The organism is Pseudomonas sp. GW823-FHT01D03, assembly GCF_058798255.1.
Map to the genome: position 1 here is coordinate 2,910,943 of NZ_JBXAKK010000001.1, position 115,343 is coordinate 3,026,285.

General features: G+C 59.7%; 93 protein-coding genes and 2 pseudogenes (2 of these 95 only partly in view). 40 read left to right on the forward strand and 55 right to left on the reverse strand.

The genetic code is table 11. The features are described from left to right. Positions 1-1,381 carry the start of an immunoglobulin-like domain-containing protein gene (locus AC1RBR_RS12620; protein ID WP_492564697.1) on the reverse strand. 4,397 nt of this gene lie to the left of the window's left edge, so only the first 1,381 of its 5,778 coding nucleotides appear in the window; it begins with the start codon at positions 1,379-1,381; its stop codon lies beyond the left edge, outside the window. A 237-nt stretch (positions 1,382-1,618) separates the two neighbouring features. Between AC1RBR_RS12620 and AC1RBR_RS12625 the strand changes: the two genes are divergently transcribed. Both AC1RBR_RS12625 and AC1RBR_RS12630 read left to right on the forward strand, forming a co-directional pair. Further along, positions 1,619-1,921, forward strand: a complete 303-nt coding sequence (locus AC1RBR_RS12625) for a transposase (RefSeq protein ID WP_225595758.1) — start codon at positions 1,619-1,621, stop codon at positions 1,919-1,921. Continuing rightward, entirely contained in the window at positions 1,918-2,754 is an 837-nt protein-coding gene (locus AC1RBR_RS12630; protein ID WP_492563137.1) for an IS3 family transposase, read from the forward strand. The genes AC1RBR_RS12625 and AC1RBR_RS12630 overlap by 4 nt, the downstream gene beginning before the upstream one ends. 129 nt (positions 2,755-2,883) lie before the next feature. Here the strand turns inward: AC1RBR_RS12630 and AC1RBR_RS12635 are convergent, their stop codons facing one another. The 16 genes from AC1RBR_RS12635 to AC1RBR_RS12710 all read right to left on the reverse strand — a co-directional run bounded on the left by AC1RBR_RS12635 (position 2,884) and on the right by AC1RBR_RS12710 (position 23,673). After that, on the reverse strand, positions 2,884-3,642 hold the full coding sequence (locus AC1RBR_RS12635; protein WP_115984511.1) for a PIG-L deacetylase family protein: 759 nt from the start codon (positions 3,640-3,642) through the stop codon (positions 2,884-2,886). A 157-nt stretch (positions 3,643-3,799) separates the two neighbouring features. Then, positions 3,800-4,486 (reverse strand): glycosyltransferase family 2 protein, encoded by a 687-nt coding sequence (locus tag AC1RBR_RS12640; RefSeq protein WP_492564699.1) that lies wholly within the window; start codon positions 4,484-4,486, stop codon positions 3,800-3,802. Beyond that, complete coding sequence (locus AC1RBR_RS12645; protein ID WP_095135591.1) at positions 4,483-5,082, reverse strand: SAM-dependent methyltransferase; 600 nt, start codon at positions 5,080-5,082, stop codon at positions 4,483-4,485. The genes AC1RBR_RS12640 and AC1RBR_RS12645 overlap by 4 nt, the downstream gene beginning before the upstream one ends. Then, on the reverse strand, positions 5,079-5,852 hold the full coding sequence (locus AC1RBR_RS12650) for a PIG-L deacetylase family protein (protein ID WP_095135593.1): 774 nt from the start codon (positions 5,850-5,852) through the stop codon (positions 5,079-5,081). The genes AC1RBR_RS12645 and AC1RBR_RS12650 overlap by 4 nt, the downstream gene beginning before the upstream one ends. Further along, complete coding sequence (locus tag AC1RBR_RS12655; protein WP_492564702.1) at positions 5,849-6,847, reverse strand: acyl-CoA dehydrogenase family protein; 999 nt, start codon at positions 6,845-6,847, stop codon at positions 5,849-5,851. Before AC1RBR_RS12655 ends, AC1RBR_RS12650 begins: the two co-directional genes overlap by 4 nt. Position 6,848: 1 nt before the next feature. Continuing rightward, positions 6,849-9,008 carry a glycogen debranching protein GlgX gene (glgX, locus tag AC1RBR_RS12660; protein WP_492564703.1) on the reverse strand — a complete coding sequence of 720 codons (2,160 nt, stop codon included), beginning with the start codon at positions 9,006-9,008 and terminating at the stop codon, positions 6,849-6,851. A gap of 223 nt (positions 9,009-9,231) precedes the next feature. Then, entirely contained in the window at positions 9,232-9,552 is a 321-nt protein-coding gene (locus AC1RBR_RS12665) for a DUF2934 domain-containing protein (RefSeq protein ID WP_492564704.1), read from the reverse strand. Between the two features lie 27 nt (positions 9,553-9,579). After that, positions 9,580-12,348: a malto-oligosyltrehalose synthase gene (locus AC1RBR_RS12670; protein WP_492564705.1), complete on the reverse strand. Its 2,769-nt coding sequence runs from the start codon at positions 12,346-12,348 to the stop codon at positions 9,580-9,582. After that, a complete protein-coding gene (malQ, locus tag AC1RBR_RS12675) occupies positions 12,345-14,423 on the reverse strand; it encodes a 4-alpha-glucanotransferase (RefSeq protein ID WP_492564707.1) in 2,079 nt (692 codons plus the stop codon). The genes AC1RBR_RS12670 and malQ overlap by 4 nt, the downstream gene beginning before the upstream one ends. Next, positions 14,420-16,222 (reverse strand): malto-oligosyltrehalose trehalohydrolase, encoded by a 1,803-nt coding sequence (gene treZ / locus AC1RBR_RS12680; protein WP_492564709.1) that lies wholly within the window; start codon positions 16,220-16,222, stop codon positions 14,420-14,422. The genes malQ and treZ overlap by 4 nt, the downstream gene beginning before the upstream one ends. 18 nt (positions 16,223-16,240) lie before the next feature. Beyond that, positions 16,241-17,827, reverse strand: a complete 1,587-nt coding sequence (gene glgA, locus AC1RBR_RS12685; protein WP_095135607.1) for a glycogen synthase GlgA — start codon at positions 17,825-17,827, stop codon at positions 16,241-16,243. A 595-nt stretch (positions 17,828-18,422) separates the two neighbouring features. Continuing rightward, positions 18,423-19,376: a D-2-hydroxyacid dehydrogenase family protein gene (locus AC1RBR_RS12690; RefSeq protein ID WP_492564712.1), complete on the reverse strand. Its 954-nt coding sequence runs from the start codon at positions 19,374-19,376 to the stop codon at positions 18,423-18,425. A 13-nt stretch (positions 19,377-19,389) separates the two neighbouring features. After that, positions 19,390-20,439 carry an alpha/beta fold hydrolase gene (locus tag AC1RBR_RS12695; protein WP_492564714.1) on the reverse strand — a complete coding sequence of 350 codons (1,050 nt, stop codon included), beginning with the start codon at positions 20,437-20,439 and terminating at the stop codon, positions 19,390-19,392. Between the two features lie 86 nt (positions 20,440-20,525). Then, positions 20,526-20,960: a YqaA family protein gene (locus AC1RBR_RS12700; RefSeq protein ID WP_492564715.1), complete on the reverse strand. Its 435-nt coding sequence runs from the start codon at positions 20,958-20,960 to the stop codon at positions 20,526-20,528. Then, positions 20,960-21,406 carry a DUF411 domain-containing protein gene (locus AC1RBR_RS12705; protein WP_095135615.1) on the reverse strand — a complete coding sequence of 149 codons (447 nt, stop codon included), beginning with the start codon at positions 21,404-21,406 and terminating at the stop codon, positions 20,960-20,962. Before AC1RBR_RS12705 ends, AC1RBR_RS12700 begins: the two co-directional genes overlap by 1 nt. 275 nt (positions 21,407-21,681) lie before the next feature. Beyond that, complete coding sequence (locus AC1RBR_RS12710) at positions 21,682-23,673, reverse strand: methyl-accepting chemotaxis protein (RefSeq protein WP_492564718.1); 1,992 nt, start codon at positions 23,671-23,673, stop codon at positions 21,682-21,684. Positions 23,674-24,052: 379 nt separating this feature from the next. Here AC1RBR_RS12710 and AC1RBR_RS12715 point away from each other — a divergent pair, with 379 nt between their 5' ends. Then, the gene (locus AC1RBR_RS12715; RefSeq protein WP_027612032.1) at positions 24,053-24,580 is read left to right on the forward strand and encodes a hypothetical protein; all 528 of its coding nucleotides are present in this window, start codon (positions 24,053-24,055) and stop codon (positions 24,578-24,580) included. 48 nt (positions 24,581-24,628) lie between these two features. On the opposite strand, the gene AC1RBR_RS12720 is transcribed toward AC1RBR_RS12715, so the two are convergent. From AC1RBR_RS12720 to AC1RBR_RS12745, 6 genes are all read right to left on the reverse strand, one after another. Next, positions 24,629-25,552 carry a GNAT family N-acetyltransferase gene (locus AC1RBR_RS12720; protein ID WP_443533732.1) on the reverse strand — a complete coding sequence of 308 codons (924 nt, stop codon included), beginning with the start codon at positions 25,550-25,552 and terminating at the stop codon, positions 24,629-24,631. After that, positions 25,552-26,841 carry a phenylacetate--CoA ligase family protein gene (locus AC1RBR_RS12725; RefSeq protein WP_492564721.1) on the reverse strand — a complete coding sequence of 430 codons (1,290 nt, stop codon included), beginning with the start codon at positions 26,839-26,841 and terminating at the stop codon, positions 25,552-25,554. Before AC1RBR_RS12725 ends, AC1RBR_RS12720 begins: the two co-directional genes overlap by 1 nt. 49 nt (positions 26,842-26,890) lie before the next feature. Beyond that, positions 26,891-29,293: an aldehyde dehydrogenase family protein gene (locus tag AC1RBR_RS12730; RefSeq protein ID WP_492564723.1), complete on the reverse strand. Its 2,403-nt coding sequence runs from the start codon at positions 29,291-29,293 to the stop codon at positions 26,891-26,893. 1 nt (position 29,294) lies between these two features. Then, on the reverse strand, positions 29,295-30,425 hold the full coding sequence (locus AC1RBR_RS12735; protein ID WP_492564725.1) for a LuxE/PaaK family acyltransferase: 1,131 nt from the start codon (positions 30,423-30,425) through the stop codon (positions 29,295-29,297). After that, on the reverse strand, positions 30,422-31,678 hold the full coding sequence (locus tag AC1RBR_RS12740) for an MFS transporter (protein ID WP_492564726.1): 1,257 nt from the start codon (positions 31,676-31,678) through the stop codon (positions 30,422-30,424). Before AC1RBR_RS12740 ends, AC1RBR_RS12735 begins: the two co-directional genes overlap by 4 nt. 263 nt (positions 31,679-31,941) lie before the next feature. Next, entirely contained in the window at positions 31,942-32,076 is a 135-nt protein-coding gene (locus AC1RBR_RS12745) for a hypothetical protein (protein WP_256214187.1), read from the reverse strand. A 157-nt stretch (positions 32,077-32,233) separates the two neighbouring features. Here AC1RBR_RS12745 and AC1RBR_RS12750 point away from each other — a divergent pair, with 157 nt between their 5' ends. Continuing rightward, positions 32,234-32,422 carry a hypothetical protein gene (locus tag AC1RBR_RS12750; RefSeq protein ID WP_025109975.1) on the forward strand — a complete coding sequence of 63 codons (189 nt, stop codon included), beginning with the start codon at positions 32,234-32,236 and terminating at the stop codon, positions 32,420-32,422. Positions 32,423-32,440: 18 nt separating this feature from the next. On the opposite strand, the gene AC1RBR_RS12755 is transcribed toward AC1RBR_RS12750, so the two are convergent. Continuing rightward, entirely contained in the window at positions 32,441-32,818 is a 378-nt protein-coding gene (locus AC1RBR_RS12755; protein ID WP_027612026.1) for a fe2+ zn2+ uptake regulation protein, read from the reverse strand. A 277-nt stretch (positions 32,819-33,095) separates the two neighbouring features. Between AC1RBR_RS12755 and pvdQ the strand changes: the two genes are divergently transcribed. Continuing rightward, positions 33,096-35,441, forward strand: a complete 2,346-nt coding sequence (gene pvdQ / locus AC1RBR_RS12760; RefSeq protein ID WP_492564728.1) for a bifunctional acylase PvdQ — start codon at positions 33,096-33,098, stop codon at positions 35,439-35,441. Between the two features lie 89 nt (positions 35,442-35,530). On the opposite strand, the gene AC1RBR_RS12765 is transcribed toward pvdQ, so the two are convergent. Then, positions 35,531-36,538 (reverse strand): FecR family protein, encoded by a 1,008-nt coding sequence (locus AC1RBR_RS12765; RefSeq protein WP_492564730.1) that lies wholly within the window; start codon positions 36,536-36,538, stop codon positions 35,531-35,533. 152 nt (positions 36,539-36,690) lie between these two features. On the opposite strand from AC1RBR_RS12765, the gene AC1RBR_RS12770 reads away from it, so the two are divergent. Beyond that, positions 36,691-36,960 carry a PepSY domain-containing protein gene (locus AC1RBR_RS12770; protein WP_007961867.1) on the forward strand — a complete coding sequence of 90 codons (270 nt, stop codon included), beginning with the start codon at positions 36,691-36,693 and terminating at the stop codon, positions 36,958-36,960. Between the two features lie 54 nt (positions 36,961-37,014). Here AC1RBR_RS12770 and AC1RBR_RS12775 read toward each other — a convergent pair whose 3' ends face one another. Next, positions 37,015-41,841, reverse strand: coding sequence for a hypothetical protein (locus AC1RBR_RS12775; protein ID WP_492564732.1), 4,827 nt, complete (start codon positions 41,839-41,841; stop codon positions 37,015-37,017). A gap of 233 nt (positions 41,842-42,074) precedes the next feature. Here AC1RBR_RS12775 and AC1RBR_RS12780 point away from each other — a divergent pair, with 233 nt between their 5' ends. Continuing rightward, positions 42,075-43,115, forward strand: coding sequence for an Ldh family oxidoreductase (locus AC1RBR_RS12780; RefSeq protein ID WP_492564733.1), 1,041 nt, complete (start codon positions 42,075-42,077; stop codon positions 43,113-43,115). Between the two features lie 142 nt (positions 43,116-43,257). On the opposite strand, the gene AC1RBR_RS12785 is transcribed toward AC1RBR_RS12780, so the two are convergent. After that, positions 43,258-43,575 (reverse strand): ElaB/YgaM/YqjD family protein, encoded by a 318-nt coding sequence (locus AC1RBR_RS12785; RefSeq protein ID WP_007961870.1) that lies wholly within the window; start codon positions 43,573-43,575, stop codon positions 43,258-43,260. Positions 43,576-43,728: 153 nt separating this feature from the next. Between AC1RBR_RS12785 and AC1RBR_RS12790 the strand changes: the two genes are divergently transcribed. Beyond that, a complete protein-coding gene (locus tag AC1RBR_RS12790) occupies positions 43,729-43,983 on the forward strand; it encodes a hypothetical protein (protein ID WP_003224595.1) in 255 nt (84 codons plus the stop codon). An 8-nt stretch (positions 43,984-43,991) separates the two neighbouring features. On the opposite strand, the gene AC1RBR_RS12795 is transcribed toward AC1RBR_RS12790, so the two are convergent. Continuing rightward, positions 43,992-44,906, reverse strand: coding sequence for a LysR family transcriptional regulator (locus AC1RBR_RS12795; protein WP_492564734.1), 915 nt, complete (start codon positions 44,904-44,906; stop codon positions 43,992-43,994). Positions 44,907-44,990: 84 nt separating this feature from the next. Here AC1RBR_RS12795 and AC1RBR_RS12800 point away from each other — a divergent pair, with 84 nt between their 5' ends. Next, a complete protein-coding gene (locus AC1RBR_RS12800) occupies positions 44,991-45,914 on the forward strand; it encodes a carbon-nitrogen hydrolase family protein (protein WP_492564736.1) in 924 nt (307 codons plus the stop codon). A 114-nt stretch (positions 45,915-46,028) separates the two neighbouring features. Here AC1RBR_RS12800 and AC1RBR_RS12805 read toward each other — a convergent pair whose 3' ends face one another. The 3 genes from AC1RBR_RS12805 to AC1RBR_RS12815 form a co-directional block, all read right to left on the reverse strand. Next, positions 46,029-46,502, reverse strand: coding sequence for an LEA/WHy family protein (locus AC1RBR_RS12805; RefSeq protein ID WP_166495678.1), 474 nt, complete (start codon positions 46,500-46,502; stop codon positions 46,029-46,031). A gap of 65 nt (positions 46,503-46,567) precedes the next feature. Then, positions 46,568-48,034 (reverse strand): nucleobase:cation symporter-2 family protein, encoded by a 1,467-nt coding sequence (locus tag AC1RBR_RS12810; RefSeq protein ID WP_480405238.1) that lies wholly within the window; start codon positions 48,032-48,034, stop codon positions 46,568-46,570. A 273-nt stretch (positions 48,035-48,307) separates the two neighbouring features. Then, positions 48,308-49,201: a LysR family transcriptional regulator gene (locus tag AC1RBR_RS12815; protein ID WP_492564739.1), complete on the reverse strand. Its 894-nt coding sequence runs from the start codon at positions 49,199-49,201 to the stop codon at positions 48,308-48,310. A gap of 99 nt (positions 49,202-49,300) precedes the next feature. Between AC1RBR_RS12815 and AC1RBR_RS12820 the strand changes: the two genes are divergently transcribed. From AC1RBR_RS12820 to AC1RBR_RS12840, 5 genes are all read left to right on the forward strand, one after another. Beyond that, on the forward strand, positions 49,301-50,392 hold the full coding sequence (locus tag AC1RBR_RS12820) for a polyamine ABC transporter substrate-binding protein (protein ID WP_492564741.1): 1,092 nt from the start codon (positions 49,301-49,303) through the stop codon (positions 50,390-50,392). Positions 50,393-50,408: 16 nt separating this feature from the next. After that, a complete protein-coding gene (speB, locus tag AC1RBR_RS12825) occupies positions 50,409-51,368 on the forward strand; it encodes an agmatinase (RefSeq protein ID WP_492564743.1) in 960 nt (319 codons plus the stop codon). A gap of 860 nt (positions 51,369-52,228) precedes the next feature. Continuing rightward, the gene (gene zapE, locus AC1RBR_RS12830) at positions 52,229-53,347 is read left to right on the forward strand and encodes a cell division protein ZapE (RefSeq protein WP_492564745.1); all 1,119 of its coding nucleotides are present in this window, start codon (positions 52,229-52,231) and stop codon (positions 53,345-53,347) included. A 17-nt stretch (positions 53,348-53,364) separates the two neighbouring features. After that, a complete protein-coding gene (locus tag AC1RBR_RS12835; protein ID WP_492564746.1) occupies positions 53,365-53,946 on the forward strand; it encodes a DinB family protein in 582 nt (193 codons plus the stop codon). Between the two features lie 108 nt (positions 53,947-54,054). Beyond that, positions 54,055-54,552 carry a GNAT family N-acetyltransferase gene (locus AC1RBR_RS12840; RefSeq protein ID WP_492564748.1) on the forward strand — a complete coding sequence of 166 codons (498 nt, stop codon included), beginning with the start codon at positions 54,055-54,057 and terminating at the stop codon, positions 54,550-54,552. 84 nt (positions 54,553-54,636) lie between these two features. Here the strand turns inward: AC1RBR_RS12840 and AC1RBR_RS12845 are convergent, their stop codons facing one another. Together AC1RBR_RS12845 and AC1RBR_RS12850 are read right to left on the reverse strand one after the other, a co-directional pair. Beyond that, a complete protein-coding gene (locus tag AC1RBR_RS12845) occupies positions 54,637-54,846 on the reverse strand; it encodes a hypothetical protein (RefSeq protein WP_492564750.1) in 210 nt (69 codons plus the stop codon). Positions 54,847-55,051: 205 nt separating this feature from the next. Further along, a complete protein-coding gene (locus AC1RBR_RS12850) occupies positions 55,052-57,298 on the reverse strand; it encodes a TonB-dependent siderophore receptor (RefSeq protein WP_492564752.1) in 2,247 nt (748 codons plus the stop codon). On the opposite strand from AC1RBR_RS12850, the gene AC1RBR_RS12855 reads away from it, so the two are divergent. Continuing rightward, the gene (locus AC1RBR_RS12855) at positions 57,285-57,455 is read left to right on the forward strand and encodes a hypothetical protein (RefSeq protein WP_166495687.1); all 171 of its coding nucleotides are present in this window, start codon (positions 57,285-57,287) and stop codon (positions 57,453-57,455) included. The genes AC1RBR_RS12850 and AC1RBR_RS12855 overlap by 14 nt on opposite strands. Positions 57,456-57,495: 40 nt before the next feature. Beyond that, a complete protein-coding gene (gene gorA / locus AC1RBR_RS12860; protein ID WP_115989849.1) occupies positions 57,496-58,854 on the forward strand; it encodes a glutathione-disulfide reductase in 1,359 nt (452 codons plus the stop codon). Here gorA and AC1RBR_RS12865 read toward each other — a convergent pair. Next, positions 58,851-59,867 (reverse strand): DNA-binding protein, encoded by a 1,017-nt coding sequence (locus tag AC1RBR_RS12865; RefSeq protein WP_492564755.1) that lies wholly within the window; start codon positions 59,865-59,867, stop codon positions 58,851-58,853. The genes gorA and AC1RBR_RS12865 overlap by 4 nt on opposite strands. Before the next feature lie 177 nt (positions 59,868-60,044). On the opposite strand from AC1RBR_RS12865, the gene AC1RBR_RS12870 reads away from it, so the two are divergent. From AC1RBR_RS12870 to ahpF, 3 genes are all read left to right on the forward strand, one after another. After that, the gene (locus tag AC1RBR_RS12870; RefSeq protein ID WP_253151395.1) at positions 60,045-60,983 is read left to right on the forward strand and encodes a site-specific integrase; all 939 of its coding nucleotides are present in this window, start codon (positions 60,045-60,047) and stop codon (positions 60,981-60,983) included. 136 nt (positions 60,984-61,119) lie between these two features. Further along, positions 61,120-61,683, forward strand: a complete 564-nt coding sequence (gene ahpC / locus AC1RBR_RS12875; RefSeq protein WP_003224621.1) for an alkyl hydroperoxide reductase subunit C — start codon at positions 61,120-61,122, stop codon at positions 61,681-61,683. Between the two features lie 132 nt (positions 61,684-61,815). Next, a complete protein-coding gene (gene ahpF, locus AC1RBR_RS12880; RefSeq protein WP_492564757.1) occupies positions 61,816-63,378 on the forward strand; it encodes an alkyl hydroperoxide reductase subunit F in 1,563 nt (520 codons plus the stop codon). A gap of 176 nt (positions 63,379-63,554) precedes the next feature. On the opposite strand, the gene gloA is transcribed toward ahpF, so the two are convergent. After that, positions 63,555-64,076, reverse strand: coding sequence for a lactoylglutathione lyase (gene gloA / locus AC1RBR_RS12885; RefSeq protein ID WP_007963339.1), 522 nt, complete (start codon positions 64,074-64,076; stop codon positions 63,555-63,557). A gap of 139 nt (positions 64,077-64,215) precedes the next feature. Here gloA and AC1RBR_RS12890 point away from each other — a divergent pair, with 139 nt between their 5' ends. Next, the gene (locus AC1RBR_RS12890) at positions 64,216-64,734 is read left to right on the forward strand and encodes a DUF4946 domain-containing protein (protein ID WP_492567235.1); all 519 of its coding nucleotides are present in this window, start codon (positions 64,216-64,218) and stop codon (positions 64,732-64,734) included. Positions 64,735-64,953: 219 nt separating this feature from the next. On the opposite strand, the gene AC1RBR_RS12895 is transcribed toward AC1RBR_RS12890, so the two are convergent. The 3 genes from AC1RBR_RS12895 to AC1RBR_RS12905 form a co-directional block, all read right to left on the reverse strand. After that, positions 64,954-65,319 carry a histone-like nucleoid-structuring protein, MvaT/MvaU family gene (locus AC1RBR_RS12895; RefSeq protein WP_095135678.1) on the reverse strand — a complete coding sequence of 122 codons (366 nt, stop codon included), beginning with the start codon at positions 65,317-65,319 and terminating at the stop codon, positions 64,954-64,956. Between the two features lie 234 nt (positions 65,320-65,553). Further along, positions 65,554-67,089: an EAL domain-containing protein gene (locus AC1RBR_RS12900; protein WP_204894711.1), complete on the reverse strand. Its 1,536-nt coding sequence runs from the start codon at positions 67,087-67,089 to the stop codon at positions 65,554-65,556. A gap of 115 nt (positions 67,090-67,204) precedes the next feature. Continuing rightward, a complete protein-coding gene (locus AC1RBR_RS12905) occupies positions 67,205-68,077 on the reverse strand; it encodes a LysR family transcriptional regulator (RefSeq protein ID WP_103368984.1) in 873 nt (290 codons plus the stop codon). A 78-nt stretch (positions 68,078-68,155) separates the two neighbouring features. Here AC1RBR_RS12905 and AC1RBR_RS12910 point away from each other — a divergent pair, with 78 nt between their 5' ends. Together AC1RBR_RS12910 and hppD are read left to right on the forward strand one after the other, a co-directional pair. After that, positions 68,156-69,103, forward strand: a complete 948-nt coding sequence (locus tag AC1RBR_RS12910; RefSeq protein ID WP_492564760.1) for a DMT family transporter — start codon at positions 68,156-68,158, stop codon at positions 69,101-69,103. A gap of 245 nt (positions 69,104-69,348) precedes the next feature. Further along, positions 69,349-70,425, forward strand: a complete 1,077-nt coding sequence (hppD, locus tag AC1RBR_RS12915) for a 4-hydroxyphenylpyruvate dioxygenase (RefSeq protein ID WP_047602293.1) — start codon at positions 69,349-69,351, stop codon at positions 70,423-70,425. Between the two features lie 176 nt (positions 70,426-70,601). Here the strand turns inward: hppD and rarD are convergent, their stop codons facing one another. From rarD to AC1RBR_RS12940, 5 genes are all read right to left on the reverse strand, one after another. After that, entirely contained in the window at positions 70,602-71,483 is an 882-nt protein-coding gene (gene rarD, locus AC1RBR_RS12920) for an EamA family transporter RarD (RefSeq protein ID WP_492564762.1), read from the reverse strand. A 168-nt stretch (positions 71,484-71,651) separates the two neighbouring features. Next, positions 71,652-73,727: an acyltransferase family protein gene (locus tag AC1RBR_RS12925; RefSeq protein ID WP_492564764.1), complete on the reverse strand. Its 2,076-nt coding sequence runs from the start codon at positions 73,725-73,727 to the stop codon at positions 71,652-71,654. Between the two features lie 158 nt (positions 73,728-73,885). Further along, positions 73,886-74,899 carry an aldo/keto reductase gene (locus AC1RBR_RS12930; RefSeq protein ID WP_492564765.1) on the reverse strand — a complete coding sequence of 338 codons (1,014 nt, stop codon included), beginning with the start codon at positions 74,897-74,899 and terminating at the stop codon, positions 73,886-73,888. A gap of 187 nt (positions 74,900-75,086) precedes the next feature. Continuing rightward, the gene (locus AC1RBR_RS12935; protein ID WP_492563214.1) at positions 75,087-76,058 is read right to left on the reverse strand and encodes an IS110 family RNA-guided transposase; all 972 of its coding nucleotides are present in this window, start codon (positions 76,056-76,058) and stop codon (positions 75,087-75,089) included. A 279-nt stretch (positions 76,059-76,337) separates the two neighbouring features. After that, positions 76,338-77,648, reverse strand: coding sequence for an MFS transporter (locus tag AC1RBR_RS12940; RefSeq protein ID WP_492564767.1), 1,311 nt, complete (start codon positions 77,646-77,648; stop codon positions 76,338-76,340). Positions 77,649-77,820: 172 nt separating this feature from the next. Between AC1RBR_RS12940 and AC1RBR_RS12945 the strand changes: the two genes are divergently transcribed. The 3 genes from AC1RBR_RS12945 (at position 77,821) to AC1RBR_RS12955 (ending at position 82,284) form a co-directional block, all read left to right on the forward strand. Next, entirely contained in the window at positions 77,821-78,939 is a 1,119-nt protein-coding gene (locus AC1RBR_RS12945; protein ID WP_492564769.1) for a sugar diacid recognition domain-containing protein, read from the forward strand. Between the two features lie 223 nt (positions 78,940-79,162). Then, positions 79,163-80,305, forward strand: a complete 1,143-nt coding sequence (locus AC1RBR_RS12950) for a glycerate kinase (RefSeq protein WP_095135697.1) — start codon at positions 79,163-79,165, stop codon at positions 80,303-80,305. Between the two features lie 353 nt (positions 80,306-80,658). Beyond that, positions 80,659-82,284, forward strand: a complete 1,626-nt coding sequence (locus AC1RBR_RS12955; protein ID WP_492564771.1) for a methyl-accepting chemotaxis protein — start codon at positions 80,659-80,661, stop codon at positions 82,282-82,284. Between the two features lie 69 nt (positions 82,285-82,353). Here AC1RBR_RS12955 and AC1RBR_RS12960 read toward each other — a convergent pair whose 3' ends face one another. Further along, positions 82,354-83,088 carry a hypothetical protein gene (locus AC1RBR_RS12960; RefSeq protein ID WP_492564773.1) on the reverse strand — a complete coding sequence of 245 codons (735 nt, stop codon included), beginning with the start codon at positions 83,086-83,088 and terminating at the stop codon, positions 82,354-82,356. Positions 83,089-83,320: 232 nt separating this feature from the next. On the opposite strand from AC1RBR_RS12960, the gene AC1RBR_RS12965 reads away from it, so the two are divergent. Further along, positions 83,321-84,508: a pyridoxal phosphate-dependent aminotransferase gene (locus tag AC1RBR_RS12965; protein WP_492564774.1), complete on the forward strand. Its 1,188-nt coding sequence runs from the start codon at positions 83,321-83,323 to the stop codon at positions 84,506-84,508. Positions 84,509-84,572: 64 nt separating this feature from the next. On the opposite strand, the pseudogene AC1RBR_RS12970 reads toward AC1RBR_RS12965, so the two are convergent. The 3 genes and pseudogenes from AC1RBR_RS12970 to AC1RBR_RS12980 form a co-directional block, all read right to left on the reverse strand. Beyond that, positions 84,573-84,659: pseudogene (locus AC1RBR_RS12970) on the reverse strand (DUF6124 family protein); the annotation flags it as partial. 83 nt (positions 84,660-84,742) lie between these two features. After that, on the reverse strand, positions 84,743-86,035 hold the full coding sequence (locus AC1RBR_RS12975) for an OprD family porin (RefSeq protein WP_492564776.1): 1,293 nt from the start codon (positions 86,033-86,035) through the stop codon (positions 84,743-84,745). Positions 86,036-86,234: 199 nt separating this feature from the next. Continuing rightward, positions 86,235-87,617, reverse strand: coding sequence for an aspartate aminotransferase family protein (locus tag AC1RBR_RS12980; RefSeq protein ID WP_492564777.1), 1,383 nt, complete (start codon positions 87,615-87,617; stop codon positions 86,235-86,237). A 159-nt stretch (positions 87,618-87,776) separates the two neighbouring features. On the opposite strand from AC1RBR_RS12980, the gene AC1RBR_RS12985 reads away from it, so the two are divergent. Then, complete coding sequence (locus AC1RBR_RS12985) at positions 87,777-88,382, forward strand: TetR/AcrR family transcriptional regulator (protein WP_481395019.1); 606 nt, start codon at positions 87,777-87,779, stop codon at positions 88,380-88,382. A 99-nt stretch (positions 88,383-88,481) separates the two neighbouring features. On the opposite strand, the gene AC1RBR_RS12990 is transcribed toward AC1RBR_RS12985, so the two are convergent. Both AC1RBR_RS12990 and AC1RBR_RS12995 read right to left on the reverse strand, forming a co-directional pair. Then, positions 88,482-89,153: a DUF3313 domain-containing protein gene (locus AC1RBR_RS12990; RefSeq protein ID WP_492564780.1), complete on the reverse strand. Its 672-nt coding sequence runs from the start codon at positions 89,151-89,153 to the stop codon at positions 88,482-88,484. Between the two features lie 35 nt (positions 89,154-89,188). Next, positions 89,189-89,512, reverse strand: a complete 324-nt coding sequence (locus AC1RBR_RS12995; RefSeq protein ID WP_492564781.1) for a hypothetical protein — start codon at positions 89,510-89,512, stop codon at positions 89,189-89,191. A gap of 165 nt (positions 89,513-89,677) precedes the next feature. Between AC1RBR_RS12995 and AC1RBR_RS13000 the strand changes: the two genes are divergently transcribed. The 5 genes from AC1RBR_RS13000 (at position 89,678) to AC1RBR_RS13020 (ending at position 95,083) form a co-directional block, all read left to right on the forward strand. Next, positions 89,678-90,388 (forward strand): response regulator, encoded by a 711-nt coding sequence (locus tag AC1RBR_RS13000; RefSeq protein ID WP_027614282.1) that lies wholly within the window; start codon positions 89,678-89,680, stop codon positions 90,386-90,388. Beyond that, complete coding sequence (locus tag AC1RBR_RS13005; protein ID WP_492564783.1) at positions 90,385-91,713, forward strand: ATP-binding protein; 1,329 nt, start codon at positions 90,385-90,387, stop codon at positions 91,711-91,713. The genes AC1RBR_RS13000 and AC1RBR_RS13005 overlap by 4 nt, the downstream gene beginning before the upstream one ends. 141 nt (positions 91,714-91,854) lie before the next feature. Then, positions 91,855-93,144 (forward strand): NAD(P)/FAD-dependent oxidoreductase, encoded by a 1,290-nt coding sequence (locus tag AC1RBR_RS13010; protein WP_492564785.1) that lies wholly within the window; start codon positions 91,855-91,857, stop codon positions 93,142-93,144. Positions 93,145-93,157: 13 nt separating this feature from the next. Further along, positions 93,158-93,715 (forward strand): helix-turn-helix domain-containing protein, encoded by a 558-nt coding sequence (locus AC1RBR_RS13015; RefSeq protein WP_492564786.1) that lies wholly within the window; start codon positions 93,158-93,160, stop codon positions 93,713-93,715. A 21-nt stretch (positions 93,716-93,736) separates the two neighbouring features. Then, positions 93,737-95,083, forward strand: a complete 1,347-nt coding sequence (locus AC1RBR_RS13020) for a glutamine synthetase family protein (protein ID WP_492564788.1) — start codon at positions 93,737-93,739, stop codon at positions 95,081-95,083. Between the two features lie 979 nt (positions 95,084-96,062). On the opposite strand, the gene AC1RBR_RS13025 is transcribed toward AC1RBR_RS13020, so the two are convergent. Continuing rightward, a complete protein-coding gene (locus AC1RBR_RS13025; RefSeq protein ID WP_247842374.1) occupies positions 96,063-97,421 on the reverse strand; it encodes a hypothetical protein in 1,359 nt (452 codons plus the stop codon). Positions 97,422-97,569: 148 nt separating this feature from the next. Here AC1RBR_RS13025 and AC1RBR_RS13030 point away from each other — a divergent pair. The 3 genes and pseudogenes from AC1RBR_RS13030 (at position 97,570) to AC1RBR_RS13040 (ending at position 104,191) form a co-directional block, all read left to right on the forward strand. Beyond that, a pseudogene (locus AC1RBR_RS13030) lies at positions 97,570-98,479 on the forward strand (alpha/beta hydrolase). A gap of 387 nt (positions 98,480-98,866) precedes the next feature. Then, positions 98,867-103,651, forward strand: coding sequence for a DUF3320 domain-containing protein (locus tag AC1RBR_RS13035; protein ID WP_492564790.1), 4,785 nt, complete (start codon positions 98,867-98,869; stop codon positions 103,649-103,651). A 171-nt stretch (positions 103,652-103,822) separates the two neighbouring features. Continuing rightward, entirely contained in the window at positions 103,823-104,191 is a 369-nt protein-coding gene (locus AC1RBR_RS13040) for a hypothetical protein (protein ID WP_492564792.1), read from the forward strand. Positions 104,192-104,350: 159 nt separating this feature from the next. Here the strand turns inward: AC1RBR_RS13040 and AC1RBR_RS13045 are convergent, their stop codons facing one another. Together AC1RBR_RS13045 and AC1RBR_RS13050 are read right to left on the reverse strand one after the other, a co-directional pair. Beyond that, on the reverse strand, positions 104,351-104,809 hold the full coding sequence (locus AC1RBR_RS13045; RefSeq protein ID WP_492564794.1) for a hypothetical protein: 459 nt from the start codon (positions 104,807-104,809) through the stop codon (positions 104,351-104,353). Between the two features lie 32 nt (positions 104,810-104,841). Next, positions 104,842-105,210 carry an antibiotic biosynthesis monooxygenase family protein gene (locus AC1RBR_RS13050; RefSeq protein ID WP_095135732.1) on the reverse strand — a complete coding sequence of 123 codons (369 nt, stop codon included), beginning with the start codon at positions 105,208-105,210 and terminating at the stop codon, positions 104,842-104,844. 97 nt (positions 105,211-105,307) lie between these two features. On the opposite strand from AC1RBR_RS13050, the gene AC1RBR_RS13055 reads away from it, so the two are divergent. Beyond that, a complete protein-coding gene (locus tag AC1RBR_RS13055) occupies positions 105,308-105,772 on the forward strand; it encodes a MarR family winged helix-turn-helix transcriptional regulator (protein WP_492564796.1) in 465 nt (154 codons plus the stop codon). Positions 105,773-105,931: 159 nt separating this feature from the next. Here AC1RBR_RS13055 and AC1RBR_RS13060 read toward each other — a convergent pair whose 3' ends face one another. Together AC1RBR_RS13060 and AC1RBR_RS13065 are read right to left on the reverse strand one after the other, a co-directional pair. Further along, positions 105,932-106,363, reverse strand: coding sequence for a bleomycin resistance protein (locus AC1RBR_RS13060; RefSeq protein ID WP_492564797.1), 432 nt, complete (start codon positions 106,361-106,363; stop codon positions 105,932-105,934). A gap of 196 nt (positions 106,364-106,559) precedes the next feature. After that, positions 106,560-107,477, reverse strand: coding sequence for a LysR family transcriptional regulator (locus AC1RBR_RS13065; RefSeq protein WP_492564799.1), 918 nt, complete (start codon positions 107,475-107,477; stop codon positions 106,560-106,562). A gap of 178 nt (positions 107,478-107,655) precedes the next feature. Between AC1RBR_RS13065 and AC1RBR_RS13070 the strand changes: the two genes are divergently transcribed. Continuing rightward, the gene (locus tag AC1RBR_RS13070) at positions 107,656-108,303 is read left to right on the forward strand and encodes a hydrolase (RefSeq protein WP_115984686.1); all 648 of its coding nucleotides are present in this window, start codon (positions 107,656-107,658) and stop codon (positions 108,301-108,303) included. Positions 108,304-108,430: 127 nt separating this feature from the next. Here the strand turns inward: AC1RBR_RS13070 and AC1RBR_RS13075 are convergent, their stop codons facing one another. Continuing rightward, positions 108,431-111,052, reverse strand: a complete 2,622-nt coding sequence (locus tag AC1RBR_RS13075) for a bifunctional diguanylate cyclase/phosphodiesterase (protein WP_492564801.1) — start codon at positions 111,050-111,052, stop codon at positions 108,431-108,433. A gap of 487 nt (positions 111,053-111,539) precedes the next feature. On the opposite strand from AC1RBR_RS13075, the gene AC1RBR_RS13080 reads away from it, so the two are divergent. The 3 genes from AC1RBR_RS13080 to AC1RBR_RS13090 all read left to right on the forward strand — a co-directional run. Next, positions 111,540-112,751, forward strand: coding sequence for an AAA family ATPase (locus AC1RBR_RS13080; RefSeq protein ID WP_115984684.1), 1,212 nt, complete (start codon positions 111,540-111,542; stop codon positions 112,749-112,751). After that, positions 112,748-113,458, forward strand: a complete 711-nt coding sequence (locus AC1RBR_RS13085; protein ID WP_115984683.1) for an HNH endonuclease — start codon at positions 112,748-112,750, stop codon at positions 113,456-113,458. The genes AC1RBR_RS13080 and AC1RBR_RS13085 overlap by 4 nt, the downstream gene beginning before the upstream one ends. A 219-nt stretch (positions 113,459-113,677) precedes the next feature. Next, a protein-coding gene (locus AC1RBR_RS13090; RefSeq protein WP_492564802.1) for an ABC transporter ATP-binding protein crosses the window boundary here: on the forward strand, positions 113,678-115,343 show its 5' portion. Its footprint extends 194 nt past the window's final position; the window shows 1,666 of its 1,860 coding nt (coding positions 1-1,666); it begins with the start codon at positions 113,678-113,680; its stop codon lies beyond the right edge, outside the window.

Genomic DNA, 115,343 nt, shown 5'->3' on the forward strand with positions numbered 1-115,343 from the left:
AGTCATCGACGGTGATGACGAAACCTTCGGGATTCTCGACTTCATCCTCCTCCGGAATGTGCCACTTCAACTCAGGCAGGAAGGTGCTGCCGTCCGGACTTTTACCCAACAGGAACAGCTCGATGCCCATGCCGTACTCGATGGCCGGATCGAACGGAATGCGGACGTTGATTTGAGTTTCGGTGGGATCGATGAACTCTCCCTCGGCTTCTTCGATGATCGGTGCGGCCAGGCGATGGGCTGCGCCGGTGACTTGTACAAACTGCCTTTTTGAGCGTAACGGGTCACTGCTGCCGCTGCGTTCCAGCCGATAGAAGAAACTGACCTGGGTATTGACCAGTTTGCGCACGGCCGCAATGGACAGCTTGAACTCGTAGTTATGCGGAATATTGTCGACGGTCTGGGGCAGGGCGGTGACTTCGACTTTTTCGCCCTCCAGGGTGGTGCCGAGCATGGTCAAGTGGATGATGTCATCCATCTCGAAGTCTGGCTGGGTGGCCGTGACATGCACCGTGATGTCGTTATCGCCCTGTTTATCGGCGTCGAGTTCATTATTGACAGCCTCCTGAACGATAGGCGCGTCCAGCAGGTCGATGCCGGTGGTGACGACGATGCGGGTTGCCTTGCACCAGTCTTCCGATTCATTGCCGACGATGTCGCGCACTTTGAAGGTGACCGCCAGACCGAAGAGGTCGGTGTCACCAGCCCGTTCAATAGTGGCTTTGGAGACCGTGATCAATATCGGGTTTGCCGCTGGATCGTTGATCTGCTCCAGGGTCACCGGTGTGGAATACTCAAAAAAGCCACCCCAACTGAGATGAATGACGTCGCCCTCCGCAATGTCGGGGTAAGGCAAGCCGCTGCCGGACTCGGACCTGATGACAATCGGCACCCCCGCTTCGGCAATGTCTTTGTCCACGCCGCCGTTGACGATTTCCGGGGGAATGTACATGTACAGGTTGGAGTGACCAGGGCCCGGGTCGATGTCCTGGCCAGCGGGGAGTTCCAGTTTGACGAAGAGGTTGAGGGGCTTGTCCGGACGCTCTTCTTTTTGATTGGGCTGTTTGATTTCGTAGGTGAGTTGGTAAGGACCTGTCTGCAGATGACGGGGGGCCACCCACAAGAGGGTCGGTTGCTTGAGCTCGGCCGCGTCAATGATGGGACGTCCGTCGACTTCACGGTCATTGAGCAGCAGCTTGACGGTGTCGCCGATAGCCTTGCTGGCCCAGACGGGGATCACGACCAGCAGTCCGAGGTCGGGAAAAGTGAACACCGCCGCCCGGTTGATCCCCCACTGACCGGAAGGCAGGAGGCGCCCGAGCACTATCGGGTCCAGCAATGAATGGGGGGCAGAGATTTTCATCTTGGGCTGAACGAGCATGGACGGAACTCCGTGCGAACTGTCGGGAGACAAAGGGCGTGGAGTTATTCAGCGCTGAAGATGACGGCTGTGGCTACTGTCAGAAATTACAGGTAAGGACGTATTTGCGATGAACGGTCGTGAGCCCTAGCCACTGGCTCGCCGCATATCAATGTGGGAGCGGGCTTGAACTGGCCTAATGATTTTGGACACCTCAATCGGGCGCTATGATGGCGCCCAAATCTGAGGTGTTTGGATATGCGTAAATCTTATTCAAGTGAGTTCAAACTCAAGGCTGCCAGCATGGTGCTGGACGAGGGGCAGTCGGTTCCCGAGGTCTGTGCCAGTTTGGATATTGGCCCTACGGCCTTACGCCGCTGGGTCGATCAGGTTCGCAAGGAACGCTTGGGCTCGACTCCGGTGGGAGCCAAGGCGATCACCGCGGATCAGCGAGAGATTCAGGAACTTAAAGCCTTGCTCAGGCAAAAAGATCGGGATATCGAAATCCTAAAAAAGGCCAGTGCTCTCCTGCTTTTGGACGCCAAAGATCACTCTCGTTGATCTGTGAGCTGGGCGAGCAGTACGGCGTTAACGATTGCTGTCGTGTGTTCGGGATAAACCGCAGTAGCTTTTACGCATGGCGTCAGCGCCAAGGCAAAGTGAGCCCTAAGCGAGAGCAGCTCAAGGCCATGCTGGTCAAGCACCACAAGGCGTCGAGAGAGTCTGCGGGCGCTCGTACCTTGGCTAAACAGCTGCAAGCCGGCGGGCATGATGTCGGGCGTTTCATGGCTCGCAGCTTGATGCGAGAAGCAGGCATTGTCAGCCGTCAACGCCGGCGCCATAAGTACAAGTCACCCGGCGTGGAAGCGTTGGTGGCACCGCATGTGCTCAAACGCAAGTTTGATGTTACGGCGGTCAATCAGGTGTGGTGTGGGGACGTGACGTACATCAAAGTCGGCAAGCGCTGGCTGTATTTCGCGGCGGTTCTGGACTTGTTCGCTCGCCGGATCGTGGGCTGGTCGTTTTCGATGATCTCCGATGCCACGCTGACCTGCGAAGCCCTGCGGATGGCGATTGAACTACGCGGTCGCCCAAAAGACGTACTGTTTCACTCCGACCAAGGTTGCCAGTACACCAGCCATAAATTCAGAAATGAACTGCTGGAACATGGGCTCCGGCAGAGCATGAGCCGTAAAGGCGAATGCTGGGACAACGCTGCGATGGAGCGTTTCTTTGGAAGTTTGAAATCAGAGTGGGTGCCAGAAGCAGGCTACGGATCGGAACACGAGGCCCGAGCGGATGTGCAGCGCTATATATCGCGCTACAACATCACCAGGCCACATAGCTACAACGACTATCGGTCACCAGTCGCCAAGGAGAAGTTGGCGGCGTGAAACCTTAATCAGTGTCCAAGATTACTTGACCAGTTCAGCTCGCTCGCGAACAGGCCGGCATATTCAACATCACAGGTGACTGAACCGACGCTTTCGCGAGCAAGCCCGCTCCCACAGGGGATGGGTGCTTCAGATGAAGACAATTTCGTAGGGTAGGCGCATGCGTTCCAGGATCACCGGCGGCAGCATCGGCGCGATGCCGATCGCCGGTTCGCCCTTGAGCTGGCTGGCATAGGCGTGGGTGGCGTGGCTTTTGCGCGCCACGGTCCAGGTGTCGAGGCGCAGTTTGCGTGCACGATCCCAGGGGATCAGGCTCTGCTCGCGCTCCGGCCAGTGCCAGGCCCAGACTGCCACGTCGTGATAGGTGGCTCCGGCTTGCGCTGCCGCTTTGGCACTCGCACGTCCGACCGCTTCGTGGTCGTCGTTGCCGTCGTTGCGCCAGGTGCTGAACACCACGTCGCCGGGGCGCAGATAACGCGCGATGAAACTGCTGATTTCGGTCTCGCGTTCGAGCAGCGCGTTGTCGGTGAACCCGCCGCGCACCCATTTCAGACTGTGCATCGGCAGGCCGAGCCGACGCAGGGCTTCGACGCTCTCTTGCGGACGGAACACGCTCAGGCGTTTTTCCGACCACTGTCGCGAGCCGGGATGGCTGGCGCTGCCATCAGTGATCGAAAGCAGTTGCAACGGATGGCCAAGGCTGGAGAGCAATTGCAGGAGGCCGCCACAGGTCACCACTTCATCACCCGGATGCGGGGCGACGACGACGGCGCGAGCACCGCGGGGAACTAGGCTATGGGTGTTGATGACGGGAATGTTGTCCAGCTGCGGGGCACTGTTCCAGATCTGTACCGGCGGCGGGTTTTCGTTGAGGAATAACGGTTTCATGGGTGCTACGTCCTTGTCGAGTCAGGCCCTCAGCCGAATCTGCACCGTGCAAAAGCAGGTGCGCTCGACCCGTGAAGGCGAATGGATTGCTGTGCGACGCTCCCAACCCTGGATTGCCGCGCAGCAGAGTATTGCTCATGAAAACCGGTTCGTCGCGTTACAGATCAATCTGATCCGCTTTTTTTATGTCTAACTGTACCAATTTTCGCAGGTAGTCCCCGAAACCGCCCCGGGCACGGCTGTCCAGACGGGCGCTGGTGTGCACTTGCGGACGGTGGCTCCAAGCGATGTCGGCACCGAGCAATTCCAGTTGCCGCACCAGTTGCACGTCCTCATCGCAGGTCAAGGGGGCGAATCCCCCAGCCCAACGATAAGCATCGGCACTGACCCCAAGATTGGCGCCGTGGATATGGCGATGCCCGTCCCGCGCCAGATAGTGACTGTGATAACGGATTTGCGCGCTTTCGTCGAATGTCGGATCCCAATGTTCAACGGTCACCGTGCCGCACACCGCGTCCGCACCCAGACCCAACTGCGCCACCAGCCAGTCATCGGCCACACGGCTGTCAGCGTCGGTGCAGGAGATCCAGCGCGCGCCACGTTCCAGCAACACCTGCGCGCCAGCGGCCCGGGCCTGGCCGACGTTGCGGGCGTCGATGTGCAGGCTCAGTACCGGAAAGCCGCTGACGATCTGTGCCGAGCGATCGGTGCAGCTGTCGAGCACCACCAGCACTTCGACCGGTTCGCCGGCCAGCAGCCCGTGTTTGCTGGCGCGTACGGCGGCGGTCAGGCACTGTTCGAGCAGGTCTTGCTCGTTGTGCGCGGGAATCAGAATGCCGATCATCGCAGGCCCTCCAATGCGGCCACCGAGCGCGGCTCACGGCTCCAGACTTCAAGAATGAAGTCCGCTTCCTGATGCAAGGCCAGACGCGGCAGCGGTAATTGCTCGTGGATCAGGTCGTGCACCTGCCGGGCATTGAGCGGGCAGCCGTCGATGGGCGGGCGCCAGTGGCAGGCCAGCAACTGGCCGTCCGCGGTCAGGGATTGACTGATGCGCCGGATCACTTCTGTCAGATCCTGGGCATCGAGGTAGTAGCCGATTTCGCTAAATACAATCAGGTCGAATTTTTCTTCCGGCCAGTCGCCGGGCAAGCGACTCTGGCGCACCTCGGCGTGGTCGAAAAGGCTCAACCGGGTACGCGCCAGGTTCACCGCAGCACTGGCGGTGTCGCAACACAGCAGGCGGTCGCAACGCTCGGCGAGTTCGGCGCTGAGTTCGCCATTGGCGCAACCGGGCTCGAAGATCGCCCGGTAATGCGCACGGGGCAGGGCGGCGAGGGTGATCGCGCGTTTGCGCTGTTCGTACCAGCGCTCGCGGAAGGCCCAGGGATCGTCATTGGCGCTGAACAATCCGTCGAAGTAACGATCATCGACGCTCATAGAAACACCACTTCGAAAGGTTGCAGCAGGCGATCCAGCACGTACGGCGCCAATACCGGTTGCAGCCCGGCTTGCGGGTCGCCCTCCAACTGACTGGCGAAGGCATGGATCGCGTGGCGTTTGCGCGCCACCTGCTCGGGTGACAACAGAATTTTGCGCGCGCGCTGCCACGGCACCGAGGCGTCTTCGGGTGAGGCCCAGTGCCAGGTCCATACCGGCAATTCGTGGCAGGTGGCGCCGACCCGCCGCGCGGCTTCGATACTTGCGCGGCCGGCAGCTTCGTGATCGCAGTGGCCGTCCTCGCACCAGGTGCTGAACACCACGTCGCCGGGGCGCAGGTGGCGTTCGATGAAGGCGACCAGCGACGGCTCATCCGCGGCGACCTGGCTATCGCTGAAACCGCCGCGCAGCCATTTCATCCGGTGCAGCGGCACGCCGAGGCGGCGCAGGGCTTCGGCTGATTCCTGCGGCCGCACCACGCTCAGACGCTCCACCGGCCAGCGCTCGGAGCCGGGGTGACTGGCGCTGCCATCGGTGACCGAGATCAACTGCAACTGACGCCCGGCGGCGGCCAGCAACTGCAACATCCCGCCGCAGCCGAGCACTTCGTCGTCCGGGTGCGGGGCGACAATCACCGCCCGCGCGCCCGGTGGCACCAGACTGAGGACGTCGACGCTGTCCAGCGCCGCCAGGTGCCGGGAATGTTGCCATTGCAGCAGCGAAGTGCCTTGGTGGCCGATGATCGGATCGGGTTTGTTCACGGCATTCATAGCGTCCAGGCCTCCTCGGGGTGTTCAGCCAGCGTTTGGCCAAGGGCCGCCAGATCACGCTCGGCATGGCTCTGGCGCAGGAACACCGGCAGATCAGCGATCAGCCGGGCGAAGTGCCGGTCCTTGCAGAACGGAGCGGCACCCAGCGCCCGACCGGTCTCGCGCATCACTTGTTCAGCCGATTGCTCGACCACGGCGCGGGCACGCCGGGCCAACAGTTCGGCATCGGCTTCGGGATGCGCATCGATGTGCAACGCACTGAAACGCAGCACATTGGCCGCTGCGTACAGCGCCGCATCGACCGCACCGAGGTGGGCGAGGGCATGCGGCTCCTGACGTTGCGCGCAGTGTTGACGCAGTGCCTCGGCGATCTGCCGCGCCGCGCCGTACCAGCACGCGGCAATGCCGATCCCGCCTTGCCAGAAACCCGGACGATTCAGGTAGTCGCCGGGTTCGCCGATGGCCTGGGCCTCGGCGCCGTCGAAAAGCACTTCAACGCTGCCGGTGGCACCCATGCCGACCGCTTGCCAGCCCTGATCGGTGATGGTCACGCCCGGTTGATCCAGCGCCACCGCGACCAGTTGCTGACGGTCCTCGGCGTCCCACGCGGTGAGCAGCGCATGGCTGAGCACCGCCGCCCCGGAGCACCAGGCCTTGCGCCCGTCGAGGCGCACCATGTGCCCGGCCGGGCGCACCTGCACCCGCGCCTGCGGTGGTTCCGCCGCCCACATGCCCCAGGTGCTGCCCGGCGTTGGCGAACCACCGAGCTGTTCGATGATCGCCAATGCGTCGGTGTGGCCTTCGTAGAGTTTGCACAAGCCCAGATCATGTCCGCCGACTTCAGCCAGACGCTGAAAGCGCTCCAGCGTGCGGCCGCTGCCCGCTAACGGCAACTGATCCAGACCGGCCTCGACCAGCGCCCGCAGGCAATGGCCGAGTGCGGCGGTGTCGCGATAGTCGGGCGGGCGGCGCGCCAGATAACTGTGCAGGTCCATATCAGTCTTCTTCTTCGCGTTGCAGTTCGAACAGCAGCAGCGAACGGCCGGTGACCGAATACTCATGGCCGAACTCGAAGCGTTCCTGACCGCGAACCGACGGCTGATTGGTGTCGATCATGCAGGTCCAGAAACTGCCTTCCGGCACTTCCGGCAGGCTGAAATTGACGATGTCGTGATGGGCGTTGACCACCAGCAGCAGCGTCGCATCGGCACCCTTGCGGCGGATCCCGGTTTCCTGCGCGCGACCGTCGAGCAGCATGCCCAGGCAACGGTTGTGCGCGTCATGCCAGTGTTCGGTGGTCATCTCGGTGCCGTCCGGCGCCAGCCAGGTGACGTCCTTGACGCCGATGTCCTCGTTGTACTCGCCGACCAGGAAACGGCCCCGGCGCAGGATCGGGTAGGCCATACGCAACTTGATCAGTCGTTTGACGAATTTGAGCAGCGCCTTGCCGTCCTCGCTCAGGTCCCAGTTGACCCAGCCGATCTCGCTGTCCTGGCAATAGGCGTTGTTGTTGCCGTCCTGGGTGCGGGCGAATTCGTCACCGGCGACGATCATCGGCGTGCCTTGCGACAGCAGCAGCGTGGCGAAGAAGTTGCGCATCTGCCGATGGCGCAGTGCATTGATCTCCGGGTCGTCGGTCGGGCCCTCGACACCGTGGTTCCACGACAGGTTGTTGTTGCTGCCGTCCTGGTTGTTCTCGTCGTTGGCTTCGTTGTGCTTGTCGTTGTACGACACCAGATCGTTGAGGGTGAAACCGTCATGCGCGGTGATGAAATTCACCGACGAGTACGGCCGCCGTCCACGCTGATTGAACATCTCGCCGGACGCGGTCATGCGACTGGCGAAGTCGGCGACCTGGCCGTCATCGCCCTTCCAGAACGCGCGCACGGTGTCGCGGAATTTGTCGTTCCACTCGACCCAGCCCGGCGGAAAATTGCCGACCTGATAGCCACCGGGGCCGCAATCCCAAGGCTCGGCGATCATTTTCACCTGGCGCAGCACCGGGTCCTGACGGCAGGCGACGAGGAAGCTGTGACGCTCGTCGAAACCGTCGTGATAGCGCCCGAGAATCGTTGCCAGGTCGAAGCGGAAGCCGTCGACGTGCATCTCGCTGGCCCAGTAGCGCAGCGAGTCGGTGACCATTTGCAGCACGCACGGGTGACTGAGGTCGAGGGTGTTGCCGGTGCCGGAATCGTTGATGTAATAGCGCTTGTCGTCCGGCATCAGGCGGTAGTAGGAGGCGTTGTCGATGCCGCGCATCGACAGGGTCGGGCCTTGTTCGTTGCCCTCGGCGGTGTGGTTGTAGACCACGTCGAGGATCACTTCCAGATTGGCCTCGTGCAGGTGCGCGACCATCTCCTTGAACTCGGCGATCTTGCCGCTGGCCAGATAACGCGGATCCGGGGCGAAGAAGGCGATGCTGTTGTAGCCCCAGTAGTTGGTCATGCCCTTTTGCAGCAGGTGCTGGTCGTTGACGAAAGCATGGATCGGCAGCAGTTCCACACTCGACACGCCGAGTTTGCGGATGTGCTCAAGCACGTCGTCGACCATCAGACCGGCAAACGTACCGCGCACGTTCTCCGGCACCGAAGGGTGACGCATGCTGATGCCGCGTACGTGGGTTTCATAAATGATGGTTTTGTCCCACGGCACGCTGACGCGATGATCGTTGCCCCAGGTGTGCGCCGGGTCGATGACCTTGCACTTGGGCACGAACGGCGCGCTGTCGCGTTCATCGAAACTGAGGTCGGCGTCAGGGTGGCCGATGGTGTAGCCGAACAGCGCCTCGGACCATTTCAACTCGCCGACCAGTTGTTTGGCGTACGGGTCGATCAGCAGTTTGTTGTGGTTGAAGCGATGGCCGTTGGCCGGGTCATACGGGCCATACACGCGGTAGCCGTAGATCAGCCCCGGGTGGGCATCGGGCAGGTAGCCGTGGTAGATCTCGTCGGTGTACTCCGGCAGTTCGATGCGTTCGAGCTCGACTTCGCCGGCATCGTCGAAAATGCACAGTTCAACCTTGGTGGCATTGGCGGAAAACAGTGCAAAGTTAACCCCCAGACCATCCCAGGTCGCACCGAGCGGGAAGGGCAGGCCTTCACGGATTCTCGAAGGTTCAGCGTGCGCTGCGGGCTCGGTATTCTTTGGACGGGTCATGATTGCTCCTGCAAAACGGGGAAATTCTCGGCTGATACAAAACCTTGTAGGAGTGAGCCTGCTCGCGATAGCGGTCTGCCATTCGATCTCGATTTCGCCTGATACATCGCTATCGCGAGCAGGCTCACTCCTACAGGGAGGTTGTATGTTTCTTGAGGACGAGTTAGTCCTCGGTGGCGAGCGAACCCGCCACACGGTCATTCAGTTCAATAATCCGGGTGTGTCAGTTGGCCGGGGGCTTGCGTGGGGCGCGGGGCTTTTTCTCGGCGGCTTTTTCACCCGGCGGTACGACTTTGGCGGCGCCGGCCGGCTTGGCCTTCGCGGCCGCTGGTGCCTTGGGCTTGGCCGCCGGGGCCTTGCTGTCGGTGTCTTTGCCGGCGGTCTTGCTGCCCGCCGCTTTCGGTGATTTCTTCGGCGCCAAAGCTTCGGCTTCAGCCAGTTTGCGCGCCATCTCCCAATGACGGGCTTCGTGACCTTCCGGCTTACCTTCCGATTCCCAGATCTGATAGGCGAACTCGCGGATGCGTTTATCGTCGGTACTCATCGCAATGCTCCTGAACTGAACTCGTCGTTACGTAAAGAGTTGGATAAAGAGATTGACCGGGATATCCCCCAGCGCGGCGCTGACGTTCAGCTCCCTGTTTTTTGTGACTGCGCTGCTGTGAAAAAGTCCCTTCAGGTTTGTGTCGGAGGCGGCGAACGGTAAAACCACCCGTGTATCGCCCCAGCGCAGCGCATCCACCTGTGGCACGGCACTGTTTTCCAGCAACGTCGCGCAGCGGACCGGCACGATCACGATGGCGTAACGGCCCTCGTGCTCACGGGCGAACGCGAGCACGTTGTGCGCCTGCTCGCCCAGCACCTCCAGAGCCTGATACGTGCCCCGGCGAAACAGCTCGGCGTGTTCGGCGCGCAGGTTCAGCACTTGAGCGATCAGCGATTGCTTGATGCGCCCGTCACGCCAGTTCGCCAGCAGTTCCTGGAGCGGTGCGTGTCCGTCCAGGGCCTGCGCACGCGCGGCGTAATCCACCGGCCGGCGGTTGTCCGGATCGACCAGGCTGAAGTCCCAGAACTCGTTGCCCTGATACAGATCCGGCACCCCCGGCACGGTCATGCGCAGCAAGGTTTGCGCCAGACTGTTAAGGGCGCCGGCTGCCGCGATGCTGTTGACGGTCTTGCTCAGTGCTGCGCGCAGCAGCTCACCTTCGTCACCGGTGAGCAGGCGTTGGGTGAACGTCTGCGCAGCGTTTTCATAGGCTTCATTCGGCGCACTCCAGCTGCTTTGCAACTTGGCTTCGCGCAGGGCTTTCTGTTGCCACTGCCAGATGCGTTCGGCGTAGTCGCTGAAACCTGACTGATCGTCATCGCTCAGTTGCAGCGGCCAACTGCCGAGCAGCGCCTGATAAAGGATCAGTTCATCACCGGACGACGGCACTTGGTCATCGTCGCGCAACGGCCGGGCGAGGGCGCGCCACAACTCCACCTGTTCGGCGTACCAGTGGCTGCGTTCACTGAGCACCGCCAGTCGTGCGCGGGTGTCTTCGCCACGTTTGTGATCGTGGGTGGCGGTGGCCAGCAAGTTGTCGGGGAACGCCGCCAGCCGTTGCTGATTGACCGCGTGGAAATCACTGACCGGTGCGCTGAACTGCTCGGTGTTGTAGCCGACGTCATTGCGCGACAGCAGCACCGCCGAGCGATACAGCGCGGTGTCTTCGACGGCTTTGGCGGCTGCCGGCGAAGTCAGTTGCTGGAAGCGTACGCAAGCGTGCTTGAGAATCTTGCGCGAGCGTCCACGCGGCTTGTGCCGCCATGGCGTGCCACCGAGCCAGGCCGCCACACAATCGAGCACCGGCCAGTCGCCTTCGCCCAAGGTCTGGCGGGCACCATCCATGGCTTGCTGGAAAAACTGTTCATCCTGCGCCGAGCGCCCGAGCGCGCTGATGTAAGTGCGATACACCGGGAAATGCACGATCAGCGCCTGCAACACCCGGCGGATCGCGCCGAGGGTCAGGTCGCGGGTCATCAGGTCATCCCGGGCCACTTGCAGCAGCGCCTGGGCGACGCTTTCGAAGTCACTGGCCAGCGAGCCGTTGAGGATCTGCTGGCGCGCCAGTTGCGCTTCTTCGATGAACGCCGCCGGACGCTCGGTGCGTCGCTGCCAGAGGTCGCCGAGGACGTGTTCGCCATCCGGGTCGTGTTGCAGCAACGACAGCTGATTCATGAACTCGTAACCGGTGCTGCCATCCACCGCCCAATCGGTGCGCAAGGTTTCGCCTTCGCCGAGAATCTTCTCGACGTAGATCGGCAAGTGCCGACCCGGCGCAAGCAAGTCGAGGCGCCGGCGTAACTTGCGGCAGTAACCGCGCGGGTCAGCGAGGCCATCGATATGGTCGATGCGCAAACCGTCGACCAGGCCTTCGGCGATCAACTGAAAGATCTTGCCGTGAGTCGCTTCGAAAACGGCGGGGCGTTCGACGCGCAGGCCCCCGAGCTCGTTGATGTCGAAAAAGCGCCGCCAGTTGATGTCGTCCGCAGCGGTACGCCAACTGGCCAGACGGTAGCTCTGGCGTTCGAGCAATTGATGCAGCTTGTCGAAGCCTTCTGCAGTCGTGGAGTCGTAATGCGCGAGACTTTCCTCGAACGCGGCGAGAATCTGCGGATCGCTTGCCAGCTCTTTCAGTTCAGCCTTGAGCGGCATCGCCAGCGCATGCGCGTCGGTCTGGTAGCTCAGGGCGCTGAAACGATCGGCCAGGGATCTCAGCGCTTCGACCGGTTTAAGCAACTCGCCGTAGTCATTCGGGCAGATCGGAAAGTGATGCTGGTAATGCTCGACGTGGAAGCGACCTTGCTGCGCATCGAAATGCAGTTTCAGCGTGCCTTCTTGCAGCGCGACGCCATAGTCGCTGCCGAGAAACGGCAGCAACAACTGGCCTTCCATCAACGGGTCCGGTGAGTGCCACTGGATGTCGAAGAACTCGCCGTACGGACTCAGGCGGCCCCATTCCAGCAGATCGAGCCACCACGGGTTGTCACCGCCGCCGACCGCCATGTGATTGGAGACGATGTCGAGGATCAGGCCCATGTTGTGTTCGCGCAGGGTGCTGACCAGACGCCGCAGCGCCGGTTCGCCGCCGAGTTCCGGATTGACCTGGGTCGGGTCGACCACGTCGTAGCCGTGCATCGAACCGGCGCGGGCCGCGAGCAGCGGTGAGGCATAGATGTGGCTGATGCCGAGGCGGGCAAAGTACGGCACCAGCGGCACCGCCTGTTCCAGAGTGAAACCCTTGTGAAATTGCAGGCGCAGGGTGGCGCGCAGGGGTTGGATGAGGGTCTGGTTCATTGGTCACGCTCGGCAGCTTGCAGGCGGGCACAGGCCAGCAGTTCCAGACGGCGCGCGGCATCGGCGCCATCAAGCAAGGCTTCGCTGTTGCCGGGCAGGCGTCGCGACCAGTTCGGGTGGCTGTCGATGGTGCCCGGCAGGTTGGCCTGCTCGTCGATGCCCAGCGCATCTTCCAGCGGCAGCAACACCAGCGGTGCGCGGGTATGACCGAGGAAACGCACGCTGGCATCGACCACTTGATCGGCTTCGTGGGATTCTTCGCGGAAGTTTTGCGGGTCTTGGCTCAAGGCCCCGCGCAGGCCTTCGCGCTCGCGCTGGCGATGGCGACGCCATTCGATTTCACCGTTGGCGTCGACAAATTCCAGACGCGCGTTCCAGTCGATATCGCGGCCATGCCACCAACCGTTGAGCGTCGGCAGGTCGTGGGTGCTGGTGGTCGCCAGCGCATTGTCCGGCCAGTCGAGGATCGGTTTGAAAAACGTGTTGTCCTGTTCGAACAGCAGCACGCGCATGCCGAGGATCGCCCGCGCACTGAGTTTTTCGCGCAGACCGTCGGGCACGGTGCCGAGGTCTTCGCCGAGGACGATCGCCTGATGCCGATGGGACTCAAGGGTCAACAGGCGCAGCAGATCGTCAAACGGGTAATACAGATAAGCGCCATCGGCCGGGGCCGCGCCATTGGGGATCACCCACAGACGTTGCAGGCCCATCACATGGTCGATGCGCAGCCCGCCAGCGTGGGCGAAGTTGGCGCGCAGCATGTCGATGAACGCACGGAAGCCGTTGCGGATCAGGCCTTCGGGGGAAAACGCGGAAATCCCCCAGCCCTGACCGGAGCGATTGAGAATGTCTGGGGGGGCGCCAACGGTGAGCGAGGCGAGCAGTTCGTCCTGAAAGCTCCAGGCCTGGCTGCCGGCGCCATCGGCACCGACCGCGAGATCGGCGATCAGGCCGATGCCCATGCCGGCACTGCGCGCAGCCGTTTGCGCACGCTCCAGGCAGCGGTGGATCAGCCACTGGCAAAAGGCGAAGTAACTGATGCGTTCGGCGTATTCCTCGGCAAAGGCTTCGAGGGCGGCGCCGCGCGGGTCATGCCAGTGTGCCGGCCATTCGCGCCAGTCGAGGCTCTCGCCACGGGCGGCGCGCATTTCCTGAATGGCTTCGAAACGGCAGTGGTTTTCCAGGGCTTCGCCACCGGCATGGCGGAAACTGGCGAAGTCCGGATGCAACGGATGCTCGCCCGCGACGAAACCGTCGTACAAGGCTTGCAGCAATTTCTGTTTGGCGTCGGCGGCGGCGGGCCAGTCGATCAGCTTCAAGTCTTCCAGTTGCCGGAATTGCTCGGCCAGACCGCTGGCGTCGATCGCATCGCGCAGCGCGCGTTCGCCAAGGATGGCGCCCGGTGCGGCGTACAAGGCATTGAGAAACAGGCGGCTGGACGGCGAATAGGGGCTGTAGCGTCCGGTGTCGGCGCTGAACATCGCATGCAGCGGACTGATTGCCAGCGCATCGGCGCCGCGCTCGCCGGCCACCCGCGCCAGTTCTTCCAGCGCCTGGGTGTCGCCGAAGCCGCAGTCGCCGGGGCGGCGCAGACTGTACAACTGCGCGCTCAACCCCCAGACGCGAGGGATCGGGTTGTCTACCGCATCGCCGACGCTGAAGCAGCGCTCGGGGGCCACGGCCAGGGTGAAATATTGATCGGCGATGTGCACCTGCTGATAACCGACCGGGATCAAACCGGGCAGTTTCGCTTCGGCGTCGAGTTTGAGGTTAAGCCGTGAGCCGTCTTCGAGGTGGATTTCGCAAGGGGTTTCAGGCTCGAAATAGCGGGCCAGGTCAACGCTCACCCCGACATCTGCGGTCAACAGTGGCGGCAGGTGGCGATCCTGCTGCACTTGCTGCAGTTGCAGCAGACTGGCGTCGATTTCCTGTGTGGTATTGGCCGGATGACCCAGGCCGGTGAGAACATTGCGCAGCACCGCCGGGGCGACTTTCTGCGGGCGGCCGTTGGCGTCGATCCAGTCGACGGCGAGGCCGGCGCGGCTTGCGAGTATTTCCAATTGCGCATCGCTCATAGGCGCTCTCCATCCAGAGGTTGCAAGGGGGTTGCGGCCGTGAGGCTGACAAGCGCGCAATACGCGGGCAGTACGCCCGGTTCCGACAGGGCAACGGCGGGCGGCTGCTGAAACAGCCACACAGCGTCGGTCTGTGCAGGGTTGACCACTGGCGTATCGCTGAGGTTCAGGTCAATTCGCAGCTCGCTGCCATCACCCAGACGCCAGCGCGCACTGACAGCGCCATGGCCGAGCATGTGCGCCCCAAGCGCCTGAGTGCCGGACAGATGGGGAATGATGTAGCGGTGGCGCAATTGCAGCAGTTGCCGGTACAGCGCGAGGGTTTCCTGCTGTTTCGCGCTGCCGCTGCCTGTGAGGCGCGGCTGCGAAGCGTGGAAGGTCTGCTCGGCATTCGGATCAGGAATCTGCTCGCGCTTGTGCGGATCGGTGAAGGCGCTGAACCCGGCGAATTCATTGCGCCGACCTTCGCGCACCAGATCCGCCAGTTCACCGTGGTGGCTGGTGAAGAACAGGAACGGTTGCTCGGCGGCGAATTCGTCGCCCATGAACATCAGCGGAATCATCGGTGACAGCAGCAACAGCACGGTGGCGGCCTGCACCGCGCGTGGATCGGCCAGGTGATGCAGACGTTCGCCGAAGGCCCGGTTGCCGATCTGGTCGTGGTTCTGCAGGAACAGGATGAAAGCGGTGGAGGGCAGGTGTTCGCTGGGCTCGCCGCGCGGTTCGCCGTGGCGGGTGATGTGGCCCTGAAACACGAAGCCTTGGCTCAAACACCGCGCCAGTTGCTCGGTGGGTTGCAGCGCATAGTCAGCGTAATAGGCGTCGGTTTCGCCGGTCAGCAGCACGTGCAGGGCGTTGTGGCCGTCGTCGTTCCACTGCGCGTCGTAATCCTCTTCGAGCAGGCTCGACTGATTGAGCTCGTTTTCCACGGTGAGCCAGACGTGGCGGCTCGGATCGATCTGCTGACGAATACGCTGCGCCAGTTCGGGCAGGAAATCCGGGCTTTCGATGGCGTGCACCGCGTCCAGGCGCAGCCCGTCGAAGCGGTATTCGAGCACCCACATCAGCGCGTTTTCAATGAAGAAGTCCCGCACTTCACGGCGGCGGAAGTCGATCGCCGCGCCCCATGGCGTGTGCTTGTCTTCGCGGAAAAAACCTTTGGCGTAGCGCCCGAGGTAATTGCCGTCGGGGCCGAAGTGGTTGTAGACCACGTCGAGAATCACCGCCAGACCATGGCCGTGGGCGCTGTCGATCAGATGTTTGAGTTGTTCCGGGGTGCCATAGGAGGCTTGCGGTGCGAAAGGCAGTACGCCGTCATAACCCCAGTTGCGTGTGCCGGGAAACTGCGCCAGGGGCATCAGTTCGATGGCGGTAATGCCCAGCTCGACCAGACGCGCCAGATGCTGCTCGACTTCGGCAAAGCCGCCGAGCGCGCCGACATGCAGCTCGTAGATCACCGCTTCGCTCCACGGCCGGCCGTGCCAGGTGGTATGTCGCCAGTCGTAGGCCAGCGGATCGACCACCACGCTGTGGCGGTCAAGGTCGCCGTCCTGGGCGCGGGAGGCCGGGTCGGGCACCTCCAGTTCACCATCGATGTTGAAGCGGTAGCGGGTGCCCGCCGGGCACCGGGTCTTGATCACGAACCAGCCATCGGCCTGCGGCAACATCGGCAGGGACTGGCCGGTTTCAAGTTCGACACTGACGTAAAACGCATCCGGTGCCCACAGCGCAAACTGAGTGTGTTCGGCGTCCTGCATGATCGCGCCGTGGGGCCAGTTTTGTTGGGTCCGTAACGGCATTGTGAAAAGCTCCCTGAGTTATTTGTGGCCGGCTTTACCCAGCGCCTTGGCGACCAGTTGTTCGTAGAGTTCGGCGTAGGGTTCGACCGCTTTGCACCAGTTGAACGGCGCAGCCATTGCCCGGCAGCGCATGGCATTGAGCAGTTCGGGGAAGGCAAAGACCTTGAACGCGCGGCTCAGGGCTTCGCGGTAGCTCTCGACAGTGGATTCGTCGAAGAGGAAACCGGTGACGCCGTTTTCGATGGTGTCGGCCAGGCCGCCGGTATTGCGCGCCACCGGCAACGAGCCGAAGCGCTGGGCGTACATCTGGCTCAGGCCGCAGGGTTCATAACGCGACGGCATCAGCAGGAAATCGCTGCCGGCGAACATGCGCCGGGCGTCGGTTTCATTGAAGCCGATGCGCACGCCGATCTGCCCGGGGAAGCGCAGCGCCAGTTCACGCATGGCCTGTTCTTCTTCCGGCTCGCCACGGCCGATGATTGCGATCTGGCCGCCGTTCTGCACGATGTATTCGGACACCGCTTCAGTCAGGTCCAGGCCCTTCTGATAAACCAGACGCGAAACCACGGCGAACAGCGGGCCGCTGGAATCTTTCAAGCCAAACAGTTCACGTACATGGGCGGCGTTGATCGCTTTGCCTTCCCAATCGCCGATGGCGAACGGCGCGAACAGGTGTGGATCAGTCGCGGCGTCCCAGCTCTCGTCGATGCCATTGGGGATGCCGCTGAGCAAGCCTTGCTGGGTCTTGGCGGCGAGAAAACCGTCGAGACCGCAGCCGAAATCCGGGGTGGTGATTTCCTGCGCGTAAGTGGCGCTGACCGTGGTGATGTGGCTCGAATAGGCCATGCCGGCCTTGAGGAACGACATCTTGCCGTAGAACTCCATGCCTTCCTGTTGCAAAGCATGGGTCGGAATACCCAGCTCCGGGCATGAGCCGAGGCTGGTCACGCCTTGGTAGGCGAGGTTGTGAATGGTGAACAGGGTCGGCGTGCGCTGCCCGCGCCAGTGCATATAGGCCGGGGCCAGACCGGCGGGCCAGTCGTGGGCGTGCACCAGATCCGGGCACCAGTGAATTTGCGCGAGGTTGGCGGCGATGTCGGCAGCGGCCAGGCCCAGGCGGGCGAAACGGATATGGTTGTCCGGCCAGTCGCGACCGTTGTTGGCACCGTACGGCGAGCCTTCACGCTCATACAGCTCAGGGCAGATCAGCACGTAGATCACCAAGCCGTCCGGCATGTCCATGCGGCCGATCTTGCACGGAGGCAACGCGGCATGGCCGCCAAGTTCGCCGATGATGTGGATCGGGTTCTCGCTGTGCATCACCTGTGGGTAACCGGGGATCAACACGCGCACATCGTGCAGGTGCGCCATGGCGCGGGGCAGGGCGGCGGAGACGTCCCCCAGACCACCGGTCTTCACCAGATCGGCGATTTCCGAGGTCACGAACAACACTTTCTTCTTGTTGGGATTCTGGCTGGCGACCGGCGTCAGCGTTTTGGTGCCCGGGACGTTGATCGACCGGCTGCCGGGAAGACTCACCGTGCTCGATTCACCAACCGCCTGCTGAGCACGCTCTCCCTGAATATCCAATGCCGCACTGATCATATGAATCTCCCGTGTCGTTGATCTGATTCTTGTATCGAACAAGCTGTGGCCAAATCCTGTGGCCGGGCGCAAACGCGCCACGCATCGGTGAGCAAACGCTACCCAACACGTGCAAGCAGAATGGGTGAAGGGGCCGTTGCAAGGATTGCACCACTCGCGTTGACCCTGCCTTTCAGATGACCCGCCGCCATCTGCAAAAGTTTCGACAATTTTTCGGGTTTGTGACTGACCGGTTTTAACCCGCGAAAATCAGTCTAGGCCAGATCCTAGAGCGGGCGGCAGCAAACGGGTAAATTGTTCGACAATCGGTTGGCAGGCAGCGAAATCCGTGGTGTTCAAGCAGGAACGCACCGACGAAGGGCAGGTTTTTTTCAGGGAGAGGGCCAAAACGGTGACTGATCGGTCACGATTTTGTGCTAGCGGAAAGGCAGGGCGCACTGTTGTGGTGCGGGCAGTTTGTTGATGTGTTGTCTATTAAGGCCCCTTCGCGAGCAAGCCCGCTCCCACAGTTGATTTGTGTACGACACTTTTCCAATGTGGGAGCGGGCTTGCTCGCGAAGGCGTCAGTCGATTCAGCGCAATCGAAAAGTTGCGATCAATTCAACAGGCGCAGCGGGCTCCCGGCGGCCCACCCCTGAATATCTTCGATCATCTGCGCAAAGAACTGCCCATAGTTATGTCGGCTGACATACCCCACATGTGGCGTGGCCAGCACGTTGTCCAAGGTGCGGAACGGGTGCAGTGCAGGCAGCGGCTCCTGATCGAATACATCCAGCGCCGCCCCGGCGATCTTCTGTTTCTGCAGCGCCTTGATCAGCGCTGCCTCATCGACGATCGGCCCGCGGGCGGTGTTGACCAGCAGCGCAGTGGGTTTCATCCAGTCCAGCGCCTGCGCATCAACCAGCCCGCGACTGCGCTCGCTGAGCACCAGATGCACGGACAGCACGTCGGCCTGTTCGAACAGTTGTTGCTTGCTGACCCAGGTCACGCCGGCCTGCTGTGCGCGTTCGGCGGTGAGATTCTCGCTCCAGGCAATCACGCGCATGCCGAACACCTGGCCGAATTGCGCGACCTTCTGGCCGATGCTGCCCAGACCGAGGATGCCCAACGTCTTGCCGTGCAGGTCACCGCCCAGCCCTTGCTGCCAGCCGCCGGCGCGCAGGGAGTTGGCTTCGTTCAGCAGATTGCGCGTGGCCGCCATGATCAAGGCCCAGGTCAGTTCCGGCGCCGCGTGTTTGTAGCTGTCGGTGCCGCAGACCTTGATCCCGAGGCTGGCGGCCGCCGGCATGTCCAGCGCTGCGTTACGCATGCCGCCGGTGACCAGCAGCTTGAGATTGGGCAGGCGCTGCAGCAGATCCTGATCGAAACGCGTGCGCTCGCGCATCACGCAGATCACCTGGTACTGGCCCAGACGTGCGGCCAAAGTGGCGTTGTCCGCCGGGTAGTCATGCACAAACGTCACTTCGCCGATGCTGTCGAGCGCCGACCAGTCGACCACCTCCTGCGCCACGTCCTGCCAGTCATCAATCACTGCAATCTGCACCGCCATCAGCCTTACCTCATCAACGAACGGGATCGGGGTTGTTCAGCCAGCCGAGCAAGGCCTGGTGAAACTTCGCCGGTTCTTCCATCTGCGGCGCGTGGCCGAGGCCGGGGAATTCCACCAGTGTCGATTGTGGAATCAGCTTGGCGACCTGCTTGCCGAGCACCTCATAGTGGCCGATTTTCGCCTTGACCTCGGGTGACGCGAGGTCCTTGCCGATGGCCGTGGTGTCGGACGTGCCGATCAACAGCAGGGTCGGCATCTTCAGGTCCTTGAACTCGTAGTACACCGGTTGGGTGAAGATCATGTCGTAGATCAGTGCCGAGTTCCACGCCACCTGGGTTTTGCCCGGGCCGTTGCTCAGGCCGGCGAGCATGTCGACCCAGCGGTCGAATTCGGGTTTCCAGCGCCCGTCATAATAGGTGTTGCGCTCGTAGTCGCGAATGCCTTGGGCGGTGACTTTGAGTTCGCGCTGATACCACTGATCCACGGTGCGGTACGGCACGCCGAGGGCTTTCCAGTCTTCCAGGCCGATCGGATTGACCAGCGCCAGTTGTTCGACCTGATCCGGGAACAGCAGCGCGTAGCGAGTGGCGAGCATGCCGCCGGTGGAGTGGCCGAGCAGGGTGGCTTTCTGGATGCCGAGGGCCTTGAGCAGTTGTTGAGTGTTGGTCGCCAATTGCTGGAAGCTGTACTGATAGTGGTCGGGTTTGCTGGAGGTGCAGAAGCCGATCTGATCCGGCGCGACGACCCGGTAACCGGCCTCGCTCAAGGCCTTGATCGAACTGTCCCAGGTGGCGGCGCAAAAGTTCTTGCCGTGCATCAGCACCACGGTGCGCCCGTTGGCCTTGCCGTGGGCGGCGACGTCCATGTAACCCATCTGCAGGGATTTACCCTGGGACTGAAAGGCAAAGTGCTTGAGCGTGTAGGGGTACTGGAAACCTTGCAGCTCCGGGCCATAAGTCGGGGCATTGTTCGGGACTGCAGCGGGTGCGGCGGCGTGGGCAAACAGCGGCAGCGCGGCGCTGAGGAACAGGCCGGGCAGCCAGCGGGATAGCGTGACGGACATAAGGGCAAACTCCATGGAAATCGGCCGATGCTGGAACGCCCGGATTAGGGCGACGTTAACCACAGGCAACGCGATGGCCGGAATGTTCAACCGAGCCAGCCCAGGGTCAGCATCGCCACCACGGCGTAACGCGCAGCTTTGGCCAGCGTGACGATCAGCAGAAAGCGCCCGAGCGGCTCGCGCATGACGCCAGCGATCAGGGTCAGTGGATCGCCGATCACCGGCAGCCAACTCAGTAGCAGCGACCAGCGACCGTAACGCTCGTAATGTTTGCGCGCGGTGGCCATGTGTTTCGGGCTGACGGGAAACCAGCGTCGATCCTGAAAGCGTTCGAGGCCGCGCCCCAGCCACCAATTGACCAGCGAACCGAGGACATTGCCCAGCGTCGCCACGCCCAGCAGGCCCCAGAGCCAGTATCGATCACTGACGATCAGACCGACCAGCAGCGCTTCGGATTGCAGCGGCAACAGCGTCGCAGCGCCGAACGCGGCGGCGAACAGCCCGACGTAAGCGGCAGGCATCAGTGAGCCGGGTAGTCCGCCACCACCACATCCGTGCCGTCCTTTTTCAGGCCGATCACTTGATAGGCATCACTCATGCCGTCCATTTCCATGCCCGGCGAACCCATGGGCATGCCCGGTGCGGCTATACCCAGCAGATCATCACGCTTGCTCAGGGCCAGCACTTGTTCAGCCGGCACGTGGCCTTCGACGAACTTGCCGTTGATCAGTGCGGTATGGCACGAGCCCAGGCGCGGTGGCACGCCGTGTTGCTGCTTGAAGCTGCTCATGTCGCTTTCGACGTGGTCTTCGACTTTGAAGCCGTTGGCTTCGAGGTGGCTGATCCATTTTTTGCAGCAGCCGCAATTGGCGTCGCGATGGACTTCGATAGGGATCAGATCGGCGGCCTGGGCCAGGGAGGACAGGAGCAGGGCGCTCAGGGCGGCCAGTCGCAGGGAGGTTCGCATGGTGGGCTCTCGACAAGGATGACGGTCAAAAAGGAAAGTATTTTGACTGGATTATCCTGCCGGGCATCAACGGAGTGTTTCAAGTTGATACAAGGCAGGCTGGCAGGATGATCATGGATCAAGCCTGACAGCCTGCTGAGCGAGAGATTACAAATCTGTCAGATAAAACACGACCCCTGTAGGAGCTGCGGCACGCTGCGATCTTTTGATCTTGGTTCATAAAATCAAAGTCAAAAGATCGCAGCGTGCCGCAGCTCCTACAGGAGAATGGTGGGTCACCGGACTTTGAACCGCCCCATGATCGCGCTCACCCGGTTGTTGGCTTCCAGCAACTGTCGGGTGTTGCGCTCGCTGACCTCGCCGCTGTGCACCAGTTCTTCGACCATGTGGCGGATCTGCACCATGCTGCGGTTGATCTCTTCGGTCACCGCACTCTGCTGTTCGGCAGCGGTGGCGATCTGGGTGCTGAGGCTGTTGATGTGGCTGACCGAACCGGCCATTTCATCCAGACCGGAGTTGACCCGCGCCGTGGCGTCAGCGGCGGACTGGCAGCTGGCCTGAGTGTTTTCCATGGCGCTGACCGAGGAACTCACGCCTTGGGTCAGGCGGGTCAACATCTCGTTGATTTCCGAGGTGCTGGCCTGGGTGCGAGCGGCGAGGGCGCGGACTTCATCGGCAACCACGGCAAAGCCGCGACCCTGTTCACCGGCCCGGGCGGCTTCGATGGCGGCGTTGAGGGCCAGCAAGTTGGTCTGGCCGGCGATTGCGCCGATCACCCCGAGAATCTCGGTGATGCGCTGCGCGTCTTGCTGCATGTTCTCGACTTTCTGGGTGGCGCTGGCCACTTCATCGATCAAGGCCACTACGCTGTTGGTCGCTTCACCGACCACCACCCGTGAGCGATCGGCGTTTTCATTGGCGCGCTGGGTGAACGCTGCGGTTTCAGCGGCGTTCTGCGCGACGCTTTCGGCCGTCGAACTCATTTCGGTGATGGCGGTAACGGTCTGATCGGTTTCCGAAGCATGGCGCAGCAGAATCTGGCTGGTGTTGGCCGATGTGCGCTGCAGGTCGTCCAGGCTCGAAGCCATGGCGCCGGTGGCCTGGGTCACTTCACCGATCATGTTCTGCAGGTAGGCAATAAAGGTGTTGACCGAGTGGCCGATGGCGCCCAGTTCGTCTTCGGCACGGATGGTGATGCGCCGGGTAAGGTCGGCATCGCCGCTGGACAGCAAGTCGATATTGGCTTTCAGCGCTTTCATGCGCGAAACCAGTTGGCGGATCGCGTAGACCTGCAACAACACCAGCAGGATCACCAGCGGAATCTGCAGCAGACTCAGGCTGCTGAGCACGTCGTCACGCTGGGCGGTGAGCATTTTCGTTGGCAGGGCGGTGGCAAGGAACCACGGCGTGCCTTCGATCGGGCGCATGAAGAAAGTGCTGGCTTCGCCGTTGTTGTTGAACTCGACGCGTTGCGCCTGATCGCGGTTCTGCAGGCCGGCCTTGACCTGACTGGCGAAGGTCGAGCCGGCGGCCAGTTCGCTGATGTTCTTCAGCACGATCGGGCCGCTGATGCGCGAGCTGTTGCTGATGATCTTGCCGTCGGCCTCGACGATCAGCATTTCGGCGTTGAGGTCTTTTTCCTTGCGCGCCACCAGATCGTTGAAGAAGCCCAGCGTTACGTCGATGGTCGACACGCCCCAGGCCGCACCGTTTTTCTGGATCGCCATGGCGCAGTTGGTGCGCGGCTCGGCACTCGCATCATCTTTATAGGCCGCAGCCCAGGCACATTGGCCGCGCGGGGTCTGCATGCCACCCTTGTACCAGCTCTGATCGTAGTAGTTGGGCGCCGCGTCGCTGTTCCAGAAGGTATTCACCGCCAGTTTGCCCGAGGCATCGCGGTGCCAGAACGTGCTGAACTTGTTGCGCCCGGCCTCACGCTGACCCGGCAGTGGCCAGATCCCGCCGCCGAAGACTTTCAGCTCGCCGTATTGATCCACCAGCCCCGGCAACACCGTGTCAATGGCCGCGCTGTCGAGCAGCGGAATGGTCTGGGTGATGCTGCGCTGTTGCGCCTGGACTTTGTTCAGTTCGCCCTGAATCTGTTCGGCGACTTCGGCAATCCGGTTGAGCACCACCTGTTCTTCGGTATGCCGCAGCTTGGGTGCGACCAGTTGGCTGATACCGACCACGGTCAGCACCGACAGCAGCAGGATGAACAGAACCAGAGATAACGTGTAGCGAGCCTGAATGGTGCGGAATGCGGGCATGGATACCGGTCCTTGAACTGCGATTTTTATTGTGGGGTCGGGGGAAAACGGCGGGGTCACACCAGCGTATCGTCGGCGAAGCGGGAAGCTTTAAGTACTTTGGTGCAAGAAAGTGTCGGGCTGACGGAAGGGGCGTGTCGACTCCGATACAAATGAATCGAGCCTCTCGTCAGCCGGCGCAAAAAAGTATCGCAAGCAATCGTCAAACTGCCATGAAACCGCGACACAGTAAGCTTCTGGCATTTTGTATCGAGAATGTACAAAAATTGTAAGCGACTGCACTAAAAGGGTTGGTGCCACCAGTTCGCCGGTAGATACTTCCCGGCATTCAAGTAGTCCAGCAAGGACATTTCATGGTTATTTCACAGGGAGTCTTCTCATGACGATCGGCATTGTCGGCGGCTGGGAGAGCAAGGCAGGGGTGCTGGTTCGCAATACAGGCGCGAAGAAGGAGGTCAAGCAAAGCCTCAAGGTGCAGCAGATGCTCGCCAAGGTCGGCACCAATCCGACCGCGCTGAACACTGCCGAAATGGACAAGCAGGGCCTGCGCAAAAATATCAAGGGGTTCGATCCGGCGAATGTCTCGGTCAAGCAACTGAGCAATCTGAGTGTTTTCCTGCGTGAACGCGGACTGATTTCCGACATCACCTCCTTTACCTTGCTCAATGCCGGCGACAAGTTCGACCGTTTCGGCGTGACCAAAGACCCGGATGCAAAATTCAATGCGCTGGAGTATTTCGCCACCCAGCTCGACGCCATTCAGAACAATGGCCTCAATGGCAATGCCTACGGCAAGAACCTGATCCCCGAGTACAAGAAGGCGATCTACGTGCTGCAGAACCTGAAAACCTACGGTGAAGGCAACGCGGCGAAACCTGTGGATCAAGGCGTCAAGTCCAAGGCCTGAGCCGGTCACCCACGGCCCACCCATTGATTGGGTGGGCCGTTTTCGTTTTTAGTCCTGGTACCTTTCGCCGGCCTGCTGGGCCTGATCCTGCAGGTGCTGCATGTGTGGACAGTGCAGGCTCAGCGTTGAGGCCTGGTAGCCACGATGAAACAGTGCCAGCCAGCCGTCGCTGTAGTCATCGGGGACAATCCCGGTGAAAGCGAATCCGGCATCGGCCAGTTTGTGCAGCGCGCTGGAAAAGCCTTGGGCGAGTCTGAGTCTGATCGAAATCAGCCAGTGCGCCGGCAGTTGCGCCAATTGCTCGAGCAGGTTGTCATCGAGGGACTTGATCAGCAAATCATAGCGCCCTGATACGTGATCGAAGCGGATCTTCGGGCCTTTCCATGGCACCGCATTGTCGGTGGTACCGAACACCGCCTCCAGACGCGACATCAGCTCGCGGCAATCCTGCGGCCAGGCGAGTGCCGGCAGCGGGCGCTGATAACCGTCGATGCTGCAGTGACCCACAACAATCGTCTCCCGCCCTGTTCCACCGAACGGCGAGGGTGCGTAATCGGGCAACAGACCACAGCTGTGAAACCCCAGGCCGGCGGCCATGCGCTGCGTATACGGGTGGTGCGTGACCTGCTTGATCGTCACGCCTCGGCAATCCAGCGCCTGGGCATGAATCAGCAGCTGCTGGCCCAACTGGGTGGCGATGTTTTGCCCGCGAGTGTCCGGGTGCACCACGGTCAGTGCCAGCTCCGCCAGTGCGCTTCGGCCAGATTGACGAAACAACGTGGCGTGCCCGCAGATATGCTCGTTGACCACCGCTACCAGCGAGTGCCAGCGACCGTCACTGTGGTTCTGGCTGATCATCCAGGGCAGATACACGTGGGGTTGAGGATAATGAACGCCGTAGATTTCTTCGAACAGGCGGCTGACTGCCGGCGCATCGGCGACGCGATAGCGGCGGATGATTGTCGTGTCCATCACGCTTGCCCCTGTTGCGGATGGTCGTAAACCCGTCGATCCACGACCCGCTGATGTTTGCCGGAGCGTGGATGACAGGTCAGTTCATCGTTCGCACAGGCGGTCACGTTCAGCTCCAGCAATTGATCGGACTGCAGCTTCTCGATCAGCGGGTATTGGTCGATCAGCGCACGGCGCAGGGTTGAGCTTGCCTGGCTGATGTCAGCCGTTCGCGTGCAGGGTACCCACTTGAGGCTCAGCAGATCCTGGCTGGCTCGCTGTTCGATGAGCAGTTGCCAGTCATCGCTGGCGGCGATCGTGCGCACCAGCTCGCCGATGTCACCGGTATCCAGACTCAACACGCTGACCCGCACGCGCTGGCTGTTCATGCTGCGGCCCATCAGGGCGAACTTGCGCATCGGCGTCCCTGCCGGTTCACGCCAGCAGGCGAGGTCGCCGACCGGATAGCGGATCACCGGCATCAAGCGCCGGGTGAGGTTGGTCAGGACCAGCCTGCCGTTACGGTTGCATTCTTCGATGACGTCACCGCTCACCTCGTCGATGATCTCCAGCACGCTATGCCGCTCCAGCATCCGGTGTTCGCCCAGGCTGCAATCGCGAGCGCTGACGCCGATCAGTCCGGCATCGACGCTGGCGTAGCCGATAGAGGCGATGCGTGCGTTCGGGAACACTCGCTGGAGAGTTTGCAGCTGGGCGGCGAACAGGCTTTCGCCGCCGTAGAGCAGGGTTTCGACGCCCTCCAGGATCCGTGACTGGCGTTCCAGCCAGGCGGCGAATTTGAGCATTTGCGCCGGCAGACCGGCCAACACATTGATCCGGTACGCAAGGATCGACTCGGCCAGTACGGCGCTGTCGACGGCCCCGGTGAAGGGAAATTCGCTGACGGGGGTCTGGACATGGACCAAGGCGTCGTGGAGAAAAACGAAGCTGGCATACAGGTCGCCGACGAAGAACAGATTGGCGACCCGGTCGCCGGGGTTCAGTTGCGCCGTGAGGTGGTTGCCGAAATCGCGCACCAGGGTTTGCCATTCTGCGCGGGTAAACAGCGAGAGTTTTCCTGAGCCGGTGGTGCCCCCGGTCTTGAAGACCATCGCGTCTTCCAGCGGGCCTGACAGCACTGGCCACCGGTGCGGATGCTGACTGTCACGCCAGTATTGTTCAGGGTCGATAAGGGGAAGTTCGGTCAAGGCGCTGATGGGGGCCGCGACATCTCTGAAGTGTTCGCGGCAATAGGCCGAATGTTGCCGGGTAAAACCGAGCAAGTTGTTCAATTCAATGAGCGTGTTCATGATTTCTTCTTGTATGAAGTGGCGATGGGCCGCGTGCAGGTTTCTGCTGTCAGCGGCGCGTATCAATCAGTAAGGGTGTCTTGCCGCTGTGCCGGTTTCGGGCGAACAGCTCGACGGCACATTGCTCGACGTCCAGCGTGAGCAAACCGGTCTGCACCAGCGTGGTCAGCGTCGAATAATTCTGCAGTCGGCGGTGGGCCTCGGCCGGCTCCAGAGGGCAGTGCAGGCGCATGCGTTCCAGGCCGTCAGGGCCATGATCGAGAACCAGTTGAAACGGCGCCTGAAGATGCTGCTCCAGGATCACCAGTGAAATGAAATCGGTGCCGATGCGCAGCAGGTTGCCGTGGCGTTGCAGCAGTTCGAAGCGCGGCGAGGTCAGACCGCAGGCGCACGGGCCGGGTAACCAGCGTCCGCTGTCGCCAATGTCATAGCGCTGCACGGACTGGCCCTGACGCCCACGAGAGGTCACCAGCAGACGGCCGGATTCGCCGTCACTGACCGGCGCGTCGTGTTCAAAATCGACAATTTCCAGGTGCTGGATGTCGCTCATCAGATGGAACACACCATCTGCCGTGGCTCGGCAGGCATGCCCCAAGGGGCCGGCATCGACGCTGCCGTAAATCGCCGAGCGGATCAGGCTGACGCCGCAACTTTGCAAGAGCTCGCGGGTTTGCTCACTCAGGTGTTCGCCACCGAGAAAGACCTTGGCGACGCCACCATAGCGCCGCAGTATTTGTTGTTCGTTGATAAACAACCGATGCAGGGTGCCGGGCATGCCGATCAGCACGGTGATCCGTTGGGCTTCGATCATCTGCGCGATCTCGCGGTAATCGTCGTCCGCCGGGGCGCCCATCGGCCAGTGTCGGGCCTGCAGTTGTTCCAGCACTTTGGCAAAACTGGAAAAGCCGCCGTACAGCCCGCCGCTGAAAAACAGGTTCATGACCCTGTCCTGCGCCGGGTCCAGTCCGGCCGCGAGCAAGCCATCGGCGGCCGCCTGCATCTGGCGCTGGAAGTCGTGGTAACTGAAGCCGGAAAGCACAGGTGCGCCACTGCTGCCGCCAGAGCGAAAGAACAGCTGCGCCGCTGAAGTCGGCGGCTGGCCGACGAATTGTGCCTTGTCCATGATTGGCAGGCCGGTCAGTGGTGGTGGGGCAGGCAACTGATCAAGCGTGGAGTGGCTGGTCAGCACGTTCGGCGGCAGACTGACCGACACGCGTCGACTCAGGCGCTGCAGGGCATAAACACCGTCGTGGGGTTCGCCGTCGTAGCCATCGTGAATAGTCTCGATCGGGGTAATGCGCGTCACACCGGCGGCAATCAGCGTTTGTGCCAGTTCGGCGATCTGCGCCTCGGGACACAGCAAGGCGCAGCTCTGCAGCACGTTGCGCCAAGGCAGCAATGTGGCGCTGAGCCGCTCGCGGGGCAGTGGTTTGAGCAACAAGCTGCGAAACAGCGCAGAAGGTTCGAGCTGGCGATCATGACTCCAGATCACCCGCCAGCCCGGCGCACTCCAGACCCGGCCAGTCTGCCCGGCAAAACTCTGGGCCAGCCGGGCCATCGCCGTGCAGGTGGTGATTTGCGAAGCCTCTTCAAGCGTCGGTGCAAGGGCCGGCCATTGTCCGGCACGGCGTTCGAACGCGGCGGCCAGTTGCGTCCCGATATCGTTCAGTACGCTCGCGTCGTCGCTGTCCACCAGCAACCACTGCGGGCTGGAGCAGGCTTGCTGATCGAGGCGGCAGACTTCATCGACAATCGCATCGAGCACGGCGGGCGATGCCGCGTCCGGGATCAGGTAGGCGAAGCTGATGCGGTGCCCCCAGTCGATCCAGCGACAGCCTGGCGGGATCTGCTGGCGGATGGCTTGCAGCGCGGTTTCGCCGCCCCACGCCGCGACACCGTTGGCGTGCCTGCACAGCTGGCCGATTTGTTCGGTGCGGGTCGGCAGCACTGCCACGTAACCATTGAGTTGTCCGCTTGCATCACATGCAACCAACGCCTGCAGCAGGCGCGCGGTGAAGCCAGCGTCACTGCTGCTGGGGCGCAGCCAGTTGACGTTGCCGCTCAGCAGACTCTCGATCACCGCACAGAACGCCAGCAGCGGCGCGTTGGCCGGAGTGATATGCACCACCAGGCCCAGCGGACTCCAGCGCTCGAAGCGTGACTGTCGATAGTCGATACGGCGCAGCGATTCGGGGCGCAAGCCCAGTTCACGATCCAATTTGGCTTGCAGGGCGGCAGGCTGGCAGAAATCGATCAGTGCCTCGCGCTGACCGGGAGCCAGTGGCAGTTCCGTTTCTTCTTGTTGCAGACGTTCGGCGAAGGCCTTGGCAGTGGCAAGCAGTGTGCTGGTTTGCAGTGGAATCTGCAGCCTTCGTGGCAACTCCAGCTGAAGTTGGTGCAAGGCGCTGTCGAGGCTGCACTCGGTGTGCAACTGACCGTTGATCAAGTACATATCAGTGCCTCCCCAGCAGTTCGGACGCGGCCATGGCACAGCTCCTCGCGGCCGTGGTGCCGGCGCGGCCATGCAACTGGAACCAGTCGCTGGCCAGACCGCAGGCACAGCTGGTGCCCGGATGCAGTGTGGCCAGATCGCTCATGACCACGGCATGGGCCGGGCTTGAGGAAATGTAGGGTGAGACCAAATTCAGCAGGCCACGCTGGCCATAGGGCAGCACCGAAAAATCCACCGGGCTGCGTACATACACTTTCGCGTAGACCGGTACATGAAAGTGATGGTGGGTACATTCGACGTAAGGCACCGCGTGTTCGACGGCGCCGTAACCGTCGCGACAGTCTTGGGAAGGGATGCCCAGTTGTTGCTGGATCCGCGCATACAAGGCTTGTCTGGGGACTTCTTCGGCGGCACGGGTTTTCCAGCCGCCGCCGAAAAATGCCAGCGATCCGGCCGCCAGTTGCAGGTCTGCCACGCCGGTCGCGCGCATGCGTTGCAGGGTTTCCCAGAGAAAGGCGGGAAAGCCGAAGATGCGCACCGGCAGACCTTCTTCGGCAAAGGCCTGCAAGGCGCTGATCACGCCGAACAGATCAAACTGGTGGCCGTCACCATTGCGACGCAGGGCGTAAACCACCCGATTGGCGGGAGCAAAACTGCAGAGGAACTGATCGGTGAAGGATGTGCCCAGGGTGTTTTTCTGCTCGGGCTCATAGCCGAGCAACAGGTAATTGCACGGGGCATGCGGGGTAATCCAGCCATATTGGGCGAAAATCCGTTCGACCATGTACTGCGCGGCGCCGAGGCTGCGCGCGTCATAGCGCATGCGGCTCTTCTGCCCGCTGGTGCCGGAAGAGGTCAGTTCCAGGGCGTCCTCGCCCGTGGGACTGAGCAGCATCTGTTGCTTGAAGAAACTGGCGAAAATCGGTGGCAATTGCGACCAGTCGTCGAGCGTGTCCAGGTCATCGACAGCGATTGAATGGGCGCCAAGCCAGTGGTTGTAACCGGGCGTATGGCGAGCGTGGAACCGGGTGATTTCGCTCATGGCCTGATTGAACAGCCCCTTGGGCACGGCATCCGCGCAATAGGGCTGCGGCAATGCGCAAAGCGCATCGCTGTGGGGAAACTGAGTCATCGAATATCCTTATTGATGTGTGGTGGGTGCGGCGAGTGCCGCAGAAGGCGGTAGAGCAGGGGCAGGCACAGCAGGCCACCGAGGCCTGCCAGCAGGGAAAAGGATTGCAGGCTCGAACCACCGCCGATAACGGCGATGAGCGAGCCGCCGCAGCCCATCACGGCAATCGACAGCATGCCGATCATGGCCGAGACCAGCCCCTTGCCCGCATCGCTGGAAAACAGCGCCAGGCGGTACAGCGCGGCGTTACTCATGCCAAGCCCCAGTGCATACACGGCCAGTGCGCAAACGGCCAATGGCAGCGCAGCCGAACTCAGGGCAGCAGTGATCAGCCCCAGCAGTCCGAGGCAAAACGGCCACAGGGCCAGACCGATCACCTGGGCGAGCGTGTGCCCGACGAGCAATCGATCCAGTAATAAATTGCCGAGGATCACCGCCGCAAACACCGGGATCTGCCACAGGCCATATTCCAGCGCAGACAGCTCCAGGCGTTGCATGAGCAGCACCGGCGCCAGTCCGATCCAGGCAATCAGCGGTAGGCTCATCAGGCCCAGTGTCAGACTGGCGCCGATGAATCGGCGGTTGCGCAGCAGCGCGAGGTAACCGAGGCCGATTTGCCTGAGCGAAAACGCGGCGGGAGCCTGTCGCTGGCCGTCACGGCGCACGACGCCGATCGTTTCCGGCATCCAGGCAAACAGACCGAGCCAGACAACCACACTCGTTGCCGCCAGCCCCAGAAACATCTGTCGCCAGCTCAGCCATTCCAGCAGCAGGCTGCCGAGCAAAGGGCCGAGTAGCGGCGACAACAGTGCCACGTTGCCCAGTAATGCCATGAGACGCACCGCATCCGCCTCGCAGAACACTTCCTGCAGGGTCGGGTAGCTGACGGCGACCACAAAGCCCAGGCCCATGCCCTGGATCAGGCGCAACACATTAAAGGCTTCAATGCGCTGCGTTACGACTGCGGCGCTGCACGCCAGGCCGAACAGCGCACAACCGAGCAACAGCAAGCGACGCCGGCCGTAACGGTCGGAAAGGGGGCCGATCAGCCATTGCAGGCACACGCCGCCAATCAGATACAGGTTGAAGGCGTTGGCTACATGCCGGGTATCGGCGTTGAACTCGCCGGTCACCGTCAACATGGCCGGCATGATCATGTCGCTGGCCATATAGGTGAGCAGCTCAAAAGCGGTAATGGCCAGGCAGAAGCCGATAATCTGCACGGGCGCCATTACGATCAAGGTTCTCTGCATAAACATCCCTGTTTCAATAAGCGAGAAAAGTTCGCAGAGACTAGAGGCAGAGTTGTCGCGGCAGCCAATCCTTTGCTGCGACATGAAATTTCAAATACTTACAGCGTATTTACTTTCCCCCGCAGGCCGATCGACAAGGCGTTTGCGAGCACAGGCGCGCCAACAAAAATGCCCGCTGGCGGGCGGGCATGGTTGGCATTGAAAAGGCTGGTGAGGTATCCCGACCGGTATTTCAGGCGTACCGGCGGGCGAACGACCCTGTTCTATCGATGGTAATAACCGGGGCCTTCCTGATAACGATGGTGGCCGTCATGCCAGCCGCCGTGGGGGAAAATGATGCAGCCGCTCAAGGTCAGTACGGCAAGGAGGGGAATCAGCCAGGTGATTCGACGGAACATTTCAGAAATCCTCATGGTTACGCCGTCATGAAGCCAAAACTCTTCATCGGCTGTAACATGAGACCGCGTTCGGCCAGGTCCATCCCCGCAACACGGTATGTGCATGGCATGCAACCGGATACAGACCGGATACATTTGAAAGGTTCAGGAACCCGCGATGACTCAGAAGCAACGTTTGAAATACTCGATACTGATCGCCCTGTCGGTGCTGGCGATCATGCTCGGCCTGTCCTGGCTGCAAAATGCCGGGATGATCAGTGAGAAAATGTTCCAGTACATCGCCATCGGTGTGGCGGTGGTCGTGGTGGTGATCAACGGGGTGATGCGCCGCAAGGTCAAACCCTGACGGCGATCGCGGGACGCTTCAATCGTGATTGAGCACTGCAGCAGCCTGTGGATGCAGGCTGTAACTCTTGTCCGGGTTGAAGGTGACCACCCCTTCGGCGCATAGACGCTTCAACACTTCGCGCACGCTGAGAAAGGACAACGGAATATCCAGGTCCAGCAGTTGGCTGTGCACGCCGCGCACGCCCAGGCGTCGATCGCTTTGTGCGGCGACCAGCAGGGCGTCGATGACTTTCAGACGAATCAGGCTGGTGCGCAGGCCGAAGCTTTTCAGCAACAGACGAATCCGCTCATTGCCCTGGCGCTCGGGGCTGGGGGCGAAGCTGCTCGCGCGGGAACTCATGGAAGCTCCTTGTGACGCCTGGCTACCGTCCATTGGTAGTTGCGAGTTGTACATGGGATTACTCCTTTTCAGAGCCCGATCAGGAAACGTTTTGACTGCTCTCAGTAAACAAGACGTTTCAGCACGACAAATCATGAAAGGAAATATGTAGAAATTTTGTCGGTTATTCGTTGTTTTCCCGTAATCAGTGGATTGCACCCCCGTCAATCGGGCTAAATTTTTTTTCTCGCATTCGTTTCCTGAACAGCCGTCTTGCGCCCAGGCGCATGAATCAATTTCAGAGCGGATCCGGCGCAAGCGCCGATCCTTGTCTTGTCGTTCAGGAGCGAGTGTGATTATTTCCCGACAGTTAACCGGACTGGCCCTCGCCGGTGCGTTTCTCGGACTCAGTCTGTCCGCCCATGCCTTCAGTCCCGCTGCACAAGCCAGTGCCGATATCCGCCGCACCTCCTTTGGTGTGCCGCACATCCGTGCGGAAAATGAACGCGGACTGGGTTTCGGCATCGGTTACGCCTATGCGCAGGACAACCTGTGCCTGCTGGCTAACGAGATCGTCACGGTCAACGGCCAGCGCTCGCGTTATTTCGGGCCGGAGCAGTTCACCGTCGAACAACGCGAGAATCGCGTCAGCGACCTGTTCTTCACCTGGCTCAACACTCCCGCAGCGGTGAAAGCCTTCTGGGACGCACAACCGGCGCAGGTGCACGACCTGGTGGAAGGTTATGCCGCGGGCTACAACCGCTATCTCGCCGAGCGCCGCCAGCAGGGTCTGCCGCAACAGTGTCAGGGTGAGTGGGTGCGTGATATCAGCGCCGAAGATCTGGTGAAACTCACTCGGCGCCTGCTGGTCGAGGGCGGTGTCGGGCAGTTCGCCGAGGCGCTGGCTGGCGCGACGCCGCCGCAGGCCACGGCGCAGCTCGGCAGCAATGCCCAGGCCTATCAATTGGCGGACGCGCGCCTGCAGCGCTTCGCTCTGGATCGCGGTAGTAACGCCGTGGCGGTGGGCAGCGAGCGCTCGTTCAACGGGCGCGGCATGCTGCTGGCCAACCCGCATTTCCCGTGGGTGGGCGGCATGCGCTTTTACCAGATGCACCTGACCATTCCGGGCAAACTCGACGTCATGGGCGCTGCCTTGCCGGGGTTGCCGATGATCAACATCGGTTTCAATCAGCATCTGGCGTGGACCCACACCGTGGATTCATCCAAACACTTCACCCTGTATCGTCTGCAACTCGACCCGAAAGACCCGACCCGCTACATGCTCGACGGCAAGTCCCTGCCGCTGAACAAGCAGACGGTCACCGTGCAGGTCAAACAGGCGGACGGCCAGGTGGTGCCGGTTTCGCGCGATGTCTACAGCTCGCAGTTCGGCCCGATCGTGCAATGGCCGGGCAAGCTCGACTGGGATCATCAGTACGCCTACAGCCTGCGCGACGCCAACCTGGACAATGATCGCGTGCTGACGCAGTGGTACGCGATGAACCAGGCGTCGAGCCTCAAGGATCTGCAGGATTCGGTGCACAAGATTCAGGGCATCCCCTGGGTCAACACCCTGGCCGTGGATGACCAGGGGCAGACGCTGTACATGAACCTGTCGGTGGTGCCGAACGTCAGCGCCGACAAACTGGCCAAATGCAGCGACCCGCGCATCGGCTTGCAGATGATCGTGCTCGACGGTTCCAACAGCGCGTGCGCCTGGGATATCGATCCGCAAGCTGCGCAGAAGGGCATCTATGCTGCCAGCCAGCTGCCGCAACTGTTGCGCAAGGATTTCGTCCAGCACTCCAACGATTCCGCGTGGCTGGCGAACCCGGCACAACCGTTGACCGGATTCTCACCGCTGATCAGTCAGGACGGCCAGCCGCTGGGCCTGCGTGCGCGATTTGCGCTGGAGCGCCTGAGTGCTCTGGGCAAAAAAGGTTCGTTGGCGGTGAAGGATCTGCAACAGATGGTGATGGACGACAACGTTTATCTGGCGACTCAGGTGCTGCCTGATTTGCTAAAGTTTTGCGCCGCGGATCTGGGTGCGGACGCGGCCGCGTTGAAGCCGGTTTGCGCCAGTCTCAAGGGTTGGGATGGCCGGGCGAATCTGGATTCGGGCATTGGTCTGGTGCATTTCCAGAACATCATGCAGGCGCTGCAAGCGTCGCCGGATGTCTGGCGCGTGCCGTTCGATCCAAAAGACCCGCAACACACGCCACGCGGTCTGGCGATCGAGCAACCGGCGGTGAGCAAGGCCCTGCGTGAAGCGCTGCTGGCGTCGGCCGCCACCGCGCAGAAAATGGGCCTGAAACCCGACACCCGCTGGGGCGATATCCAGGTGGTGAGCAGCGGCGCTCGACAAACCGCGATTCACGGCGGGCCGGGAACGCTGGGGATCTACAACGCGATCCAGAGCGTGCCGCGTGAAGATGGCAAACTCGAAGTGGTCAGCGGCACCAGCTATCTGCAAGTGGTGACCTTCGACGACAAGGGCCCGCACGCTCAAGGGCTGCTGGCGTTTTCGCTGTCGAGCGACCCCGAGTCGAAATACTCCCGGGATCAGACCGAGGCGTTTTCGAAAAAGCAGTGGAGCGTGTTGCCTTTCACTGAGCAGCAGATCGCTGCCGATCCGCAATATCAGGTGCAAACGGTTCGCGAGGTGGCGGGCAAGACTGCCGGAGTGGCTGCGCAGTAAGTTGTCCTGAACGAAAAAGCCGCTGCTCCTTGACAGGAACAGCGGCTTTTTTAATGCCTTGAGTCAGCCATGGCCGACGGGAACCGGTTTCAGGTTTTTGGCGGCTGCCGCGGCATCGAGTTGATCACCGGATCACCGTCGGTGTTACGCGTCAGGTAAACCGGCAATACCTTGGGCAGGGTGTTGACGAGGCCGCCGAGTTCTTTGATGTTGTAGACGCCGCCGACGCGGATTGCGCCGGTACTGGCGTCGGCCAGTTTCAGCGGTTTGCTCAGGTAGCGATTGATCAGCGGCAAGGCTTCGTTCAGTGCCAGGTTGTCGAGCACCAGTTTGCCGCTGCGCCAGGCCAGGGCGTTATTGTTGGCGTAGGTCTGGCTGATCTGTGGCGTGTAGTCGCCATGCCGGTACTGCGCCTGCATGGCCGGCCCCAGGCGCAGACCGTCGCCGGGCAGGGCAGCGTTACTGGTCACCAGCACCGAGCCTTCGATCAGATTGACCCGCACCTGATCTTCGTAGAGCCAGACATTGAAGCGGGTGCCGGTCACGCGGATCTTGCCTTCGCCGGCCCTGACCACGAACGGGTGGGAGAGGTCATGGCTGACTTCGAAAAACGCTTCACCCTTTTTCAGGCTGACCCGCCGCTCGTCCTTGTAATTGCTGAAGGTCAGCTCGGTGTTGAGGTTGAGCTCGACCTGACTGCCGTCCTTCAAGGTGACTTGACGGACATTGTCGGTGGCTTCGAAATGCTGATAGCTGTTGGGCAACCAGCCCAAGTTCCAGCCACTGTACGCCGCCAGTGGCAAAGCCAGGGCGCAGACGCTTGCGGCGATTGCATAGCGCCGCCAGGCGGGCACCGCATTGGTCAGCGGCACAGTGAGCGTTGGTGGCAGCGGCGGACGCGGCAGATGTTCGGCAACGTCCCAGATCTCCAGCATGGCTTCATATTCGAACGCATGCAGCGGATGAGCATCGCGCCATTGCTCGAAAGCCAGACGCTCCTCGACAGAGCAGTCTACGGCGTGCAGACGCATGCACCAGTGCGCGGCGGCATCGGTGATCGCATCGTATTCGGCTTCCGAGAGGGATTCTTGGGTCATTGACTCGTCCTGATTTGCTGCATTCTAACCTTGAGAGCCGGGTGCCGAGAACATCCGTCATGGCAATTGCCCATCAAAGTGGAACTTATTTTTCCGTGTGACGCCAAAATTCAGGACGTCTGACGTACATCATCCACAAATGGAGTGAAAAAATGATCAAAAAAACCTTAGCCGCTGCAATCGCCACTGCCGCCTTGTTCAGCGCCGGTGCCGCCATGGCTGATCGTCCCGGTGCGGGCTGGGTCACCATCGAAAAGGCTATCGAGATCGTGAAAACCAAGGCCGGTTACGTCGAAGTCTATGAAATCGAGGCCGACAATGACGGCTACTGGAAAGGCGAGGGCCGCAAAGCCGACGGTTCGGTGTATGAATTCCGCATCGACGGCGCTTCGGGCAATGTATTGCGTGACCAGAAAGACTGAGTTCACCCAGCGATAAACAATGCGCAGGCCAACCGCCTGCGCATTTTTTTTGCCTCAGTTGAGCCCTCCGTGAGGTTGGGTTACCGGGTCGAGCTGACGGCCCATTTCGCAGATCAGGAAGGCGATCGAATCGGCGTTGCGCAATATCGTGTCGATGCGTGGATGCGGGTTGGTCGGGCTGAGAAACGCCGTTCGCGCGTCCTCAAGATTCCTCGTCCCCGTGGTCTTGAGAACTTCCCTGCGCACATGTTCCATGCCCTCAAACTCGTCGATATCGAGCCACTCCTGAAGGTTGTCGCTCCAGCGCGAAAACAGCTCTTCACGGCGCGTGGACAGTGACAGTGCTTCGCGCTGAAATCGTGTCTGTACCTGTTTGCGGGCCGCTCCGTAACCGGTCACCGTAGCAATCAGATCAGCAAACGGGCGCCGCGCTTCCAGGGAGGCAATGTCGACGGTCTTGCTGAACTGATGGGAAAACTCGTGGATCAGCGTCGCTGCCCGCGCATGCCCGTCAACATTGAACGGTTCGGTCAGGCCCGTGTTGTACCAATCCAGCCCTTGATTGAAGAACTTTTCGGTGAAATGGACTTTCTTGAGTAAATCGCCACCCAGTACAAAGGCGATTACACCCGAGCTGCTGTGTCTGTTCGAGCCGACCACAAAGCGACTGGTGTTCAACAGGTCTTCTGTTGGATCGACCAGTGCATCACAGATCGGCACGATCGCCTGCTTCAATTTGTCGAGAATGTCGGCATCAATCCGTTGCACACCAAAAAAAGACTTGAGAAAAGTATCGAGGCGGGTGCCCGGTACATAGTTTCTCAGTTGGGCAAGATTGTGCAGGCTGTTGAACGCGTAATGCCGGGCCAGATCAATCGCCTCGATCAGCATGCGGGCTTTTTCCGGATGGCGGGCGCGGATTTCCTCCATGCCTTGCGCTTCGATATTCAGCATGTACCGCGCCTGGCGATCGGTGGCGTAATGGTTGAACATCGTCGACATGGCCTTGCCGAAATGCACGGTGTGGCGATCCGGATCCAGCACCAGTTGCCGGGAAGCGGTGTGTTGCAGCACCGGGCCTGGCTGCTCGGCGCCCTTGATTTGCCAGACGGCTCCCGGCCGCTCCACGGGATAGACTTTGCCGGCGATAGGGGCGTAACTCGCTTTGGTTTTCAGATCCTGATACGTGCCCTCGGCAGCATTGTGAGTCAGATCCTTCAGGGCGACTGTTGGAGTCTCGAATGACTGCAGCGAGGTGCGCAGCGGATCGGTCGGCTTTGTCTGCGCAAGGACGGGAGCGCTCAATGTGGTTGGCTGCGGTGATTGCGGCGCTGCCACGGCTTGAGATTCCAGACGCGATTCCAGTGCCAGCCGCCCGAGACTGATCATCTCCGCTGCGCCGGCGATAAAGGTTTCCAGCGCACGTTTCCAGTGGTGGTCCTGCAACGCTTCGGCCGAACCCATGAAGTCTTTGAAGCTTTGCCAAAGAAACTGCACATAGGCGAGTTTGCCCGGCAGCAGGCCCCGGATCTGTTGGATGCCGGAACTGAACAGGTGCTTCGCGGCGTCCCAATCCGCCTGCGCCGATGGCAGCGAATGGCTGCTCAGCAAGTGCGGCAACAACGCCAGATTGTCGTCGAACAACTGCAGCAGCAAGTTGCCGTCGACCGGAGTGGTTGCCAGGGTCATCTCGCTCGTCTGGCCGCTGCTCGCCTTGAACAACGCGCTGAAGATCGAACGTTGACTTTCCGGCAAGCGGCGCAGCAGCAAATCCTGCAGTGAGCCCGGCGTATTCAGCGCGGCGATCACTGCCGCCTCGTCCTCGAACTCACTGAATGCGTGTTCTCCATGGTAGGGCGCATACAGCACCTGCGGGCCGGGTTTTTCCGCAGGGCCGATCAAGTACAGCCCCAGCGCCTCGATCGCTGATGCCCCGGCGGTCTTGATCAGCGCCAACGGACGGACAATCGCATCTGCCCCTTGCACGGTCGCGCGAGCGACGGCATCGGGCATGTCGAGCACCTGTGAAATCAAGCCGAAGGCCTTCGGCGACAAGCGTTGTTGCAGTTGTAGCTGATGGGCATGCTGCAGCAGTTGCCAGGGTAGTTGCTGGACGAAACGCAGCTTGCGTTGCTCGGCATCGACGTCATTCGCGGACAACACCGTGGTGATTTTATCGGCAAATGTTGTCGCAACGTTCAAGGACAGCAGCAGGCTTCGGACCGCTTGCTGGTCGAGTCCGGTCGGCAGCGCCCGGTCGGTGCGCGAACTTAGGGTGAATGCAGTGTCCTGGGCAATATGCGCATGGTTCAAGGCGAAATCGGTCAGGCTCATCGCAGACCCTATCAGGCTCAGCGCCGGGGTGACGGTGATTTGTTCGGGATCGAGATCCTGCCTGTGCAAGCGGGTGCTCAGCAGCGTCTTGAGGGTCTGCCGGATGTAATCACGCAAGGTTGGCAGCGCGTGGAGATAATCCTCGTCGTCGATGACGCTGTGCCGCCACTGTTCCAGCAGTTCCAGATGCAACTGCTGATCGTCAAGCCTAGCCATTCCCAGCCAGGCAGGCAGTGAATGCTGTTTAGCGAGGGCCTGCGCCAGAGCGGTGGCGCGTTGCAGGTTGGTTTCCACGACTTGCCCACTCAACATCTTGAGGATCTGATGTTCCCGTGGCTTTGGCCATTGGCGGCCCCGCACCTGTTCACAGCGCTGGAGGAAGTGTTCGATTGCTGATTCGGTGCGATCCTGCAGGACATTGCCGCTGATCAGCTGTAACCGTCCCAGCGTGTAGTGTTGATGGAACCTCTGGTTCAGGGGTGAAAGGTTTTCCAGCAGCATCAGGCGTTTTTGCGGGTCCAGCAGCCGCTGGCTCAGAACCTGCCTGGCTTGCTCGATCGAGCGGAAAACTTCCAGGCCCAGAGCCGGTGTCCACAAGATCGCGCGTCCGGAGTGCTGCGTATCGAGGCCACCGCGCTCCGTGAGCAGGACGCAGTTGGCCAACGGCAGCACTTCGCTCTCACCGGCGACCTGTAACGTCAATGACCAGGCATCCGGCCGAATCCCGTTGAGTGCCTTGCGGCGGCTGCGATCCGGGTGATCCGGATTGAACACGGTGTCGACCAGGGTTTGCGCATGACGGCTTAGCGTTCCGCCCAGGACTCTCAACCGTGCTTCGCCATTGATGCCGACAGACAGGGCGTGCGCCAGCTTCGCTGCGATACCTTGCAGGTAGCTACGCTGCAGCGCTGTGACGGTCAACGGCTGGGCGGCGAAGTCTGCGGCGATGGTTGGCATGATGCTGGCGAACTTGCGCACTTCGGCTGCGGCGGTGTCCGCCAGCACCCTTGAAGGCAATGGGTTGCCGGTGAGCATCGGCCGGGTGCTCCAGCGCCCGCGAGCATCCAGGGTGACAAGGCGCTCGTGGAGCATCGAGCGGATGTCCAGGGCCTTGTCGAACAGTGCGCGGATATCCACCACGCCGTCGCTATGCCGGTACAACTGCAAGGCATAGTCGATGTTCTGTCGTTGCTTGGTGATGATCAATTCGAGCAGTACGCTGAACACGTCTCCGGCAATCGATTTGCCGGAAACCTGTGGTCGGTCGAAACCGAGGAAGCGCTGGCGCTCGTCGAGACTCAGCAGACCATAGAGTTCGTCTTCGTGCCCGGGGCTGGCGAACTTGCCGAGCAGCATGGATTTGAGATCTTCGTAGTCCCTGAGTACCTGCAAGCCGTGCGTCGGGGTATACAGGCAACTGTCGGAATGGCTGATCATCAGCGCGCCGGCCAGCTCCACGAAGTTTGCCTGGTGCTCCCATAGCCGCACGGTTTCCACGGCCGCGCGGCGTGCCGGACTTTCACTGAACCCCAGCGACGTCAGCAGGCTGTCGAATTGGCGCTGATCGATGATGCCGGCCTCGCGTTTGAGCAAAAAGTCTGCCAGCGCCTGCTGCCGAATGATCTGCGCCAATACGTCGCGCCGCGAGGCCCCGTCAGCACTGGGGCCATTCCAGTAGCGCTCCATTTGCTGGTACAGCAACACCAGCAGTTTGCCTGAAGCCGTGGTGATGGCTGTCTCCCAGTGTTGCTGGTCACTGGCCAGGAAAGTCCGGTCGGGGTGCGAAAACTCATGAGTCTGGCCAACCGCCCATCCGGAGTGGCGATAGTGCAACAGCAACGCATCGCCAAGTGACGGCGCTTCAACCCCGCGCCGTGAAGCAAGGTCGGTCGATGCCGGGCCGGTGGCAGTCGTGGTCGCGTACAGGTTCACGCGCGTGCGTGTCTGGTCGACGCCGCGCATCGTTGGCGTCAGTAGTGCGTCGACGATGGTCTGGAGCAGGCTGCCAAGTTCGGGCAGTTGCATCAATTCATCAAGCATGGCCTGCGCGTTGAGCTGTTGGCAGTCCTCGATGGCGACGCGTTGATCCTCGAAGATATCGCCCTCGACAAGCTGGTAGGTCACGCTGATACCGTGCTGTTCTGCCAGTCGTTTGCGTTGGGAAAGGGCGAGGAACGCCAGCAGCCGGTCGTCCTCGCTGGCGCTGTTCAGATGCTGTTCCAGGTGCGCGGTCAGGGCGGTGAGGCTGGCATGTTTTTTCAGCCCGGCGAAAGGCGTGTACAACAGGATGCCGTGATCATCCGGGGTGGCACTGAGTATGAAACTGCCGGCCAGAGGCACCGCTGGCGCACCAGCGGTATTGAGCAGGATGCGCTGGGCAAGCATGGGCGGGGTCTGCTGACTGCGCAGTGCGTGGGTCGCCAGTTGCACGTGACTCAGCCATTGGAAGTCAGCGCCGGACAAGTGATGGACATTGCCGAGTTCGCGCCACGATCCGGGGGAGTTGAGGATGGGCTGGAACAGCAGGGGAGGAGTGGGAGCAGGCATCATCGGGTCTCGTTCAGGGCACCGTCCGGTGCACCGGTAAATTGAGACACGAGACTAAAGACCGGATCGATAGCAGAGGTGGTACATAGTTACCGCACCAGCGGCAACGCAATGTGCTTGCTGCGACAGGCAGACACCGCAACGGTTGACAGCACCCATGTCTGACGTGGTTAATCGCTGGGCAAGGTATTCTTACGCTGTTGTTCCCTCCAATAATTAGTCTGGAGCTTCAGATGTCTGCGCCACACGATTGCGTGTCTTCCCCCGTTGCGTCCACACTCCCGCTCGAAGCGCTGACGCAACTGCTTGAAAAGGTTTTCCTGCGTCACGGTACGTCGGCGTCCGTCGCCCGAACCCTGGCTGCCAACTGCGCCGGCGCTGAACGTGACGGTGCGCACAGTCATGGTGTGTTCCGTATCCCCGGTTATGTCTCGACACTCAATAGCGGTTGGGTCAATGGACAGGCTGTGCCGCAAGTCGAGGACGTAGCCTCCGGTTTTGTGCGAGTCGATGCCGGCAACGGTTTCGCCCAGCCCGCACTGGCCGCTGCTCGGCCGCTGCTGGTGGAAAAGGCGCGCAACGCCGGGATCGCCGTATTGGCGATTCGCAACTCCCATCACTTTGCGGCGCTATGGCCGGACGTCGAGCCGTTTGCCGAAGAAGGGCTGGTAGCGCTCAGCGTGGTCAACAGCATGACCTGCGTGGTGCCGCATGGTGCCGACAGGCCGCTGTTCGGCACCAACCCGATTGCCTTTGCCGCGCCCCGGACGGGTGGCGCGCCGATTGTCTTTGATCTGGCGACCAGCGCCATTGCTCATGGCGACGTGCAGATTGCGGCGCGCAAGGGCGAACGGCTGCCTGCCGGAATGGGCGTGGACGGTCTCGGGCAGGCGACGCAGGATCCGAAGGCCATTCTTGAGGGCGGCGCACTGTTGCCATTCGGCGGCCACAAAGGTTCGGCGTTGTCGATGATGGTCGAGCTGCTGGCGGCGGCGTTAACCGGGGGCAATTTTTCCTTCGAGTTCGACTGGTCGAACCATCCCGGGGCCAAGACCCCGTGGACCGGACAACTGCTGATTGTCATCGACCCGAGCAAGTCCGCCGGGCAGAGCTTTGCCGAACGCAGCGAAGAGCTGGTGCGGCAGATGCATGGGGTGGGGCTGAAGCGCTTGCCGGGTGATCGTCGGCATTTGCAGCGGGCCAGATCGCTGGCCGAGGGGGTCGTGCTGGATGAGCAGACGCTGGCGCAGTTGCGCGAATTGGCCGGGGAATAATTGGCAGATAGCCAATGTGGCGAGGGAGCTTGCTCCCGCCGGGTTGCAAAGCGGGCCCCCTTGTCTATTTAAGAACAGGGGGACTGCTGCGCAGTCCAGCGGGAGCAAGCTCCCTCGCCACAGGTTTTTTGTCAGACGTCGATCAACGACGACCGAGCAGCAGGCCCACCACCAGACCGAAACCGGCGGAAATCGCCACGGTCTGCCACGGGTGGCCGCCAATGTAGCTCTCGGTGGCCTCGACCGCAGGTTTGGTGCGCTCACGCACGCTCGACACCGAATCCAGTGCCTGTTGCAGTTTCAGGGCGATTTGTCCGCGCAGGGTCTCGGCTTCTTCGCCCACCAGTGAGGCGCTGCTCTTGAGCAGTTTGTCGGACTCTTCGATCAAAGCCTGAAGTTCGCTGAAGGCCTGATCCTTGATTTGGTCTTCGACGGCTTGCACGCGGGATTTGCGGGCCATTGGGTGACTCCTTGCAGATGGATGAACAGTGATCAATGGAGTGTGGCGCTGACTGAAAAGTTGCACTGATTTTAGGTGCGAAAGAAAAACCTGCGCGGGAGATTTCCGCCGAGCGTGTAAGATGTCGCCATTTTACGCAGCAGGTATTTCCCCATGAGTTTCAATCTGGCCGACAAATCCCTCGCCGAGCGCGCTGCGCTGGAAGACGAGAAATCCCGTCTGTTCGAACTCTGGCAGAACAATTTGGGCAAAGCCAAAGGCGAAGCCGCGCGATTGTTCGGCGAACGCTCCAAGCGCAAGGGCAAATGGGCCGAGTGGGTGCGCGCCGAGCTGGATGGCATGTCCCCGCCGGAATTCGCCAACATGGTGCGCAGTGAAGTCAATCGACTGATGGCCGCCAACAAGTAACACCCGCCTCAGTCCGCGTTGAAACACCCGACGATTGCCTCACGCACCTTGATCACCACCGGATCGATCTGCGTGCTGGTGCGCCAGCCCATTTCGATCGGGTAACGCGGCAACGCCAGCGGGCAGGGCAGCAGCACCAGTCCGCTGAGCTCGGCAATGGCCTGAGCGGCATGGGTCGGGATGGTTGCTACCGCGCCGCTGCCCTTGAGCAGATGTGGCAGCGCGGCAAAGTGCGTGGTCGAGGCGCAGACCCGCCGGCTCAGGCCCAGCGCCGCGAGGCCTTCATCGGTGATGCCGATAAAGCCGCCCGAGGACACCAGAATGTGCTCGCGGGCGACGAACTCCGGCAAATCGATGCGCTGTTGGCCGGGCGCCAGACTGCCCGGATCGACCAGACACGCATAATCCCCTTCACCCAACACCTGACGGCTGAGCAGACGCTCGGCGAATCCACCGGCGGTGATCGCCAGGTCGATGCTGCGCTCCATCAGCGCGCGGGCGACGATCTGGCTGTGGGTCTGACGGAAGATCAGCCGCAGTTTGGGCGCGCTGCGAGCAATGGCATCGATCAGGCGCCGGCCATAGGCAATTTCAAAATCATCCGACAGGCCCACGGTGACCGATCGGCCGTCGTAGTGGTGGGCCGCCGGATCGACCATCGCCAGGCTCTGCCGACATTTGTTCAGCGCTTCACTGACCACCGGTTTCAGTTGATTGGCCTTGAGTGTCGGCGCCAATCCGCGACCGGTGCGTACGAACAATTGATCGCCATACATCTCACGCAATCGACGCAATGCTGCGCTGACCGCCGATTGCGTCACGCCCAGACGCAGCGCCGCACGGCTGGCGCTGGACTCCTCATGCAGGGCTTCGAAGACTTTCAGCAGGTTGAGGTCGACGGTTGCGATATTCATTTGGCTCATATCATTCAGCAGTGAGTCGGTCTTTATTCATGATCCCGCGCCGCCGCAGAATCGGCAACACTTGAACCCGATGGAGTGACCGCAATGCCCAAATCAATCGTCGCCGCCCTGCAGATCGGCGCCTTGCCCGGTGGCAAGGGTGAAACCCTGGAACAGATCCTCAGTTGGGAAGACGCGATCAGCGAGTCCGGCGCGGCACTGGTGGTGATGCCTGAAGCGTTGCTTGGCGGTTATCCGAAAGGCGAGGGCTTCGGCACGCAGTTGGGCTATCGCTTGCCCGAGGGGCGTGAGGCCTACGCCCGCTACTTCGCCAACGCCATTGACGTGCCGGGGGCAGAAACCGAGGCACTGGCCGGTTTGTCGGCGCGCACCGGGGCCAATCTGGTGATCGGCGTGATCGAGCGTGCCGGCAGCACGTTGTATTGCACGGCGCTGTATTTCGATCCGCAGGCGGGGCTGGTGGCCAAGCATCGCAAGCTGATGCCGACCGGCACCGAACGGCTGATCTGGGGCAAGGGTGATGGCTCGACGCTGCCGGTGCTCGACACACGGGTCGGCAAACTTGGTGCGGTGGTGTGCTGGGAAAACATGATGCCGCTGCTGCGCACGGCGATGTACGCCAAGGGCATTGAAGTCTGGTGCGCGCCGACCGTGGACGAGCGCGAGATGTGGCAGGTCAGCATGCGTCACATCGCCCACGAGGGCCGTTGCTTTGTGGTCAGCGCCTGTCAGGTACAGGCCTCGCCGAACGAGCTGGGCGTGGAAATTGCCAACTGGCCGGCGGATCGTCCGCTGATTGCCGGCGGCAGTGTGATTGTAGGGCCTATGGGCGATGTGCTGGCCGGGCCGTTGCGCGGCGAGGCCGGGTTGCTGACGGCTGAGATCGATACTGATGAGCTGGTGCGGGCGCGGTACGACTATGATGTGGTTGGCCACTATGCGCGGCCGGATGTGTTTGAGCTGTCGGTTGATGAGCGCGCCAAACCCGGCGTGCGCTTCACCGCATAACTCGCGCACCGACCTGTAGGAGTGAGCCTGCTCGCGATAGCGCCAGATCAGCCAATACCTTTATTGACTGACACGATGCTATCGCGAGCAGGCTCACTCCTACAGTTAAGTGGGTTACCAGGTCGCGGCGGTGGCCTTTGGCAAACTCAGCTTGCCGCTGTCGACAAAACGCATGGTGCCGAATACCCCGCCCGCGAGTTTGCCGCGCAGCACGTAAGGCAGGTTGTCGAGGGTTTGAGTCTGGCTCAGGCCAAGGGTCTGGCGTAACACCGAGAACGCGGACACGCTGACCGGCACGCTGACCACGGTTTCCGAAAAGCGCGGGATCGAGCCGACCTGATCGCTGACGCCCGAGGCCAGTGGACGGCCATTGACCTCCAGATCCAGGGCGATGCCGTTGTAATCGATGGCCGTCTCATTGGGGTTCTGCACCCGCAACTTGATCGCGAAACGCACTTCCAGATCCTGGCTCGGCAACGGTTCGAGGCCGACCACGTTGATGTTCACCGGGTCTCGGTTAGGAAACAGCGCGCAGGCGCTCAGGGACAACAGCAGCAGGGACAGGATGACGGCGTGGGCGCGGCGCATAAACAGTCTCTCAACGAAAAAGGGCTGAACCGTTGCCGGCTCAGCCCTTTTTTCATGGCGCAGCGTCAGCGGTTCAACTGTGCGACCGCCGCTGCAGATGCAGGTTCAGCTTTGGCCGGCAGATCGGGGTTTTCCATGACCTGCAGAATCGACGCTTCCGGATCGAAATCGTCTTCTTCCAGCTCAATGAATTCTTCCGGCAGGAAGATATTCAGCACGATAGCGCACAACGCACCGACGGTGATCGGCGATTCGAAGATGTTACGCAGCGCTTGCGGCAACTCGCGCAGCACTTCCGGCACGGCGGCGATGCCCAGGCCCATGCCCACGGAGATCGCCACGATCAACATGTTGCGCCGATGCAGGCCAGCCTCGGCGAGGATCTTGATCCCGGCCACGGCCACGGTGCCGAACATCACCAGTTCAGCGCCGCCGAGCACCGGTTTAGGCATCAGTTGCAGCACCGCGCCGATCATCGGGAACAGCCCCAGCAGCACCAGCAGGCCGGCGATGAAGAACGCCACGTAGCGGCTGGCGACGCCAGTCAACTGGATCACGCCGTTGTTCTGCGCGAACGTGACCATCGGCATGCTGTTGAACACCGCGGCCATCGCCGAGTTGAGGCCGTCGGCAAGCAGGCCGGACTTGATCCGGCGGATGTACAGCGGGCCTTTGACCGGTTGCCGCGAGATCATCGAGTTGGCGGTCAGGTCACCGGCGGCTTCCAGCGGCGAAACCAGGAAGATCACCGCCACCGGTACGAACGCCACCCAGTCGAAATTGAAGCCGTACTTGAACGGCACCGGCACGCTGACCAGCGGCACTTCGGGCATCGAGGCGAAATCCACCGTGCCCATCAGCCAGGCGACCACGTAGCCGAGGGTCAGGCCGATGACAATCGCACCCAGGCGCAGAAACGGCACGTCGACGCGGTTCAGCACAACGATAGTGCCGATCACCAACGCGGCCAGAAACACATGGCTGGCGGCGCCCAGATCAGCGGCGCCGAAACCGCCGGCAATGTCGGTCATCGCCACTTTGATCAGCGACAGGCCCATCAGGGTGATGATGGTGCCGGTGACCACCGGGGTGATCAGCATCCGCAGTTTGCCGATGAACTGACTGAGCACCACTTCGATGAACGCGGCGAAAAAACACACGCCGAAAATCGTCGAGAGGATTTCATCGGTGCCGCCGCCCCGGGCCTTGACCATGAACCCGGCGCTGAGAATCACGCTGATAAAGGAAAAACTGGTGCCTTGCAGGCACAGCAGACCGGAACCGACCGGGCCGAAACGCTTGGCTTGAACGAACGTACCCAAGCCCGAGACGAACAGCGCCATGCTGATCAGGTACGGAATTTCGCTTTGCAGGCCGAGAGCGCCGCCCATGATCAGGGTCGGGGTGATGATGCCGACGAAGCTCGCCAGCACGTGTTGCAGGGCGGCGAAGACGGTGGCGGTGAGGTGCGGACGGTCGTTGAGGCCGTAGAGCAGATCGTTGTTGCGCGGGACTTTTTCAGAGGCGGTCATGGTGTTTTGCGCGCCGTAAGGCGGGGCCGGGTCAGAAAATGGAGGCGCAGGATGCCGGAAGAGGACGGCGAGGGCAACGAGCAAAAATTGCCTGAAAGGTCAGGTTTTATTGGTGTTGGCGGTAATCCGCGCACCCTGCCACACATTGTTGTGGCGAGGGAGCTTGCTCCCGTTCGGCTGCGTAGCAGTCGTAAAACACTATTGACTGGATAATGCAGAGGGCTGCTTCGCACCCCAGCGGGAGCAAGCTCCCTCGCCACAAAAGCTTAGAAGTCATGTAAACGCGCTGAGCAGGTCCTCCTCAAACGCCTTCTGCGCATCCCCCGGTACCTGTGCACGATGCCGGGCCAGATGAAACGCCACTTCGAAACTCAACTCCCCAGGTCGCAACGCGCGTAGCAAGCCCTTGTCCTCCCAGACCCGCGCGTAGTGATCGGGCAGATAATCGACGTGCTTGCCGGAAAGAATGAAGGCGAGGGTGCCTTCGACCTGCTCCGAACGCGCGGAAAAGCGCTTGTCCGGAAACGGCTCGCCCGTGCGCATGAACCGATACGGATGATCCACCCGGTCACAGGCCTGCAACGCCGCGTCATCCGGCGCATCGACGCTGAACAGCGGATGCCCCTGCGCGCAATACAAATGCTGGGTTTCCCGGAACAGCTCGCGGTAATCGAAAGCGCTCTGCACCTGGGAGAAATAACCAATGGCCAGGTCCAGCCGCTGTTGCAGCAGCAGGCGCTCCATCTCTCCGGGCATGGCGCTGATCAACTCGATGCGCACCGACTCATCGCGCTCGCGAAAGCGCCGGATCGCCTCCGCCACTCGCAGCAGCACCGAGTGATCAAGCGCCTCGGACAAGCCCAGCCGCACCTCACCGATCAACCGTCCGGCAACGCCGTTGGATTGATGCCGGAACGTCTCGATGGACTGGAACAGTGCGCGAATCGCGATCAGCAGTTGCTCACCCTTGGGCGTCACACTGAAACCGCCCTTGCCCCGGCTGCACAGGCGATAGCCGAGACGGGTTTCCAGTTTGGCCATTTGCTGGCTGATACTCGACTGGCTCAGGCCCAGTTCACCTTGCGCCGCGCTGAAGCCGCCACATTCCACCACACGCACAAACAGGCGCAGCAACTGCAAATCGACGTCGTGAAGCTGACCGAGCATTACATTACTCCGGGATAAAGTCAGGTTAACAAACTTGATATTTCTGCAATGTATCCGACGGCGCATCCTGCCACCACTTCCTCCGGTCAGGTGTTCGTCATGGCTCCCGTGTTCAAGGTGTGTTTTCCCGCGCTGTTGTTGTCCGTGGTCATCCAGGCACAGGCCGAGGACAAAACCCTCAATCTCTACAGCTGGGCCGATTACGTACCTGCGCAAACCCTGCAGCGTTTCGAGCAGGAGACTGGCATTCATGTGCGCTACGACACTTTCGATACATCCGAGGTGCTGGAAACCAAACTGCTGACCGGTGGCAGCGGTTATGACGTGGTGGTGCCGTCGTCCAGCGTGCTGGCCCGGGGTCTGGCAGCGGGTGCACTGAAGGAAATCCCGCACGAAGGCCTCAAGGGTTACGCCAATCTTGATCCCGATCTGCTGGAAAAACTCGCCGGCGTCGATCCCGGCAATCGCTACGCCGTGCCTTATACCTGGGGCACGCTCGGGTTGGGGCTGAACGTCGAGGCGGTGAAAAAGCGCCTGCCGGACGCGCCGCTGAACAGTCTCGATCTGCTGTTCAAGCCCGAGTACGCGAGCAAACTCAAGGACTGCGGAATTGCCCTGCTCGATTCGCCGCAGGAAGTCATTGGTCTGGCGCTGCACTACCTCGGTAAAGATCCCTACAGCACCGACAAGAGTGATCTGGCCGCCGCCGAAACCTTATTGCAGAGACTCCAGCCGTCGGTGTTGTACGTCGCCACCGGCCGGCAGATCAACGATCTGGCCAATGGCAGCGTGTGCCTGGCGCTGACCTACAACGGCGACGTGAGCATGGCTGCCGATCAGGCGCACAAGGCCAACAAAGCCTACGAAGTCGCCTACCGGATTCCGCGCGAAGGCACGTTGATCTGGCAGGACAATCTGGCCATTCCCAAGGACGCGCCGAACCTGCAAGCGGCGCGCACGTTCATCGAATTCATGCTGCGTCCCGAGTCGGTCGCCGAACTGACCAACACGCTGTTTTTCGCCACCGCCAATCAGGCCGCGACGCCGCTGGTGGACGAAGCCGTGCGCAATGATCCGGACATTTACCCGCCCGCCGAAATGCGCGAGCGCTTGTACGCCGACCGCAGCATGAGCCTCAAGGACATGCGTCAGCGCACGCGTCTGTGGACCACTTTCCGTAGCCATCAATAACAAAGGGAGCACACCGATGGACGTGCCGATGCTCAACGACCAAGCCCTGACCCGCGACAGCCTGTACGGCACCTGTGCCGAAAGCACCTACGCCGGGATCACCAGTTTCATGCGTCGCCGCTACAGCCGTGATCTGCGCGGCGTCGACGTGGCGGTCAGCGGGGTTCCGTTTGACACCGCCACCAGCAACCGCCCGGGCGCACGCTTCGGGCCACGGGGGATCCGCGCCGCCTCCACCGGGATCGCCTGGGAACGCCACTGGCCGTGGGCGTTCGATCCGTTCGATCATCTGGCGGTAATCGACTACGGCGATTGCGACTTCGATTACGGCTCGCCGCACACCATCCCGGAAAGCATCGAGGCCCACGCCGAGCGCATTCTTGATGCCGGCAGCGCGATGCTGACGTTTGGCGGCGACCACTTCATTACCTATCCGCTGCTCAAGGCCCATGCGCGCAAACACGGTGCGCTGTCGCTGATCCACTTCGATGCGCACAGCGACACCTGGCCGGACGAGGGCGGCAAACGCGTCGATCACGGCACCATGTTCTGGCACGCGGCCAGGGAAGGGCTGGTGGATCCGGCGCGCTCGGTGCAGATCGGGTTGCGCACCACCAATGACGACCATCAGGGCTTTGCCGTGCTCGATGCCCGCCAGGTGCATCGGCGTGGCTGCGAGGCGATTGTCGAGGCGATTCGCGCACGGGTCGGCGATCACCCGGTGTACCTGACGTTTGATATCGATTGCCTCGATCCGGCCTTTGCCCCGGGCACCGGCACTCCGGTGTGTGGCGGGCTGAGCACGGTGCAGGCGCTGGAAATCCTCGGCGGGTTGCGCGGGATCAATCTGGTCGGCATGGACGTGGTGGAAGTGGCGCCGGCTTATGACCATGCGGACGTGACGTCACTGGCAGCGGCAACCCTGGCGATGGAAATGCTCTGCCTGTACGCCGCGCGACACAAAGTCGACCTTTAAAACACCGCAAAGCCAATGTGGGAGTGGGCTTGCTCACGAAAGCGGTGTGTCATTCAACGATGATGTTGGCTGACTTGACGCCTTCGCGAGCAAGCCCGCTCCCACAGGAGGTTGTATTCCAGGCAGTTGCTGCACGCTGTTTTGAGGTCGCGAGATATACAGTCGATCTTTGCCCCCCACAAAACCCATGTGGGAGTGGGCTTGCTCACGAAAGCGGTGTGTCATTCAACGATGATGTTGGCTGACCTGACGCCTTCGCGAGCAAGCCCGTTCCCACAGGAGGTTGTATTCCAGGCAGTTGCTGCACGCTGTTTTGAGGTCGCGAGATATACAGTCGATCTTTGCCCCCCACAAAACCCATGTGGGAGTGGGCTTGCTCACGAAAGCGGTGTGTCATTCAACGATGATGTTGGCTGACCTGACGCCTTCGCGAGCAAGCCCGTTCCCACAGGAGGTTGTATTCCAGGCAGTTGCTGCACGCTGTTTTGAGGTCGCGAGATATACAGTCGATCTTTGCCCCCCACAAAACCCATGTGGGAGTGGGCTTGCTCACGAAAGCGGTGTGTCATTCAACGATGATGTTGGCTGACCTGACGCCTTCGCGAGCAAGCCCGTTCCCACAGGAGGTTGTATTCCAGGCAGTTGCTGCACGCTGTTTTGAGGTCGCGAGATATACAGTCGATCTTTGCCCCCCACAAAACCCATGTGGGAGTGGGCTTGCTCACGAAAGCGGTGTGTCATTCAACGATGATGTTGGCTGACTTGACGCCTTCGCGAGCAAGCCCGCTCCCACGGGGATCTGTGTTTCAGGCAGTTCCTGCCAGGGCAGTATTTCCCTGCTTCGTGGCATACTGCCGCGCATGACTTTCGACTCCCCCCTAAGCGCCTGGCAGCACGCGATCGAGCACAAGGGTTTCATCCAGGATGAAGCCCAGGAGCACGCGGTCTGGGCTTTGCAAAAATGCCATGAAGCCTTGCACACCGGTGCCCGTTCGGTCACTGGCGTGTACTTGTGGGGCCCGGTGGGGCGCGGCAAGACCTGGTTGATGGATCAGTTCTATCAGAGCCTGCGGGTGCCGGCCCGACGGCAGCACTTTCATCATTTCATGGGCTGGGTGCACCAGCGCTCGTTCCAGTTGACCGGGATCGCCGATCCGCTGCGAGCGCTGGCCAAAGAGCTGGCGGCGGAAGTGCGGGTGCTGTGTTTCGATGAACTGTTCGTCAACGACATCGGCGACGCGATCATCCTCGGTCGGCTGTTTCAGGTGATGTTCGACGAAGGCGTGGTGGTGGTCTGCACCTCCAACCTGCCGCCGGATGAGCTGTACGCCGACGGCTTCAACCGCGACCGGTTTGTCCCGGCGATTGCCGCGATCAAGGCGCACATGCAAGTGGTGGCGGTGAACGGCGCCGAGGATCATCGCCTGCATCCGGGCGCGGGTCTGCAGCGTTATTTTGTCGCGGCGCCGGGGCAGGACAGTGCGCTGCAGCAAGTGTTCCAGTCGCTCAATGCCGGGCAGCCCGCCAGTGCGGAGCCGGTACCCGTCGGTCATCGCATATTGAACGTGGTGCAGGCCAGCGAATCGGTGCTCTGGTGCCGCTACGCCGATCTCTGCGAGCAACCATTTGCCGCGATGGATTTCATCGCACTGTGCGACAGCTATCGGTCTATTCTGTTGAGCGAAGTGCCGAACCTCAGCGCGCAGAAACGCGAAGGGCGCATCGCTCGCGGCACGGAGGACGGCTCGGCGCAGGTGGTGGCCGGCGACCGTGAGTTGCCGCAACTGTCGGTGCACGACGACGGCGTGCGTCGTTTCATTGCCTTGGTCGACGAGTGCTATGACCGTAAAGTCCCGCTGTACATTGAGGCGCAGGTGCCGATGGAGGCGCTGTACACCGAGGGTTATCTGGAGTTCCCGTTCCGGCGTACCCTCAGCCGTTTGCAGGAGATGCAGCTGCAGCGTTTTGCCGAATCCTGAGCGAAGAGGGCGCGAGCATGAGTCAACCGTTGTCGCATCATTTACTGACCATGGCCTACCAGAACGCGTGGGCCAATCATCGCCTCGGCAAAGCCTGGAATCAGCTCGACGCCACTGAGCTGGCGGCGCCACGAGTGAGCTTTTTTCCGAGCATTCGCCTCACCCTCAATCACATCCTCACCTGCGACTGGTTCTACGTCGACGCTCTGGAACGCGAGTTGCGCGGTGACGAGCCGCATCCCGACTGCTATGTGTTTTTCAACCGTGACGAGCCATTTACCGAGGCCGCAGCGCTGCGTGAAGAGCAGGCGCAGGTTGACCGCCGGTTGATCGCTTATTGCGAGCAACTGCGCGATGCCGATCTGGGGCGGATCGTCACTATCGCCCGGGAAACGCCGCAGCATGACAGTCGCCTGCGTATGCTGTCGCACCTGTTCGAGCATCAGATCCATCACCGGGGGCAGGTGCATGCGATGCTCAGCGCGACCTCGGTAAAACCGCCGCAACTGGATGAGTTTTTCTGCGTCGGCGAGAGCGGGTTGCGTGCTCAGGATTTTGCCGAGTTGGGCTGGACGGAAGAGCTGATCTGGGGACGCTGAAGCCTGGAAATCAAAAGATCCGGTTGTGGCCCGCAACATCCTCGCGGTAAGGTCGAGCAGCCTTTCAGGCGCGCACCTTGCACGCCGGGGCCATGATCGGGGATGGAAATGGATTCCGCAGAAATTCTTGTGCTGCAAGCCAGTTACAGCAATCCAGTGCATGCCGAGGCCATCGGCATCGTGCTCAATCACTACGCAGAAGATCCCATGGGCGGCGGCTATTCGCTTGACCCCGAGCTGCTGCGCCGCCTGCCTGAAGAACTTGCCCGCAGGCCTCACGCGTTCAGCGTGCTGGCGTTCGTCGGTGGTGAGCCGGCCGGGCTGGTGAACTGCTTTGAAGGCTTCTCGACGTTTGCCTGCAAGCCGCTGGTCAACGTCCATGACGTGGCGGTGATTTCGAAATTTCGCGGCCTCGGCCTGAGCCAGAAAATGCTGCGCAAGGTCGAAGAGATTTCCCGCCAGCGCGGCTGCTGCAAGATCACTCTGGAAGTGCTCGAAGGCAACGAGGTGGCACAGAACTCCTACCGCAAGTTCGGCTTCGCCCCCGGCATGTTCGACCCGGAACATGGCCGCATGCTGTTCTGGATCAAGGATCTGCAGGTATAAAAAAAGGCGCCCCAAACAGGGCGCCCAACTGTCGTCTCCGAGGCCAGAGCGGAGCCATCGGAGGTCCATCGGTTGCTCGGTGAATCAGTTGCGATAAGTCTCGGTGACTTGCGCGGTCTGATCGTCCGGAACCTTCAGCTCCGTGGCTTTGCTGTCGGTCGGCTGTTCGCTTGGCGCGTGGTGAACCGGGAAGTTGTCGTAGTAATGCCGCATGCGTTCGGCGCCGCCCTCGGCAAAGGCGCTGGCGGAACCGAGGGCGAGGAGCCCGGCGAGAATGATGGTAGTGGTTTTCATGGTGCCTCCTACTGAAAAACGTGGGAGCCGTTCGTCCATGAAGCAGATCTCGGGACACAGTGTCCCGTCGGGGAATTAACTCGGGGTTAACAGCAGTGGTGAGGGGATTTGGTGACGCATTGCGCGTCACCTTGCGAGTGGGGCCGCTTCGCGACCCATCGGGGATGAATCCCCTCACTACAGGGGTTTTGTTGGACCGGTGCGCTCAGAGCTTCCAGTCCAGGCTCAGCGTCACTGTGCGCGGGTCGCCCCAGTACACGCCGTTGTAGAAGCCGACGTTGTCGTAATACTTCTTGTCGAACAGGTTATCGACATTGAGCGACGCCGAGAGATGCCTGTCGAATTCATAGCGCGACATCAGCTTGACCACGGTGTAGGCCTCCTGATTGATCCGCGACCGCTCGGTGATAATCCGGCCGTTGGCGTCGCGCCCGACCGGGCGGTTGGCCGCGCCGTAGACATCGCTCTGCCAGTTCACCGCGCCACCCACGGTCAGTGCGTGCCAGTTGTCCGGCAGGCGATAGGCCGTGGACAGCCGCAGCATGTTCAGTGGTTGAGCGGTGTTGCTGCGCTGTTTTTCGCCGTCGACTGAGTGGGTGTAGGTGTAGCCGGCGGTCATGTTCCAGCCGCTGAGAATTTCCCCGGACACTTCGGCCTCGAAGCCATTGACCTTGTTACCCTTGCCGCCGGACTTGAAAAACTCCTCGCCGCTCACCGGGTCTGGCGGTACCGAGTTGTCGCGCTCGGCGACGTTGTCCTGCTTGCTCCAGAAGACTGCCGTCGCCAGGTTCAGGCGTTCGTCGAGCAGGCTGCCCTTGAGCCCGACTTCGTAGTTGCTGCCAACCACCGGATCGAGGTAATTGCGGTTGCTGTCGCGGCTACTCTGCGGTTTGAAAATGTCGGTGTAGCTGGCGTAAACCGTGTACTCCGGCGTCAGGTCGTAAAGCAGGCCGGCGTAGGGTGTCCAGATATCATTCTGGCGTTGATGGGTGGCATCGGTGCTGGTCAGTTTTTGCTGCGCATCATAGTAGTAATCGGTGCTGGATTCGTCCCAGCTGCCATAGCGGCTGCCGATTACCGCATGCAGCTCATCGGTCAGGCTCAGACGGGTGGCGAGATAACCGGCTTTCTGCCGGGTGATGCCACGCGAACCCGGCAGACTGGTAACGGTGTCGGCGAATTTGCCGATATCGCCCATGTATTTCCAGTCGCGGATCTTGCTGTAGTCGGCGGCTTGGGGACTGTTGAAGGCGTAGGGTGAGGTGGAGCGGTTTTCCGCCTCGCCATAGCCGAACATCATCTCGTGTTCGCGGCCGAACAACTGGTACGGCCCTGACAGGTTGAAGTCGTAGACGGCCATTTTCTGCGTGCCGAGCATGTGTCCCATGTAGGCCGTCATGCCGCTGCGGTCGGCTTCGGGATAACCGGCGCCGCCGTAATAGACCTTGCCGTCGGTATCGCTTTCGCGGTGGGTGTAGGCGGCCTTCAGCTTCCAGCCGTAACCCAGTTGCTGGTCAAGGGTGACGAACGCGGTCTTGTCCTTCAGCGGCCAGGAACTCCAGGACGTCGCCATGTTCGTCGACCGCCCGAGGCCGGCCTTGCTGCCGTCGGCGTTCCAGTACGGCACGGTGCCCCAGGAGGTGCCCTGAACCTGCTTGTCCTGGTAGTCGTAACCGGCGGCAAGCACCGTGGAGTCGGTCAGGTCAGCTTCGAGAATGCCGTAGCCGACCTCGCGTTGCAGCGCGTATTTGTCACGGAACGACTGGCTGTCGCGATAGGCCAGCACCGTGCGCCCGCGCAGCCGACCATCGAAGGCCAGCGGCCCGCCGACATCGACATAGCTGTAGTAATTGTCGTAACTGCCACCGCTGACCCCGGCCAGGGCTTGCCACTGAGCAGTCGGGCGTTTGCGCACCATGTTGATCGTCGCTGAAGGATCGCCGGCACCTGTGGTCAGCCCGGTCGCGCCGCGTACGACTTCGATGCGATCGTAGATGATGGTGTCCGAGTCCGACTTCATGCGCCCGAAGGTGTTGAGCATCCCGTCGATCTGGAAATTGTTGATAGGGTAGCCACGCGCCGAATAGCTGACCCGATCCGAATCGTTGTGCTGGACGACGATGCCGGTGGTCTGGCGCATGGCTTCGGATAATGTACCGAGCTTGAAATCATCCATTTGCTGGCGCGTGACCACCGACACCGATTGTGGGGTTTCCTTGATCGACAGGTTCAGCCGCGTCGCGGTGCTCATCGCGCCAGTGGTATAGGAATCAGTGTTTTCGGTGTTGAGGCCGAGGCCTTCGGCGCTGACACTGGTGGCGTCCAGTTCCAGCGCCTGGGCGGCGGATTGTGGCGCTGTTTCAGGATCGGTTTCAGCCAGCAGATCGGGACTCAACGCCATGCTGAACAAGCCGACAGTCAGGGTCATGGAACGGGTAATGGGCGCGAACATCGCAGCCGACTCCTTGTCTTCGAGGGAAAAAATCCGTTGGTTCAAAGACGAGGTGCAGGCCGGCGATTTAGTCACAAACAAGAAATATTGTTATTTGGAGATGTTTCCCGACTTCGCCGAGACGGGCGAAAAGCTGCTCACGGCGCTTGCCCAATAGACGGCGGCGGGTATGCTGTTGGCCTGCCGAGGAGATAGCAATGGCCTACGATTTTGACCTTTATGTGATTGGTGCCGGTTCCGGCGGTGTACGTGCAGCGCGCTTCGCCGCCGGTTTCGGTGCGAAAGTGGCGGTGGCCGAGAGCCGTTACCTGGGCGGCACCTGCGTCAACGTCGGCTGCGTGCCGAAGAAACTGCTGGTGTACGGCGCGCATTTCGCCGAGGACTTCGAACAGTCGTCCGGTTTCGGCTGGAGTCTGGGCGAAGCGAATTTCGACTGGGCGACCCTGATTGCCAACAAGGATCGCGAGATCAATCGCCTCAACGGCATTTATCGCAACTTGCTGGTCAACAGTGGCGTGACCCTGCACGAGGCCCACGCGAAGATCGTCGGCCCGCACGAGGTCGAGGTCAACGGTGAGCGCTTTACTGCGAAAAACATTCTGATCGCCACCGGTGGCTGGCCGCAGATTCCGGAAATTCCGGGGCACGAACACGCGATCAGCTCCAATCAGGCGTTCTTCCTCAAAGAGCTGCCGAAACGGGTGCTGGTGGTCGGTGGTGGTTACATCGCGGTCGAGTTCGCCGGGATTTTCCATGGCCTGGGCGCGAACACCACGCTGCTGTATCGCGGTGATCTGTTCCTGCGTGGTTTCGATGGCTCGGTGCGCAAGCATCTGCAGGAAGAATTGACCAAGCGCGGCATGGATCTGCAGTTCAACGCCGACATCGCGCGCATCGACAAACAGCCTGACGGCAGCCTCAAGGCAACCCTCAAGGATGGCCGCGTGCTGGAAGCCGACTGCGTGTTCTACGCCACAGGCCGGCGTCCGATGCTGGACAACCTGGGGCTGGAAAACACCGATGTGCAGCTCACCGACAAGGGCTTCATCAAGGTCGACGAGCAATACCAGACCAGCGAACCGTCGATTCTGGCACTGGGTGATGTGATCGGTCGGGTGCAACTGACGCCAGTGGCACTGGCCGAAGGCATGGCGGTGGCGCGGCGCTTGTTCAAGCCTGAGCAATATCGTCCGGTGGATTACAAGATGATCCCGACGGCAGTGTTCAGTCTGCCGAACATCGGCACTGTCGGCCTGACTGAAGAGGAAGCGCGGGAGGCGGGTCACGAGGTGGTGATTTACGAGAGCCGCTTCCGCCCGATGAAGCTGACGCTGACCGAATGCCAGGAGAAAACCCTGATGAAGCTGGTGGTCGACGGCAAGACCGACAAAGTCCTCGGTTGCCACATGGTCGGCCCGGACGCGGGAGAGATCGTCCAAGGCTTGGCGATCGCGCTCAAGGCTGGCGCGACCAAGCGTGACTTCGACGACACGATCGGGGTGCACCCGACGGCCGCCGAAGAGTTCGTCACCCTGCGTACGCCGGTCGGCGCTTAAGCGTCCTTCGCTTTGGCTGTGTCTGGCGCTGCCGCCACGGTAGCCGCCAGACGCAGGCTGTCCTCGAGGCTGGCCTGAGTCTTGGTCAACTCCTTTTCCAGTGACTGATTGAGCTGCCGCTGTTCGTCGGCATCCTGTTTCAGCGTCTGACTTTCCAGCAGGGCCACGCGCAGGCGTTCCTGGAGGAGGGTGCGTTCGTTGTCGACGCGAGTGGCTTGCTCCAGCAACTGATCCTGACGCTGGTTGCTGTGCTTGAGCTGATCCTGCATCAGGCTCAGCTCGCGCTGAGTGCCACGGTTTTCCGTGAGCAGGCGTTCGTTGTCGCGATGCAACTGAGTGATCTCGTCCTGACGCACCAGTGCACTTTGTTGCGCCTGGCGCAATTCCATCTGCAACTGCTGCAGCTGTCCTTCGTGACGGGCCTGTTCCTGCTCGCGCTGCTCTTTGGTGGCGTTGCGGTAATGCTCAAGCGCATCGCGAGCGTGCAGATGTTTCTCTTCCAGCGAGCGGATCTGCTCGTCCTTGTCCTGCAGGCGCAACTCGAAATCGGCCAGCGCCTGATTGAGTCCGGCGTTGCGGGTTTGCTCGGTCTGCAGCATCGAACGGGTTTCTTTCAGCGCCTCGGATTCCTTGACCAGCGCCGCGCCTTGAATGTCGTGCTGTTGTTCCAGTTGCACAAGTGCCTGGCGCACCTGCTTGAGTTCCGCTTCCAGGGTTTCGCGCTGCTCTTCGAACTGCTCGCGCGCTTGTTCGATCGGCTCTTGCGCCTGTTCTTTCAGGCGCTGGGCGAGACGCGAGACCAGTGCGGTCAGTTCGTCATTAATCGGTTCCGCGGACGCTTCGACCGGTTGGCTGCCGTCATCCAGCTCTTTCAGATAGCGATGGATCGTGGTTTTCGAACCGGTGTTGCCCAGTTCGATGCGTACTGCATCGATGCTGGGGTGTTCGCCTCGGGCCAGAATCGCTGAGCGCGCGATCTGCACCACTGCTTTGTTAACGCCACCACGGGCCATTTTAACTCCTACCATTACGTACTGTGGTACATGCCACCAAAGTAAGCAGTGTACCACGCTGAAAATAAAGTTAAATGCTTGATTAATCACAGGCGGGATATACTGGTATTACCCAATGTCAGGTGCTTAAATGGCTTTTCCGAGTCCTGAATCAGTACGCCAGCGAGAACACTGCCCATGAGCGACATCGATCGCTATCTGCAAGCCGCCACCCGTGACAACACCCGCCGCAGCTATCGCTCGGCGATCGAGCATTTCGAAGTGAAGTGGGGCGGCTTCCTGCCGGCAACCGCCGACAGCGTGGCACGGTATCTGGTCGAGCATGCCGGGGTGCTGTCGATCAACACGCTGAAACTGCGCCTGTCAGCGCTGGCGCAGTGGCACAACAGTCAGGGTTTTGCCGATCCGACCAAGGCGCCGGTGGTGCGCAAAGTGTTCAAAGGCATTCGCGCACTGCATCCGGCGCAGGAAAAACAGGCCGAACCGTTGCAACTGCACGATCTGCAACAAGTGGTCGACTGGCTGGAGCAGGAAGCCAGCAACGCCAGAAAAAATCAGGATCGCCCGCAACTGCTCAAGGCCTATCGCGATCGGGCGCTGATCTTGCTGGGCTTCTGGCGTGGCTTTCGCAGCGATGAGCTTTGTCGTCTGCAGATCGAGCATGTGCAGGCGCACGCCGGCAGCGGCATCACCCTGTATTTGCCACGCAGCAAGGGCGATCGCGACAACCTCGGGCAGACGTATCAGGCGCCAGCGCTGCTCAAGCTGTGTCCGGTGCAGGCTTATATCGACTGGATCACCGAGGCAGCGCTGGTGCGCGGCCCGGTGTTTCGCGGCGTTGACCGCTGGGGCCATCTGAGCGAGGAGGGCTTGCACGCCAACAGCATCATTCCGCTGCTGCGTCAGGCACTGGAGCGCGCCGGCATCCCGGCCGAGCGTTACACCAGCCATTCCCTGCGCCGCGGCTTTGCCACGTGGGCGCATCAAAGCGGCTGGGATCTGAAATCGCTGATGAGTTACGTCGGCTGGAAGGATATGAAGTCAGCCATGCGCTATGTTGAAGCCAGCCCCTTTCACGGGATGGCTCGGATTACGGATAAACCGGCTTCGTCGTAGATATGGTTTTCTTCTATTAATACAGTCTGCTAATAGCGAAAACAAATCAGCAGCATCAGGTTTGCCAATGAGCCATCCGTCGAGTGAGTGGGTAGGATTCACCCATCGAATTCACAACCCTGACGGAGAGTCATCAATGCCTATCATCAACAGCCAAGTAAAACCGTTCAAAGCTACCGCGTTCAAAAACGGCGACTTCGTACAAGTCTCGGACGCTGACCTGAAAGGCAAATGGTCCGTAGTGTTCTTCTACCCAGCCGACTTCACCTTCGTGTGCCCAACCGAGCTGGAAGACCTGGCCGACAACTACGCTGCGTTCCAGAAACTGGGCGTTGAAATCTACAGCGTTTCGACCGACACCCACTTTGCTCACGCTGCCTGGCACAACACCTCGCCAGCCATCGGCAAAATCGAATACACCATGATCGGCGACCCGACCCACGTCATCTCCCGCAACTTCGACGTGCTGATCGAAGAAGCTGGTCTGGCTGACCGTGGCACCTTCGTGATCAACCCTGAAGGCCAGATCAAAATCGTTGAACTGAACGATGGCGGCGTTGGCCGTGACGCTTCCGAGCTGCTGCGCAAGATCAAGGCTGCTCAGTACGTTGCTGCTCACCCAGGCGAAGTTTGCCCAGCCAAGTGGAAAGAAGGCGAGGCTACTCTGGCTCCGTCCCTGGACCTGGTCGGCAAGATCTGAGTCTGTGAGACACGCAACACAGGGCGGGACTCCGCACCTACTTCAGTAAGCTGCACCGCCCATTGAAAAAGCCCGGGCGAGATTCGCTCGGGCTTTTTTTCGCCTTGAATAAAGACACAGGAGATCGCCCGTATGTTGGACGCCAATCTTAAAGCCCAGTTGAAATCGTACCTGGAACGGGTTACCCAGCCGATCGAGATCGTTGCTTCCCTCGACGACGGTGCGAAATCCCGGGAAATGCTTGACCTGCTGAAAGACGTTGCCAGTCTTTCGAGCCAAATTACTCTGATCGACAGCGGCACCGATGCCCGCAAGCCGTCGTTCTCGATCAATCGCCCGGGTGCCGACATCAGCCTGCGTTTCGCCGGCATCCCGATGGGCCATGAATTCACATCGTTGGTGCTGGCCCTGTTGCAAGTCGGCGGCCACCCATCGAAAGCCAGTGCCGAAGTGATCGAACAGATCCGCTCGCTCAAAGGTGAGTTCAGCTTCGAAACCTACTTCTCGCTGTCGTGCCAGAACTGCCCGGACGTGGTCCAGGCGCTGAACCTGATGGCCGTGCTGAATCCGAACATCCGTCACGTTGCCATTGACGGCGCGCTGTTCCAGGACGAAGTCAACGATCGCAAGATCATGGCCGTACCGAGCATCTACCTCAACGGTGAAAACTTCGGTCAGGGTCGCATGGGCCTGGAAGAAATCCTCGCCAAACTCGACACCGGCGCCATCGAGCGTCAGGCCGAGAAAATCAGCGCGAAAGAAGCTTTTGACGTGCTGGTGGTCGGCGGTGGCCCGGCCGGTGCTTCGGCTGCGATTTATGCGGCACGTAAGGGCATCCGCACCGGTGTTGCGGCTGAGCGCTTCGGCGGTCAGGTGCTGGACACCATGGCCATCGAAAACTTCATTTCCGTGCAGGAAACCGAAGGCCCGAAACTGGCCACGGCGCTGGAAGAACACGTCAAGCAGTACGACGTCGACATCATGAACCTGCAACGCGCCGACAAGCTGATTCCCGGCAAAAGCGGCGAGCTGCACGAAGTCCACTTTGCCAGTGGTGCAACCCTGAAAGCCAAGAGCGTGATCCTGGCAACCGGTGCGCGCTGGCGTGAAATGAACGTGCCGGGTGAGCAGGAATACCGTAACAAGGGCGTGGCGTACTGCCCGCACTGCGACGGCCCGCTGTTCAAAGGCAAGCGTGTGGCGGTGATCGGCGGCGGTAACTCCGGCGTCGAAGCGGCCATCGACCTGGCCGGTATCGTGTCCCACGTGACGCTGCTGGAGTTCGACGGGCAACTGCGTGCCGACGCGGTACTGCAACGTAAACTGCACAGCCTGCCAAACGTCACCGTGATCACCAGTGCGCAAACCACTGAAGTCACTGGCAATGGCGAGAAGGTCAACGGCCTGCGCTACAAGGATCGCAATAGTGACGAACTGCGTAGCGTCGAGCTGGAAGGGATTTTCGTACAGATCGGTCTGCTGCCGAACACCGACTGGCTCAAAGGCACCATCGAGCTGTCGCCGCGTGGTGAAATCATCGTCGACAACCGTGGCGAGACGTCGATCCCGGGGATCTTTGCGGCCGGTGACGTGACCACTGTGCCGTACAAACAGATCGTGATTGCAGTGGGCGAGGGCGCCAAGGCTTCCCTCAGCGCGTTCGATCACTTGATTCGTACTTCGGCGCCGGCGTAAACGTCAGCCGCTGAAATGAAAAAAACCCATGAGCGATCATGGGTTTTTTTATGCCTGACACAATCCAATTGTAGGAGTGAGCCTGCTCGCGATGGCGGCTGCACATTCAAAACATCATGGCCTGACACACCGCTATCGCGAGCAGGCTCACTCCTACAGGAGAAATTTGTGGACAGTTACAGCGGCGCAGGCTGAATGATTTCAACCCAGTAGCCATCCGGGTCCTTGATGAACGCCAGGCTTTTCATGCGGCCATCAGTCAGGCGCTTCTGGAAATCACAGCCCAGTTCTTCAAAACGTGCGCACGCGGCAACGATGTCCGGCACCGAGATGCAGATATGACCGAACCCGCGCGGGTCGGTATTGCCGTTGTGGTAGGCGAAGTCGGCGTCGTTTTCGGTGCCGTGATTGTGGGTCAGTTCCAGAATGCCGGGAATCGACTTCATCCACTCGGTGCGAGCAGCGGCGTCGGCCGGGATCTGTGCCTTGTCGACCAGCGCGAGGAAGTACAGGCTGAATTCGGCTTCCGGGAAATCACGCTTCTCGACCAGCGAGAAACCCAGGACGCGGGTGTAGAAGTCCAGCGATTTGGTGATGTCCTTCACACGCAGCATGGTGTGGTTGAAGACGAAGTTGCGGGTTGCGCTGTCTGGAGTGGCGGTGACGCCAGGGAAAGTGTTCAGTTCGTGCAGGCTCATAGGCCCTCCGTAACAATGGGGCGAGTGAATGGGCGCAATGATACGCATGCGGGGCGACATCGCCAAACCGAATGCGCGGCTTGCTCTGTGGGCTGCCGGGCCTCAGACTTTGCTGCTCAATCTGCGAGTGCCTCTGGTAATGATCCGACCGTTCAAAGCGCTGTTCGTTTGCCTTTTCTCATCGCTGCTTGCCGTTCCGGCGCTGGCGGATCAGCCCAGTATCACCTGGCCTGCAGGCTGGGAAGTGGAGGCGCTGCCTGATCAAGCCCCTCAGGTTTCGCGCCAGCGCGCGGTGAAAAACGATGCTGACGGCAATCAGGTGATGGTGATGGAGTTGACCATGAGCCAGGTTGAGGCAGGACATCAGGTCAATGTGCAGGGTGTCCTGCTGGAAATGCGCAAGTCTATTCAGAAAGACTTCTTCCAGGGCGGCTACCAAAGTGTTTGCAACAAGGTGCACCCGGCGACGCTCGGCTCTTTGGCTGCGCTGGAAACCACCTGTACGATCACTGAAAACGGCCGACATGTGTTGTCGCAAACATTGGTCGCTGCGGCCTCGGCGGGTAAGGCTTATGTACTTTCCTGCGCGGGCCGGGCGGAGGTTTATAAGGCCAGCACTGACGAAATAGAAGCAGTGAGAAACAGCTTGAAACTTTAAGTAGCTGTTCGCTCTCTGGCAGGATTAGATACCCGAAGGAATTAAGCACAAAGTTTAGCAGCGGTTACAGCTGCAACATCCCGGCGCAAATTGTTTGGCCTCACGTCTTGTGGGTGCTAAAGCGAATTGATAACTAGCGCGGGGGGAAATCGTTGCTTTTGTTAGATATTGTCGAAAAAAAAGCCCTGCGTACAGCAGGGCTTGTTTATTGACGCAAGATTAACCGCGCAACCAGGAATCGACGGTGGCAGCACCGTACTGTTCCTTCCAGGCTTTCAGGCCGCGGTGGTTGCCGCCCTTGGTTTCGATCAGTTCACCGGTGTGCGGGTTGTGATAGACCTTGACCACGCGAGCGCGGCGGGTTTTCGGTGCGGCGGATACTTGCAGGCCGGACTTGGACGGGTTCGGATCGAGGATGGCGATGATATCTTTCAGGCCTTTGCCATAGGTTTTCATCAGCCCCTGGAGCTTTTCTTCGAATTCGATTTCTTTCTTGAGCCCGGCATCGTTCTTCAGCGATTCCAACTGCTTGAGCTGTTCCTGAAGGGCCTTTTCAGCTGCACGAAATTCAGCGAGTCTGGACAATATCTTTACTCCAATAGTGTGTTTGGCTGATACCAACCGCAAACAAAGCTATAAGCCAAGAGCCTTGAAGCGACTCGGTGATAATGGCTCACCTGCCAATCTTGCACAGGCTGAAAAAATTGTAGTAGTTAATGCGCCAAGAGTAAATCCTGATCTTGTCGTCATGTAACAACAGTGGTTTTTTGTATCAATTTGGTGCGTCCGGTCGCAGCGCCGGGCTTAATTTATTTTTAGTTAATGGTGACTTAATGCATCGATGAAGTCGGCGCCGGGCATGGGTTTTCCGAACAGATAGCCCTGCAGGAAGTTGACGTGGTGTGCGGTCAGATAGTCAGCCTGTGCCGGAGTTTCTACACCTTCGGCAACAATACCCAGATCGAGCTTGGCCGAGAGTTCGATAATCGTGTCCAGAATATGCCGCGACAGCGCATCAATGCCGATCATCGCGACGAAACTCTGGTCGATCTTGAGAAAATCGACATTGAATGTCCGCAGGTAGCCCAGGCTTGAATGGCCGGTACCGAAGTCGTCGATGGCGATCATCACCCCCAGCGTGTGCAACTGCTCGAACAACTGGTGCGTGATATCGGTTGGCTCAATCAGCTCGCGCTCGGTCAGCTCCAGCACCAGGTTGATACTGCCGGGGGCAAATACGGCGAGAAACTTGCGACAGTCTTCGACCAGTTGCAGATCCTGGCAGTGGCTGGCGGTGATGTTGATGCCGATGTGGAACGGTTTGTCGAAGTCCGCCGACAATGGACCGAGCAGGGCGGCAGTCTGCTGCATCAGCGAACGGGTCATGGGCACGATCAGGCCTGAATGTTCGGCAAACGGAATGAACAGGTCCGGACGCACCAGACCTTCCTTGGGGTGATTCCAGCGCATCAGCACTTCAGCACCGGACCATTTCCGGCTGTCGCCATGCACCACCGGCTGGAAGTAGGGAATGAATTCGCCAGCCTCCAGCGCGCGCAGCATTTCATGGCTGGGTGAGGTGGCGCGCCGTTGCAGGACGTGGGCGATAGCGCCCGCAATCACCCCGAAAAACATCAGCAGGCTGAACAGCGGCGGGTATTCGCCGGCCATGTAGCGCCACGTTTGTCCCTGCGGGAAGCCTGCACTGACACTGAAGGCATAGCGCGAAGACGCGAGCATGCTTTGCGCCACCGGCAATGGCGGCAGGGCGCCTTGATGCACCTTGCCATCGACGGACAGCCAGTTATCGCCGACTTGCAGCAACAGCAGCGTCTGCCGGCCGATTAGTCGCAGGATGTTGCTCAGGTGATAACCATCGAGGGTGGTCAGCGCGCCACCACGACCTTCGCTGAGCCGATACACCAGCAGCGCGGTGTTGGGCGTGACGGGGTTGCCATTCATCAACCACAGTTTGCCCTGCGCATAGTCGCCCGGGTTCACGGCCTCCTTGAACTCCCCGAACAGCGAGCTGCAATAGAGGTTGTTGTCCCACACCAGATTGGTCGAGCGCACAAAAGGTCGACGCGTCACCTGTTCACGCAAGGCCAGTTTCACGCTGTCGCAGGGCTGACCGGCCAATGGCAACAATTCACTGGCGGCCTGGGCGGTGTTGTCGAGCATCAGTTCAAACTGGCGCAACGCCTCCTCGGCAGTATTTTGTGTGCTCTGTTGCAAGGCGCGTCCGGCTTGCAGATACAGAATCCCGCCGCCTAGCAGGACGGGCAAAACACCACAAAGCAGGCTCACAAAAATGCGTACGCTGCGTTTGCGGCGGGGTCTGACGGTCAAGGGCATTGGCGCATCCTGTCGCGATGGGGTGGAACTCTCGAATGCAGGCCTGGCAACGGCGCACCGGTGAAAAACAGCGAAGTCAGAAGGGATGATAGATGGCCGTTGGCGCTTGTGCCGCTCACGGCTGGTTGATCTGCGTGGCGAGTTCGATAAATGCCCGCGTGGCGGGCGAAGCCTGACGCTGATCGAGGACTGCGAGGCCGATCAGGCGTTGTACCGCCGGCAACAGCGGTTTCTTCAGGTAACGCGGCGCTGGATCGTCCGGCAATGAGCCCTCGGCGACAACGGTGATGGCATCGCCCCGGCTGACGACGTCCAGCGTACTGAGCAATTGCGAGCAGCGGTAGCGAATGTTCGGTTGCAGGCGCGCGGCAGTGAACAGACGTGAAACCAGCTCCGATGACCCGGCCTCGGTCAGCACAAAGGGGGCGGCACTCAAATCCTGGAGGCTCAGCGCCGCACGTGCGGCCAATGGGTGATCGAGCGGGAGCAGGGCAACCATCTGGTCTTCGACCAGAGCAAAAGTGTCGAAGCGCTCCTCGGGCAGCACCACAAAACCGACGTCGATTCGCCGCTCCTCCAGCCACTGCAGCACCTGCCGGTCCGGTCCCTCATCAATGTGCACTTCAATGCCCGGATGCACTTCGCGATAGCGCTGCAGAATCTTCGGCAGCAACTTGATCGATGACGTCGGGCCGAATGAGCCGATACGCAACGTGCCGGTTTTCATGCCTCGCGCATCGGCCGCTTCCTGGCGCAGGGTGTTGGCCAGACCGAGCATGGCCCTTGCGCGCTGCAGCAGTTGCTCGCCGATATCGGTGAGCTCCACCTGCGACTGGTGCCGCCGCAACAACTCCACGCCCAACTCCTGTTCCAGCGATTTCATCGCGTGAGATATCGCCGACTGCGAAATCCCCAGACGATGGGCAGCGAGGGTAAATCCGCGCAGTTCGGCGACCAGCGAGAAGATCTCTAGTTGCGTGAGGGTCATGAGTGTTTGCTCATTTTACGATGAGAGGGCATGAGGGGAATGATACGCCATCCTTCAACTTCTTTCGTTTGGAACGTCATGCGCAACCTTGAGCAACCCCACATAACGGCCTCCGACCGGCCGGTATACCTGACGCTGGCAGGGGTGACCATGATTTGGGGCGGGACCTTTGTCGCCGGGCGTTTTCTGGCGGGCAGCCTCAGCCCGTTGTTCACCGCCAGCCTGCGCTTCCTGCTCGCCAGCGTCGCGTTGCTCGGGTTTCTGTGGATAGCGCGTATCCCGCTGGCGCGACCGACGCCCCGGCAATGGCTGCAACTGAGTTTGCTGGGGCTCTTCGGGATTTTCTTCTACAACCTGTGCTTCTTTTATGGTCTGCGGTACATCAACGCTTCACGAGCTTCGTTGATTGTCGCGTTGAACCCGGCGGTGATCGGTCTGGCCTCGTGGTTGTTGTTCAAAGAGCGCCTGGGTCGGGCGAAAGTCGCCGGTATCGCGATCTGCATCGCGGGCGCCGGCCTGGTGATTGTCAGCCGTAACCCGCAATTACTTGCCGTGACACCCGATGCGTGGATCGGTGATCTGTTGATTTTTGGCTGCGTGTTGAGCTGGGGTGTTTACTCGCTGTTTTCCCGGGGGCTGAACCAATCCATCGGCCCGCTGCAGACCGTGACGTTTTCCGTGTTGATCGGCAGCGGGATGCTGTGGGCGCTGGCAACGTTGCGTGGCGAGGTCAGCGGAGCAGCCTTGATCAACCTCGGCACGCCACAATGGCTGAGCCTGATTTACCTCGGCGTGTTCGGCTCGGCGCTGGCTTACATCGGCTACTACGATGGCATCCGCAAAATCGGCGCGACCCGATCCGGCGTGTTCATTGCCCTGAATCCGCTGACCGCGGTGGTGCTCGGCGCGTTGCTGCTCGGTGAGCAACTGACGCTGAGCATGTGCCTGGGCGGCGGGTTGGTGCTGGTGGGGATTTACCTGTGCAACAAACCCCTTGCACCGATGCGAAAAAGGCGGATTTTATAGAGAGGGCAGACAACCCTATTTACGCTGTGTAGAATCCGGTTACGCATACAATAATAAACGTCTTCTGGCAGCAGAAGCCTCGCCCGCAAGAGCCTTGGGTCGACAATGAAGATATTCGGGTTTCAACTGATCTACGGTGACTTCCTCGCCCGCAGTGTGCGAGGCATCTCCTGCGCACCTCCCGCCGGTCTCAGCATTACTGACAAATAACTCTGGTTAATTGATAAGAATGATGAGGCGTCACCATGACCGATTTATACGAAAACCCAATGGGCCTGATGGGCTTTGAGTTCATCGAGTTCGCATCGCCGACTCCTGGCACCCTGGAGCCGATCTTCGAGATCATGGGCTTCACCAAAGTCGCGACCCACCGTTCCAAGAACGTGCACCTGTATCGCCAGGGCGCGATCAATCTGATCCTCAACAACGAACCCAACAGCGTCGCCTCGTACTTCGCCGCCGAGCATGGCCCGTCGGTGTGCGGCATGGCGTTCCGCGTCAAGGATTCGCAGAAGGCCTACAACCGTGCCCTGGAACTCGGCGCCCAGCCGATCCACATCGAAACCGGCCCGATGGAGCTGAACCTGCCAGCGATCAAGGGCATCGGCGGTGCGCCGCTGTACCTGATCGACCGTTTCGGCGAAGGCAGCTCGATCTACGACATCGACTTCGTGTTCATCGAAGGCGTTGACCGCAACCCGGTCGGTGCCGGCCTGAAGATCATCGACCACCTGACCCACAACGTATACCGCGGCCGCATGGCCTACTGGGCCAACTTCTACGAGAAGCTGTTCAACTTCCGCGAGATCCGTTACTTCGACATCAAGGGCGAATACACCGGCCTGACCTCGAAAGCGATGACCGCACCGGACGGCATGATCCGCATCCCGCTGAACGAAGAGTCGTCCAAGGGCGCCGGGCAGATCGAAGAGTTCCTGATGCAGTTCAACGGCGAAGGCATCCAGCACGTGGCGTTCCTCACCGACGACCTGATCAAGACCTGGGATCAGTTGAAGAAGATCGGCATGCGCTTCATGACCGCGCCGCCGGACACCTACTACGAAATGCTCGAAGGCCGTCTGCCGAACCACGGCGAGCCGGTTGATCAACTGCAATCGCGTGGCATTCTGCTCGACGGCTCGTCGAACCCGGACGACAAGCGCCTGCTGCTGCAGATCTTCTCGGAAACCCTGATGGGCCCGGTGTTCTTCGAATTCATCCAGCGTAAAGGTGATGATGGTTTCGGCGAGGGCAACTTCAAGGCCCTGTTCGAATCGATCGAGCGTGATCAGGTGCGTCGTGGTGTGCTCGCGACTGAGTAATCCGCCACCAGAATGAAAAATCCCGGCTTGCAGTCATGCACAGCCGGGATTTTTTTGCGTCAGCAAAATTGTGGGAGCGGGCTTGCTCGCGAATTCGGTCTTTGGTTCAAGATCTTTGTTGACTGAACTGGCGCTTTCGCGAGCAAGCCCGCTCCCACAGTTGTTTTGTGGTGCGATTAAGGGCGGCGTTGCCGCATCAGGTGCTTGAAGCCTTCGAAGACCAACACCACCACCGCCAGCCAGATCGGAATGTACGTCAGCCACTCACCCGCCTTGATGCTTTCACCGAGCAACAGCGCCACGCCGAGCAGCAATACCGGCTCGACATAGCTGAGCAGACCAAACAGGCTGAACGGCAGCAAGCGGCTGGCAATGATGTACACCACCAGCGCCGAAGCACTGATCAGACCGAGCAGCGGAATCAGCCAGAGCAAGCCCGGGTACTGATCGAACACGCCAAAGCCTTGCTCACCGCCGCGCACGAACCAGTAGGCCACCGGCAGCATCAAGGTCATGTCGACCCACAGACCGCCCAGGTTATCGGTCTTCAGGCGTTTGCGCAGCACGAAATACAGCGGATACCCGACCACGACCACCAGGGTCGCCCAGGAAAATCCGCCGACCCGATACAGCTCGTTGGCCACGCCCAGAACGGCAAAAAACACCGCGATTTTCTGCAGGTACGACAGGCTGTCGCCGTACACGATGCGTCCGGTCAATACCATCGCCAGCGGCAGCAGGAAATAACCCAGCGACACGTCGAGGCTGTAGCCGTTGAGCGGCGCCCACATGAACAGCCACAACTGCACGCCGAGCAATGCCGCCGAAACGATCAGGCCGCCGATCAGCTTTGGAGTGCCGGCCACTCGGCGCAGCAACTCCAGCACTCGCCGCCATTCACCCGACACCAACATGAACACGGTCATGCACGGCACGGTCAGCAGCATCCGCCAGCCAAAGATTTCCACGCCGCTCAATGGGGTGAGCAGCGAGGTGTAGTAATACATGACGGCAAACAGCACCGAGGCTGAAACCGATAGAGCGATACCTTTAGACAAACTGTCCTCGCGGGTGGGTGATCAAACAGGGCGCGCAGGATACGTGGTTTTTGTGCTGAATATTGGCCGAGTGATCAATATTTCCAACATGCACATTGGCGCCGCCTCCTCACCAGCGTAGTCAGTGGATTCGGGCAGAGCCCGAAATCCTTAGCAGGTTCGCGGGCATTACTGTTCTGCTTTCAACGGATTTGCGAAGTGCTCGATGTACATCTGACCAAACCTATAAGAGGCGTAATCGGTCAAGTGGCCGATGTCACGGTAGACCGGCAGGCCGTCGACGGTCGTCGCGCAACCGGCCTGCGCGCATTGCACGCTTTTCGGATCGATCACCAGCAAGCTCGGGTATTCGGACTTCAATTCATTCAACAGCCTGGCCAATACCGGTTCTTCACTGCCTGACCAGGGTGTCGTGGCGCAGGCACGGCTTTGCTCGGTACTGCCCAGCGTGCCGCGCAACTTGACCTGCTTCGACAGGCATTCGTTGATCCCCGCCGGCATTGGCAGCGTGCTCAGCAAAAAGACCGGAGTTGCACCTGACTTGACGATAATGTCCAGTGCTTCGCGGATCGCCACCCCCAAGCGTTGATGAGATAACTCAAGGCTGCGAGGGTCATCCAGGCGGGTAACAACGGCGTCGCTCAGATACGCCTCCCAGATCTGGCCGATGATCACGTACTGAAAGTGATCGCTGGCCACGATGTCGTAGTAACGTTGAGCGGCATCGTGGCACTTTTGATACAGCGCGTTCTTGTATTTGTACCAGTTGTACAAATAGACGCCGGGCATCGTCAGGCACGCCGGGTAAGCCTGGGCGAGTACTGAAAGGTTGGCATCTTTGGCCAGTGATTCGACAAAACCCCAATACTGGTTCGAATAGGAATCCCCCATCAGGAACGCGTTGGGCGTGTCCCGCACAGCACCGAATACGCAGCCGGGGTCAGCACCGTCGCTGACACCCAGGCAACCCTCCCGGGCAGGCGGAATGGCGGCGCTCAGGGTGTCGAACTGGCTGCTGTAGGCGTGGCCGAAGCGGAATGGCCAACCGTCATGTTTCTCGCCCGCTGTGTGCAACAGCGACAGGCTGACCGCCGGCAGGACCATCAACCAGAGCAGTGTCTTGCCAAACCGTACGCGTGTTCTGCGAAACCGGTTTTCAACCAGCACATAGGAGGCGTAGCCGATGATGAAGGTGGCGATGAAATAAACGGTCGTCAGCAACGGAATCAGGGCAAGGCCCATGTAATTCATCACCGCGAGGATTGGCCAGTGCCACAAGTACAGCGAGTAGGAGAGCGTGCCAATCAACACCAGCGGTTTGAACGCCAATAACTTGGAGGTCAGGCTGTTATCGCCGATACCGCGAAAGAGCAGCACTGCGGTGGCGAGGCACACGACAATGGCGTGGTAACCGGGAAAGCCAGACAGGATGCCTTCTCGGGTGGCGCAGTAGAAGATCGTGGCCAGCGCCAGCACACAGACCAACGTGGCACTTGTGCGATTGAGCCTGAAGTTTTGCGCACTGAAGATGACGGCGCAGGAGCCGATCATCAATTCGAAGATTCGAGCGGTGAAGAAGTAGTAGTTCTTGTCGGGGTAGGCGCGGGACAGATAGAGCGCGAGCGCCATCGCCGCCAGGGTCAAGCCCAATACCGTCGCCTTGAACACGCTTTTCGCCACATACCGGTCGAGCAGCCAGATACCCAGCGGCAAGGCCAGATACCACTGCCATTCGATGGCCAGTGACCAGGTGTGCAGCAACGGCAAGCTTGCGGCATCGGGTGTGGCATAGCCGGTGGTGGCTTTTGAGAAGTACTGGTTGGAAATGATTAACGAGGTGTACTTTTCGCTCTTGAGAAATTCGACATAGTCATGGGGCAAGTACAGCAATGTCGTGGCGATCAGTGTGGCAATCAGCAGTGCAATCACCGCCGGTTGCAGGCGCCAGATGCGCCGGTTGTAAAACCCGGCAAAACTGAATGTACCGTTGTCCAGCGACTTCATGATGATCGAGGTCGTCAGGTAGCCCGAGATCACGAAGAAGATATCGACGCCAATAAAACCCGACGGAAACAGCGCCAGGCCGCCGTGAAAAATCAAGACAAGCAGCACAGCGATTGCGCGCAGGCCGTCGACATCCGCACGGTATTGCAGTGAAGGTTTCCCATCTCCGAAGACTGCCCCTGCCAGCGGCGAAGCGTGCGTGGTCGATGCGTCCTTGTTGCCAATTACTTTGAACAGCATCCCGCGCAGAGGCTTGCACGCTAACTGAAGAGGGCGGTTGAACATCATTTATCCCGGGCCATTTGCACACGATCAATCAGCGTTTTCCATTTGATCGCACTTGGTTCAATGAAAAAAAACAGCCGATTGTATCGGCTGTTGTACAACGAGGGAAAAACTTATGGCTGGCGCGGTTTACGGCCCGACACAAAATGGCTCACATCGTTAAACCCCGGCGTCGAAGCATGCCCCGGCGTCACCAGCGAGTCGATAAACGCTTCATCCTCCGCCGTGATCTGCACCGCCTGCGCCTTGGTATAAGCATCCCACTGTTGTTCGGTGCGCGGTCCGACGATTGCCGAGGTCACCGCGCTGTTGTTCAGCACCCAGGCAATCGCGAACTCGACAATCCCGACCCCACGGCCCTGGGTGTACTGCTGAATCTGCTGGGCGATGCGCAGCGATTCCACCCGCCATTCGGTTTCCAGAATGCGTTTGTCCTGACGCCCGGCGCGGCTGTTGGCGTCGGGAGTGACGTCGGGTGCGTACTTGCCGCTGAGCACGCCGCGAGCCAGCGGGCTGTAAGGCACCACGCCGAGGCCATAGGTTTGCGCGGCATTGATCTGCTCGGTTTCGGCCTGACGGTTGACGATGTTGTACAGCGGCTGGCTGATCACCGGACGGTCGACTCCGAGCTTGTCAGCGATACGAATCACCTCGGCAATCCGCCAGCCGCGATAGTTCGACAGGCCCCAGTAGCGAATCTTGCCCTGGCGAACCAGATCGCCAATCGCCGACACCGTGACTTCCAGAGGGGTGTTGTGGTCTTCGCGGTGCAGGTAATAGATGTCGAGATAGTCGGTGCCAAGACGCGTCAGGCTGGCTTCCAGACCGTTGAAGATGTGCTTGCGGCTCAAGCCGCTGCGGTTCGGCACACCGTCCGCCGGGCCGAAACCGACCTTGGTCGCCAGCACCCACTCATGCCGATTGCGGGCTATCGCCTCGCCGACGATTTCTTCCGAGCGGCCGTTGGTGTACACGTCGGCGGTGTCGATGAAATTGATGCCCTGATCCCAGGCCTTGTCGATGATGCGTAGCGAATCCTCGGCGCTGGTCTGCTCGCCAAACATCATCGTGCCGAGGGTGAGGGTGGACACCTGCAACCCCGAGTGCCCCAGTGTGCGATAGCTCATGCCGAAATCCTTTTATCGGTGGGAAAACTCCAATCAAATACCAGAAGCATCCCACGGGGCAAAGTGAATTATCGGCTGAGCAACCCGCCTGCAATACCTGAGCTTGCTAGGGCATCGTAAAAAGATCGCAGCCTGCGGCAGCTCCTACGCGCAAATACGCGTTTCCCTGTAGATACCGTCTTGCCCCTTACCGGGCAAGTGCCAATTTCGGGTCAAATGGTTGGCCCGATTTGAGCACTCCGTAAACGAAGTGCAGCAACTTGCGCATGGCTGCACAGATGATCTGTTTGGGCGCCTTGCCATTGGCCTTCAAGCGTTCCTTCATGGCGATGATCGCCTCGTTGTGCTTCAGCGCTACCAGGCCTGGCATGTACAGACCCGCGCGGACGCGAGCCGATCCGATCCTGGAAATCACTGTTCTGCCTTTGAGCTTTCCCGAGTCCTGCAGCTTTGGGTTCAACCCCGCAGCAGCGACCAGTTTGCGAGGGTCGTCATATTTGCGCAGGTCGCCCAGTTCGGCCAGCAGCCGCTCAAGGGTTTTCTGCCCGATACCGTCGATGGTCACGATCAAGTCGCGCATCTGGCGCATGTCCGGATCATCGTCGATGTGTTTCTTGATCGCTTTGTGCGTTTCAGCGATCTCTTTTTCGATGTGGCGCAGAACGGAGTTGATCGAGTCTTTGACCTTTTCGTCGGACACATCCAGACGATTGAGCTCCATCTGTTCCATTTCCTGAAGATCATCCAGCCGACGCACCATCGCCTTCAGTTGGCGGTATTTCAGTGGCTCCGGTGCCCAAAGCTGAAGCTTTTCAGCCTTTTCCCGAGCAAAATCAGCGATCAGTTTGGCGTCGCTTTTATCGGTTTTGATCCGGCGTAACTCGCTGTCGGCGTAAGCATGGGTCGTGGCCGGATTGACGACACAGACCCGGTAACCCTTGCTGTAGACGAACTCGGCAAGTTCCAGGTGATAGATGCTGGTGGCTTCCATCACGATCAAGGCTGTAGGCTCGACCTGCTTGTTCAACCAAGCTTCAAATTCTTTGAAACCCTTCGAGTTATTAGGCAGCTTGGCCTTGGTTTTGTGCTTGCCGTTCGGCAAGTGCGTGGCGATATCAAAGGTATTTTTAGCGACATCGACACCGACGAAACTGGACATGACTGTCTCTCCATTGATCCGTTTTCGATCATCACTGCACTCTGTCCAACCTTGCGAATGCGAGCTCTCGCCAGAGACGGGCCCAAGATACCGTTCGAACTATATGAGTGAGTGTGGAGGGCTGGAGCACGATCTACATCACAGGCAAAAAGCCTAAGGAGCTGCACGGCTTCCAAGTCCCTCCCTCGATGATCAGTCGAGAACTATCGCTCCTGACGGAGCGATAGTCGAGATACAAGGAGCTGCCGCAGGCTGCGATCTTTTGATCTTGAAGCGTGATTAAGCCCGCAGAGTCCGCGTCATGCGCAACGCCAGCAAGCTGCCGCCAACGATCACCCCTGCCAGCAAATACAACGCCGCATCGGTCGAACCGGTGCTGTCCTTGACCCAACCCACCAGGTACGGGCTGAGGAAACCGGCCATCTGCCCCATCGAGTTGATCAACGCCAGACCACCGGCCGCGGCACCCGCGCTCAACAGGGCGGTCGGCACCGGCCAGAACATCGGCAGACCGGTCAGTGCGCCCATGGTGGCGATGGTCAGGCCGAGGATGGCGATAGCGGGGTTGGCGGCGAAATTCACTGCAATCAGCAGACCGAGCGCGCCCATCAGCATCGGCACTACCAAGTGCCAGCGCCGTTCTTTGCGCAAGTCCGCCGAACGCCCGACCAGCAGCATGAATACCGCCGCCAGCAGATACGGAATCGCGCTCAGCCAGCCAATCACCAGGTTGTCGCTGAAACCGAGGTTCTTGATGATCGACGGCAGCCAGAAGTTGATCGCGTACACGCCGCTCTGGATGCAGAAGTAGATCAGGCCGAAGGCCCAGATCGCCGGGTTCTTGAACACCGCAAGCAGCGAGTCCGAGGTGGTTTTCGGTTTGTTCGCCAGGTCTTCGGCTTGATCCGCCTCAAGCACCGCGCGCTCATGCGGACTCAGCCACTTGGCATTGGCGAAGCTGTCGCTGAGCAGGAAGTAGGCGAGCACACCGAGGATCACGGTCGGAATGCCTTGCAGCAGGAACATCCATTGCCAGCCGGCCAGTCCACCTTGGCCGGCGGCGAAGTGATTGAGGATCCAGCCGGAGAACGGGCTGCCAAGCAGGCCCGAGACCGGAATTGCCGACATGAACAGCGCCATGATCCGGCCACGGCGGAACGTCGGGAACCACTGCGAGAGATACAGCACCACGCCCGGGAAGAACCCGGCTTCGGCGGCGCCGGTGAACAGGCGCAGGGTGTAGAACTGGGTCGGGGTGGTGACGAACAACAGGCAGGTCGACAACGTGCCCCAGGTGATCATCATCAGTGCGATCCAGCGGCGCGGGCCGAATCGGGTCAGGGCCAGATTGCTCGGCACGCCGCACAGCACGTAGCCGATGAAGAAGATCCCGGCACCGAGGCCGTACACGGTTTCACTGAACTTCAATGCATCGAGCATCTGCAGTTTGGCGAAGCCAACGTTGACCCGGTCGAGGTAGTTGAACAGGTAGCAGATGAAGATGAAGGGGATCAAACGCAGGGTGATGCGTTTGTAGACGGCGTCTTTACCGTCATCGATGGTCTGGGTAGCTGCGGCGCTCTGCGACATAGCGGCTCTCTCTTTATTATGATTTTTTGCGATGCACAGGTTAACGTTGATCGCCGTGAGAGTCTCGGCCACCTGTGGCCGGATTGTCTTTGTGCCTGAGCACAGGGTTTGCCGCCAGACCCTGTGCGGGTGAACAACCGTCCGCCGCCGTTGCTTAAGGATTTTGCCGATCATGTTCGAACTCGATCACGACCTCGCTCAGGATATCGTCGACCGGGCCATGGCCATTTTGCCCTACAACGTCAATGTCATGGACAGCCAGGGCCTGATCCTTGGCAGTGGCGAGCCGGAGCGTATCAACACCCGTCACGAAGGCGCGCAACTGGTGCTGGCCAACGGGCGAGTGGTGGAGATCGACGCGCAAACCGCGGTGCATTTGAAGGGCGTGCAGCCGGGGATCAACCTGCCGCTGTTGCTCGATCAGCGCCTGATCGGCGTGCTTGGCATTACCGGCGAACCGGAGCAACTGCGCACCTACGCCGAACTGGTGCGCATGACCGCGGAAATGCTCGTCGGCCAGCGCAATCTACAGGCCGAGCAGCAATGGCGGCGCCAGCGTTGCGACGACCTGCTGGCGTTGCTGTTGAGCGAAGCCGGGGATTCGCCGCGACTGGTCGATGAGGCGCAGCAATTGGGGCTCAAACCGCAATTGACCCGGGTGCCATATCTGTTCGAACTCGGTCTGGAACATGGGCCGGGGCAAACCGTCGAGGCCTTGAGCGCCTGGTTGACCTCGCGCTACCCGGACAGCTGGTGCGTGAGTTCGGCCAAGTCATCGCTGCTGTGGTGCCGGCCCGCAAGTCAGACGGTTGAGCATGATCGCCTGCTGGAAAAACTCGATGGTCTTGGCTGGAACATTCTGCGTATCGCCGTGGGTGGGCAGGCGGATGGGCTGGCCGGGTTACGCCGCTGTTATCGGCGCGTCGGCGATCTGCTCGCCTATGGCCGGGATGTGCTGCCGCAGTCGCGAATGTTGACGCTCAATCGTTATCGCCTGCCGGTGATGCTCTGGCGCCATCGCAACGATGATGCGCTGGATGAATTGCTCAAACCGTTGCGCAAAGTCATCGCCAAGGACGGCAATGGCCAGTTGCTCGCGACCCTGCGCAGTTGGTGTGAACACGATGGGCAGAGTCAGGCGTGTGCCGATGCGCTGGGCATTCATCGCAACAGCCTGCGTTACCGGATGGAGCGGATTGCCGAGTTGAGCGGGGTAGACCCGCTGCGGCTGGACGGGATGCTGGCGTTGTACCTTGGGGTGCAGTTGTTGCCGCAGACTGACCCGAGTTGATCGGGTGTTTTCAGAGACGCCATCGCGAGCAGGCTCACTCCTACATTTGAAATGCATTCCCCTGTGGGAGTGAGCCTGCTCGCGATAGGGCCAGAACATTCAGCATCAATCCCAAGGCTTTTGTAGAAATGAACAATAATCGCCCACTGCACTTGTGCAGCGGACAGGCGTCAATGCGCAGGCCGACTGGCAGCATGAACGGCATTGGAACTGGAGAATTCGCATGAAGATCGTCATCGCCCCCGATTCGTTCAAGGACAGCCTGAGTGCCCAAGGCGTTGCCGAAGCCATTGCCCTCGGGCTGGCGCAAGTCTGGCCGCACGCGACGCTGGTCAAATGCCCGATGGCCGACGGCGGCGAGGGCACGGTGGAGTCGATTCTTGCCGCTTGCGAGGGCGAACTGCGCCGTACCCGGGTGCGCGGGCCGCTGGGTGCGCCGGTCGACGCCGCGTGGGGCTGGCTGCCGCACAACCACACCGCGATCATCGAAATGGCCGAGGCCAGTGGTTTGCAATTGGTGCCTACGGGGCAGCGCGATGCCTGCATCACCAGCACCTTCGGCACTGGCGAGCTGATTCGCGCCGCGCTGGATGCCGGCGCGCAACGGGTGATTCTGGCGATTGGCGGCAGCGCCACCAACGACGGCGGTGCCGGTGCGATGCAGGCGCTCGGGGTGAAATTGCTCGATGCGCAGGGGCAGGCGCTGGTGCCGGGTGGTCTTGCCTTGGCGCAATTGGCCCGTCTTGATCTGAGTGATCTGGATTCGCGTCTGGCGCAGGTACGCTTCGACATTGCCGCCGACGTCAACAATCCGCTGTGTGGCCCGCATGGCGCCTCGGCGATTTTCGGCCCGCAAAAGGGCGCATCAGCGGCACAGGTGCAGCAACTGGATCAGGCGCTGGAGCACTTCGCCGGGCTCTGCGCGCAAGCGTTGGGCAAGGACGTTCGCGATGAGCCGGGTAGTGGTGCGGCAGGTGGCCTGGGTTTTGCGGCGAAGGCGTTTCTTGGCGCGCAATTTCAGGCTGGCGTCGAAGTGGTTGCCGAGCTGGTGGGCCTGGCCGAAGCGGTCAACGGCGCCGATCTGGTGATCACCGGCGAAGGGCGTTTCGACGCGCAGACCTTGCGCGGCAAGACTCCGTTCGGCGTGGCGCGGATCGCCAGGCAGCACGGTGTGCCGGTAATCGTCATCGCCGGCACCTTGGGCGAGGGCTATCAGGAGCTTTACGGCCACGGCATCGACGCCGCATTCGCCGTCACCAGCGGCCCGATGACCCTGGAACAGGCGTGTGCCGAAGCGCCGCGCTTGTTGCGCGAACGGGCGACAGACATCGCCCGGGTCTGGCAGATGGCCAAACTCAATAGTTGACGCCCTGAAGATGTTGTGGCGAGGGAGCTTGCTCCCGCTCGGCTGCGCAGCAGTCGTCAATCCGGCTGATGCGGTGAGACTTATGATACGTGGTGGCAGGTTATAGGGCCGCTTCGCAGCCCAGCGGGAGCAAGCTCCCTCGCCACAGAAGTAGGCCAAGCTTCACGGTGTTTCACTGGTGAAACACCTTGAAAAATACTTGAGATTTGTACGAAACCTTCCTGAAGACCCGCCGATACAGAGATCAGGCGCACACAGATTCCCTTGAACAGTGACGCCGTACTGGCCCCGCCCCCAAGGGCCAGTGATGACGGCAAGGACGCTCGCAGCTACCTCTATCCGAGAGTCCAACCATGTCCTTGCGTAACCTGAATATCGCACCCCGCGCCTTCCTCGGTTTTGCCTTTATCGCCTTGCTGGTGATTGTCCTTGGCGTGTTCGCCGTCAACCGCATGTCGACCATCCGCCAGGCTTCCATCGACATGGATACCAACCAACTGCCCAGCGTCACTTACCTTGGCGTGGTGACGGAAAACGTTCTGCGCCTGCGGATTCTGTCGTTCCGGATTCTGGTCAACCGTGACCCGGCAGGTCTGCAAGAAGCGCAAACGCGCATCGGCGTACTGGTGGACAAGGTGCGCAGTGCTCAGGCCAGTTACGCCGCGTTGCCGGCAGAGAGCGAAGAGCGTGCGTTGTATCAGACGTTCGCGACCACGCTCGACAACTACCTGCAAGCGCAAAACCAGATGATGGAGCTGTCGCGTCAGGACAAGGTCGACGAGATGCGTACGTTGATCAACACGCGGATCAAGGACGGCACCGACCAGATGGGCGAACAGCTCAACAAGCTCATCGCCATCAACGCGGCGGGGGCGAAAGTCGCCTCCACTCAGGCCGGCGAGTATTACGACAGCGCCATTACCGGTATCGTGATCGTCGCTGTGGTGGCGGCACTCGCCACCGTACTGCTGGCCCTGTTGCTGACTCGCAGCATCGTCACCCCGTTGAACCGTGCGGTACTGGCAGCGCAAACCATCGCCGGCGGCAACTTGACCCAGTCCATCGAAGTCGACGGCAAGGACGAAGCCACACAGCTGTTGCAAGCGCTGGCGACGATGCAGACCAACCTGCGTCAAACCATCGAACAGATCGCCGGTTCCGCCACTCAGCTGGGCGCGGCTGCCGAAGAGCTGAGCGCGGTCACCGAAGAAGCCTCCCGTGGCCTGCAACAGCAGAACAACGAGATCGAACAAGCTGCCACCGCCGTCAACGAAATGACCGCCGCCGTGGAAGAAGTCGCACGCAACGCGGTGTCGACGTCCGAAGCCTCGAACCAGTCGACCCAGGCCGCCCGCGAAGGTCGCGATCAAGTGGTGAAAACCGTCGACGCGATCCAGACCATGACCCATGACGTGCAGAGCACCGCGCAAATGATCGAAGGCCTCGCTGCACAGGGCCGCGACATCGGCAAGGTGCTGGATGTGATCCGCGCCATCGCCGAACAGACCAACCTGCTGGCCCTCAACGCGGCGATCGAAGCAGCGCGTGCCGGTGAGGCCGGACGCGGTTTTGCGGTGGTAGCGGACGAAGTACGCGCCTTGGCCCATCGCACTGCGCAATCGACTCAGGAAATCGAAAAAATGGTCGCTGGCATCCAGAACGGTACCGGCGAAGCGGTGTCGTCGATGCAGCAAAGCAACCAGCGTACCCAGACCACTCTGGAAATGGCCCGCGCTGCGGGTGTGGCGCTGGAGCAAATCACCCAGTCGATCCACCAGATCAACGAACGCAACCTGGTGATCGCCAGTGCCTCGGAAGAACAGGCGCAGGTCTCGCGTGAGGTCGACCGCAACCTGGTCAACATCCGTGATCTGGCCACGCAGTCCGCCGCGGGGGCCAACCAGACCAGCGCTGCGACCCATGAACTGTCGCGTCTGGCGGTGGATTTGAATGCGATGGTGGCGCGGTTTGTGATTTGAGAAATACGCAGTTGCCTGATGTGGGCCGAACCAGATGAGTGTTCGGCCCACCTCGAAGAAATCACCGCCTCAAGACAGGTCCACTTTGACTGCCCTAAACAAAGATTGTTGCCCAAGGTTTCCTGCACGATCGCGCAGCCTGTAAAACGCGAACATGGTGCCGGAGCCTATCCCACGGATAATCGCGCCACTCAGTTTGATAACGGTAGGTGAAGTTGCATCATGCACCGTTTTAATGATGACTGGCTCCGCCGCAAGTGAGCCAAAGTGAAATTCGATGCTGTCGCAGGCTCGCTGCTGCATATAGGTGGCAATGGTTACCAGAACTTCATCATTGTGGGCGGCGAGATACTGCTGGGTGATCCCCTCAATGTCGATTTCTGGTGGAAATTGCGGAGGTTCTCCCGGATTGCCGAAGTTGGGAGCCGTTAGATCGACCGTGATCGGCGTGCTACTTGCCGGCGCTGTATTCCCGCCAATATTGACGATATATGAAATCTCGTGCTCGCCTTCCTGTGCCAGGTCGGTCTCAGGGATATGGGCCGCAAATGGGAAAAGCGCCGGGTCGATGGGTGTCGTAAAAGGATAGTCCGCCACCGGTTTCTCATTTAACAACAGCGTCAACAGTACTTGCACTGGCACTGGTTCAGGAGGTGAACACTGCCAGTCTGGAATCAACACCTTTAGTGGCGATACCAATGCACTCAATGGCAACAGGTTAACCTGACTGCCAGGGAAATTGGGTCGCGCATCGGGGATTCCCGGTGCGTCCAATAAGAGGATTTTTTCATTCAGATTCGTCATCGTTTCAACACTCCGTCGTTTCGATTAGAGGGGGCCGCAGTTGTTTCCTCATGTTGATTAAGCGAGCGTTTGTGAAGTGGGTCTTCTGTCAACTCTGACAGGTAGTCAGCCGACTGCTAATCGACCACAGTGCGAAGTTCTTCTTTAAATTCATCCAAAGGACAAAGCGGCTGGCGCGGTTTGTGATTTGACCTAGGGTGAAGGCTGGAGACCGCGCAATCAGGAGACGTGCATGCGCTATTCAGCCTTGACCCAACGCATCGCCGGGGACGGAGCCGCTGCCTGGCAGATTCATGACCGAGCGCTGGAGCTGCGCGCCGAGGGGGTCGATATCCTGCTGCTGAGCGTGGGCGATCCGGATTTCGACACGCCGTTGCCGATCATCCACGGCGCCATCGACAGTCTGCTGGCCGGCGATACGCATTATTCCGACGTGCGCGGCCGTTTGGCGCTGCGCAAGCTGATCGCCGCCCGCCATCAGCGGCGCAGCGGTCAGGTGGTGGATGCCGAGCACGTGATCGTGCTGCCCGGCGCGCAATGTGCGGTGTATTCGGTCGCGCAATGCCTGCTGGATCCGGGTGACGAAGTGATCGTCGCCGAGCCGATGTACGTGACCTATGAAGGCGTGTTCGGTGCCTGTGGTGCCACGGTGGTGCCGGTGCCTGTGAAGCCGGAGAACGGTTTTCGCGTTGATCCCGCCGATGTCGCCGCGCGGATCACGCCGAAGACCCGCGCAATGTTGCTCAACAGTCCCAATAATCCTTCCGGCGCGAGCCTGTCGCTGCTGATCTGGCAAGAGTTGGCGGCGCTGTGCGTGCGTCACGATTTGTGGCTGATCAGTGACGAGGTCTACAGCGATCTGCTCTACGAGGGCGAACACATCAGCCCGGCGAGTCTGCCGGGCATGGCCGAACGCACGGCGACCATCAACAGCCTGTCGAAATCCCACGCCATGACCGGCTGGCGCATTGGCTGGTCGATCGGGCCGAAGGTGCTGGCCGAGCATCTGGTGAACCTGTCGTTGAGCATGTTGTTCGGTCTGCCGGATTTTGTGCAGAAAGCAGCGGAGGTCGCGTTGGCAAGCGATCTGCCGGAGGTGACGCAGATGCGCGAGGAATATCGGTTGCGCCGCGATCTGGTCTGCGAGCGTTTGCGCGGCTGCCCGGGGTTGCAGCCGATTCGCCCGGATGGCGGGATGTTCGTGATGGTCGATGTGCGCCAGACCGGGTTAGGCGCGCAGGCGTTTGTCGAGCGCCTGCTGGAAGGTTACGGGGTTTCGGTGCTGGCCGGTGAGGCATTTGGGCCGAGCGCGGCGGGGCATATTCGCATCGGACTGGTGCTGGATCGGGTGCAATTGGCGGATGCCTGTGCGCGGATTGCGTTGTGTGCGGTGCAGCTGTTGCAGGCGCGCAGTGCCTGAGAGATGGGTGTTGTTTGAGCCGGCCTTTTCGCGAGCAAGCCCGCTCCCACAAGGGACTGGGTTTTCAGGCGGGCGAGTCGAGGTTGTCGAGGGCGCGGTTGCCGGTCAGTTCGCCGAGCATCACGACTTGCTGAATGCCTAGCAGGGTCTCGCTGTCGGCGGCTTCGTGAAGTTTTTTGAGTCGATGGATTCGTAGGGCGACGTCGGGTCTGAGTCCGGGTTTAATCACGGCCATCAGAACCCCAGCGGGTACTGAATCACCACATAAATCCGGTCGATATCATCCCCGGCCTGCGCCTCGTTGGCCCGGTGCGAGACGTGCGACAGCTGCACCGACAGATCCTTCGCCGCACCCGACTGCACGATGTATTTCAGATCAATATCCCGTTCCCAATGCTTGCCGCCAGCGCCTTGCTGCGGCTGATAGCCGCCCGTGTCGGCATCGAACGGGTTGTACGCGCCGCCCTTGGGCGCGTGAGTGCCGTCGATGTGGCTGCCGGAGACGTAGCGGGTCATGAACGTCAGGCCGGGAATGCCGAAGGCGCCGAGGTCAAGGTCGTAGCGTGCTTGCCAGGAACGTTCGCCGGCGCCGTTGAAGTCGGCGTATTTGATCGAGTTGGCGAGATAGATCGAGTCGCCGCCCACGAAATCGAACGGCGTGTCGCCATTGATGCGTTGCCAGCCGAGCATCACCGCGTGCGGGCCGAAGCTGTACTTTCCGGACAGGCTGAACGCGGTGTTGTCGATCGCCCCGGCCAGCGCGCGACCGGTATCGCGGGTGTGGTAGAGGTTGGCGTCGAGCAACAGGCCGGACTGTTTGAAATGCAGATTGGCGTAGTACTGATGCCAGGTGTCAGTCAGGTCTGAGGCGTAAAGCGATCCTCCCACCGGACTGTCGCCGAACAGATCGGCGCCGAAAAAACTGATTCCGCCGGCCTCGGTGTTGGCGCCGTAACCATAAAAGTCGCCACGGCCTGAGGAGCTGTCCTGATTCTTGAATGCGCTGAAGCGGCCGGCCGTGAAGTTAACGTTGTCGATTTCGTGGCTGTTCAGCAGCAGGCCCGTGGCGTATTCCGGTTGCAGGCGTTTGTCCGAAGTGTCGAACACCGGCGTTTCCACCGTCATTTCGCCAAACGCGAGGGTAGTGCGCGAAGCTTTCAGTTTGAACGCGCCGCCAGCGCTGGAGTAGTTCGGTTCACTGCGACCATTGCTGTCGACCGGCAACAGCCCCGTGCCGGAATGACCTTTGCCGCCATCGAGTTTCAGGCCGAGAAAGGCGTGGGCATCGATGCCGAGTCCGACAGTGCCCGGTGTGTAGCCAGAGGTGAACGTGCCGATAAAACCCTGGGCCCATTCCTGTTTATAGTTTTTGCCGGAGGGAGAGGGCGAGCGGTAGTCGTTGCTCAGGTAGAAGTTGCGGCTGAGCACTCCGGTTTTGGCATCGTCGAAGAAGTCGCTGGCGAAAACAGTGTCGGTCGCTGCGCACAGCAGGGCCAACAGCGCAAATTGGGGTGTTGAGGAAGCCATCGTGAGAGACCGACAATCAGGGAAGGTCTCTGATGATGGGCACGATCATCCGTGCCGGATTGAGCCGATGTGCTGAGTTCAAGGCATACCTGATTCCCTTGTAGGCCTTCGCCTGCTCGCGATAGCGTTCGATCAGTCAAAACCGATGTGAATGACACACCGCTATCGCGAGCAGGCGAAGGCCTACAAGGGGTATGCGTTACAGCACGCCATACTCGCGCGCCGTGCGATCCACGGCGATCCGTGTTTTGTTGACCAGTTCATCCAGCTCCGCCCGCGTGGCGATCAGCGCCGGGGCCATGATCATTCGGCCCAGCGTCGAACGAATGATCAAGCCTTCTTCAAAGCCAATGGTGCGGCAGCGCCAGGCGATGTCGTTCTCGTTGACGAAGCGCTTGCGGGTGGCTTTGTCTTCGGCGAACTGCAATGCCGCCACAAGCCCGACGCCCTGAACCTCACCCACCAGCGGATGGTTGCCGAACACTTCGCGCAGGCAGTTCTGCAAGTACGGGCCGGTGTCGTTTTTCACCTGGGTGACCACGCCCTCATCGCGCAGCGCCTTGAGGTTGGCAATCGCCACCGCAGCCGCCACCGGGTGACCGGAATATGTCAGGCCGTGAGCAAACACGCCGCCTTTTTCCACCAGCGCCTCGGCCATTCGTCGCGAAAGGATCAGCCCGCCCATGGGGATGTAGCCGGAGGTCAGGCCTTTGGCGATCGACAGGGTGTCCGGTTCAAAACCGAAGGCCTGGTGCGCGAACCATTCGCCGGTGCGACCGAAACCGCCGATGACTTCGTCGGCGCACAGCAGCACATTGTATTTGCGGCAGATGCGCTGGATTTCCGGCCAGTAAGTGGTGGGCGGAATGATCATGCCGCCAGCGCCCTGGAACGGTTCGGCGACGAACGCGGCGACCTTGTCGGCGCCCAGTTCGAGGATCTTGTCTTCCAGTTGCCGTGCGGCGCGCAGGCCGAATTCTTCCGGGCTGAGGTTGCCTTCGTGGGCGAACCAGTACGGCTCGTCGATGTGCGCGACGTCAGGGATGGTGCCGCCCATTTCGTGCATGAATTTCATGCCGCCCAGCGCCGTCGCAGCCAGGGTCGAGCCGTGGTAGCCGTTCCAGCGGCCGATCATGATTTTCTTCTCGGGCTGGCCCATCACCTGCCAGAACTTGCGCACGGTGCGGATCAGCACTTCGTTGGCTTCCGAGCCGGAGTTGGTGTAGATCGCGTGGCTGTAGTGCTGGGGCAGCAGGCTGAACAACAGCTCGGAGAGCTCGATCACCTGCGGGTGAGTGGTGTGGAAGAACATGTTGTAGTAGGGCAGTTGTTGCAGCTGCGCGGTCGCGGCAGCGGCCAGGTCCTTGCGCCCGTAACCGAGGTTGGTGCACCACAGGCCGGACATGCCGTCCAGGTAGCGCTTGCCGTCGTTGTCCCACAGCGCCAGGCGATCACCGCTGACCATCACCCGCGGGCCTTCCTCGTTGAGGGCCTTCTGATCGACGAACGCGTGAATGTGGTGGGCGGCGTCGGCGGCCTGATAATCGCGGGTGCTGCGGGTCGGATCGAATTCGGCGGACATGGCGGTTCTCCAGAGCAATGGGGCAGGTGAGTGCGCGTTCATTCCAGCGGTGTACGGTCAATATTTGTCACTTAAAAATATTTTTGTAAAGAAAATATTTGTCGGTTAAAAAAGAAATCCGTAGGCTGACGCCGATCAGCAAGACAGGACATCAGCACCATGAGCGGGCTCAGAGAACGGCAAAAGGAACAGCGCAGAGAAGTCATCGCGCAGGCAGCGCTTGAGCTGTTCATCAGCAACGGCTTCGGCGCGACCACGCTGGAGCAGATCGCTAATCAGGCCGGGGTGTCCGCGCCGACGGTGGTCAATTATTTCGGTGGCAAACAGGAGATTCTGCTGGCCTTGCTCAAACAGCCGGACGAGCAGGCGATGCGCGATGCTCGGGCCAATCTCGACGACGACAGTGATCCGCTGGAGGCGTTGTGCGAGTTCGAAGGCCTGATGACCGACTACCAACTGCAAGCAATGCCGGCCTCGCTGTGGCGTGAATTGGCGCCGTTTCTGCTCACCGGTGAACTGGCTCAGGCCTTGAGCCCGTGGAATGCGGCGGTGATCGAAGAAACCAAGGCGCTGCTCGGGCATTTTCAGGCGCAGGGCAAGGTGCGGGCGACGGTCGATCTCGATGTGGCGGCGACGTTGTTCAACCAGTACGCGAATATGGCGTTTATTCGGCTGGCCACCCAGGAAGTGCCGGACCGGCCTGCGCATGCCTCGCACATGCGCGGGGTGTTGCAGCTGTTGTGTCACGGCATGCTGGAGGGGTGAGCCGGGGGCACTGGCCTTGAGGCCTCATGACTTGCTTTGTCCAGGCACCGGCTCTTTATTGGCCTGGTCAATTAACCGTCCGCCGCTGCTTGCGCTGCGTCACCTGCGAATCGCCGCGTACGACTTGCCCAGATCACTGGCCCAACCATCCAGCACGCCTTTGACGTCATCGGCGGTCAGCACCTGTTTGTCGTTTTCCAGGGGCAGCCCGATGCCCTTGCGCACGACTTCGGCGACCACTTCGCCGGTGGAGCCGTCTTCGAACGAGACTTCGGTGGTGATTTCACTGTCCTGGTCACGGATGCCGCTGGCGGTGCTCACGCCGGCGGCAACCAGGGTCACCGGGAGCCACTCATAAAAGCGCAGGCCCTGGGTGCTGGCGGCGACGCGGGTGATCGCCGGTCTGACGGTCAGGGTGTTCGGGCCGGGTTGCGATACCAGGCGCATGACCTTGCCCAGTTCCAGCCTGAGGGCGGCGTCGTAGTAGTCGGTGACGCCGGACAATGTGCTCAGCGGGATCCGCTCGGTCGGTGCAGCGCTGGGGTAGAACTGGCTGGGCGCCAGATAGGCCTGAGTGTAACGCCCCCGCGCCAGCGCCGGGCTGACCCAACCCAGCACCGTCTGCCCAGATGGCGACTGGCGCTCGCTGAGCACGCTGTAATCGTGCAGGAATCCGGTGTACTTCTGCGGTTCGACGGTTTTGCTGCTGCAGGCCGACAGGCTCAGGGACGCCGTACACAGCACCGACATCAAGCAATGGCTTCTGATCATGCGAATCCTCGTTTTGCGCTTTTGCTCCGCGTCGTTCAAGCGCGGGCAGTGATTGGGGAAGAGAGCGGCGGGGTGTTGTCCGAGCATTCGATGTGCAACTGGCCGTGGCTCATGATCCATTGGATGAGGTCGGCGGTCGGAATCGAATGCACGTACTCCACCCATTGCGAATCGCCGGGGCGGTACTGCTCGAAATAGCGGCGCAGGACGATACGGCTTTGGTCATCTGACAGGCCCAGGCAGAACTCCTGGAACAACAGCGGCGTACCCTGCTCAGGCGCGCTGGTGCGCTGGCTGAGAATCAACGGATAGCGGGCGTCGTGGCCCTCGGCGGTATAACGGTTGTGCAATGCGCTCATTGAAAGCCCCCCGGTTGTCGATGGCGTGCAGGGTGCCTGAGGGTTTTTGCCGCAGAATGTCCGCTTGATGTCCGGGACGACGGAATATTGCTCGATTGAAATATATGACCCGCCCGCCAGAATAGTTTTAGATGCGTTCTTTTTTGGCCTGAGGATCCTGTGCCCGTGAGCAGACTGCTGATCGTCGACGATGACGTGGAAATTCTCGCCCTGCTGAAGAAGTTCTTCGTCCAGCACGCCTACGAGGTCGATGTCGCCGCCGACGGCGCAGCGATGTGGGCGGCGATTGCCCAGCAGCGTCCGGACACGATCATTCTCGACCTGATGCTGCCTGGCGAAGGTGGGCTGAGCCTGTGCCAGAAAGTGCGGGCGCAGATGGGCATTCCGATCATCATGCTGACCGCCATGGGCGAGTTGAGCGACCGGATTGTCGGCCTCGAACTGGGCGCCGATGACTACGTCACCAAACCGTTCGCCCCGCGTGAATTGCTGGCGCGCCTGCGTGCCGTGCAGCGTCGCGCCGGTGAGCAGGTCAGTCCTGCGAGTGAACCGTCGCGGCCGGTGATCGCCTTCGCCGGTTGGCATCTGGATATCACTTGTCGCGAGCTGCGCTCCCCGGAAAACGTGATGATTCCGCTGTCCGGTGGCGAGTTCGATCTGCTGGTGGTGTTTCTCGAACACCCGCAGCGCATTCTTACCCGCGAACAACTGATCGACCTGTCTCGCGGTCAGGGCCACGACGCCTTTGATCGCAGCATCGACGTGCAGGTCAGCCGTCTGCGGCGCAAGATCGAGCCGGACAGCAAACGCCCTGACCTGATCCGCACCGTGCGCAACGGCGGTTATATGTTCACCGCCAAGGTCACGCGTTCATGATCCGTCGATTCCTGCGCCGTGATCCGCTGAGTCGACGGATCGCGCTGACCATCGTCGCGGCCATGCTCGCTTCGCTGGCGCTCAATTTTTTGTTCGTGGAGGTTGCCGGAACCTGGGCGCGACCACCGATTGAACGCACCGGGCTGCTGGAGCAGATCGCGGCCACCGTCAAGGTGATCGAGGCTGCACCGGCGCCTTTACGCCCGAAACTGGCGCACGCGGCAACCGGCCCGACGCAGGAGGTGACGTGGAGTGCGCAACGCGACGAACTCGGATTGCCAGCGGGAGGTACGCAGCTCGTCGCCAACAAGACGTCGGGGTTGCATCAGTTGTTGGGCGATGAGCGAGACATTCGGGTGTTCAATCCCGCTGACTGGCCAAGCGACAGCCCGTTGGGCCGCTATGCGGCACTGATTCAACTGCCGGATTCCAGCTGGTTGCTGTTCTCTTCGCCCGAACGTTCCTGGGGCCTGGACATCGGCACGCGCATCGCAATCATCATCGCCCTCGGCCTGATCGCCACCGTGCTGGTGGCCTGGCTGGCTACGCAGCAACTGGCCAAACCGCTGCAACGTTTTGCCAGCGCCGCCCGGCGTTTTGGCGGCGATCTGCGTGCGCCGCCGATCAAAGTCGAAGGCCCGGACGAGATCCGCCAGGCAATCATCGCTTTCAACACCATGCAGGCGCAGATTCAGCACTACATCAGCGAACGCACGCACATGCTCGCGTCGATTTCCCACGACTTGCGCGCACCGCTGACCCGTATGCGCCTGCGCAGCGAGTTCATGGAGGACTTTGATCATCAGGGCAAACTGATCCGCGACATCGAAGAAATGCAGTCGATGATCAACGCGGCACTGGCGTTCTTTCGGGAAGACACTCAGCCGGAGCAAAGCACCGCGTTCGACCTCTCGGAATTGCTGCAGACGATCATCGACGACTACCGCGACCAGAACATCGCCATTGATTTCCACGGCCCGGCGCATCTGGTCTACGAGGGCCGGCCGCTGGGGATCAAACGGGTGATCGTCAATCTGCTGGAAAACGCCGAAAAGTACGCGCAGCAGCCGGCTATCGCTCTGAGCAGCGACGGTTACAGCGTGTGCATCGACGTCAGTGACAATGGGCCGGGAATTCCCGAAGCGTCGTTGCAGCGGGTGTTCGACCCGTTTTTTCGCCTGGAAACCTCGCGCAACCGGGAAACCGGTGGTGTCGGGCTCGGGCTGTCGGCGGCGCGGGCGATTGTGCGCGAGCAGGGCGGCGAACTGACGTTGAGCAATCGCAGCGGCGGTGGTTTGCTCGCTCGGGTTGAGCTGCCGCTGTAGCACCTCAAGCCTGAGGTACGAAACATCCAGCTGTTACGGCGACCCTGATAACGGGTGAAAAACGCTTTGCTGCTTGTCGCTATGAAAATTGTTCTGTAGATTTTCATGAAATTATAAGAAATAAATTTCATGAGGCGCCGAATGTTTCAGCAATCCCAGCAGCATGTCGCCAGCTATTACGCCCACAGTTGCGCCGATATTCTCAGCACACGGCCGGCGCTGGAAGGTGCGCACGACACCGAAGTCGTGATCATCGGCGCCGGTTTCAGTGGGCTGCACACCGCGTTGCGCCTGGCCCTGGCCGGCAAGCGCGTCACCGTGCTCGAAGCCAGTCGCGTGGCGTGGGCCGCCTCGGGGCGCAATGGCGGGCAAGCGATTCTGGGCTGGTCGTGCGACATGCCGCCGCTGGAAGCCGCGCTTGGATATGAGCGCGCCCGGCGCCTGTGGGACGGCATGCGTTGGGCCGCACAGGAGCTGCGTGAATTGCCCGGGCGGCATGGGTTCGATTGCGACTATCGCCCCGGCCATTTGTGGACTTCGGTGATGCCGCGTCGAGTCCGCCTGCTGACTGAGTGGCAACACGAGGCCAGCCACAAATGGGGCCACGACGGTCTGCAGTTCATCCCCCGTGAAGACCTGCCGCAATGGGTCGCCAGCGAACGCTATCAGGCCGGCCTCTTTGACGCCGAAGGCGCGCACCTCAATCCGCTGAAACTTGCGCTGGGGCTGGCCGCCGCCATCGAGCGCGCTGGCGGGCGTATTCATGAGCAAAGCACAGCGTTGAGTTATCAGCAGGAGGGCAACGGTTTCCGGGTCAATACCGAGCGCGGTTCGGTGAAGGCCGACGTGCTGGTGCTGGCCTGCAACGCCTATCTCGATCAGCTTGATCCGCAACTCTCCAGCTGCATCCTGCCGGTCGGCACTTATCAAGTCGCCACCGCGCCACTCACACCGGAGCAAGCCACCGCGCTGCTGCCGAGCAACGTCTGCGTGACTGACAACCAGTTCGTCCTCGATTACTTCCGTCGCACGCCGGACAACCGCTTGTTGTTTGGGGGTGGTTGCACCTATCTGGGGGGCATGCCCAAGGACATTGCGGCGGCGACCCGGCCGTTTCTTGAACGGGTGTTTCCGCAGCTCAAAGGTGTCGAGGTGGAATTCGCTTGGGGCGGGCATATCGATCTGACCATGAACCGTACGCCGGATGTCGGCGGCGCGGGCAATTGTTATTGGCTTCAGGGTTATTCGGGGCACGGCGTGCTGCCGACGCTGGCCGCCGCGCGTGCGGTGTCCGATGCGATTCTCGGCAAGGATGATGAATTGGCGTTGTATCAGGGCCTGAGCAATGGTCGTTTCCCCGGCGGCAAGCACTTCGCAGCACCGCTGGAGGCCATCGGTAAGGCCTGGTATCGGCTGCGCGACAGCATTTGATGAGATTTTGACCATGAACAAGCAAGAAGAAATCGCTGCGCTGGCGATCCTGATCCACGACCTGCGCAAGCATAAGAAATACACCCTCAAGGATCTGGCCGACAAGATCGGTCGTTCGGTGGGTTTTCTCTCCCAGGTCGAGCGCGGCCTGTCGCGCCCGACCGTGGCCGACCTCACCGCGATCAGCGAAACCCTCGGCGTGCCGACCACCTATTTCTACAGCCTACCCAAGCCCAAGGAGTTGCCGTGGGTCACCCGTCCTGACGAACGCCGCACGCTGTATTACGCCAACGGCATCACCGACATTCTGGTGTCGCCGCAGATGCGCGCCTCGTTCTCCATGCTCGAAAGTCATCTGGAACCGGGCGCGAGCAGTGGTGACCGGCACATGAGCGACAGCTCGGAGCAGGGCGGTTACGTGCTCGAAGGCGAACTGACTTTGTGGCTGGGCAACGACGACGAGCCGGTGACCTTAAAGGCCGGCGACAGCTTTCAATTCGACAGTCATACCCATTGCCGTTACGGCAACCTCACCGGGCAGCTCACCCGCGTGCTTTGGGTCTACACCTGATAACAACAAAGGATGAACACGATGGACGCTGTCTGCTCTGACCTGCTCGCCGAAGTGCGCGCGTTTCGCCAACGCTACCCCGAAGTGCGTTATGTCGACCTGATTTCCCTGGACATTCCGGGGCATTTTTACGGCAAGCGCTATCCGGTGGACATGCTCGAAAAAGTCGCGGCGGGCAGCGCACTGAAGCTGCCGCAGAACTGCGTGTTGCTCGGCGTGCAGGGCGGTCTGTTCAAGATTGGCGATTACTGCTTCAACGACGGCGACCCAGACGCCGTGCGCCGCTTGGTGCCCGGCACTTTGAAGCCCGTGACATGGGAAGCGCAGCCGCTGGGGCAGATGCTGATTACCTCCGACGGCACCGCCAAACCGATCGAATTCGAACCCCGCGAAGTGCTGGCGAAGGTACTGGATCGATTGGCGGGCAAAGGCATTCACCCTGTGGTGGCCTTCGAACTGGAGTTCTATCTGTTCGATAAAAAACTTCGCGACGGCCTGCCGCAATTCCCCCGCGACGAACTGACCGACGATGCCGATGATCAGCCGAACATGCACATCGAACGCCTGTCGCGTTTCGCTCCGGTGCTCGACGAAATGGTTGAAGCAACGCGAGCCCAGGGTATCGACGCTACTGTGATTACCGCCGAGCTGGGCCCGGGGCAATTCGAGATCAATTTCGGCCATCTGGACGACGGCTTGCGCGCTGCGGACTGGGCGGCGCTGTTCTGTCGCAGCACCCGTGGAGTTGCGCTCAAGCACGGCTACCGCGCCAGTTTCATGGCCAAGCCGTACGTGGAGCATCCGGGCAGCGGCATGCATGTGCATGTCAGCCTATATGACGCGGCCGGCAACAACCTGCTGGCCGCTAATCACCAGCAAGCACTGCGCCATGCGGTGGCCGGCTGCCTGGATCTGCTGCCGCACAGCATGCCGATCTTCGCCCCGAACCAGAACGCCATGCGCCGCCTGAGCGGCACGGTAAACACCGCGACCAAGGCGAGCTGGGGTTACGAAGATCGCGACGCCTGCCTGCGCATCCCCGAATCGGACACGAAAAACCTGCGCATCGAATACCGTCTGGCCGGCGCCGACGCCAACCCGTATCTGGTGCTGGCGGCAATCCTGGTGGGCCTGGAGCATGGTCTGGGAACCGGCAAGGAACCGATCCCGCCGCTCAACGATGACCGCAACAGCGGTATCGATTTCCCCACTGAAATCCTTGACGCCGTGCGGGCTCTGCAACACCAGCCGCAACTGCGTGCGGGTCTCGGCGACGAGTTCGTGGACGTGTATTGCGAGAACAAACGTCAGGATCACCTGGCGTTCATGCAGGAGATCAGTGCGCGGGAGTATCGCTGGTATTTGTGATTGCTGGTTCAGCAACCCCACTTGAGTCAGGTGCGGGGGCCGCGATGACCGGATGGAATTCAGTACCGGTGAATTCCATCCGGTTATCAAAATTGATGATCGAGCCACGAGGGATTTTGAAAACCGGACGTGAAGATGGCGAAAGAACGGCTTGAATGACGTCTGGAGAAAATCCAACGCCATCCCTTGAAATGTCTGCGCTGAGTTGGAAATAGTTGACTTTGGCTGGCAGCTATCGGCCAGAAGCGGTCGTTCCCAAGCGGCGGCTTTCGACCCATAGTTGTCGATCAGACACACTTCGACTAGGTGAAACATTTTTCTAGAACCACTTGATTTGAGACCGCTGGAATGTATCCCATCGTTGGATGCGAAGTCTTCAGCTAGGTGCGGTTAAGCTTGGAAGTCCCAGATTCTGAGGGTTTTCAACGCCCCCAAGCAGTTCGGCTTGAGGTATAGTCAGCGTTGCCAGTCAATCCAGCACTTGACTTGTCGCCGGTTCAAGTTGCTCGCTCCGCTCGCTGGACGAGCAAAAGCTTACTTCTTAACTAAACCTTATATTTACTGAGCAGGAAAAAAGGATATTCAGATGCCAACAACTACATGCAGCAATGAAGAGTGCGGCCAAGATATAGAATTTGACCTGTCCGCCTTGGACGTTGAAAACTCAGAATCATCTGGAAGTCATACCACGCAGTACTCCGGCTCCGGAACTATTGAGTGCCAAAATTGCGAATCAGAAACTGAGGTTAGTTGTGTTTGGGATGTGTTGGATGATACAGGTGAAGTACTGAGCATTGATATGCTTTAAGTTGGGCGTGGACGACATCAGAGTTCAGCCCCCTCAGTCGGCCACAAATCTAGACGGATAGGAAGAAAAGGGGACTGATTTATTTTCTGAGAAATACACCAGCCCCCCTTTTCTGATTTTTTCAATTACCCTGGAAGGGCCAGCCTCCGGTTTTTTCGTCCCTACACCGCGTTATTTGTCACCCTCTCGGGATATTGGTGCACTTATGAGCCCATTAAGTTTTACAGTCTGGTCTGGGCTCAGCAGCGGACTTTGGAAAAACTTTGTACCCAAAATTTCTATACCTCCGCGATTAGTATTGGCAAGCGCAATCTCATAATTGCGGAGCCCGGCTGAAAGCTGGAGTGAGTAATCTAAGGAAGCTTGGCCTTTCTTAGCCTCGCCACACTCTCCTTCGCTAGGCTGCATTCCAAATGCTTCAGTTGGTTTAAGGGTCCTGAACCAGCACCGAGCAATTGACCAATTAGCTCCATCTGGAGCAGTCATGCCAGGTGGATTTTTTTGAGCTGTCATGTGACAGGAGAGACAAGACGAGTTTGGGTTGTCGACTGGTCCGTTCATCCTGCCACCTCGACCGAAATTCCGTTTGAAATCGAATGTTGACAAAACGATCCCTTCTTTCGGTTTTTCCTGATTACTCGCCATTTCGTCAGTGAGGGCGTGGTCATTGCCCCACATCAGGCCGACGGGCCGCAACTTTTTCCAAGGGTCTGACCCAGGTTGTGTCCCATCGTAGAAGAACGTTCCAAATACCCAGCCTGATGCATCATTGGCACTACTATCGCGCACACCGATATCAACCTGAAGTAGCCGTAAAGTAGCTTCGATTCTTTTAGCTGGCACCCCATTTATATTGTCGGCCGGGCATTTATCATCATCCGGATTGGGATCCTCGATAATTCTAGCCTGAATTGTTGGCGCTCCTGAAAGAGAAGACAGATCTGTAGTATCTGCTTGTGTGTAAAGGAATTTCACTACCACGGTACCAGGAGGAAATGGCAATGCTGAATAGTCGGGCTCCTGTGAGGTTCCACTCACTATCGGTGCCCAGAAACGCCCCAATGTGTACCCTCCGACGGGGTTGTAGAATCCAACTGCCCAGTTTTGCCGGCACTTTGTATGAGTGGGTCCAAGCTCTTTTGGCTGTGACCGGCGCTCAGATGTAAGCCCGTTAATGTACTCGCGCCCCTTCCCGCCAGGCCCCATCCAAGGCGCGTGATACCACTTGCGCACAGGGTTTTTTTCCACCGCCCACCGGGATCTGTCCTGCCCCTCAAGCGCATATTGCAATACGGCCGCCATATAGAGCTCAGGGTTCAACTTAAAGGAAATTTTTTCCCAAGGGCGGGGTTCGGCCGCTGGCAATGCTCGAGGAAAATCAAAGCTTGGCTTAAAAACTGGCCCAACATAATTCGGCTCCGGAGCCTCCGCCTGGTCCAGATGACTGCTTTTAGTTGGCGATTCTGCTACTGCATGATACGAGTAGGAGTTAAGGCTGAGCATTACCAAAAGCATCGCATATCGACTCATCATCCATCCCTTCAGGTCGGCACTTTTAAAGAAAAATTGTGTGGAGCGATGGAACTTTATTCTTTAATTAAAGCTTGGATCACACACAACGCAAGTAGCCATCTAATATGAAGAGGCTTTGCTCATTACCATCTTCGGCTATAAAAAAATGGGGACGCAGTTACGCGCGTTCAACAAGAAACTTGCCCGGCCGTCGTGCTTTCGCATCCGCAATCGCATCGCATCGCATCACACCACGGGCGATTCAGTTGCTGTTGCGCCTCAGCCAATTGGGCGGTGCGAGAAAGTTGCTCAAGCACGGACTCGAGGCCGAACACAAAGTGGTTGGCGTCGACGGCGCATCAGTGCCGGTGCGGATCATTCGGCCAAAGACAAAGGCCAAAGGCGTGGTACTGGATTTTCATGGCGGCGGCTGGGTCATCGGCAATGCAGAGATGAACGACCACCTCAACATCGGCATGGTGAACGCCTGCGACGTGGCAGTGGTCTCCGTCGATTATCGGCTTGTGGTCTCGACGCCGATTGAAGGCGTGATGCAAGACTGCCTCACGGCGGCTCGCTGGCTGCTGAGCGATGACTGCCACGAGTTTGCGAACCTGCCCGTCATCGTCGTGGGCGAGTCGGCCGGCGGCCACCTCGCCGCCGCGACCCTGCTGCAACTCAAACAGTGGCCGGACTTGTTCAAACGGGTGAGCGGGGCGCTGCTGTACTACGGCGTCTACGACCTGACCGAAACCCCCAGCGTACGCAACGCCGGGCCCGATACCTTGCTGCTGGATGGGCCGGGATTGAGCGATGAAGAACACCGGCAGCCACCGTTGTCTCCGTTGTATGGCGACTTCACCGGGTTTCCGCCGGCGTTGATGTTTGCGGCGGAGTTGGATCCGCTCAGGGATGACACGCTTGAGTTGGCTGAGCGTTGGGGCAGGGCGGCGGAGGTTGAAGTGCATCTGCTGCCGGAAACGGCGCATGGGGTGATTCATTTTCCGCTGGGGTTGGCGGGGAGGGTGCATGGGTATAGTTGGGAGTGGGTTGCGGGGCGGGTTGGTGAGGGGTGAGTGTTCTGGAAGCGCCCGCATCTCGCTTGATGCCATGACCGCAAATCACTTATTTCTTTACCTGTATTCATGCTGAAGATATGTTGCTGGCAAAAGGATATTAAATATTCGAGTCTCAGGGAAAGGCGCTCCAAAGTGATCACTCGACTGGCTCACCCACCTGCATCCCTTCCCTGATCTTCGTGACTCTAGCAAACCAAGCTCGGCAATCGTTGTGTCCGATGAGTTGATCCCCTAGGTTCAAACTTTCGGCTGACTGCTCGCTAGACTTCCCTGCCATGCTTCTGGTGATGGTGTCAACGTGGGACAGTTTCTCCATAAGCATCTTTCCAGGCCGCAGACACGATCGAAGCCGTTAATGTGCAAATTCAGATAGCAGGTTTTCCTATGAATGCAGTGATCGGCCAGAAGCTACAGAGCAGTCGCAAAGAGCTTCTGGATATCGGGCTCCGCAACAACATGCTCAATTTCCGCAAGACCGCCAAGACCCTGATAGTGGTCGATGAGCAGTCCGAAGAGGTCTTCAAGACCCTCTATCGTCAGGAAAAGGCCATGACCTTTGCGCCAATGGCTCGCAAGAAGCTAGCGGAGCTGGTCAGGACCTCCAAGTCAGCAGAGGAAGGGGAGGACAATACTGATACTCCCGGCGATGAAGAGCTGTTGTATGAGCTCGACAGTTTGGACTGGACTGCCGCCACTGGCGACGCAGGCGCGGATGAAACAGGCAAGGCTCGCCGTCATCTCGATACGCGTTTGCAGACCGCCATCGAAGATGATCGGCTTTTTCTCCAACTATTGAAAATCCATACCGAGGCCAAAGGTTTTATCGAGGAGCAGGGCGTCAACACACTGTTCTTGTCCCTTGGCTTCCTGCATTGGTATGAGGCCGACAGTTCTGAAAACCTGCGAAAAGCGCCTTTGATTCTGCTGCCCGTCACCCTTGAACGCAGCGGGGCCAAAGATGCGTTTAAGCTTAGGTACTCCGGTGACGAGCTGATGCCGAACTTGTCCCTAGTCGCCAAGCTCAAGACCGACTTTGGCCTGGACCTGAGTTCTTGTGCATTCGACGAGGATACCTTCGATGCTGATGAAAACAGTCTCGATCGCTTTTTCAGTGATGTTTCTGCTGTGGTCAGCAAACAACCCAGATGGAAGATTGCCAATAACGAAATAGCACTGGGCTTTTTTTCGTTCGGCAAGTTCTTGATGTTCAAGGATCTCGATCCGAAAAGTTGGCCAGAAGACAAGCAGCCTGATGCCAATCCGGTGATGAAGCGATTGCTGGGCTCGGGTTTCGGCGATCTGCGCGCGGCATTTCCAGAGGATGTGAATATCGACTCGGTGATCGAGCCGGGTGAAGTTCGTTTCGTCAAGGACGCCGACAGCAGCCAGACCGAAGCGATCCTGGAAGTGCGCGAAGGCTCCAACCTAGTCATTCAGGGCCCACCGGGTACCGGTAAGTCCCAGACGATTACCAACATCATCGCCGAACTGATCGGGCAGAAAAAAACCGTACTGTTCGTTGCCGAGAAGATGGCGGCCTTGGAGGTCGTGAAGCGCCGCCTAGATGAAAGCCATCTCGGCGACGCGGTACTCGAGCTGCATTCCCACAAATCCACCAAGCAGTCTGTGCTCAAGGAGTTGGGGCGAACCCTGAGCCAAGGGCGGCCAATCACCAAAGGCGCAGAGGGAGACCTGGCCAGCCTGAAAGAACTTCAGGTATCCCTTAATAATTACTGCGGAGCCGTCAGCGCGTCGGCAGGGGCGAGCGGTTTGCCCTTCCTCGATGTGCTGGGTCGTTACCTGAGACTGAAGCGAGTTCATCCGGGACTACCCGTGATCCCGTTTGGGCCAATGGTCGGCTGGAGCTTTACTCAGCAGCAAAAGCAGCGAGAGCTGGTCGAAGAATTAGTGCTCCACCTTAACGCGATGGGGCGCCCGGATCGCAGCCCCTTCTGGGGCAGCCAGCGGACTTTCTTCTCTCCTATCGAACAAAGTACTGCCAATGACGAGTTGCAGTCGGCGATCTCGCACCTCCATGCGTTGCAATCCGCCACTACCGCGCTCTCCGAGCGATTGATGCTGACCCAGCCGGCCACCTTGGCGGATGTCGATGTAGTCTGCCGCGCCGCACGCCGTGCGGCGGAGGCCCCGCGACTTGAGGGCATCAAGATATCCACGGGGGAATGGCAGTCGCGTCGCGATTCCATTCGCGAATTGCTCGAGGCCGGCGAGAAGATGTCTGTCTGTCGTGATCAATTCGACAAACAGTTGATCGACGCAGCTTGGGACCAGGATCTTTTGGAGGTTCGCCAGAACCTGCAAGCCTACGGTGACAAATGGTGGAGAGTCCTTTCGGGTCGCTTCCGCGCCTCGCGTACTCGATTGCAAGGGCTTGTCCGCGAGGTATTGCCGAAAAGCAATGCAGGCATGCTCGAGCTGGTCGACGCGGTCTTAATCTACCAGCAGAACAAGAAGGTGTATGACCAGCACGAAACCTTGGGAAGTGCACTGTTTGGGGCTCAGTGGCAACGCCAGAAGACCGACTGGCCTGTGCTTGAGCGCTTGAGTGCCTGGGTTATCCAGTTGCATGACGATCTGGGGCATGGACAGATCCCGCAGGGCATTATCGCCTTCTTGGCCGGACATGCCGATGCCACAGGGCTGGGCGATGCGGTCGCTGATGTAGAGCAGCATGTAAGTGGGCTGGACAAAGCGATTCGTGGTTCGCTGGAAGTGACTGGCATGCAGGAGGAGAACGCCAAGGCTGATGTCAGGAAACTCTCTCTGGCTACTCTGGAGGCGCGTCTGCAGGAATGGCAGGGCAATCTCACCGCCCTCTACCAGATTTCGCGATTCAACGTGCTCGCTGGACAGATGCTTACGGCCAACTTGGGCGAGCTACTTGGCATCGCCATCAGGAGTGATCAGCACGAAAGTCTGACTGCCATTCTGGATCTTTCCTGGTATGCAGGCCTGGTGCAATCAGTGTACGCCCAAAACCCGGCGCTCCAACAGTTCGACCGGATCAAGCATGAGCACCAGATCGCGCGTTTCAAGTCGCTTGATCTCGCCTCCCTTAATCACGCCCAGACGTCCCTGGCGAAGCAGGCGTGGGAAGGAATGCCTAATATCAACCAACCCGGTGAGATGGCGGTATTGCGAGCTGAGCTGAACAAGAAGCGCCGCCATATGCCGATCCGGCAAATTATCGAGAAGGCGGGGCGAGCGATCCAGCAAATAAAACCGGTGTTCATGATGAGCCCCATGTCGATCGCCAACTTCCTCCCGCCAGGCAAAGTCGAGTTCGACGTGGTGGTGTTCGACGAAGCTTCCCAGGTGAAAGCGGTCGATGCATTTGGCGCCATCATGCGCGGCAAGCAGGTGGTTGTCGTGGGTGACACCCGCCAGATGCCGCCTACTGACTTCTTCAGTCGTGATGTCGAGATGGACGACGAAGAGGGCGTTACCGCCGACATTGAAAGTATCCTGAGCATGTTCAAGGCCGCCGGTAGCCAGGAGCGTTATTTGCGCTGGCACTATCGTAGCCGGCACGAGTCGTTGATTGCGGTTTCTAACGTCGAGTTTTACGACAGCAAACTGGTGGTCTTCCCATCGGCGGGGCAACATCCTGATGCCACAGGTATCAGCTTCGACTACTTGCCTGAGGCAGTCTACGACCGGGGCCGTACCCGCACGAACAAGGGGGAAGCCAAGGCTGTCGCGAAAGCTGTCATGGAACACGCGATCCGCACGCCTGACTTATCGCTGGGAGTAGCTGCCTTCAGCGTGGCGCAGCGTGATCTGATCCAGGTGGAAATCGAGTTGCTGCGTCGTCAGTCGCCGGAAGCAGAAGCGTTCTTTACCGCCCAAGGGAGTGAGCCATTCTTCGTTAAGAACCTGGAAAACATACAGGGTGATGAGCGGGACAAGATATTCATCAGCATCGGGTATGGGCGTAACGAGTCCGGCCGCATTGCCAAGGAGTTCGGTCCAGTAAACCGGGAGGGCGGCCACCGTCGCCTCAACGTTCTGATCACACGGGCCAAACTGGCTATGCGCGTGTTCAGTAATTTCAAGGCCGAAGAACTTGAACTCGACTCCAATGCTCCTCAGGGCGTCAGGGCGCTGAAGAATTTTCTCAAGTATGCTGAGACAGGCGAACTCGAAGTCGCATGCGAGACTGGTAAAGCAGCAGACTCGCCGTTTGAGCTGGAAGTGATTGAGGCGCTGAGAGACCGAAACTATGTGGTGGAGCCGCAGGTAGGAACCGCAGGTTACTTCATCGATATTGCCGTCAAGGATCCGGAGTATCTGGGGCGCTATGTCTTGGCGATCGAATGCGATGGCGCTGCCTATCACAGCGCACGATCGGCGCGTGATCGTGATCGCCTGCGCCAGGGAGTGCTGGAGGGGTTAGGCTGGAACTTCCACCGGATCTGGAGCACGGACTGGTTCCGCAATCCTCAGCAGGAAATTACACGCGTCGTTGCAGCGATCGAAGCAGCTCGTGCCAGGATCGCTGAGGGGCGGAATGCGCTTCCCCAAGTGGCGTCGGAGCTGAAGCATGAGATTTTCAGGGATGTGCCGGCCGTGGAAGCTATGCCGAGTGCCAGCAGGCTATACGTGAAAGCTCGTCTGGCACCCGTAGCCTCGCTGAATGAGCTGCATCAGGAAAAGCCAGAGCGCCTAATGCAGATGATACGTACTGTGGTGGAGGTCGAAGCTCCGGTGCACACCGCCGAAGTCACTCGCCGACTCATGGAGGCGTTCGGTGTGACGCGGGCGGGCTCGAGGATTACAAACGCGGTTGAGCAGGCTATTCGTCTTGGCGTGCAGCACAGGTTGTTCCACGGACGAAGTGGCTTCATGTATTCAGCTGAAAACAAAGCTATCCCTATCCGTAGCCGGGCCCATTTTGAATCTTCGGAGCGTAAGGTGGAGTGGGTCGCCCCGGAAGAGCTTGATCAGGCACTTGTAGAAACAGTCACCCTAGGATTTTCGATGAGTCGGGATGACGTTATTTCAGGAGCGCTGGCGCTTCTGGGCTTTGGACGGGCAACGGCGAAGATTGCTGGAATGGTTGACGAAAGGATTGTTGTTCTGGTCAACAGCGGGCGTTTGCGAATGGTTGATGGGCTGGTAACTCCTGAATCGACCTCGCTTTCGTAGACTCTTTAATCCTCAAATGGGCGTCCTCTGAGCCGCTGCATAGCCGTCCGCTTTTGGCCGAAAGCGGAGGCCTGGTGCGGCAGGTTTGGGCTAGAAGCGCACTCGACAGTTAGCCGCTGATGTCTCTACGCTGATCGATCTGGTGAAAGCACACCACTAAAAGGAGTAGTCATGTTTGTAGTTGCCATTGATCGAGATAGCGTTCATGCGGGAGATGATCTGGAAAGTCATGCAATATCGATCACACTCGATCAATCAGCAACACTACGCACCTTGATCGAAGTGATACAAGATATGGACTACCTACCTCGTATCAGTGGAGGCAAGGCCACTTGGGTTGTTTATTCATCTGGCGAACCATTAGGTGTTTTAGCCCAGCAATGGCCTGAGCCTAAATGGGTCGTGCGCCCCGAGAGCATCGTGGATCAATATTTCAGAAATATCGAGCCTCGCCTACTTTTCAGATATTGGTGTCAGGCAGATCCAGATGAGGTCTTTTCGGATGCCCAGGCCGGAAATGAACTGCCATCACGATTTTAGGATGGACAGGAGGCATTGCTTTAGATCAATGCGGTTCAGATTACTGCTGTGGGTCGATAGCTGCCTCCCGTGAACGACTGCTTTTGGCCGATAGCTACCGGTCTCGAATGGAAGATTTCGGCCCAGCTTTTCAAGATAAAACGGAAGCAAGTATCCAACTTACTGCCTGTGAGGTTCGACCCGCATCAGTCGGCCGCTGAGGCGCAGGCCGTCACGCATATTCAGCCCCATTAATGCGATATTGGTGGCCCCTGCGATCAGTTCGATTACCTGTACGAAGTAAAAACGCGTATCGAAGCTCCCCGCCCACGCCCATTGGTTGAGCACAATGGCGCACGGCATCAGAACCAACAGGCCATTGGCGGCAATGAATGGCATGCGTTTCTTCTTCAAAGCGATCAGTCGACCTTGTCGTTTCCGACTCATTAACACTCCACTTGCACCGGTCGCAATGATTGCCGGTACCAGTATCCAAAGCCCGGGACTCACGATCAGCTGCTTAAGTGAGGCTATCGAGTGACGGGATCCGATAACCTCAACACAAATGGTCGACAGAAAGAAGGTGGCGATGCACAGCAGTGCCAGTGTGCTGAAGATCAAATGTAATCGTTTGAGCATTTATCTAATACCGTGGGACAGTTGGTTAATAATCAGGCCGTGCAGATATTCGACACAGCTACCTTGGTAAACAAATGCGGCATGGCCAAGGCGCTTGAGGGATACCGACTCAGGGCGTTGGCGAACTCCGGATGATTGAAAGCATCGCGAAACCGCTCTACCGATTCCCATACGGCGTAATTCAAGAACATGTTGCTGCCACCGATGGCCTGATGGAGCTGCGTGGAGATGAAACCGGCACGTTGCTTCATCCAGTTGGCATCCAGTTCCCACGCGCAAAGCAGGTCAGGTATATCGTCTGCGTCGACAGTGAAGAGGTTGATCAATACCACAGGAGCTTCGCTGCACTGCAACTGTTGAGTGATGGGAACGATCGGATCAAGGGGGCGAATAGAAAGCATGGCGGCCTCTACATTGTAATCATGATGACAGTTTGGTTTTCACGCTCCAAACCTACTGCGTTTGACAACATGGTGTCAACGTGGAAGGATTCACGCCATGCAAAAGACAAACTACACACCCGCAGGGTGCGCCACGAGCGATCTGGTTCTTGAAATCTTTAGAGCAAGCGCGCGCCTGCTTACTGCAGGCGATCGACTCGTCGCAGAGCTAGGTCTGACAAGCGCCCGCTGGCAACTCTTGGGTACGATTGTGTACGCCGAACGAGCACAACCGGTTTCATGGATTGCTCGCGACATGGGGGCAAATCGGCAAAATGTTCAGCGGATCGTCAACGATCTGGTGAAGGAAGGGCTGCTCGAGTTTCAACCCAACCCACATCACCGCAGGGCGCAGCTGGTTGTCCTGACTGAAGCTGGGAGAAAGGCATTCGATCTGGCGATGCAGCTACAAACGCCTTGGATTAATGAGCTGGCGGAGGGATTGGACATGGAGTCTATCCAGACTGCCCATCAGGTTCTAAAGCACCTGCGCAATAGGCTTGAGGAGGACCCGGCCGAATGACCTGGCCAGCGTCAGCATCATCCAGCTACTCAAAAGTTCAGGCAACAAAAGACTGGGCCAGGTTGTAAACGGTGGTTCGTGGACGTCCGCTTCTAGCCGATTGCTGCCTGGTGTGAGGGGTTGCACCGGTCCGAAGCTGACGGACGGTCTGGCTCAGTTTCAGATTGGGCAAGCCGGTCTCTCCCCCAACCGCTCTACCAACCTTACGAGATAACCGTCGGGATCCTGGACGATGAATTCGCGCTGGCCTACTTCAACATTGTCAGCCCGATACCAGGTGTCTTTGCATTCTCGATAGAGTGGGCATCCAGCCTCATCAAGTTTTCGGATGACGGGTGCGACAGCCTCAACATCAATCTGTAAGTTGATGCCTCTTCCAAACGGCTTGGCCAACGGCGCAGTCAGCCATTGCCCTGCGTCGGAATCAATCTGCTCAAGCATTACTTGAGCACCGTTCAAATCAAGATAAGCAAATCCATCTTCCGGGCGTTGATAAGCGACTTTGAACCCCAGACAAGAAACCCAAAAAGCCAGGCTGCTATCCAGGTTGGTGACCATTAACTCCGGAACCAGTTTGTTACGTTCGAACATGAGATGACTTCCGTTTCAAAAGGCTCGTTTTTGCGGACGGCCAGGTTCTGCACTGATGGCTTCGATACCACGACGGGATCGTGGCGAGCGCGATGATGCGCGCTCGGGTGAGAGTTAACGAGTCGCGTTGACCGGAAGTTGCCCTACGCGAATGGCGGATCAAGAGGAACGTCTGTCGCTCTCGCTTAACCCAACCTCACGCCAACGCATCATCCTGATGTGACAGCGGTTGCACCGCCAGGTGTGGCGTTTCGCCGAAGAACTCGATCAGCAGTTCTGTGAGCACACGAATTTTGCGCGCAGGATGCGGGCCCGGCGGGCGGAGGATGTAGGCACCGGCCGGAGGGGGAGGATGGTTTGTCATGATCGGCACCAGTGCGCCGGATGCCACGTGTTCATGGGTGAGGCAGTCGGGCAGGTAGGCGACACCGAGGCCTGCGGTCGCGGCGGCGACCAGGGCGATGCCGTTGTCGGCCTTGAAGCGGCCTTGCGGACGGACCGTGATGACTTTGTCGCCATCCATGAATTGCCAGGCTTCGGTGCCCTGCATGAGGGCCTGATGGGCAATCAGTTCATCCGGCGCCTGGGGTTCTCCATGCGCGTTGATGTAGGCGGGGCTCGCGACGAGCTTGGTGTAGACCGGGCCAATCCGTCTGGCGATCAAATTGGAGTCCTGCATATAGCCCACCCGGATGGCGCAATCGTAGCCCTCGGCAATGAGGTCAACGAAGCGATCGCTGTAACAGGTCTGGATGTGCAACTGCGGATGCCGACGCGCCATTTCTGCCAGCATCGGGGCGAAGTGACTCTGGCCGAACGACAGCGGCACGGCCACGCGCAAGCGGCCGCGGAGGGCGCCGGCGGGCAGGATCGTTTCCTTGGCAATGTCGATCTCGGTGCAAACCCTGGCGGCGTAGTCCCGGAACGTCGCACCGGCCTCGGTAAGCGCCGCCCCGCGCGTGGAGCGTGCCAGCAATTGCACACCCAATTCGGTTTCAAGCCGAGCCAGGCGGCGGCTGACGATCGATTTCGACACGCCAAGCCGCAGGGCAGCCTGCGAAATGCCCCCGGCATCAGCCACTTCCACGAAGGACTGCAGTTCTTCGATATCCACGCTTGCGTTCCTCTTTTCGCGACACAGCACGTCGCGCAATGCTACTACTGCGTCGAACATGGGAACAGCACAATGGATTTCCGGGCATGGCGTCATTCGCACGTGTCTCGGAACCCATCACCCGCACAGGCTCCGGCCTGATTCACAAACGTGCGTCACCCATGAAAAGGATTTACCAATGGCAAGCGAGACTCTCCGCAACCCCCATACCGATCAGCTACTGACCCCGGAAAATTCGGCATTGATCATCATCGATTATCAGCCTGTTCAGGTTTCTTCGATCCGCTCGATGCCGCGTGATGAACTCGTCTTCAACATAACCAGCGTCGCGAAGGCGGCGGTCAACTACAACCTTCCGATCATTCACTCGACAGTCAATGTCGCGACCGGCCGCAACAAGCCGCCGATTCAGGAGTTGCAAAAGGTGCTCGGCCATCTGCCGACCTATGACCGCACATCGATCAATAGTTGGGAGGACACGCAATTCAAGCAGGCAGTCAAGGCGCTCGGGCGCAAGAAGCTGATCATGACTGCACTCTGGACCGAAGCGTGCCTGACATTCCCGGTGCTCGACGCGATCCAGGAAGGTTATGACGTTTATGTGCCGGTCGATGCGGTCGGCGGCACATCGCTCGCCGCGCACGAGGCGGCGTTGCGCAGAATGGAACAGGCGGGCGCGAAGCTCATCAGCCGGGTACAAATGTACTGCGAACTACAGCGCGACTGGGCGCGAGAAGTGACCGTGCCGGGCTTTCTGGGCGTATTCGAGAACTTCGACGGGTTCAACGCTGAAAAAGCGCTGGAAGAGGCGGACAAGAAGGCCTGATTAGCGGGCAGGGGATGAAGGTGTCGCTCGCGAAAGCGGGCGCCACCTGGCTTACGCGGCGGTTGGTGGCCAGCGTTACTCCAGTGCCAGTTGCTATCAGATAGCCCGGTCAGGGATGCCCAACCGGTTAAATGACACGTCCTTTCTTCGGTGATGGATGAGTGGCAGGCTCGGCTCTGGCGCTTTTCAACAATTGCGCAAACGCCGTCTTGTCGATCGGCCGACTCATGAAGTAACCCTGTACCTCGTTGCATTGATCCTTGCCGAGAATCTCCAGTTGCTCCTCGGTTTCCACGCCTTCTGCGGTGACGGTCAGGCCCATGGCTTTACCCAGGCCGATGATCGCCTGGACCACGGCGCGATCGTTGGCGCCGTTGCTGATCGAGGCGATGAAGCGTTTGTCGATCTTGATCCCGTCGAACGGGTAGGCGCGCAGGTAGCCGAGGGACGAATAGCCGGTGCCGAAGTCGTCCATGTTCAGCCGCACGCCAAGTTCCTTGAGCGCATTCATCGTGGCCAGCGCGCCGTCGGTGTCGACGAGCATCACGTTTTCAGTGATTTCCAGTTCCAGGCGACTGGCCGGGAAACGGGTCTGGATCAGCGCTTCGCGCACGTCTTCGACGACATCGCTGAGGGCAAATTGCGCCGGGGACAGATTGACCGAAAGCAGAATGTCCGACGGCCAGCTCAGTGCCGTTTCACAGGCTTCACGCAATACCCAGCGCCCCAGCGCCACGATCAGGTCGGTCTGTTCCGCCAGGCCTATGAACACGTCCGGCCCCAGCAGGCCCTTGGTCGGATGCTGCCAGCGCACCAATGCCTCGACCGAGACGATGTGCTTGCCGTCGACGGTGTAGCGCGGCTGGTAATGCAGGATGAATTCGTCGTTCTTCAACGCGCCACGCAAATCGCTTTCCATTTGCCGGCGGGTCTGGATCTGGTCGCTCATGTGCGCTTCGAAATAGCACCAGGTGTTCTTGCCCTCGGACTTGGCCTGATACAGCGCAATGTCGGCGCAACGGATCAACTCGCTGGGCACGAAGCCTTGACGGCGGCTCAGGGCGATGCCGATGCTGGCGCCGACGTGCAGCGGGTGATGCTCGAAGACCATCGGTTGATGCAGGCTCTCGACCAGCCGGGTACAAAAGCGGTCGACCTCTTGCCGAGTGTCCATGCCATTGAGCACCACGACGAATTCGTCACCGCCCAGGCGCGCGACGATGTCGTGCTCACGGGTGCATTCGCGCAGGCGACTGGCGACTTCCTGCAACACCGCATCACCGGCCGGATGGCCGAGGGAGTCGTTGATCGGCTTGAAGTTGTCCAGGTCAATCACCAGCAGCGACAACGGTGCGGCATGTTCCTTGAGCAACAGCGCCTCATCCAGGTAACGCGCCAACTGGTTGCGATTAGGCAGGCCGGTCAGGGCGTCGTGCATCGACAGGTGCTGGATCTGCGCATGGGCGGCGACTTCGTCGGTGATGTCGCTGGCAGTGCCGCGATAGCCGACTACGGTTTGCTTTTCGATAATCGGCCGCGCTGATAGCCGACAGTGGCGTTGCTGCCCGGCGTGATCGCGGTAGGTGCAGCGCAGGTCGCTGGCATTGCTGTCTTCGGTGAGTTTTTTCAGCCACAGCTCCAGCGGCGTGGTATCGCATGACACCAGTTGCCCGATGCCTTGCCCCAGCCACTCGGTTTGCGGGTAACCGGTCACCTCGCTGAAGCGCGCCGAGAGATAGGTCAGGCGCAACTGGTTGTCGACTTCCCAGATCCAGTCCGATGCCGCTTCGGCCACCGCGCGAAACCGCTCTTCACTGGCTTCAAGTGCATGGTTGGCCGCCTCCAGCGCCTGATTCGAGGTCTTCAACGTGTTGAAACTGTGGTCGACGTAGGTCGAAGATCGCACGGCGTGACGCAGGAAATAGGCGGTCAGCAGCATCAGCACCGCCAGCACGCTGCCGAGTGTTGGCAGCAATGACCACAACAATTGCTGCCCGGGTCGCTTCAGATCTGCCGTCAAGCTGAAACCGGTACTGTCCAGCGGCACGCGTGGTTGCTCTCCGCTGAGCTGTTCATCCGGAATCAGCGTCAGGTTGTTCAGGCCATAGGCCACGCCAAGCGCTTGCAGTTTGGCCGGTGTCAGCTTGTCGACGAATACCAGCACCGACGTCTGTTGCGGATCGCCCACCGGACGCTCATCGTTGGGCAGAATGGCCGCCGCCGTGACCAGCGCCGGCCAGCCTTCGAACAGCGAGTAAGTGCTGACAGGCACGGTCAACTCGGACTGATTTTGCACCTGCTCAATCAGCGACGCGGCAGGCACCGCGAGCCAGCGCGCGATGTCCGCGTCTTCCTGCTGTCCTTGCACCACGGCGTATTTGGTGCCCTGCCGATCCAGCACAAACACGCCGTCATAACCGTCAGTGGTGAACAAAGTTTTGCCAATGTTCTGTTGAGTGTACGCCCAGTCGGTATCGACCTGGGTATGCAGGTGCTCATAGGCGGTGGTCCAGTCGGCGTAACTGGTGATGTAGCTCTTTGAGGTGCTGATGCGGTTTTCCAGGGCGCGGGCCGTGTAGAAACGGTTTTGCTCGACATCCTCCCGATCCAGGCGAGCGGCAATGCCGAGCAGGGTGCCGATAGCGGCAATCACCCCGACGATAAACAGCGTGCCGACCGCGAACGCCAGCCGGCGGGTGATTGTGCTTTGCTGAGGCGGAACCGGCGCAGCGGGAGCGAAGACATCCATATGTTCGTCCTTGATTCTCTGTCTGAATCATCTGGAACAGCGGCCTGCGTGCAATGTTCAATCTGCTGTTGGCGATTGCGCTGCGGCGGATTTCTCAAGCGTAGTGAATGCGCGGGGATTTTGCCTTTGAGGCAACGCTATTGCGTTCTGATTAACTGCCCCAAAGCTTGCAGCTCACCTTCTCCACATCGGCCCCCCAGCACAATGTGTGCATCGACGGCCGGCTCAACCCGAACGCCGAGGCTTCGTTAGTGAAATGTGAAGCAACAGAGGTGTAATAATGGATACAATGATGGCACTTTGTACGTAGCTTCCATTATTATTGTCTGATATTACGGTCATCCCGATCGTTCATTCGGACTCACAATATGGATTCCAGCACGCGAGCCGAAGCCGTTACCCGACACTGCGGGACCTAGAATCCAATGTGTCAGATGATTTAAGTCGACAAATAAGATAATTGTCAGCTGAAACCAAGGAGTTGGGATTGGTAAATGTAATTGACCGCTTGAAGGACAATATTGACGCTTCAGTGCAAGCTAACAAACCTCCATTTATAAGCTACGTGGTTGGAAATAACGGCACTGGGAAAAGTCGAATTTTGGCTGAAATTGCCCAATTGTATGGTGCGGCCGAGCGTAATAACGTCACGAGCGTTTTGTGTATTAGCAATGCAGTTGTTGACAAGTTCACATTCAATAAAGGATTTGGCAAGATAAAATATCTAGGAACCCGTTCCGTAGGTAACGCGGTTCACTGGGTGTCACTAGATCGCACTATAGCCAAAGGGTTATGCGCAGGCTTTATTAGAAGCAAGGGGGATTTCTTCGCCGAGCTAAAAAAAATAATTGGCATGGAGTTTTTTATAAACTTTCCAGTGGTGCCGGAAAACTCGACTTTAGCATTGGAAGACTTGCCAGAATTTGTTGATAATCGGCGACTTAGGGATTCAGAGATATCTGAAAAGATCTCTCTTACTGGTCGACGGTGGTTAGCGAAAAATATTTCAAAAAGGATTGAGTTGCAAAGTGTTCCGCGAGCACGCATTAAGGATTTATTAAGTTTTCTGGAGTTGAACCCTACGGTTACCGCAGAAGTTAAGAAGGGAGGCGATTTCCTGACTTTCCGAGATCTGAGTTCTGGGGAACAGAACCGTATATCTCTAGCGGTGAAAGTATTGGCGCATGCAGAACATGGAATGCTTGTGCTCATCGATGAACCAGAAATCAGCTTGCATTTGCAATGGCAGGCTGAATTTCACAGATTTCTCTCAACAATATTGGATGGCTACGCGAACTACCATGTGGTAGTCGCCACCCACTCCCCAGTTATTGTTTCAGAAGCAGGCAGGGCCGCACGTGGTAGCGCAGAGGGCATTTTTATTCTGGAGAAGAGTCCGGATTCAGAAGTGGACCAGATTCAGTGTCAGGTATCCAATACTAAAGATATTAAAAGCTTCGAGTTTGCCGTCCTTGATTATTTTAAACTGGCAACGTTCAATACACCTTCCTTTGACATGAAAATTGCAGAGATTATGCTGAGCGCAGTCGATGCACCCAAAGACAACAGAGATGCCGAAGAGGAAATCAAGGAGCTTCAAAACCTAAAGAACGTTGAAAAAATACCTAATGAAACTCGAAAGGTAATAAATGAAGCAATTGATCTCATCAGGAAGCATTTTTCAAGAAATAATTTATGAAAAATATAGCCAACAAAATCGCAAAAAAGATCCTGATCGCCTTGGCATCCTCGATAAAAAATAACGTTATCACCACCACTGAGGCATGGACTTTATTTTCTAGGCCGGAAGAGAAAAACATTCCAGTTAAAATGCTCCGCAAGCCTTCTAAAGAAGATCTGCAGTACCTGATCGCTTTGCGTGACGAAGTTAAGAGTATTTTGCGGGTAAAGGCCCGAAAACGTTGCGCTTACTGTAGAAGGCCAATGGGTTCGCATAACATATCGTGGCACATTGAGCACATTAGACCTAAGGCTAAATTTCCTGAACTTATTTTTGATATGAGCAATCTGGTGTTTGCGTGTATAGATTGCAATTATACGAAAAATAATCAGGTGGATGGCGCGAAACAATATGTTTTTGATATCATACACCCCGGTGTTGACGGGTTTAGCTACGTCGGAGAGTTGGAGTATGTGCAGCTAACAACTGAGCATTTACATATATTGAAGTATGATCCAATTTCGGATGAGGGTAAAAGTACCTATGTGCGCTTAAAGTTGGATAGAATTGAAGCGCTTGAAGTCGTCTCTGGACTGAACTCCACTGTGAGGGAAATTTCGCACAGAATTGATGACGCTATCGTAGAGCTTTGTAAAGATGGGGATCGCGAAGATATCGGCCAGTTTCTAACAGGGCTGAAGCTTCAATTAGTCACCCATAAGTGATTTTCGGCTTTTTTCCGTGGTAAACCGCAAATGTGGTTGAATGCACCCAGAAGAGCAAACGATGGGTAATTTCGTGTGAAACCAGCGATTCTTCTTAGATAGATCCGCGGTCCGTTTTCCGCCAGCGCCTGTACCAATGAGTACACACTTTTTCACAAAGACCTCCCAGCCTCCATTCGATGGCAGAATCTCCCTGACTTGAAAGTTCAGGAGACCACCATGCTTCGTGTGTTTGAACGAAGACTCGACCCTTTCCCGCCTGACGAGGTGCCACCGCCACCCAATGGTCTGGCTAAATTTCTCTGGGCCTGCACTCGCGGTGCTCGCGGCTACATCCTCGCGCTGGCGTTGCTCAGTGCCGCTGTGTCGGTTTATGAAGCGTGGCTGTTTTCCTTCCTCGGCCAGGTCGTCGATCTGCTCTCGACGTGGCAGGCCGGCGGTGAAGCGGCGGTGCAGGAGAGCCGCGTGTTGTGGGGTATGGGCATTGTCATGGTGCTCAGTGTCGGGCTGGTGGCGTTGCGCACCATGGTCCAGCACCAGATTCTGGCGATTAACCTGCCGCTGCGCCTGCGCTGGGATTTCCATCGGCTGATGCTGCGGCAAAGTCTTTCGTTTTTCTCCGACGAGTTCTCCGGCCGGGTCACGACCAAGGTGATGCAGACCGCGCTGGCGGTGCGCGACGTGCTGTTCACCATGATCGAGATCCTGCCGGGGATTGGCGTGTACTTCATCGCGATCATTGCCCTGGCCGGCGGTTTTGCGCTGAAGCTGATGCTGCCGTTTCTTGCTTGGGTCGTGCTGTTCGGTCTGGCCATGTGGTACTTCGTGCCGCGTCTGGGTAAGGTCGGCCAGGAGCAGGCCAATGCGCGGTCGATGATGACCGGGCGTATCGCCGATGCGTACACCAACATCACCACGGTGAAACTGTTTTCCCACTCCAACCGCGAAGCGCACTTTGCGCGGGCGGCGATGGAAGATTTCAAGCAGACCGGTTTTCGCCAGATGCGTCTGGTCAGCCTGTTCGAGATCGTCAATCAGGCCTTGGTGGTGGGGTTGATCATGTCTGCCGGGGGCTACGCCCTGTGGCTGTGGCACCAGGGAGATGTCGGCGCAGGTGCGGTAGCAGCGATCACCGCCATGGCGTTGCGGATCAATGGCATGTCGAACTGGATCATGTGGCAAATGACCTCGCTGTTCGAAGGCATCGGCACCGTCCAGGACGGCATGGCGACGCTGACCCAAGGCACCAAAGTGCAAGACGCGCCGGATGCCGGCGTGCTGGTCACTTCTGGCGGCGCGGTGACGTTCGATAAGGTCAAGTTCAACTACGGTGGCGAGCGTCAGGTGCTCGATGGCCTGAGCCTGAGCATTCGTCCCGGTGAAAAAATCGGTCTGGTAGGGCGCTCAGGTGCGGGCAAATCGACGCTGATCAACTTGCTGCTGCGCTTCTATGACGTCGACAGCGGCGAGATTCTTATCGACGGCCAGAACATTGCGCACGTGACTCAGGACAGCTTGCGCAGCGCGATCGGCATGGTCACCCAGGACACCTCGCTGCTGCACCGCTCGATTCGCGACAACATCGCCTACGGCCGGCCTGATGCCACCGACGCGCAGATCCGCCGCGCCGCTGCCAACGCTCAGGCTGATGAGTTCATCAGCCAACTCAGCGACCGTCAGGGCCATACCGGCTACGACACCTTGGTCGGTGAACGCGGGATCAAGCTCTCCGGCGGCCAGCGTCAACGGGTGGCGATCGCCCGGGTGATGCTGAAGAACGCGCCGATCCTGCTGCTCGACGAGGCCACCAGCGCGCTGGACTCGGAAGTCGAAGTGGCGATTCAGGAAAGCCTCGATGAGATGATGCAGGGCAAAACCGTAATCG

Bases quoted from the DNA above. Each gene is read 5' to 3' on its own strand.
- AC1RBR_RS12625 (WP_225595758.1), top strand. From the start codon at position 1,619: ATGCGTAAATCTTATTCAAGTGAGTTCAAACTCAAGGCTGCCAGCATG.
- AC1RBR_RS12635 (WP_115984511.1), bottom strand. From the start codon at position 3,642: ATGAAACCGTTATTCCTCAACGAAAACCCGCCGCCGGTACAGATCTGG.
- AC1RBR_RS12640 (WP_492564699.1), bottom strand. From the start codon at position 4,486: ATGATCGGCATTCTGATTCCCGCGCACAACGAGCAAGACCTGCTCGAA.
- AC1RBR_RS12645 (WP_095135591.1), bottom strand. From the start codon at position 5,082: ATGAGCGTCGATGATCGTTACTTCGACGGATTGTTCAGCGCCAATGAC.
- AC1RBR_RS12650 (WP_095135593.1), bottom strand. From the start codon at position 5,852: ATGAATGCCGTGAACAAACCCGATCCGATCATCGGCCACCAAGGCACT.
- AC1RBR_RS12655 (WP_492564702.1), bottom strand. From the start codon at position 6,847: ATGGACCTGCACAGTTATCTGGCGCGCCGCCCGCCCGACTATCGCGAC.
- glgX (WP_492564703.1), bottom strand. From the start codon at position 9,008: ATGACCCGTCCAAAGAATACCGAGCCCGCAGCGCACGCTGAACCTTCG.
- AC1RBR_RS12665 (WP_492564704.1), bottom strand. From the start codon at position 9,552: ATGAGTACCGACGATAAACGCATCCGCGAGTTCGCCTATCAGATCTGG.
- AC1RBR_RS12670 (WP_492564705.1), bottom strand. From the start codon at position 12,348: ATGAACCAGACCCTCATCCAACCCCTGCGCGCCACCCTGCGCCTGCAA.
- malQ (WP_492564707.1), bottom strand. From the start codon at position 14,423: ATGAGCGATGCGCAATTGGAAATACTCGCAAGCCGCGCCGGCCTCGCC.
- treZ (WP_492564709.1), bottom strand. From the start codon at position 16,222: ATGCCGTTACGGACCCAACAAAACTGGCCCCACGGCGCGATCATGCAG.
- glgA (WP_095135607.1), bottom strand. From the start codon at position 17,827: ATGATCAGTGCGGCATTGGATATTCAGGGAGAGCGTGCTCAGCAGGCG.
- AC1RBR_RS12690 (WP_492564712.1), bottom strand. From the start codon at position 19,376: ATGGCGGTGCAGATTGCAGTGATTGATGACTGGCAGGACGTGGCGCAG.
- AC1RBR_RS12695 (WP_492564714.1), bottom strand. From the start codon at position 20,439: ATGTCCGTCACGCTATCCCGCTGGCTGCCCGGCCTGTTCCTCAGCGCC.
- AC1RBR_RS12700 (WP_492564715.1), bottom strand. From the start codon at position 20,960: ATGCCTGCCGCTTACGTCGGGCTGTTCGCCGCCGCGTTCGGCGCTGCG.
- AC1RBR_RS12705 (WP_095135615.1), bottom strand. From the start codon at position 21,406: ATGCGAACCTCCCTGCGACTGGCCGCCCTGAGCGCCCTGCTCCTGTCC.
- AC1RBR_RS12710 (WP_492564718.1), bottom strand. From the start codon at position 23,673: ATGCCCGCATTCCGCACCATTCAGGCTCGCTACACGTTATCTCTGGTT.
- AC1RBR_RS12715 (WP_027612032.1), top strand. From the start codon at position 24,053: ATGACGATCGGCATTGTCGGCGGCTGGGAGAGCAAGGCAGGGGTGCTG.
- AC1RBR_RS12720 (WP_443533732.1), bottom strand. From the start codon at position 25,552: ATGGACACGACAATCATCCGCCGCTATCGCGTCGCCGATGCGCCGGCA.
- AC1RBR_RS12725 (WP_492564721.1), bottom strand. From the start codon at position 26,841: ATGAACACGCTCATTGAATTGAACAACTTGCTCGGTTTTACCCGGCAA.
- AC1RBR_RS12730 (WP_492564723.1), bottom strand. From the start codon at position 29,293: ATGTACTTGATCAACGGTCAGTTGCACACCGAGTGCAGCCTCGACAGC.
- AC1RBR_RS12735 (WP_492564725.1), bottom strand. From the start codon at position 30,425: ATGACTCAGTTTCCCCACAGCGATGCGCTTTGCGCATTGCCGCAGCCC.
- AC1RBR_RS12740 (WP_492564726.1), bottom strand. From the start codon at position 31,678: ATGCAGAGAACCTTGATCGTAATGGCGCCCGTGCAGATTATCGGCTTC.
- AC1RBR_RS12745 (WP_256214187.1), bottom strand. From the start codon at position 32,076: ATGTTCCGTCGAATCACCTGGCTGATTCCCCTCCTTGCCGTACTGACC.
- AC1RBR_RS12750 (WP_025109975.1), top strand. From the start codon at position 32,234: ATGACTCAGAAGCAACGTTTGAAATACTCGATACTGATCGCCCTGTCG.
- AC1RBR_RS12755 (WP_027612026.1), bottom strand. From the start codon at position 32,818: ATGTACAACTCGCAACTACCAATGGACGGTAGCCAGGCGTCACAAGGA.
- AC1RBR_RS12765 (WP_492564730.1), bottom strand. From the start codon at position 36,538: ATGACCCAAGAATCCCTCTCGGAAGCCGAATACGATGCGATCACCGAT.
- AC1RBR_RS12770 (WP_007961867.1), top strand. From the start codon at position 36,691: ATGATCAAAAAAACCTTAGCCGCTGCAATCGCCACTGCCGCCTTGTTC.
- AC1RBR_RS12775 (WP_492564732.1), bottom strand. From the start codon at position 41,841: ATGCCTGCTCCCACTCCTCCCCTGCTGTTCCAGCCCATCCTCAACTCC.
- AC1RBR_RS12780 (WP_492564733.1), top strand. From the start codon at position 42,075: ATGTCTGCGCCACACGATTGCGTGTCTTCCCCCGTTGCGTCCACACTC.
- AC1RBR_RS12785 (WP_007961870.1), bottom strand. From the start codon at position 43,575: ATGGCCCGCAAATCCCGCGTGCAAGCCGTCGAAGACCAAATCAAGGAT.
- AC1RBR_RS12790 (WP_003224595.1), top strand. From the start codon at position 43,729: ATGAGTTTCAATCTGGCCGACAAATCCCTCGCCGAGCGCGCTGCGCTG.
- AC1RBR_RS12795 (WP_492564734.1), bottom strand. From the start codon at position 44,906: ATGAGCCAAATGAATATCGCAACCGTCGACCTCAACCTGCTGAAAGTC.
- AC1RBR_RS12800 (WP_492564736.1), top strand. From the start codon at position 44,991: ATGCCCAAATCAATCGTCGCCGCCCTGCAGATCGGCGCCTTGCCCGGT.
- AC1RBR_RS12805 (WP_166495678.1), bottom strand. From the start codon at position 46,502: ATGCGCCGCGCCCACGCCGTCATCCTGTCCCTGCTGCTGTTGTCCCTG.
- AC1RBR_RS12810 (WP_480405238.1), bottom strand. From the start codon at position 48,034: ATGACCGCCTCTGAAAAAGTCCCGCGCAACAACGATCTGCTCTACGGC.
- AC1RBR_RS12815 (WP_492564739.1), bottom strand. From the start codon at position 49,201: ATGCTCGGTCAGCTTCACGACGTCGATTTGCAGTTGCTGCGCCTGTTT.
- AC1RBR_RS12820 (WP_492564741.1), top strand. From the start codon at position 49,301: ATGGCTCCCGTGTTCAAGGTGTGTTTTCCCGCGCTGTTGTTGTCCGTG.
- speB (WP_492564743.1), top strand. From the start codon at position 50,409: ATGGACGTGCCGATGCTCAACGACCAAGCCCTGACCCGCGACAGCCTG.
- zapE (WP_492564745.1), top strand. From the start codon at position 52,229: ATGACTTTCGACTCCCCCCTAAGCGCCTGGCAGCACGCGATCGAGCAC.
- AC1RBR_RS12835 (WP_492564746.1), top strand. From the start codon at position 53,365: ATGAGTCAACCGTTGTCGCATCATTTACTGACCATGGCCTACCAGAAC.
- AC1RBR_RS12840 (WP_492564748.1), top strand. From the start codon at position 54,055: ATGGATTCCGCAGAAATTCTTGTGCTGCAAGCCAGTTACAGCAATCCA.
- AC1RBR_RS12845 (WP_492564750.1), bottom strand. From the start codon at position 54,846: ATGAAAACCACTACCATCATTCTCGCCGGGCTCCTCGCCCTCGGTTCC.
- AC1RBR_RS12855 (WP_166495687.1), top strand. From the start codon at position 57,285: ATGGGCGCGAACATCGCAGCCGACTCCTTGTCTTCGAGGGAAAAAATC.
- AC1RBR_RS12850 (WP_492564752.1), bottom strand. From the start codon at position 57,298: ATGTTCGCGCCCATTACCCGTTCCATGACCCTGACTGTCGGCTTGTTC.
- gorA (WP_115989849.1), top strand. From the start codon at position 57,496: ATGGCCTACGATTTTGACCTTTATGTGATTGGTGCCGGTTCCGGCGGT.
- AC1RBR_RS12865 (WP_492564755.1), bottom strand. From the start codon at position 59,867: ATGGCCCGTGGTGGCGTTAACAAAGCAGTGGTGCAGATCGCGCGCTCA.
- AC1RBR_RS12870 (WP_253151395.1), top strand. From the start codon at position 60,045: ATGAGCGACATCGATCGCTATCTGCAAGCCGCCACCCGTGACAACACC.
- ahpC (WP_003224621.1), top strand. From the start codon at position 61,120: ATGCCTATCATCAACAGCCAAGTAAAACCGTTCAAAGCTACCGCGTTC.
- ahpF (WP_492564757.1), top strand. From the start codon at position 61,816: ATGTTGGACGCCAATCTTAAAGCCCAGTTGAAATCGTACCTGGAACGG.
- gloA (WP_007963339.1), bottom strand. From the start codon at position 64,076: ATGAGCCTGCACGAACTGAACACTTTCCCTGGCGTCACCGCCACTCCA.
- AC1RBR_RS12890 (WP_492567235.1), top strand. From the start codon at position 64,216: ATGATCCGACCGTTCAAAGCGCTGTTCGTTTGCCTTTTCTCATCGCTG.
- AC1RBR_RS12900 (WP_204894711.1), bottom strand. From the start codon at position 67,089: ATGCCCTTGACCGTCAGACCCCGCCGCAAACGCAGCGTACGCATTTTT.
- AC1RBR_RS12905 (WP_103368984.1), bottom strand. From the start codon at position 68,077: ATGACCCTCACGCAACTAGAGATCTTCTCGCTGGTCGCCGAACTGCGC.
- AC1RBR_RS12910 (WP_492564760.1), top strand. From the start codon at position 68,156: ATGCGCAACCTTGAGCAACCCCACATAACGGCCTCCGACCGGCCGGTA.
- hppD (WP_047602293.1), top strand. From the start codon at position 69,349: ATGACCGATTTATACGAAAACCCAATGGGCCTGATGGGCTTTGAGTTC.
- AC1RBR_RS12925 (WP_492564764.1), bottom strand. From the start codon at position 73,727: ATGCTGTTCAAAGTAATTGGCAACAAGGACGCATCGACCACGCACGCT.
- AC1RBR_RS12930 (WP_492564765.1), bottom strand. From the start codon at position 74,899: ATGAGCTATCGCACACTGGGGCACTCGGGGTTGCAGGTGTCCACCCTC.
- AC1RBR_RS12935 (WP_492563214.1), bottom strand. From the start codon at position 76,058: ATGTCCAGTTTCGTCGGTGTCGATGTCGCTAAAAATACCTTTGATATC.
- AC1RBR_RS12940 (WP_492564767.1), bottom strand. From the start codon at position 77,648: ATGTCGCAGAGCGCCGCAGCTACCCAGACCATCGATGACGGTAAAGAC.
- AC1RBR_RS12945 (WP_492564769.1), top strand. From the start codon at position 77,821: ATGTTCGAACTCGATCACGACCTCGCTCAGGATATCGTCGACCGGGCC.
- AC1RBR_RS12950 (WP_095135697.1), top strand. From the start codon at position 79,163: ATGAAGATCGTCATCGCCCCCGATTCGTTCAAGGACAGCCTGAGTGCC.
- AC1RBR_RS12955 (WP_492564771.1), top strand. From the start codon at position 80,659: ATGTCCTTGCGTAACCTGAATATCGCACCCCGCGCCTTCCTCGGTTTT.
- AC1RBR_RS12960 (WP_492564773.1), bottom strand. From the start codon at position 83,088: ATGACGAATCTGAATGAAAAAATCCTCTTATTGGACGCACCGGGAATC.
- AC1RBR_RS12965 (WP_492564774.1), top strand. From the start codon at position 83,321: ATGCGCTATTCAGCCTTGACCCAACGCATCGCCGGGGACGGAGCCGCT.
- AC1RBR_RS12975 (WP_492564776.1), bottom strand. From the start codon at position 86,035: ATGGCTTCCTCAACACCCCAATTTGCGCTGTTGGCCCTGCTGTGCGCA.
- AC1RBR_RS12980 (WP_492564777.1), bottom strand. From the start codon at position 87,617: ATGTCCGCCGAATTCGATCCGACCCGCAGCACCCGCGATTATCAGGCC.
- AC1RBR_RS12985 (WP_481395019.1), top strand. From the start codon at position 87,777: ATGAGCGGGCTCAGAGAACGGCAAAAGGAACAGCGCAGAGAAGTCATC.
- AC1RBR_RS12990 (WP_492564780.1), bottom strand. From the start codon at position 89,153: ATGATCAGAAGCCATTGCTTGATGTCGGTGCTGTGTACGGCGTCCCTG.
- AC1RBR_RS12995 (WP_492564781.1), bottom strand. From the start codon at position 89,512: ATGAGCGCATTGCACAACCGTTATACCGCCGAGGGCCACGACGCCCGC.
- AC1RBR_RS13005 (WP_492564783.1), top strand. From the start codon at position 90,385: ATGATCCGTCGATTCCTGCGCCGTGATCCGCTGAGTCGACGGATCGCG.
- AC1RBR_RS13010 (WP_492564785.1), top strand. From the start codon at position 91,855: ATGTTTCAGCAATCCCAGCAGCATGTCGCCAGCTATTACGCCCACAGT.
- AC1RBR_RS13015 (WP_492564786.1), top strand. From the start codon at position 93,158: ATGAACAAGCAAGAAGAAATCGCTGCGCTGGCGATCCTGATCCACGAC.
- AC1RBR_RS13020 (WP_492564788.1), top strand. From the start codon at position 93,737: ATGGACGCTGTCTGCTCTGACCTGCTCGCCGAAGTGCGCGCGTTTCGC.
- AC1RBR_RS13025 (WP_247842374.1), bottom strand. From the start codon at position 97,421: ATGAGTCGATATGCGATGCTTTTGGTAATGCTCAGCCTTAACTCCTAC.
- AC1RBR_RS13035 (WP_492564790.1), top strand. From the start codon at position 98,867: ATGAATGCAGTGATCGGCCAGAAGCTACAGAGCAGTCGCAAAGAGCTT.
- AC1RBR_RS13040 (WP_492564792.1), top strand. From the start codon at position 103,823: ATGTTTGTAGTTGCCATTGATCGAGATAGCGTTCATGCGGGAGATGAT.
- AC1RBR_RS13045 (WP_492564794.1), bottom strand. From the start codon at position 104,809: ATGCTCAAACGATTACATTTGATCTTCAGCACACTGGCACTGCTGTGC.
- AC1RBR_RS13050 (WP_095135732.1), bottom strand. From the start codon at position 105,210: ATGCTTTCTATTCGCCCCCTTGATCCGATCGTTCCCATCACTCAACAG.
- AC1RBR_RS13055 (WP_492564796.1), top strand. From the start codon at position 105,308: ATGCAAAAGACAAACTACACACCCGCAGGGTGCGCCACGAGCGATCTG.
- AC1RBR_RS13060 (WP_492564797.1), bottom strand. From the start codon at position 106,363: ATGTTCGAACGTAACAAACTGGTTCCGGAGTTAATGGTCACCAACCTG.
- AC1RBR_RS13070 (WP_115984686.1), top strand. From the start codon at position 107,656: ATGGCAAGCGAGACTCTCCGCAACCCCCATACCGATCAGCTACTGACC.
- AC1RBR_RS13075 (WP_492564801.1), bottom strand. From the start codon at position 111,052: ATGGATGTCTTCGCTCCCGCTGCGCCGGTTCCGCCTCAGCAAAGCACA.
- AC1RBR_RS13085 (WP_115984683.1), top strand. From the start codon at position 112,748: ATGAAAAATATAGCCAACAAAATCGCAAAAAAGATCCTGATCGCCTTG.